This is a genomic window from Streptomyces sp. MCA2, from assembly GCF_023544705.1.
Lineage (GTDB): Bacteria > Actinomycetota > Actinomycetes > Streptomycetales > Streptomycetaceae > Streptomyces > Streptomyces decoyicus.
Window position 1 is genome coordinate 115,181 of sequence record NZ_JAMJFM010000003.1, and the last position, 115,343, is coordinate 230,523.

The 115,343-nt window shown below is 70.8% G+C and carries 93 protein-coding genes and 1 pseudogene (2 of these 94 running past the window's edge); 44 read left to right on the top strand and 50 right to left on the bottom strand.

The window, feature by feature from the left end; translation table 11 throughout:
* The 9 genes from M8I34_RS03735 to M8I34_RS03775 all read right to left on the bottom strand — a co-directional run.
* Nucleotides 1–2,274 carry the 5' end (the start) of an AAA domain-containing protein gene (locus M8I34_RS03735; protein WP_250047857.1) on the bottom strand. The gene continues 2,322 nt to the left of window position 1, outside the view, so the window shows 2,274 of its 4,596 coding nt (coding positions 1–2,274); its start codon is at nucleotides 2,272–2,274; its stop codon lies off the left edge, out of view.
* Between the two features lie 538 nt (nucleotides 2,275–2,812).
* On the bottom strand, nucleotides 2,813–3,610 hold the full coding sequence (locus tag M8I34_RS03740) for a phosphotransferase family protein (RefSeq protein ID WP_250047858.1): 798 nt from the start codon (nucleotides 3,608–3,610) through the stop codon (nucleotides 2,813–2,815).
* Nucleotides 3,600–4,082, bottom strand: coding sequence for an NUDIX domain-containing protein (locus tag M8I34_RS03745; protein ID WP_250047859.1), 483 nt, complete (start codon nucleotides 4,080–4,082; stop codon nucleotides 3,600–3,602). The genes M8I34_RS03740 and M8I34_RS03745 overlap by 11 nt, the downstream gene beginning before the upstream one ends.
* Nucleotides 4,083–4,121: 39 nt before the next feature.
* Nucleotides 4,122–5,714, bottom strand: a complete 1,593-nt coding sequence (locus M8I34_RS03750; protein WP_250047860.1) for a hypothetical protein — start codon at nucleotides 5,712–5,714, stop codon at nucleotides 4,122–4,124.
* Nucleotides 5,711–6,745, bottom strand: a complete 1,035-nt coding sequence (locus M8I34_RS03755; protein WP_250047861.1) for a glycosyltransferase — start codon at nucleotides 6,743–6,745, stop codon at nucleotides 5,711–5,713. The genes M8I34_RS03750 and M8I34_RS03755 overlap by 4 nt, the downstream gene beginning before the upstream one ends.
* Nucleotides 6,730–7,305, bottom strand: coding sequence for a hypothetical protein (locus M8I34_RS03760; protein ID WP_250047862.1), 576 nt, complete (start codon nucleotides 7,303–7,305; stop codon nucleotides 6,730–6,732). Before M8I34_RS03760 ends, M8I34_RS03755 begins: the two co-directional genes overlap by 16 nt.
* Complete coding sequence (locus tag M8I34_RS03765; RefSeq protein WP_250047863.1) at nucleotides 7,302–8,387, bottom strand: hypothetical protein; 1,086 nt, start codon at nucleotides 8,385–8,387, stop codon at nucleotides 7,302–7,304. The genes M8I34_RS03760 and M8I34_RS03765 overlap by 4 nt, the downstream gene beginning before the upstream one ends.
* Nucleotides 8,384–9,799: an NAD(P)/FAD-dependent oxidoreductase gene (locus M8I34_RS03770; RefSeq protein WP_250047864.1), complete on the bottom strand. Its 1,416-nt coding sequence runs from the start codon at nucleotides 9,797–9,799 to the stop codon at nucleotides 8,384–8,386. Before M8I34_RS03770 ends, M8I34_RS03765 begins: the two co-directional genes overlap by 4 nt.
* Nucleotides 9,800–9,855: 56 nt before the next feature.
* Complete coding sequence (locus tag M8I34_RS03775; protein ID WP_250047865.1) at nucleotides 9,856–10,230, bottom strand: anti-sigma regulatory factor; 375 nt, start codon at nucleotides 10,228–10,230, stop codon at nucleotides 9,856–9,858.
* Nucleotides 10,231–10,641: 411 nt separating this feature from the next.
* Between M8I34_RS03775 and M8I34_RS03780 the strand changes: the two genes are divergently transcribed.
* Nucleotides 10,642–12,039, top strand: a complete 1,398-nt coding sequence (locus M8I34_RS03780; RefSeq protein ID WP_250047866.1) for a hypothetical protein — start codon at nucleotides 10,642–10,644, stop codon at nucleotides 12,037–12,039.
* A gap of 26 nt (nucleotides 12,040–12,065) precedes the next feature.
* The gene (locus tag M8I34_RS03785; RefSeq protein WP_250047867.1) at nucleotides 12,066–12,638 is read left to right on the top strand and encodes a GNAT family N-acetyltransferase; all 573 of its coding nucleotides are present in this window, start codon (nucleotides 12,066–12,068) and stop codon (nucleotides 12,636–12,638) included.
* 128 nt (nucleotides 12,639–12,766) lie between these two features.
* Here the strand turns inward: M8I34_RS03785 and M8I34_RS03790 are convergent, their stop codons facing one another.
* The 7 genes from M8I34_RS03790 to M8I34_RS03820 all read right to left on the bottom strand — a co-directional run bounded on the left by M8I34_RS03790 (nucleotide 12,767) and on the right by M8I34_RS03820 (nucleotide 20,136).
* A complete protein-coding gene (locus M8I34_RS03790; protein ID WP_250047868.1) occupies nucleotides 12,767–13,678 on the bottom strand; it encodes a hypothetical protein in 912 nt (303 codons plus the stop codon).
* 112 nt (nucleotides 13,679–13,790) lie between these two features.
* Entirely contained in the window at nucleotides 13,791–14,981 is a 1,191-nt protein-coding gene (locus tag M8I34_RS03795; protein ID WP_250047869.1) for a WXG100 family type VII secretion target, read from the bottom strand.
* Nucleotides 14,981–15,298 (bottom strand): WXG100 family type VII secretion target, encoded by a 318-nt coding sequence (locus M8I34_RS03800; RefSeq protein WP_250047870.1) that lies wholly within the window; start codon nucleotides 15,296–15,298, stop codon nucleotides 14,981–14,983. The genes M8I34_RS03795 and M8I34_RS03800 overlap by 1 nt, the downstream gene beginning before the upstream one ends.
* A 273-nt stretch (nucleotides 15,299–15,571) precedes the next feature.
* Complete coding sequence (locus M8I34_RS03805) at nucleotides 15,572–17,287, bottom strand: relaxase/mobilization nuclease domain-containing protein (protein WP_250047871.1); 1,716 nt, start codon at nucleotides 17,285–17,287, stop codon at nucleotides 15,572–15,574.
* On the bottom strand, nucleotides 17,284–17,844 hold the full coding sequence (locus M8I34_RS03810) for a MobC family plasmid mobilization relaxosome protein (protein WP_250047872.1): 561 nt from the start codon (nucleotides 17,842–17,844) through the stop codon (nucleotides 17,284–17,286). The genes M8I34_RS03805 and M8I34_RS03810 overlap by 4 nt, the downstream gene beginning before the upstream one ends.
* A gap of 703 nt (nucleotides 17,845–18,547) precedes the next feature.
* A complete protein-coding gene (locus M8I34_RS03815) occupies nucleotides 18,548–19,246 on the bottom strand; it encodes an ATP-binding protein (RefSeq protein WP_250047873.1) in 699 nt (232 codons plus the stop codon).
* Nucleotides 19,243–20,136 carry a hypothetical protein gene (locus M8I34_RS03820; RefSeq protein ID WP_250047974.1) on the bottom strand — a complete coding sequence of 298 codons (894 nt, stop codon included), beginning with the start codon at nucleotides 20,134–20,136 and terminating at the stop codon, nucleotides 19,243–19,245. Before M8I34_RS03820 ends, M8I34_RS03815 begins: the two co-directional genes overlap by 4 nt.
* 259 nt (nucleotides 20,137–20,395) lie before the next feature.
* Between M8I34_RS03820 and M8I34_RS03825 the strand changes: the two genes are divergently transcribed.
* The 3 genes from M8I34_RS03825 to M8I34_RS03835 all read left to right on the top strand — a co-directional run bounded on the left by M8I34_RS03825 (nucleotide 20,396) and on the right by M8I34_RS03835 (nucleotide 22,698).
* Complete coding sequence (locus M8I34_RS03825) at nucleotides 20,396–20,680, top strand: helix-turn-helix domain-containing protein (RefSeq protein WP_250047874.1); 285 nt, start codon at nucleotides 20,396–20,398, stop codon at nucleotides 20,678–20,680.
* Nucleotides 20,681–21,096: 416 nt separating this feature from the next.
* Nucleotides 21,097–21,399, top strand: coding sequence for an AlpA family transcriptional regulator (locus M8I34_RS03830; RefSeq protein ID WP_250047875.1), 303 nt, complete (start codon nucleotides 21,097–21,099; stop codon nucleotides 21,397–21,399).
* A gap of 126 nt (nucleotides 21,400–21,525) precedes the next feature.
* Nucleotides 21,526–22,698, top strand: coding sequence for a site-specific integrase (locus tag M8I34_RS03835; RefSeq protein ID WP_250047876.1), 1,173 nt, complete (start codon nucleotides 21,526–21,528; stop codon nucleotides 22,696–22,698).
* Nucleotides 22,699–22,822: 124 nt separating this feature from the next.
* Here M8I34_RS03835 and M8I34_RS03840 read toward each other — a convergent pair whose 3' ends face one another.
* A complete protein-coding gene (locus tag M8I34_RS03840) occupies nucleotides 22,823–24,352 on the bottom strand; it encodes a UDP-N-acetylglucosamine 1-carboxyvinyltransferase (RefSeq protein WP_244418197.1) in 1,530 nt (509 codons plus the stop codon).
* 88 nt (nucleotides 24,353–24,440) lie between these two features.
* On the opposite strand from M8I34_RS03840, the gene M8I34_RS03845 reads away from it, so the two are divergent.
* Both M8I34_RS03845 and M8I34_RS03850 read left to right on the top strand, forming a co-directional pair.
* Nucleotides 24,441–25,430 (top strand): DUF1648 domain-containing protein, encoded by a 990-nt coding sequence (locus M8I34_RS03845; protein ID WP_250047877.1) that lies wholly within the window; start codon nucleotides 24,441–24,443, stop codon nucleotides 25,428–25,430.
* Nucleotide 25,431: 1 nt separating this feature from the next.
* Nucleotides 25,432–25,791 (top strand): GntR family transcriptional regulator, encoded by a 360-nt coding sequence (locus M8I34_RS03850; RefSeq protein ID WP_250047878.1) that lies wholly within the window; start codon nucleotides 25,432–25,434, stop codon nucleotides 25,789–25,791.
* A 143-nt stretch (nucleotides 25,792–25,934) separates the two neighbouring features.
* On the opposite strand, the gene M8I34_RS03855 is transcribed toward M8I34_RS03850, so the two are convergent.
* A complete protein-coding gene (locus M8I34_RS03855; protein WP_250047879.1) occupies nucleotides 25,935–26,819 on the bottom strand; it encodes a sigma-70 family RNA polymerase sigma factor in 885 nt (294 codons plus the stop codon).
* A gap of 202 nt (nucleotides 26,820–27,021) precedes the next feature.
* Nucleotides 27,022–27,663, bottom strand: coding sequence for a dihydrofolate reductase family protein (locus tag M8I34_RS03860; RefSeq protein WP_250047880.1), 642 nt, complete (start codon nucleotides 27,661–27,663; stop codon nucleotides 27,022–27,024).
* Nucleotides 27,664–28,088: 425 nt separating this feature from the next.
* Between M8I34_RS03860 and acnA the strand changes: the two genes are divergently transcribed.
* A complete protein-coding gene (gene acnA / locus M8I34_RS03865; protein WP_308371841.1) occupies nucleotides 28,089–30,803 on the top strand; it encodes an aconitate hydratase AcnA in 2,715 nt (904 codons plus the stop codon).
* Between the two features lie 256 nt (nucleotides 30,804–31,059).
* On the opposite strand, the gene M8I34_RS03870 is transcribed toward acnA, so the two are convergent.
* Nucleotides 31,060–34,476, bottom strand: a complete 3,417-nt coding sequence (locus M8I34_RS03870; protein ID WP_250047882.1) for a GH92 family glycosyl hydrolase — start codon at nucleotides 34,474–34,476, stop codon at nucleotides 31,060–31,062.
* Nucleotides 34,477–34,909: 433 nt separating this feature from the next.
* On the opposite strand from M8I34_RS03870, the gene ngcE reads away from it, so the two are divergent.
* The 9 genes from ngcE (at nucleotide 34,910) to M8I34_RS03915 (ending at nucleotide 47,363) form a co-directional block, all read left to right on the top strand.
* Nucleotides 34,910–36,349, top strand: a complete 1,440-nt coding sequence (gene ngcE / locus M8I34_RS03875; RefSeq protein WP_250047883.1) for an N-acetylglucosamine/diacetylchitobiose ABC transporter substrate-binding protein — start codon at nucleotides 34,910–34,912, stop codon at nucleotides 36,347–36,349.
* Nucleotides 36,350–36,437: 88 nt separating this feature from the next.
* A complete protein-coding gene (locus tag M8I34_RS03880) occupies nucleotides 36,438–37,361 on the top strand; it encodes a carbohydrate ABC transporter permease (RefSeq protein WP_030992540.1) in 924 nt (307 codons plus the stop codon).
* Complete coding sequence (locus M8I34_RS03885; protein ID WP_250047884.1) at nucleotides 37,361–38,326, top strand: carbohydrate ABC transporter permease; 966 nt, start codon at nucleotides 37,361–37,363, stop codon at nucleotides 38,324–38,326. The genes M8I34_RS03880 and M8I34_RS03885 overlap by 1 nt, the downstream gene beginning before the upstream one ends.
* Before the next feature lie 320 nt (nucleotides 38,327–38,646).
* Nucleotides 38,647–39,846: an ROK family transcriptional regulator gene (locus tag M8I34_RS03890; RefSeq protein ID WP_030992538.1), complete on the top strand. Its 1,200-nt coding sequence runs from the start codon at nucleotides 38,647–38,649 to the stop codon at nucleotides 39,844–39,846.
* 140 nt (nucleotides 39,847–39,986) lie between these two features.
* Nucleotides 39,987–41,081, top strand: a complete 1,095-nt coding sequence (locus M8I34_RS03895) for a substrate-binding domain-containing protein (RefSeq protein ID WP_250047885.1) — start codon at nucleotides 39,987–39,989, stop codon at nucleotides 41,079–41,081.
* A 282-nt stretch (nucleotides 41,082–41,363) separates the two neighbouring features.
* Entirely contained in the window at nucleotides 41,364–42,164 is an 801-nt protein-coding gene (locus tag M8I34_RS03900) for an ATP-binding cassette domain-containing protein (RefSeq protein WP_244418187.1), read from the top strand.
* A complete protein-coding gene (locus tag M8I34_RS03905; protein WP_250047886.1) occupies nucleotides 42,161–43,474 on the top strand; it encodes a sugar ABC transporter permease in 1,314 nt (437 codons plus the stop codon). The genes M8I34_RS03900 and M8I34_RS03905 overlap by 4 nt, the downstream gene beginning before the upstream one ends.
* Before the next feature lie 216 nt (nucleotides 43,475–43,690).
* Nucleotides 43,691–45,640, top strand: a complete 1,950-nt coding sequence (dxs, locus tag M8I34_RS03910) for a 1-deoxy-D-xylulose-5-phosphate synthase (protein WP_250047887.1) — start codon at nucleotides 43,691–43,693, stop codon at nucleotides 45,638–45,640.
* 196 nt (nucleotides 45,641–45,836) lie between these two features.
* Nucleotides 45,837–47,363 (top strand): amino acid permease, encoded by a 1,527-nt coding sequence (locus M8I34_RS03915; protein ID WP_250047888.1) that lies wholly within the window; start codon nucleotides 45,837–45,839, stop codon nucleotides 47,361–47,363.
* 100 nt (nucleotides 47,364–47,463) lie between these two features.
* Here the strand turns inward: M8I34_RS03915 and M8I34_RS03920 are convergent, their stop codons facing one another.
* The 3 genes from M8I34_RS03920 to M8I34_RS03930 form a co-directional block, all read right to left on the bottom strand.
* Nucleotides 47,464–47,856, bottom strand: coding sequence for an NTP pyrophosphohydrolase (locus M8I34_RS03920; protein WP_250047889.1), 393 nt, complete (start codon nucleotides 47,854–47,856; stop codon nucleotides 47,464–47,466).
* A 145-nt stretch (nucleotides 47,857–48,001) separates the two neighbouring features.
* Nucleotides 48,002–50,134: a 3-hydroxyacyl-CoA dehydrogenase NAD-binding domain-containing protein gene (locus tag M8I34_RS03925; RefSeq protein ID WP_250047890.1), complete on the bottom strand. Its 2,133-nt coding sequence runs from the start codon at nucleotides 50,132–50,134 to the stop codon at nucleotides 48,002–48,004.
* Nucleotides 50,131–51,357: an acetyl-CoA C-acyltransferase gene (locus M8I34_RS03930; protein WP_053210191.1), complete on the bottom strand. Its 1,227-nt coding sequence runs from the start codon at nucleotides 51,355–51,357 to the stop codon at nucleotides 50,131–50,133. The genes M8I34_RS03925 and M8I34_RS03930 overlap by 4 nt, the downstream gene beginning before the upstream one ends.
* Nucleotides 51,358–51,605: 248 nt before the next feature.
* On the opposite strand from M8I34_RS03930, the gene M8I34_RS03935 reads away from it, so the two are divergent.
* On the top strand, nucleotides 51,606–52,298 hold the full coding sequence (locus tag M8I34_RS03935) for a PepSY domain-containing protein (protein ID WP_250047891.1): 693 nt from the start codon (nucleotides 51,606–51,608) through the stop codon (nucleotides 52,296–52,298).
* A gap of 180 nt (nucleotides 52,299–52,478) precedes the next feature.
* Here M8I34_RS03935 and M8I34_RS03940 read toward each other — a convergent pair whose 3' ends face one another.
* The 3 genes from M8I34_RS03940 to M8I34_RS03950 form a co-directional block, all read right to left on the bottom strand.
* Nucleotides 52,479–53,753, bottom strand: coding sequence for an HRDC domain-containing protein (locus M8I34_RS03940; RefSeq protein ID WP_250047892.1), 1,275 nt, complete (start codon nucleotides 53,751–53,753; stop codon nucleotides 52,479–52,481).
* Nucleotides 53,754–53,830: 77 nt separating this feature from the next.
* The gene (locus M8I34_RS03945; RefSeq protein ID WP_244418179.1) at nucleotides 53,831–54,493 is read right to left on the bottom strand and encodes a response regulator transcription factor; all 663 of its coding nucleotides are present in this window, start codon (nucleotides 54,491–54,493) and stop codon (nucleotides 53,831–53,833) included.
* A gap of 341 nt (nucleotides 54,494–54,834) precedes the next feature.
* Nucleotides 54,835–55,491: a DUF3000 domain-containing protein gene (locus tag M8I34_RS03950; RefSeq protein ID WP_250047893.1), complete on the bottom strand. Its 657-nt coding sequence runs from the start codon at nucleotides 55,489–55,491 to the stop codon at nucleotides 54,835–54,837.
* Nucleotides 55,492–55,638: 147 nt separating this feature from the next.
* Between M8I34_RS03950 and hemE the strand changes: the two genes are divergently transcribed.
* A complete protein-coding gene (hemE, locus tag M8I34_RS03955; protein ID WP_250047894.1) occupies nucleotides 55,639–56,706 on the top strand; it encodes a uroporphyrinogen decarboxylase in 1,068 nt (355 codons plus the stop codon).
* A 66-nt stretch (nucleotides 56,707–56,772) separates the two neighbouring features.
* On the opposite strand, the gene M8I34_RS03960 is transcribed toward hemE, so the two are convergent.
* Both M8I34_RS03960 and M8I34_RS03965 read right to left on the bottom strand, forming a co-directional pair.
* Nucleotides 56,773–58,155, bottom strand: a complete 1,383-nt coding sequence (locus M8I34_RS03960; RefSeq protein ID WP_250047895.1) for an FAD-dependent oxidoreductase — start codon at nucleotides 58,153–58,155, stop codon at nucleotides 56,773–56,775.
* A 65-nt stretch (nucleotides 58,156–58,220) separates the two neighbouring features.
* A complete protein-coding gene (locus tag M8I34_RS03965) occupies nucleotides 58,221–59,417 on the bottom strand; it encodes a thiolase family protein (protein WP_250047896.1) in 1,197 nt (398 codons plus the stop codon).
* 193 nt (nucleotides 59,418–59,610) lie between these two features.
* On the opposite strand from M8I34_RS03965, the gene hemG reads away from it, so the two are divergent.
* Together hemG and hemQ are read left to right on the top strand one after the other, a co-directional pair.
* The gene (hemG, locus tag M8I34_RS03970) at nucleotides 59,611–61,074 is read left to right on the top strand and encodes a protoporphyrinogen oxidase (RefSeq protein ID WP_250047897.1); all 1,464 of its coding nucleotides are present in this window, start codon (nucleotides 59,611–59,613) and stop codon (nucleotides 61,072–61,074) included.
* An 11-nt stretch (nucleotides 61,075–61,085) separates the two neighbouring features.
* A complete protein-coding gene (gene hemQ / locus M8I34_RS03975; protein WP_030992513.1) occupies nucleotides 61,086–61,838 on the top strand; it encodes a hydrogen peroxide-dependent heme synthase in 753 nt (250 codons plus the stop codon).
* Nucleotides 61,839–61,932: 94 nt separating this feature from the next.
* Here hemQ and M8I34_RS03980 read toward each other — a convergent pair whose 3' ends face one another.
* The 5 genes and pseudogenes from M8I34_RS03980 to M8I34_RS04000 form a co-directional block, all read right to left on the bottom strand.
* Nucleotides 61,933–63,621, bottom strand: coding sequence for an alpha/beta hydrolase (locus M8I34_RS03980; protein ID WP_250047898.1), 1,689 nt, complete (start codon nucleotides 63,619–63,621; stop codon nucleotides 61,933–61,935).
* Nucleotides 63,622–63,705: 84 nt separating this feature from the next.
* A complete protein-coding gene (locus M8I34_RS03985) occupies nucleotides 63,706–64,494 on the bottom strand; it encodes a TIGR04222 domain-containing membrane protein (protein WP_250047899.1) in 789 nt (262 codons plus the stop codon).
* A 75-nt stretch (nucleotides 64,495–64,569) separates the two neighbouring features.
* Complete coding sequence (locus M8I34_RS03990) at nucleotides 64,570–65,538, bottom strand: TIGR04222 domain-containing membrane protein (protein ID WP_250047900.1); 969 nt, start codon at nucleotides 65,536–65,538, stop codon at nucleotides 64,570–64,572.
* A gap of 5 nt (nucleotides 65,539–65,543) precedes the next feature.
* A pseudogene (locus M8I34_RS03995) lies at nucleotides 65,544–66,921 on the bottom strand (DUF692 domain-containing protein).
* A gap of 220 nt (nucleotides 66,922–67,141) precedes the next feature.
* Nucleotides 67,142–68,104, bottom strand: a complete 963-nt coding sequence (locus tag M8I34_RS04000; RefSeq protein ID WP_250047901.1) for a LysR family transcriptional regulator — start codon at nucleotides 68,102–68,104, stop codon at nucleotides 67,142–67,144.
* Between the two features lie 106 nt (nucleotides 68,105–68,210).
* Here M8I34_RS04000 and M8I34_RS04005 point away from each other — a divergent pair, with 106 nt between their 5' ends.
* Both M8I34_RS04005 and M8I34_RS04010 read left to right on the top strand, forming a co-directional pair.
* A complete protein-coding gene (locus M8I34_RS04005; RefSeq protein ID WP_250047902.1) occupies nucleotides 68,211–69,104 on the top strand; it encodes an NAD(P)H-binding protein in 894 nt (297 codons plus the stop codon).
* A 75-nt stretch (nucleotides 69,105–69,179) separates the two neighbouring features.
* Nucleotides 69,180–69,545, top strand: a complete 366-nt coding sequence (locus M8I34_RS04010) for a darcynin family protein (RefSeq protein WP_250047903.1) — start codon at nucleotides 69,180–69,182, stop codon at nucleotides 69,543–69,545.
* Between the two features lie 102 nt (nucleotides 69,546–69,647).
* Here M8I34_RS04010 and M8I34_RS04015 read toward each other — a convergent pair whose 3' ends face one another.
* Nucleotides 69,648–70,391 (bottom strand): peptidyl-tRNA hydrolase, encoded by a 744-nt coding sequence (locus tag M8I34_RS04015; protein ID WP_250047904.1) that lies wholly within the window; start codon nucleotides 70,389–70,391, stop codon nucleotides 69,648–69,650.
* A gap of 267 nt (nucleotides 70,392–70,658) precedes the next feature.
* Between M8I34_RS04015 and M8I34_RS04020 the strand changes: the two genes are divergently transcribed.
* Entirely contained in the window at nucleotides 70,659–71,585 is a 927-nt protein-coding gene (locus tag M8I34_RS04020) for an ATP-binding cassette domain-containing protein (RefSeq protein WP_250047905.1), read from the top strand.
* Nucleotides 71,582–72,250 carry an ABC transporter gene (locus M8I34_RS04025; protein ID WP_250047906.1) on the top strand — a complete coding sequence of 223 codons (669 nt, stop codon included), beginning with the start codon at nucleotides 71,582–71,584 and terminating at the stop codon, nucleotides 72,248–72,250. Before M8I34_RS04020 ends, M8I34_RS04025 begins: the two co-directional genes overlap by 4 nt.
* 336 nt (nucleotides 72,251–72,586) lie before the next feature.
* Here the strand turns inward: M8I34_RS04025 and M8I34_RS04030 are convergent, their stop codons facing one another.
* Both M8I34_RS04030 and zapE read right to left on the bottom strand, forming a co-directional pair.
* Complete coding sequence (locus M8I34_RS04030) at nucleotides 72,587–73,981, bottom strand: alkaline phosphatase PhoX (RefSeq protein WP_250047907.1); 1,395 nt, start codon at nucleotides 73,979–73,981, stop codon at nucleotides 72,587–72,589.
* Between the two features lie 108 nt (nucleotides 73,982–74,089).
* Complete coding sequence (gene zapE / locus M8I34_RS04035) at nucleotides 74,090–75,211, bottom strand: cell division protein ZapE (protein ID WP_250047908.1); 1,122 nt, start codon at nucleotides 75,209–75,211, stop codon at nucleotides 74,090–74,092.
* Between the two features lie 67 nt (nucleotides 75,212–75,278).
* Between zapE and M8I34_RS04040 the strand changes: the two genes are divergently transcribed.
* On the top strand, nucleotides 75,279–76,103 hold the full coding sequence (locus tag M8I34_RS04040; protein WP_250047909.1) for a dihydrofolate reductase family protein: 825 nt from the start codon (nucleotides 75,279–75,281) through the stop codon (nucleotides 76,101–76,103).
* A 140-nt stretch (nucleotides 76,104–76,243) separates the two neighbouring features.
* Nucleotides 76,244–76,741 carry a hypothetical protein gene (locus M8I34_RS04045; RefSeq protein ID WP_030992119.1) on the top strand — a complete coding sequence of 166 codons (498 nt, stop codon included), beginning with the start codon at nucleotides 76,244–76,246 and terminating at the stop codon, nucleotides 76,739–76,741.
* A gap of 31 nt (nucleotides 76,742–76,772) precedes the next feature.
* On the opposite strand, the gene M8I34_RS04050 is transcribed toward M8I34_RS04045, so the two are convergent.
* Together M8I34_RS04050 and M8I34_RS04055 are read right to left on the bottom strand one after the other, a co-directional pair.
* Entirely contained in the window at nucleotides 76,773–77,459 is a 687-nt protein-coding gene (locus M8I34_RS04050) for an ABC transporter ATP-binding protein (RefSeq protein ID WP_250047910.1), read from the bottom strand.
* Complete coding sequence (locus tag M8I34_RS04055) at nucleotides 77,456–78,574, bottom strand: ABC transporter permease (RefSeq protein ID WP_250047911.1); 1,119 nt, start codon at nucleotides 78,572–78,574, stop codon at nucleotides 77,456–77,458. Before M8I34_RS04055 ends, M8I34_RS04050 begins: the two co-directional genes overlap by 4 nt.
* A gap of 184 nt (nucleotides 78,575–78,758) precedes the next feature.
* Between M8I34_RS04055 and M8I34_RS04060 the strand changes: the two genes are divergently transcribed.
* The 4 genes from M8I34_RS04060 to msrB all read left to right on the top strand — a co-directional run bounded on the left by M8I34_RS04060 (nucleotide 78,759) and on the right by msrB (nucleotide 82,736).
* Nucleotides 78,759–80,099, top strand: a complete 1,341-nt coding sequence (locus M8I34_RS04060; protein ID WP_250047912.1) for a sensor histidine kinase — start codon at nucleotides 78,759–78,761, stop codon at nucleotides 80,097–80,099.
* On the top strand, nucleotides 80,096–80,737 hold the full coding sequence (locus M8I34_RS04065) for a response regulator transcription factor (protein WP_244418157.1): 642 nt from the start codon (nucleotides 80,096–80,098) through the stop codon (nucleotides 80,735–80,737). The genes M8I34_RS04060 and M8I34_RS04065 overlap by 4 nt, the downstream gene beginning before the upstream one ends.
* Nucleotides 80,738–80,913: 176 nt before the next feature.
* On the top strand, nucleotides 80,914–82,311 hold the full coding sequence (gene murC, locus M8I34_RS04070; protein ID WP_250047913.1) for a UDP-N-acetylmuramate--L-alanine ligase: 1,398 nt from the start codon (nucleotides 80,914–80,916) through the stop codon (nucleotides 82,309–82,311).
* Nucleotides 82,312–82,328: 17 nt separating this feature from the next.
* Complete coding sequence (gene msrB, locus M8I34_RS04075) at nucleotides 82,329–82,736, top strand: peptide-methionine (R)-S-oxide reductase MsrB (RefSeq protein ID WP_250047914.1); 408 nt, start codon at nucleotides 82,329–82,331, stop codon at nucleotides 82,734–82,736.
* A gap of 142 nt (nucleotides 82,737–82,878) precedes the next feature.
* Here msrB and M8I34_RS04080 read toward each other — a convergent pair whose 3' ends face one another.
* The 4 genes from M8I34_RS04080 to M8I34_RS04095 form a co-directional block, all read right to left on the bottom strand.
* Nucleotides 82,879–84,162, bottom strand: coding sequence for an NPCBM/NEW2 domain-containing protein (locus M8I34_RS04080; protein WP_250047915.1), 1,284 nt, complete (start codon nucleotides 84,160–84,162; stop codon nucleotides 82,879–82,881).
* Nucleotides 84,163–84,292: 130 nt separating this feature from the next.
* Nucleotides 84,293–84,952 carry a 4'-phosphopantetheinyl transferase gene (locus tag M8I34_RS04085; RefSeq protein ID WP_250047916.1) on the bottom strand — a complete coding sequence of 220 codons (660 nt, stop codon included), beginning with the start codon at nucleotides 84,950–84,952 and terminating at the stop codon, nucleotides 84,293–84,295.
* Nucleotides 84,949–85,914 (bottom strand): metallophosphoesterase, encoded by a 966-nt coding sequence (locus M8I34_RS04090; protein ID WP_374210852.1) that lies wholly within the window; start codon nucleotides 85,912–85,914, stop codon nucleotides 84,949–84,951. The genes M8I34_RS04085 and M8I34_RS04090 overlap by 4 nt, the downstream gene beginning before the upstream one ends.
* 62 nt (nucleotides 85,915–85,976) lie before the next feature.
* A complete protein-coding gene (locus tag M8I34_RS04095) occupies nucleotides 85,977–87,617 on the bottom strand; it encodes a PucR family transcriptional regulator (protein WP_250047918.1) in 1,641 nt (546 codons plus the stop codon).
* Nucleotides 87,618–87,856: 239 nt separating this feature from the next.
* Here M8I34_RS04095 and M8I34_RS04100 point away from each other — a divergent pair, with 239 nt between their 5' ends.
* A complete protein-coding gene (locus M8I34_RS04100; protein WP_250047919.1) occupies nucleotides 87,857–88,390 on the top strand; it encodes a type 1 glutamine amidotransferase domain-containing protein in 534 nt (177 codons plus the stop codon).
* Nucleotides 88,391–88,419: 29 nt separating this feature from the next.
* Here the strand turns inward: M8I34_RS04100 and treZ are convergent, their stop codons facing one another.
* On the bottom strand, nucleotides 88,420–90,225 hold the full coding sequence (gene treZ, locus M8I34_RS04105; RefSeq protein ID WP_250047920.1) for a malto-oligosyltrehalose trehalohydrolase: 1,806 nt from the start codon (nucleotides 90,223–90,225) through the stop codon (nucleotides 88,420–88,422).
* Between the two features lie 195 nt (nucleotides 90,226–90,420).
* Here treZ and M8I34_RS04110 point away from each other — a divergent pair, with 195 nt between their 5' ends.
* The gene (locus tag M8I34_RS04110; RefSeq protein WP_244418149.1) at nucleotides 90,421–90,966 is read left to right on the top strand and encodes a DUF1707 and FHA domain-containing protein; all 546 of its coding nucleotides are present in this window, start codon (nucleotides 90,421–90,423) and stop codon (nucleotides 90,964–90,966) included.
* Between the two features lie 12 nt (nucleotides 90,967–90,978).
* Here M8I34_RS04110 and otr(A) read toward each other — a convergent pair whose 3' ends face one another.
* The gene (gene otr(A), locus M8I34_RS04115; protein ID WP_250047921.1) at nucleotides 90,979–92,973 is read right to left on the bottom strand and encodes a tetracycline resistance ribosomal protection protein Otr(A); all 1,995 of its coding nucleotides are present in this window, start codon (nucleotides 92,971–92,973) and stop codon (nucleotides 90,979–90,981) included.
* A gap of 188 nt (nucleotides 92,974–93,161) precedes the next feature.
* Nucleotides 93,162–94,598, bottom strand: a complete 1,437-nt coding sequence (gene lpdA, locus M8I34_RS04120; RefSeq protein ID WP_250047922.1) for a dihydrolipoyl dehydrogenase — start codon at nucleotides 94,596–94,598, stop codon at nucleotides 93,162–93,164.
* A 172-nt stretch (nucleotides 94,599–94,770) separates the two neighbouring features.
* Between lpdA and M8I34_RS04125 the strand changes: the two genes are divergently transcribed.
* Nucleotides 94,771–95,652 (top strand): LysR family transcriptional regulator, encoded by an 882-nt coding sequence (locus M8I34_RS04125; RefSeq protein WP_250047923.1) that lies wholly within the window; start codon nucleotides 94,771–94,773, stop codon nucleotides 95,650–95,652.
* A 69-nt stretch (nucleotides 95,653–95,721) separates the two neighbouring features.
* On the opposite strand, the gene treY is transcribed toward M8I34_RS04125, so the two are convergent.
* A complete protein-coding gene (gene treY, locus M8I34_RS04130) occupies nucleotides 95,722–98,181 on the bottom strand; it encodes a malto-oligosyltrehalose synthase (protein WP_250047924.1) in 2,460 nt (819 codons plus the stop codon).
* 151 nt (nucleotides 98,182–98,332) lie between these two features.
* Between treY and M8I34_RS04135 the strand changes: the two genes are divergently transcribed.
* On the top strand, nucleotides 98,333–99,604 hold the full coding sequence (locus M8I34_RS04135) for an MFS transporter (protein WP_250047925.1): 1,272 nt from the start codon (nucleotides 98,333–98,335) through the stop codon (nucleotides 99,602–99,604).
* On the opposite strand, the gene glgX is transcribed toward M8I34_RS04135, so the two are convergent.
* Nucleotides 99,564–101,768: a glycogen debranching protein GlgX gene (glgX, locus tag M8I34_RS04140; protein ID WP_250047926.1), complete on the bottom strand. Its 2,205-nt coding sequence runs from the start codon at nucleotides 101,766–101,768 to the stop codon at nucleotides 99,564–99,566. The genes M8I34_RS04135 and glgX overlap by 41 nt on opposite strands.
* 241 nt (nucleotides 101,769–102,009) lie before the next feature.
* Between glgX and M8I34_RS04145 the strand changes: the two genes are divergently transcribed.
* From M8I34_RS04145 to M8I34_RS04155, 3 genes are all read left to right on the top strand, one after another.
* The gene (locus M8I34_RS04145) at nucleotides 102,010–102,828 is read left to right on the top strand and encodes a Tat pathway signal sequence domain protein (RefSeq protein ID WP_250047927.1); all 819 of its coding nucleotides are present in this window, start codon (nucleotides 102,010–102,012) and stop codon (nucleotides 102,826–102,828) included.
* Between the two features lie 50 nt (nucleotides 102,829–102,878).
* On the top strand, nucleotides 102,879–104,210 hold the full coding sequence (locus M8I34_RS04150) for a copper amine oxidase (RefSeq protein WP_250047928.1): 1,332 nt from the start codon (nucleotides 102,879–102,881) through the stop codon (nucleotides 104,208–104,210).
* Nucleotides 104,211–104,311: 101 nt separating this feature from the next.
* Nucleotides 104,312–105,556, top strand: coding sequence for an SAV2148 family HEPN domain-containing protein (locus M8I34_RS04155; protein WP_244418140.1), 1,245 nt, complete (start codon nucleotides 104,312–104,314; stop codon nucleotides 105,554–105,556).
* A gap of 115 nt (nucleotides 105,557–105,671) precedes the next feature.
* Here the strand turns inward: M8I34_RS04155 and M8I34_RS04160 are convergent, their stop codons facing one another.
* Entirely contained in the window at nucleotides 105,672–106,475 is an 804-nt protein-coding gene (locus M8I34_RS04160; protein ID WP_250047929.1) for an SDR family NAD(P)-dependent oxidoreductase, read from the bottom strand.
* A gap of 277 nt (nucleotides 106,476–106,752) precedes the next feature.
* On the opposite strand from M8I34_RS04160, the gene M8I34_RS04165 reads away from it, so the two are divergent.
* Nucleotides 106,753–107,472, top strand: coding sequence for an exonuclease domain-containing protein (locus M8I34_RS04165; protein WP_250047930.1), 720 nt, complete (start codon nucleotides 106,753–106,755; stop codon nucleotides 107,470–107,472).
* 71 nt (nucleotides 107,473–107,543) lie between these two features.
* Here the strand turns inward: M8I34_RS04165 and M8I34_RS04170 are convergent, their stop codons facing one another.
* Complete coding sequence (locus M8I34_RS04170; protein ID WP_244418137.1) at nucleotides 107,544–108,434, bottom strand: aminoglycoside phosphotransferase family protein; 891 nt, start codon at nucleotides 108,432–108,434, stop codon at nucleotides 107,544–107,546.
* A gap of 300 nt (nucleotides 108,435–108,734) precedes the next feature.
* Here M8I34_RS04170 and M8I34_RS04175 point away from each other — a divergent pair, with 300 nt between their 5' ends.
* The 4 genes from M8I34_RS04175 (at nucleotide 108,735) to M8I34_RS04190 (ending at nucleotide 113,694) form a co-directional block, all read left to right on the top strand.
* Nucleotides 108,735–109,676 carry a carbohydrate ABC transporter permease gene (locus tag M8I34_RS04175; protein ID WP_250047931.1) on the top strand — a complete coding sequence of 314 codons (942 nt, stop codon included), beginning with the start codon at nucleotides 108,735–108,737 and terminating at the stop codon, nucleotides 109,674–109,676.
* Nucleotides 109,673–110,692 carry a carbohydrate ABC transporter permease gene (locus M8I34_RS04180; protein WP_250047932.1) on the top strand — a complete coding sequence of 340 codons (1,020 nt, stop codon included), beginning with the start codon at nucleotides 109,673–109,675 and terminating at the stop codon, nucleotides 110,690–110,692. Before M8I34_RS04175 ends, M8I34_RS04180 begins: the two co-directional genes overlap by 4 nt.
* Nucleotides 110,692–112,020: an ABC transporter substrate-binding protein gene (locus tag M8I34_RS04185; protein WP_250047933.1), complete on the top strand. Its 1,329-nt coding sequence runs from the start codon at nucleotides 110,692–110,694 to the stop codon at nucleotides 112,018–112,020. Before M8I34_RS04180 ends, M8I34_RS04185 begins: the two co-directional genes overlap by 1 nt.
* 468 nt (nucleotides 112,021–112,488) lie before the next feature.
* Nucleotides 112,489–113,694 carry a S8 family peptidase gene (locus M8I34_RS04190; RefSeq protein ID WP_244418133.1) on the top strand — a complete coding sequence of 402 codons (1,206 nt, stop codon included), beginning with the start codon at nucleotides 112,489–112,491 and terminating at the stop codon, nucleotides 113,692–113,694.
* A 213-nt stretch (nucleotides 113,695–113,907) separates the two neighbouring features.
* On the opposite strand, the gene M8I34_RS04195 is transcribed toward M8I34_RS04190, so the two are convergent.
* Nucleotides 113,908–114,537: a DUF4328 domain-containing protein gene (locus tag M8I34_RS04195; RefSeq protein ID WP_250047934.1), complete on the bottom strand. Its 630-nt coding sequence runs from the start codon at nucleotides 114,535–114,537 to the stop codon at nucleotides 113,908–113,910.
* 417 nt (nucleotides 114,538–114,954) lie between these two features.
* Between M8I34_RS04195 and M8I34_RS04200 the strand changes: the two genes are divergently transcribed.
* Nucleotides 114,955–115,343, top strand: the beginning of a protein-coding gene (locus M8I34_RS04200) for a glycosyltransferase (protein WP_250047935.1). The gene runs 700 nt beyond the window's last position; the window shows 389 of its 1,089 coding nt (coding positions 1–389); it begins with the start codon at nucleotides 114,955–114,957; its stop codon lies off the right edge, out of view.

The following is a 115,343-nucleotide window of genomic DNA, read 5'->3' on the forward strand; positions in this document are numbered from 1 at the left end:
CAGGTCCTCAGCCGTCTGCGGCGCACGACCGTCGACGGTGCAGGAGTCCAGCAACTCGCGCGCGTTCTTCCGAGCCTTGCTCGGAAACCGGGGGAGCAAGGTCTTGCCTGCGGCAAGGTGGGCCCGAAGCGCGGTGCCGGTGGTCGCCAGCTGGCTGGCCTTCTGGGCGGTCAGGTCCTCTGGCACGGTCACCAGGCGCAGACCCAGCGCGTCCACGTCCCGCACGACCTCGCGGATGTCCTCGGTGATGGCTGACACACGCTGCCACAGCCCGAAGTTGGATCGGGAGAGCCGGTCCGTCAGGGCCCGGGTGATCCAGGCATCCGGATCCCAGCGTGTGGCGTCGGCAGGCACGCCGAGGTGATGAAGGGACGTCTCGCAGGCATCGAGCAGCGAGGCCAGTTCGGCGGTCACAGAGGCGTCGAGATGGGCGAGTACGTTCCGGACCTCGATGGCCTCTGGCGACAGCCCCTCGTCGCTGAGGCAGCTGGCCGCGAAGACGTCCGCGACACGCTTGGGCGAAGGAAGCTCGTCAGGGACAGGCAACGTGCCGCCCGCGCGCGGCTCACCCGCGCCGTCACGCAGCAGGAGCAGAAGTTCCTGGGCCTGCTCGGAGGCCAGTGGAGGGACGTCTTCAGCGGTGTCCGGGAGAGGGCTGATCCACTCGAACTCCTGGGCGCCGGTGTGGACCCGCTCCACGATCTCGGCGAGTGTTCCCGCGTATCCCGGTGCCACGCTCCGATGCCGGTACTCGGCCTCCCTTAGCGAGATCACCTGCTCCGTGAGCGTCTCGATCCGTCCTCGTACCTCGTCTCGTTCGCCGGCGAGGCGGCGGATTTCGGCGCGTAGTTCGTCACGGTCGCTGGTGGCCACCTGGTCAGTCAGCGCGCTGATGGTGCGTTCCAGTTCGCCCGCGCCGTCGTGGCGAGTCGAACTGAGCAACAGGACACACAAGTCCCTTACTGAGGGCGGAAGTTTATCCCGCAGGACGGTCAGAGCCTGGTCGCGAGCGCTTGTGACGAGCACCCGCTGGCCCTGTGCGAGCAACGCGGAGACAAGGTTGGCGATCGTGTGGGTCTTGCCCGTGCCGGGCGGCCCCTGGACCACCACGCCGGTGTCCCGCTCCAGGCGCCCCAGCACACTGCGCTGCTGTGCGTTTGTCTTGCCCGGAAAGAGAGGATCGTCACCGAAGAGCGGGGCCTGCTGGGTTCCGTCCCAGGTGGATCGGTCGTCGGACTCGATCGTCATGGCCATTTGGGCCAGGCCGAGCGGCGCACGGCCCTCCGAGGCCACCGCTTCCGCGATCTGATCGTAGAACCTCAGCAGAGAGTTGAGGTTGCGGGGGCGCATGACCAAGGCGGGCGCGTATGTGAGACGCGCCCCCGGCTCAGGAGCGCGGGGTGGCTCCCACCCCGCGCTGAAGCCCATGGGACGTGTGGTCGCCCGCTCCTGCCACTGCGCCAGTTGCTCCAGCGCCTCGGTCCCCAGCGGATCCATCGCGCGAGCAGTGATCTCTTCCGAGAGAGCGGCCCCGCGCTCGCGTACCCATCCGTCGTCACTGTCCAGGAAATCCTGGTCTTCGAGACGCAAGGCGCTCTCCGACGACAACCGCACCGTCAGCTTTGCCGTGCGGCGGTCCACCGACGTCTCCACGCGCTGGGTGAACAGATGACGGTGCACCGTGTCCTCGTTCGGACTAGCCCAGGTCAACAGCCCTACGCCCAGGATAAGTTCCGTCTGGTCATCCTCCTGGGCCAGCTTCTGGTGCCACGCGTAGACCCGGTCGTAGAGCTCCCGAAGCGGTCGTTCCGCGCGCTCCCGCTCCGCCCACCTGCGCCAGCGGTCCAGCCAGGTGCCGTAGGTCCGCAGCACCTCACCTGCCTCTTCACGGCGCAGGGTGCCTTCCTCCTCCAGCCGCTCCCTCTCGTCTGCGACGCGCACGAGCTCCCGCCCCGGCCCCGCCTCCGCAAGAGGCGGATCACCACCATCTGGGTCCAGGCAGCGCGTCGGCTCGACCCAACCGTCAAGCGAGGCGGGAAGGTCAGGCGGCGCGCTCTGCGGCACATGGTCGAGAGTCAGCAGCACGCCGTCATCGCGTGGTGTCGGCCTGCGGACGGGCTCGGGCAGCCGGGCAAGCCATAGGCGTTCCCGGCCACGGTCGTCACGCTGTCTCTGATGGCTACTGTGGACCACGTCGCGCAGGAAGTTGACCAGCCCTGCTGTCTGCCCGATGACGTCAGGATCACTCGCGTGGCGTCGCGGAACGTTCACCATTCTCCTTCTTGGCCGCTGACGAACGTTTCAGGATGAGGGTCGGTCGTGGTCACCGCAACGAACTCCTGGCGGGATGGCTGGATCCGCTTCACAGCTCCGGCGCCCGGGCGTCACCGAATGGCTGGTCGTGGACGTGCCGATCGGTCTGGCGGAAGTACGCGCAGCAGGATTCCCCTCGGGTTCCTCTGCACAGGTGGGAGGCGATACGGGGCCCTCAAGAGAATCCAGATCGCAGGGCCCCGCATACGATGCCTAACCTCATAGGTGGCACTGCGGGCGGACCGAACGGCAGCTTTGATTCGCGATGAACGATGACCAGTTATGGCGCAAACTGGACCTCAGGCTTCACCGTCGAAGCGCCAAGTGTCCACCAGAGGAAACGGCAAAAGCGGCACCCTTTGGAAGTGGGCCATCCCCCGTAAGCGACGGCTAACAGCGGTTTCGCAAGATTCGGCAGCATAACGTTCAAAGGTCGACGCGTCCGGTGTAGGCCGTGGAGGTGTGAAAGCCCTCGCTCTTGATCATGCGGGTGTCATTCTCACCTACACCTGAGTAGTCTCCCGGCTGCCCGTTCCCGTACGGCTCGGTCTGTGCTCAGCACGGCGTCGGCGAGCAGGTGAATACGCCAGTACAAATGAAGTCGGCCTTCGGCGGTGGCGTCGGGCCGACTGACGAGAGCGAGCACGGGTGTGGGGTCGTCGAGGTCGCAGCGTACGGCGAGCCGAGCGAGGTCGGACCGGTGGTCGCCATAGATGGCCAGCTCCCAGTCGATGAGCAGTCGGGAACCGGTGGGTTCGCGAAGGAGGTGCCCTGGCTGCAGGTCGTGATGGAGCAGCACTGGCTGGATGGCGTTGTCGCTGGCGTCGACTTCTTGGTGGAGGCGCCGGGCCACGGCGCGTAGGGACGGGGCGGCTGCCGCGTATATGCGCAGGCGGTCGTGGAGGTAGTCGGTCCAACTGTGGTGTTGTCGTGCGCCGGCGAGGCGGCCGAAGTGCGTGCCGGGGATGCGGTGGATCGCGGCCAGCGGTTCGGCGAGCTCCGCCAGGAAGCGGTCGAGGTGCACAGGCTTCGTGTGAAGTGCGGTCTGTGCGGTCCATGGAGGGGCGCTGCTGCCGCTGGAAGCGGCGAGCAGCTGTGGAGCCGGGGCACCATGTCTGGCCAGGAGGCGGAGAGCGGCGGCTTCATTGGCAGCACGGCTCCGGTCGCCGTAGTGCTTGAGGATGTACGGCGTCGGTCCTTCCACCGACCAGACGCGGTTGGCCTGGCCGGTGGTGATCTCGCGGGCGCCGGGTGGGACGCGACCGTCGATGCCGTCCATGGTGCTGTCAGGCGACATCGCCGAGGTAGCTATCGAGGGGTTGGGGTGCCTCAGCAAGGGAGGCGATGGGCTGGCGGATGGCCTGTGGCAGCAGGTTGAGGGCAGGGACTTTGCCCAGCGGTACCCATTCCAGGCCGGTCTGCACCTCGTCCTGGGCATAGCCGCCGAGCTGGCCGGGATCGCTGGTGGGGGTGCACAGGAAGATCGCTTCGATGCGGTGGGTGTCGGCTTCGCTTTCGGGGTGGTCGTGGTTGGCGCCGATGTATTCACGGAGCCACAGCAGCCGCTCGACGGTGACGGTCAGGCCGGTTTCCTCGTCGACTTCGCGAGCGACGGCGTCGCCGAGACTCTCTCCAGGATGTTGGCCGCCTCCAGGGAGGAAGTAGCACTCCTGGTCCTCCCAGACGGCACGCATGAGGAGGACCTGGTCGTCGTGGAGGACCACGGCTTTGGCGGAGGTGCGAATTTCGGCGGTGGAGGGCTCGGTCATGGTTCTGGTCCAACTTCCTCTTGCGGATTGGATGGTGCTTCAGCGTTCAGTCTTACCGAAGGTCGTCGCGTGTCCGGTGATGCGACGGAAGATCATCCGCCAGGGGCCGGCGAGGCGGATGAACGGTTGGGCGGGGCTGTTTGCGATCAACCCTGCACGGCGGCCACGTGTGGGGCATGGGGCGGCAGTGACGCGGCAGGTCGGGGGAACGACCGCGGCATGAAGGGCCGGGGCCAGCTTGATGAGTCGTGCTGTCAGGACGGGACCATGCAGCAGGACCCCCGTGAGGGCAAGCACGAAGCACAGCGGACCGGCCCAGAATGCGGAGATGACCACGGCGGCGATCAGCGGGGCGCCGGTGACCCAGGCGATCTCGTCGGCCCATTCCCGGAGTACCAGGAGCGCCTTGCCGATGCGGGTGAGGGCGCTCGGCAGGTGAGCGACGCCCTTCGCATGGCGGTCCGGCCGGGCTGACGTGAGGAAGGCGAGGGCGTGGAGGTTGGTCAGGCCGCGAGGCTCGGTATAGGGCTCGTCCAGGACGGCGACGGTGGCGGGTGCGATGTCGGCACCGAGGAGGGAGAGGCGGTGGCCGGTGCCCAGATCCTCCATCGGTTCGGGGAAGCCACCGAGGGTTCGTAGGGTCGGCAGGTGGACGGTCATGCCACAGCCGACGCCGTAGATCATTGGCCGCAGCAGTGTCCTTATAGGGCTTGGAACTTGGGTGGTAGTGAGCCATTGCGTCAGGCGGATGCGGGCGAGCTCGATACCGAGTGAGCGGCGGAGCTGGTAGAGCCATTCTCCCGCCAGGAACAGGCCAGTGGCGCCGGGTGGAAAGGGACGGCGGCCGAGCAGTGGCAGGCGCTGCTGCTGGATCAGGGCCGGCGGCCGGCCGGTGAGGGCTCTGCGGCGAGTAGCTATATCGGCGAAGGCGGTCAGCGTACGGACGTCCGGGGTGGCGTCGGCGTCATAGACGCAGAGAAAGGTGTTGTCCGCGTCGTTCTCGTCGTGCCAGCCGAGGGGGCTGAGGATCTCGTCGAGGCGGTCGACGGCGTGGTTCAGCTGTCCGGCCTTGCGGCCGCCGGTGTCAGGTTGGTGCAGGTGCACCAGACGCAGCCCCACGGCTGGCTGGCCTACGGCCAGGGCGGCGACGGTTTCGCGGGTCGTGGGTTCTGCGTCGTACAACTCGGCGAGAAGGGGGAGGCGCTTCTCTTTGGGAGCAGCGTTGACCTCGTCAGCGACGTCGCCGCAGCGGTCCCCGGGGAACGTCCCGCGCAGTTGGGCCTCGGTGAGGCAGCTGGTGTCCGCCAGTGCCGGAAGGCGATCACGGTCGCGACGGCGGGCGTTCTCTTCTCGTTCGGTGGTGATGGCGACCACCACTGCACGTTCTCGTGGGTAGTCGAGGGCCGTGAAGGCGGCGATCGTCTCGGGGGCAAGGGTTTGCTCGCGGAGCATGGGCAGCAGGACCACCAGCCAGGGCCCGTCCTCGTCGGCCGAGACGGGGTCTCGGCGTGCGTTGTCCAGCAGCCAACGGGCAGAGAGTTCGACTGCGACGAGTGCCCAGAGCCCGCGGGCCAGCAGGAGGGCGAGCAGGACGGGAACGGCGTAGTGGAACCACAGTTCGACCAACATCATCGTTCCTCCTCCAGCAGGCGGTAGACAGAGCGAACTTGATCGGCGATGTATGGCCAGGCGAAGAGCTCGGCGCGCTCCCGGGCCGCGGCACGTCGTGCAGCGTGGGCGGCGGTTCCGAGTTGGCCGAGGAGGGTTTCGACGGCTTCGGCGGCGCCAGCTGCGTCACCGGGTGGTGTGAGCAAGGCGGCAGGGCCGTGACCCGTGTAGTACGAGATGCCGCCGGTGTCGGTGGCGACTACCGGGGTTCCGCAGGCCAGGGCTTCCAGGAGTGCGTTGTTGGCGGTTGCGTCTGTCAGAGGGAGGAAGACGGCCGCGGCCTGGCGGTAGAGCTGGGTGAGGGTGAGTTCGCTGATTCCTTCCAGCAGGCGCACGGCTGGGTGCCAGGTGCGCCGGTTGGCCTGGCGGGTGACGACGGCGAGCTCGATGTCGTTGCCGTGCCGTCGATGGAGCTGGTCGTGGACCGTGTCCAGGACCTCCCAATCGCGCAGCCACCAGCCCACAGTCAGGAGCAATGGTCGGCCGCCGGGCTCCGGGACTCCTGACGGCGTGAAGGCGGCGGTGTCGATGCCGTGCGGGATCAGGTGCACGCGCTCCTCGGACAGGTGGTTGGCAAAGAACGCCAGCTGGTCGGGGGCGAGGGCGATGATCTGGCTTGCGTGTGTGGCGAGCCGCCGCCAGTTCGTGGTCGGCATGAAGCCGGCCAGGCGGGCGGGCGGCTGGTGATAGGTGACGGCGGTGGGGCCCAGTCGGTGGCGGGAGAACCAGAACTGCTCGTCGCCGTAGAGGATGTGGGCGGGCCCGCGTCTGGCGAGGACGCGTGCATCCGTGGCGAAGTGTTCGGCCGGGTAGAACGGCAGGGGGCAGCGGCGGCGAAGCCAGTGATGGGCGGCGGTGGCGATCTTCTGGCCGGTGATTCCTCGTGGCGCGGTGATGCGCTTGGCTTCCGGCAGGTAATCAAGGAGCCGGTCGTAGCCCCCATGGTGGCTGTGCCAGGGGACGCGGACGGCCGAGGCGATCACCGTGTGCGGCACGGTGCCACCGCCCTCGCAGCTGGGGGCAGCAGACCCATGGCTCGGAGCTCCGGTGCAACCGCCGTGGATCTGGTGAGGCGCAGCACGGGCAGCCCATGGGGCTTGTTGGGGCCGAGATGGTGGCGCCAGCGACGGCGGTGCTGGCGGTGATGGGCCGGGCCCCAGAGGAGAATCGAGTCCCTGGCGAACAGATGTCGGAACGTCTCCTGGTTGCCGGCGAACAGCTCCTCGCCACGGGCGGCTCGCCGGAGTGAGCGCTTGAGAAGCCTGGGCAGGCAGGTGCGCAGGGGGAGGTCGAGCCAGATCGCCAGCTGGGCGTGGCCCAGCAGCATCTCGCCGACAGGCCCGCTGTAGTTGCCATCGGCGATCCAGGTCTCTGCGCTGAGCGCGTCCCTGGCCCGCTTCTGGAAGATCACGGCGTCAACGGGCGTCCAGCCCGCTCCCCAGAACAGGTTGTCGAGGTCCAGGTGAGGCAGTCCCGTGTGTCCGGCAATCTCGGCGGCGATGGTGGATTTCCCAGAAGCCACGGGACCTACAACGGCGATGCGTTTCGGTGTCACGAGAGCCTCCTGGCCACGGCGTCGGCGAGGCGTTCCAGCAAGTGGGGAATACGAACGCCGGCGGTGACCCTGAACACCGGGACTTTCGCTACCAGGTCGTCCAGTACCTGGTCGGCCTGAGCGCGCAGTGCCTCCACCGACCGGCTCTGACACGCGAACCACGGATGGAGCCAGTCCTCGTCATCCGGGGTGCAGCACGCGGCGGCCAACTCGGCACGGGCGGTTTCGCCGTGCAGCCCCTGGATGCTGAGCGGGGTGTCATCGTCGCGAAGCCGTGGCAGAAGCACGAGCCGCAGTGGAGCGCCCTCGCGGACCTGGGCCGCGAAGGCGGCGGCGAAATCCCGCGGGGTGCAGCTTGCCTTCTGATCCGTACCGAACGTGCGAGGGAGCACCCGGTGCGGTGGCAGGGCCTCGCGCGGCGTCAGAGCGGACAGTGTGCCTCCGGCGATGCGGATGGACAGCGGGACACCGATGACGTCGGCCGCGTTCTGAGTGAGCATCGCGCGGTCGGAGGCCACCAGGTCCGCGCGGCGGTGGCAGGCGAGAGCGGCGAGCATGGTGGTCTTGCCAGCTGTGGTCGGTCCGGCGACGAGCACCCCGTTTCCGTCGATGGACGCCGCGGCGGCATGGAAAGCGGTCCAGCCCCGGTCTTCGCCGCACCGCATCACGACTTCCCGGATGATGCGCAGCAGATAGCGCTCTCCGCGGCGTGCATCAGGGTGGAGAACGATGTGCAGGCGTCCGGTGGAGTCGTGCGCATAGAGATGGTCCTGGGACAGGTGCGAGCGGGGATGAGGGCGCCACCAGTCCACGTCACCCACCCGCGACCGCAGATACGGCTCACCGCGGAACGGCTCGACGCACCGGCTTTGCACCGTCTGGAGGCGGGCGGACCGGTCTGCGAACAGCTCACGGTTGTGGCGGATGCGAATGCTGGTCAGCCGACCACAGGGTGGGGCTGGCGCGGCTTCGGGGGCGAAGCTGTGCAGGTGAGTGTGCTGTTCGACGGCGAAGTCCTGGTCCACCTCGACATCGAAGACGTGTCCGGCGAAGGTGACGGACGTCGTCGTGGTGGTGGTCATGAGCGGCTCCCGGCAGGAACCGCGTCCTGGCTGCTGAGAAGCTCCTCGGTAGCCCCCGTGACCAGACGGCGGGCGATATCGACGCCCATCTTCACCGCGTGGTCCATGTTGCCGATCTCGTACCGCCAGGTACCGAACCGGCCGCGAGGGTAGATCGCTTGGCCTTCCAGCCACGGCACCGTCAACGCCAGCGCCTCGTCCCGGTCCAGAGTGGGGATCGGGTAGGCGTACGGGATCATCTCCACATGGGCTGTGGCCAGCTCGGCCAGGCCGGGAACCAGGCGATGTCGCCGCAGCGCAGCATCGGCGGCTTTCACCAGGGCACGCTGGTTGACCCGAGTCCCGGGCATCACGGAGATCTCCGTCATCCATGAGCTGAAGGCGGTGGTGTCGGCGCCGGGGACGTTGGCAGGCGCGTACTTGCTGAAGTTGGTGGCGCGGTAGAACGGCACGTCGTCCTCTGGGAAGTAGAACCATGACCGTTCGTCCAGGGTGGGGGCTCGGTATCCGAGGCCGACCATGGCGACGGTGGTGTGCTTCAGCCGGCGGGCCGCCTCCCGTACGTCGGGTGGGCTCGTCGTCGTCATGGCGGCGAGTCGGTCCAGTGGCATGGTGGCTACGACCTGGTCGTAAGGGACCGCCTCCCCGCTCTCCAGTCGCACGAGGCAGGCGCTCGGGTCGATCGACGTGGCTGGGGCTCGGGTGCGGACTCGGTTGCCCAGGCGGGCTCCCAGTCGTCGCCAGATCTCCCCAGTGCCCCCGATGGAGGGGAAAGCGAATGTGGAGTTCGGCCCCCATTTCGGTGCGGGGGCTTTGACGCCGTAGAAGGCTGCCAGGATCTCGTCGAGGTCGACCGGTGCCACTCGCTCCGCGACCCAGCCTGCGCTCATCTTCTCTGGTGAGATCGCCCAGACCTTGGTGTTGTACGGGGCGAAGAAGCGCTCAACGAGGCCGCTTCCGTACTGGGCCTGTAGCCACGTCGCGAAGTCGGTGTCGGTCGGCAGGGTCTGTCCGCGCTGTTGGCAGGCGTGCGTCAGCGACACCAGGCACGCTTCGGCGTCGGCCTGCGGCAAGCAGTGGAGGTGCTGCTGGAAGGGGTAGGGCACCCAGCGGTCGCGGAACCGGATGTACGAGGACCGGTCGTGGTGCAGCAGTTCATGCGGGGCGAAGAGCTCGCCCAGGAGCCGGTCGAACTCCCCGAAATGGGAGAAGACCACGTGGCCCCCCAGGTCCCAGGTGAAGCCGGCACGATCGACCACGGATGACGCCAGCCCTCCGACGGTGGGCGACGCCTCCAGCAGGGTCCAGTTGCGGTGGCCGAGCCGGTCCAGCTCGCTCGCGCACGCCAGTCCGCAGGGGCCGGCACCGAGGATGACGATGCGGCCGGGTAAGGGATCTTGGGCTTTGGGCATGGATTCCTCTTTCCTGTAAAGGCGTTCGTGATCGGTGTGAACAGGTCGCATCCCCGTCAGATCTCGCCTTTGGGCGTGCGAGGGTTGGGAGCAGTGATCTTGAACGTGATCCAGACGGTCTTACCGATGCCGTGCTGCTCGTCCACGCCCCACCCATCGGACAGTTCGTCCACCAGGAGCAGGCCGCGACCCGAGGTGTCATCAAGGCGCGGATGCTGCCGATGCGGCCGGTCCGCATCCTGATCGTGAACCTCCAGCCGAACCACCGATCCGCTGATGGCTAGCCGTGCCCGAAATCCGAAGCTGGGCGGGCCTGCATGTACGAGCGCGTTGGTGGCGACCTCTGACAGGCACAGACACACGTCATCGAGGCGGTCCCGGACTCCCCAAGACGACAGAGCCTCGACGGCGAACTTGCGTGCCTCACTCACGGACGAGCCGTGTGGAGAGAAGGTCCGCTCGCGCCGCAGGGGCGGGCCGCTGTCGCTCCAAATGGCCTCCGCGCTCCGAATCGCGGTACGGGGCTCTGCCTGTCGCCGCATCGCGCTGTCTCCTGCTGCTGGCATTGCCGGAACACCACCTCTTCGCTCGCGTTCAGGGCGGGCATCGAGCCTGACGTCCAAGCGGCACGCCTCACCACGACATGAGTGCCGACGTCTGATTCGGGCTTGGCGGAGTGGACGACATGGGTACCGTCACGTTGCCGCCGTCTCCACCGTCATCTCCTCGCACACGGCAGCTCGCACTCCCGTATGCGGCATTGCAGGGCTACCGTCGAACCGACGAGCCGACCGGAACCCATCGGGGGATTGATGGCTCAAAGGCCCACTCTTCTGCGGACATTGATCACCAGGCGCCACTGGCAGGTATTCGAGACCTTCAAGCTTCACTTCGAGCGCACGGCCAACGAACTCGCCGAACAGGACCGTGATCCGACGCTTGTCGGGCTGACGGTGTCGAAGCGGCAGTTTGAGCGGTGGTACGGGGGCGAGGTGAAGACCCGCCCCTACCCGGCCTTGTGCCGGGTACTGGAGGCGATGTTCCGACATCCCGTCGATGTCCTGCTCGGTCCAGCGGACGAGGGCAGTGCCGTTCCCCAGCTTCGGCTCGTCATGCCGACACGGCCGCCGTCCCCTTCGCTCGAACCCAGAGAAGGCGACAGCGACTTCGACGGCATCGAGTTCACCAGCAGACCCGTTCCAGGCGACAACGCCGGCCGGGACACGTTAGAGAGGCAGGTCGCCATGGCAGCTCGCCGTGCATTCCGCTTCAGCGCGATGGCAGAAGGCAGCAACGTAGGTCCCGAGACCCTGGACGAGCTCCACCAGGAGGTACGTCGTCTAGCCGCCTCCTACCCCCAGCTGCCGCTTGCCCCCCTCCTCGGCGACCTCGTCGAAGTCCAAGACCTCTCCTTCCGCTTCCTCGAACACGGCCATGTCCGCCCCGGCCAGGCCCGCGAGTTGTACCTGCTCTCCGCCATCACCTCCGGCATGCTCGCCAAGGCCAGCCACGACCTCGGCGACCCGCGATCGGCCATGACACAGGCCCGCACCGCCTACGTATGCGCGGACAACGCCGACCACCACGCCATGCGCGCCTGGGTCCGCGGCCTGCAATCCCTGATCGCCTACTGGGACGGCCGACACCAGGAAGCCTCTAAATACGCTTCCCTCGGCATTTCCCAGGTGGCAGGCGTAACCGGCACCAGCGCCGTATGGCTGTCTTGCTTGCAAGCCCGTGCCGGAGCCGCACTCGGCGATGTGGCAGCCGTACGGAGTTCCCTCGCAGAAGCTGAACGGGCCCGCGATGCGGCGTCCCCCGACGACCTGGACGAGTTCGGCGGCATCATGACCTTCCCCGTACCACGCCAGCTCTACTACGCCGCTGACGCCACCGCCTGGCTGCCGAACGCCCCCGAGGCGGAGCATCAGGCTGAAGCGGCCGTCGCCGCCTACCGCCAAGCGGAACCCGAAGAATGGGCTTTCGGCGACCAGGCCGGCGCCCACACCGACCTTGCCCTCGCCCGCATCCACGCCGGAAGCCTCGACGGTGTCGATGAGGCCATGCGGCCCGTTCTCGACCTGTCCGCCGATCAGCGCATCAACGGCATCGTTGCCTCGGTGCGGCAGGTCCACACCGCGCTGCGTGATCCCCGGTGGCTCACCGCACCCGAGGCCCGCGTGGCACGGGAGGAAATCGAGGCGTTCACCGCGGCCCCCGTCGCCGCCCTGCCCAGGTAACACCGCCCGCGAGTAGGGTCCCAACCATGCACCCGGTCGACATCGCAGGCCCCCGGCTCCAGTTGCGCGAACTCACCAGCGACGACGTGGACGCCGTACACGCCATCTACGGCGACGCCGAGGCCACCCGCCACCTAAGCTTTGAACCCCGAACTCGTGAACAGGTCGGGGAGATCGTCGCCCGCTCCATCGCCTCTTCCGGGGAGCAGCCCCGCACCGAATACGCCCTCGGCGTGATCCGCCAGGAGCAAAGGGATCTGGTGGGCTTCGCCCGCCTGGCGCTCGACCCGCACGCCCAGAAGGCCGCCACTATCGGCTTTGCCCTGCGCCCCCATACATGGGGCGCGGGTCTGGGCACCGAAACCGTTCACCTGATGTGCGCCCTCGGCTTCAACCACCTTGGCCTGCACCGCATCTGGGCCGCTCGCGCACCGCTGAACGCCGCCTCTGCCAAGACCCTGCTCCGCGCCGGCATGACGGAGGAAGGCCGCATTCGGGAGCACGTGTTCGTACGAGGAGCGTGGAGGGACTCGATCACGTACTCAGTCCTCGATCACGAATGGCGGGAGTCAGATGGATTCGCGGCGGCCAACTGCTGACTCCCGCCACACAGCGACCAAGCACAGAACGCCCACCAGCCATGACCGAGGCATGCGGTCATGGCCGATGCATCAGCACTGCGTTCGGTCCTACCCCTACCTGGTCGGATCCGCGGAAGCGCTCGGCTTCATCCCCTGGACCAGGGCATGGGCTCGGGGCGGCGGTACCACCACCATGCCTTCTGCGCCGAACCATCAGTCGGCTCATCCCAGCCATCAACGACAACGTGTTCTTCGTCGTCGACTGTCAGCTCCTGATAGAGGCTGTCGACCTTGTCGAGGTAGCGCTTGTACAGCGTGGCCACGTTCCCCGGGAGTCGGCGCAGATGCCCCTCGATGTCATCGCGGTATCCGAGCACTTCCTGGTAGAACTCCACGGGGTACCAACCAGATGGCTCCCAGCTGCTCTCTGCGCGTCGAGATAGCTTTTCCCACGCCCCCAGGTATGACTTGGCAATCCGCGCCACCTCGGCAACGTCAGCGGTGATGGTCGAACCATCCGCCTCGTTGCCGTCTCCCTTCAACAACTGGAGGGATTCCGCAAAAGAATCGGCCAGAGGTGTTGCAATCTTCTGCTCGCGCACCACTTCCGGAAGGTGCATCACAGGAACATCTGGCAAGCGATCCACGAATGCCTCAACGGCTGTAACTGTGAACGTTAGCTCGTCATCGTCCGACTCGCTCAGCCGGGCCCGCGTCGTCAGCCCTTCTGGGGTAACCAACCAGTGGGCGCTCATGGCGCTCTCCTGAGGAGGGTACAAGACGGGCGTGCCAAGCCGGCCCGCAAATGCTGCGGAGAATTCGGATTCTGGAGGCTGCTGCCCCACCGAGTCCTGAGCGTAAATGTCCAGGGACAGCGACACATTTCCCGGGACGTGCGAGTATTCACACGAGACCAGGGCCTCCCAGTTGCGGTCGTCTTGGTCGCCGTCAGCGTCGGCAACGTCCACTTCTCTCACCGGAACCCGGAAGACCGCCGCGAGAGCTTCAGCCATGACACCCGGGTCACAGCTATCGACGAGGAAAAGATTGTACGTCATGGTGTGTAAGTCCCGTTGTAAATGGCCAGAGCCTTTTCGACGACTTCTGGATTGTTTACGAAGCGAGGGTTCCGTGTCAGTTGCGGAGCCGCCGAGAGATCCCCCTTAGCCTTTACGATCTGCGATAGCGCCGCGTACTCGTTCCGGTCCATTTCCACAAACCCTGGGCCCTTGGCAGGGTATACGGTCCCGTTCTCGTGGACGCCGTACGTGCGACCATTGATTTCATAGCGCTCACCGTCCGGAAGCCAGGTAGCCTTCCCTTCTGCGATGCCAGCAATATCCTTCTCGACCTCCTGAGAATATCCCGGGAGAATGATTGTGTTCTCTCCTTGATGTTCTTCCCTGCTCGACCTGCGCCACCAATGGTATGCCGGTCGTTTGGCCGCTTGAGTGTTTTCCCGGCCCCAGGGCCCTTTAGATCGCTTGAGGCTTCCCAGCCACTGGCCTTGGGGGTCCCGGAGGCTCCGCCGCCGCTCCCCTCTGCGTTGCGCATCAAGGGGCGCCCGGTCGGGCCAACAGGACCGACCGGCCCCTCGCCGGCCATCGCAAGGCGTGGGCCACCCACATCCAGCCTCATCTTGCCGAAGGCGTTTTTGAAGCCGCCGGCGTCGCCTACAGCCTTCGCTGCGCGGCCCGCACCGCCCAGGGCGCCCCCCAGCAAGACCCCAGTGGCTCCGGCCTCCTTGATCTCATCCAGGTTGATGCCCTTCTGGTCCCCCAGAAGGTTGCGGCCGCCCTGGGCGACGACCACGTCGACGGTGATGGCTTCGATGCCGCCGATGGCGGCGGTGGCCAGGACCGTTCCGGCGATCTCGGTGACGGTGGCAGAAACGGCGATGCCCGCAGTACTCGCTGCGGCGACGATCGCCTCGGTGGCGCCGACTGCCGCGACCTCGGTGATACCGCCAGTGAAGACGGCCAGGGCCGTACCGACGACCAGGACCGCACCGGCGATCTCCAGCTCGTGCTCGATCTTCTTCTTGGCCTCGGCGACCTGGTCGGCGTACTTGTCCAGGGCCTTGGCCATGTCGCGGGCGGCGCTGGCCACATCGTCGAGGTAGCCCTTGCCACCGCCGTGGTACTTGCGCCAGAACTCCCCGAACGCATCGATCGACTTGCCCTTGTTGTTGTCGATGACGTCCTGGGCCTTCTTATGACAGGCGGCCGTGCAGTCCTCGACATCGTCCGCGTACGTACGCCAAGCGCGGGCGGCCTCCCGAAGTTCGTCCTCATCGCCCTCCGGCCACCACATGCCGGTGAGGTCCTGGACGATCTCCTTGGCCTTGTCGGCAGCGCCCATCACTTACCGCCCTCAAAGCCGGACTTGGCTGAGTGGTCAGCGTCTTCGTGGTTGGCGGCCATGTCGTTCATGGCCTTGGTGATGCTGGACAGGCCCTTGACCAGGGCTGCGGCTGCCTTCGCGATCTGCGCCTGGTGCGGGGCGTAGGCGTGCTCGAACTTCTTGCCCTGCTCGTCACCGCCCCACGGCTCCCCCAGCCCGCCGAGCGTGTGACGAAGCTTGGCCGTCGCCCGTTCCAGGGCAACAGACTCGCGGTGGAACGTAGGAGCGGCGGACTTGAGTTGGTCGGTGTCTATGTCAAAGCCGTCGCCAGCCATGCTTTGCCTCCCCCTTGGCCGAGTACTCATAACCCGTCGCGAGCCGCTGACATGCTTCGGCTCACAGATAGCGACCCTCGCATACAGCACTGACAATCGCCCTGGTGGGAGCGCATTTCAGCCACGGTGCAGCACCGCCCGGCTAGTGGGCCGAGGGCAAGGCTGCGCCCCCTACCAGCCGGATTCCTGCAGGGGGCGACTCACCGAGCGCCGACCAGCCTTCCGTTACACGACCGCAGTGGAGCTGCGGTCGTGCAGCGGCGTGTTGGGCAGCTAGCGGCGCGGGCGAGCCTGCTGCTCGGCTGGTGCCGTAGTTGCCACCGCTGGCTGGGCGAAGTCAGGCCCGAGGGGCGGGTGCGGAGCCGCGGTAGTGGAGCGGAGGCGGGCTGCTGCGGCGCGGCGGTGGGGGATGGGGTTGCGTCCGGTGTGCTGGATGCGGGTGATCAGGACGCGGGCGGGTTGGCGAGCAGTGGCCAGTTCGCGTTGGGCGGCTGCTTCCTTGAGGAGTTGGTGGGGTTTGTGGCCTCGGGCTTCGGCGTCGGCGAGGACGGTGGCGAGGGCTGGCCAGCCGGTGTCGGTGAGGATCCGCTCGGCGTGCTCGGGGATGGCGGCTCGCACGTCGCTGGCCAGGGTGCGGCGGGTCTCCTCCTTCGGCTGGCGTTGCGCGAGGTCTGTGAGATCCGGGGTGAGGGCGTGGTCGGCGGCGCTCTGAAGGTGCTGGAGGGCTTGGCGGGCGGCGTCGGCCTGGTGGGCGTGGCCCTTGGCCTCGTGCCAGCGTCCCGCGACGATTGCGGCCCAGACGAGCGCTGCGACCAGGGCGGCGAGGGCGCTGCCGTCGGGGCCGGTGGCGGTGTGGGCGATGTCGCGGGCCGCGTTGCGCAGAGTGTGGGCGGCTCGGTCTTCTGCCCGGATCTGGGAGCGCTGGGCGCGTGCGAACGCCTTCGAGGCGGCTTGGAGTTCAGCGCGCAGGTCGGTGGGTGCTGTCTGGGCGGTGGCTTCGATCAGTTCACCGAGTGCGGTGATGTGTGCCTGGGCTCGTGCGTCGTCGGCAAAGTCGGTGTGGAGAACGTCGAGGGCGTCAGTTGCGCGGTGCCAGGGGGTGCTGGGCTGGGTGCGGCGGGCGGTGGGGTGCTCTTCCGGCTGGCTGGATTCGAGGCGGGCCTTGATCTTGGGAAGGGAGAGGTCAGGAGCGATCTTTCCGCCGGGGTGGAAGATCTGTTCATCGTCCTTGTTGAGATCGCCGGGGCGGCCGACGGCGTAGCCGAGGAGGTCGCCGGACGGTCCCCGCTTGGCCTTGACTCGGATGCCCTCCGCTTCGAGGTAAGCGAGGAGTTCCTCGGCACTCTTCGCGTGGGGGATCGCGGCGCGGATGCGGTCCTGGAGCCACTCCTTGCTGGTCTGCTCCCAGCCGATGCGCTGGGCCTTGTGCATCTCGGCCTGGCTGGGGCGCCGGGTGCCGGTGCGGTCGCCCTTCTTCAGACGGCGCAGACCGTAGTCCTTCTCGATCTCGCGGCATGCGTCCCCGACGCGGATGCCGCTGTCATGGAGTTTGGGGCGTCGGCCGTCTTCGCGGACGGTGGTGGCGAGGATGTGGATGTGGTCGTCGGCGTGACGTACGGCGATCCAACGGCAGGCCAGGTCGTCACCGGCAGGGGCGATGCCGGCCGCGGCGACGATGCGCTGGGCGATCTCGCCCCATTCGGCATCAGAGAGATAGCGGTCTTCGGGTGCGGCACGGACGGGGCAGTGCCAGACGTGGTCGGTGACAGGCTTGCCGAACTCGCTGTTGCGCAGGCGGACGGGCTCGTCGAGGTGGCGGGCGAGTTCGCTGAGGGTGGCCATCTCATCGCGGCCGGGATCGGGCATGCCGAGCATCGCGAAGCCGGCCACGATGTGCGGGTCGAAGTGTTCGTCATGGGATCCCCGGCCGTAGAGGTAGGCAAGCAAGCCACGGGTGTTGGCGCCGGGCGCCTTGATGGCGGCGATCATGCGGCAAGGTCCTCCCGCGGGTCGGCAGGCTGGCGCAGGGCCTCGGCGATCAGTTCCAGCAGGTGGTGGAGTTCGTCGAGGCGCTCGCGGATGTCGGGTGGGGTGAGGTCGCTGTTGAGGGCGCGGGCGATCTGGTTGATGTTGACGCCGATGCGGTTGAGCTGGCGCAGGACCTGGGCACGGAACATGTGCGTGCGGCGGCGATCCTCGGACAGGGGCAGGTTGGCAGTGAACCGGCCGGCGATGAAGGCCAGGACGACATCGGCGGCGAAGCCGGACTCGCCCTTGTAGCCGTGCTCTGCGGCAGCCTCTTGAAGAGGGGCGTGCTCGTCGTCGGTGAACCGCAGCGGGCCGACGCGAACGGTGCGCTTGTTGCCGCCGAAGCGACGGATCGTGGGCTGGGCGTTCTTCACGAAGGGCTCGCCGGTGGCAGCCGCGGCGGCACGGGCGGGACGAAGGATCTCGCGCTGGACTGCGTAGAGCGTGTCCAGGGCGGGGTCGGCCTCGGCCCCGCCCTCCTGGCCCGGCGTCCCCTGGCGCTGGGCCGTCTCCGCCACCCCCGGGGCGGAGATCCCCGAAGGCCGGCCTTGAGTCGGACTCGGGGTACTACTGGCTCCATCTGAGGCCGGGGTGGTGGTTTCCGCGCTGGGGTCGGTGGGGCCTTCGGGGTGCGACTGGTGCATGAGGACTCTCTGGGGCGGTGCGGCGAGTGGGGATTCGGGCTATGAGTGCACGGTGGTTGTGCGCCGGCGCGCTCGTCCGGATTGGGGAAGGGCGCGGTCGCCTTCTGAGTTGGGCGGCGGTGGGGACGGGGACCGGTCCCCACAACTCATTGCGTTTGGGGACCAGCGCTTCTGGCGGTTGGTTTCCGCGTCCCGCGAGGACGCGAAGCGGCGGTGCCGCGACGGTCCCCGTCCCCGGTGCGTGTCTCCGGCTCCTGGTTTCGGGGACCGGGCTCCGGGGCCGCGTGAGCGGTGACCTGCGTCTTTGCTGGGACCGGTCCCCGAATCTGCTGTGTCCGATGGGGACCGGTCCCCGAAGCGTCTGGGGACCGGTCCCAACTTTCGACCGGGACCGGTCCCCGGTTCTTGGCGGGACCGGTCCCCGACGGAGTGTCAGGGGGACCGTCTTCGGCGGGGACCGCGCGCGGGACCGGTCCCCTGGTCAGTCCCCGCTCGGTCCCCTGAGTCGGTGGTGCACGGTCCCGAACCGTCTGGGGCTTCCGGTCCCTTGTGGGGTGGGGACTGGTCCCCGGGACCGTCAGTTTTGGGACCGGCGCCTGCGGTCGGGACCGGTGAGGATGACGCGTTCGGTCATCTCGGCGAGGCGGGAGGCGATGCGGTCGCCGAGGGCGGTGCGGAGGGCGTCGGTGGGGAGGTTGGTGGTGATGAGGGTGGGGCGCATGTGCTCGTATCGGTGGTTGATGAGCCGGTAGGTGAGCTCCTCGGTCCACTCGCTGTTCTTGGCCGCGCCGAGGTCGTCCAGGAGCAGCAGCGGGCAGCGCGCCAGGGTCTGCAGGTCGCGTTCGGCGTCGTGGCCGGAGCGGGGGCGCAGGCGGGCGTACAGGTCGGCGGCGGTGACAGCCTCCCAGCGCAGCCGGACTCCTGCGGAGAGCAGGGTGCGGACGGCGCCGTATGCCTGGTGGGTCTTGCCGGTACCGGTGGGGCCGACGATCAGCAGGGACGGGCCTTCGGCGATGCCCGGTGCGCCGCTGGGGCCGGGGCGCCCGGCGGCGGCGATTGCCTTGGTCCAGGCGGTGACCTGCCGGTGGTCGCCCAGGGCGTGGCGGTATCGGGCGGGGATGCGGGCATCGGCCAGCTCCAGGGCCGTGACCGGCTCGCTCGACGGCTCCTGCGTGCTTGCTGCCTCGGGGTCGATGCCGCGTGCGGTGAGGATGGCGCCGAGCCGCTCGGCGAGCGGGCCGATGCGGTCCGGGGCGTGGGTGAGGGTGGTGGTCACAGGTCACCCCCGTAGGCGGCGGCGACGTCGGTCGGATTCGTCCACGACCGGTGGGCGGTGCCGGATGCGGTCGGGGCGGCGTTCATGGCCTCGTGGACGAGGCTGGGCAAGGTGCTGGGGTGCAGACCCTTGGCGCGGTGACGGTCAAGACCCGCACGTATGTGTGCCGGGTCTATGCCCTCGGCGAGGAGCTTTTTGACTTCGCTGCTGAGGTGTCCGAGCACGCCCGCAGGCGGTCGGTGGCTGCAGGCGGCGGCGTACTCGCCTATGAGGTCCTTCGCCGAGACGGTCTGGGGTGCGGGGGCGTTCGCGCCCCCCAACGGAGTAGATCCTAGATCCTTGTTCCTAGGTCCTAGATCCGGACCGTGAGCACTCGTCGAGGGCTCCGTGAGGTCTCCCTGCGTCGGCGATGAGGGCTCACTGAATCGGTCCTGACCTGCGGATTCGTCGCTCACCGCGTCCTGCGTGACTCCTCCGGGAGCCGGTGCGGAGGGCTCAGTGAGGGGTGCGTGCGTCGGCGGTGAGGGCTCACGCGGAACACCCTGATCGTGGTGGGGGCAGGCAGGGTGGCGTACCCCGCTGGGGCGGTTGACCTTCTGGTGCTGGGCGAAGGTGACGACGTGCAGGTACCGCTTGCCGTTGCCGCCTTGGTAACGGCAGATCAGCTCGGCGGCGTCGAGCTGGGCGAGGTCGTCCTCGACACCCATCGGGCCGTGTCCGGGGCGCAGGGACCACAGCAGGCCGGCGATGACGGCGGGCTGGTCGCGGAACCGGCCGTGGTCGTCTGCCTGGGTGAGCAAGCCGAAGAACGTCCGCTCGGCGGACAGGGAGACCGCCGCGAGGGACTCCGAGTGGAACGCCTCGGGCTTGATGGTGCGGATACGGGCGATGTCGATCGACCACCTTCGTCGCAAATCGGGGGCAGGGAATTCGGCGGTGCCGGGGGCATGGACAAGACAGCCACACCAGGGGCGCAAAAGTCCAGAGTTGGTTCTCAAACTCTGTACTACTTCCGGGCCGGTCGGAAACAGTAGACCCGGATCCCCGGTTGCCGAAATCGGCCCTTCGAAATCTCCGACGGTCGGCGCATCGCTCACAGCAGACGGAAAAGGGTTCCCGTCGCCAGGGAACGCAAGCTACAACACATCCATGCCACCGCGTTCCCTTGAAATCGGCCCCGCAGGAAAGGCCGCCGCCCAAGCCATCGTGCGCGCCCGTACCGCCCGCGGCTACTCCCAGCGTCAGCTCGCCGCCCGTGTAACCGCCCTCGGCCGGCCCATGACCGCCACCGCGCTCTCCCGCATCGAACGCACGGTCCGGCGCTGCGACATCGACGACTTCGTCGCCATCGCCACCGCGCTCGGAGCCTCCCCGTACACCCTCCTCGCCAGATCTTCGAGAGACCGGGGCCATGCGGAGCGGGCGGAAACATAGCCGACGATCGCCGGTTGGCCAAACCGGCGATGCTCCGCATCATTGAATATCCCGGCACCTCGGCGTGCCGTCTTTCAATAATCCGCTCTTTCTGTGCGAGGAAACCCTTTGCCCCGACCCTCATAAGCCCTGCCCGAAACCCCCTCGACAACGAGGAGGCGGGGCGCTGATGAATAGCTCCAGCTGCGCGCGCGACAAAATGACCGTGGGCGAACTCTGCGCCAAGCTTCAGGTCTCCCGGTCGACTTTCTATGACTGGCGCTAAAAGGGCATGGTGCCCCGCTGGGTGAAACTCCGCACGCCATTCTGCGTATCCTCCGCAATCATCTGGAGAAATGGCCCCCGATTGCGAGTGCCGCGCATGACGAACGGCCCTTCAAGGTCTGCCCCCTCCCGTACCTCACAGAGAACCTCCTATGCCTGCCCGATCTTTGCGTGCCCCCACAGCTTCCCTGGACGCCGTACATACGGCCTTCCTGACCGTGAAGGACGCCGCCGAGTACCTCGGCCTCTCACCCCACACCCTCTACGTCTGGCGCCACCGTCGACAGGGACCTCCGAGCTTCCGCATGGGTCCACGAGGCCGCGTCATGTATCGACTCGAAGCCCTCGATGCCTGGGTCCGCGAGCAGGAGCAGGCCGACTCGCGCTCAAACGCGGCTCTCAACCCGCTGAACGCTCCTCGTCAGGAACCGTCCACCCGCCTCACCAGCGCTTGACGCTCCAAGCGCCGTAGAACGCGCTCCATCCTCTACATCAAGGAGTTCCACCTGACCGGCTACATAGAAGACCGGTGGCTCAAGAAGCGCCCCAACCCTACGACCGGCAAGCGTGAACGCACGACCATGTACGGCAAGTGCACCCGCTACCGCGTCAAGGGCATCCCCGGCGTCAAGGACCGTTCCTTCGATGTACTCCAGGACGCCAAGACCTGGCTCGCCCAGGCTCAGACCGACGCACGTCGGGGCGAGTTCGTCGATCCACGCGATGGAGCCATCTCCCTCAAGGACTACATCGCGACCCACTGGTGGCCCACCCAGGGTGGCGACCCGTCCACCCTCGAACGCATTGAGCAACGGGTCCGCCGGCACATCGTCCCGCACCTCGGTGCCCTGCCGCTCAACAGCGTCGGTACGGAAGCGCTGCGGAGTTGGAAGAAGCGACTCGAGAAGGACCTGGGCCCCACCTCCATCCGTCTCGTCTGGGCCACACTGTCTGGTGTTCTCCAGGCTGCCGTCGAAGATCGACGCCTCGCACGCAACCCGTGCCGTGCGAGCACAGTTCGCCCTCCGGCGGCTGCACCGGGCCGGGTCGAGGCATGGCTGCCCGCGCGCGTGCTGGCCGTACGCGCAGCTATCCCGGACCGCTACCGCGTGCTCGTCGAGATTGGTGCTGGACTCGGCCTGCGACAGGGAGAGGCGTTCGGCCTGTCGATGGAGGACATCGACTTCGACGCGGAGATCGTCCATGTCCGGCGCCAGGTCAAGATGGTGCGGACGAAGCTCTGCTTCGCGCTTCCCAAGGGGCGCAAGGTACGCGACGTACCACTGCCCTCAAGCGTGGCCAAGGCACTGTGGCAGCATGTGGAGTTCCTCGCACCCGTGCCGGTCACCATGCCGTGGGACGATCCGCGCCCGCCGCAGACCCCGGTAGAAGCCAAGCACCGTCGGCCCAGGACGTACAACCTCCTGGTAACGGGCCGCGAGCACAAGGCGATCAATCGGAACTACTTCAACTCCTACGTGTGGAAGCCCGCTCTGGCCGAGGCCGGCGTGATCGCCGCGCTGGAGGAGAGCGCACCGGACGGATCCCGAGCCTGGGAGCCCTCCCGGGAGCACGGCTATCATGCTCTGCGTCACTTTTACGCCTCCGAGCAGTTGGAGGCCGGCGAGTCGGTCGTCTCCCTGGCCAGGTGGCTCGGCCACTCTGACCCCGGCTTCACGCTCCGGAAGTACGCGCACTTCCTGCCCCGCGCCGGTGCACGCGGTGCCGCCGCCATCGACGCGGTCTTCGCGTAGCCGCAAGCCGACCGGCAGACGCTCGGTCCTGGCGCAAAGTCCCAGAGAAGTCCCAGACATGCCGCCGCACCCCCTCCTGGCCCGTATTCACGCAGGTCAGAAAGGGTGCGGCGGCATTCGCTCATCAAATGTCCCGGAAGATCTCGATCTGCGCCCCGAGCGAGTTGAGGCGCTCCGCCAGGTCCTCGTAACCCCGGTTGATGACATAGACGTTGCGCAGGACGGAGGTGCCCTCGGCGGCCATCATGGCCAGGAGGACGACGACGGCCGGGCGCAGGGCCGGGGGGCACATCATTTCCGAGGAGCGCCAGCGGGTCGGGCCGTCGACCAGGACGCGGTGCGGGTCGAGCAGCTTGACCTGGGCGCCGAGGCGGTTGAGGTCCGTGAGGTAGATGGCGCGGTTGTCGTAGACCCAGTCGTGGATGAGGGTCTGCCCCTGGGCGCTGGCCGCGATGGCCGCGAAGAAGGGGACGTTGTCGATGTTGAGGCCCGGGAAGGGCATCGGGTGGATCTTGTCCAGTGGCGCCTGGAGCTTGGAGGGGCGGACGGTCAGATCGATCAGCCGGGTACGGCCGTTGTCGGCCGCGTACTCCGCGCTGCGCTCGTGGTCCAGGCCCATCTCCTCCAGGACGGCCAGTTCGATCTCCAGGAACTCGACCGGGACCCGGCGGATCGTCAGCTCGGACTCGGTGACAACTGCCGCCGCCAGCAGGCTCATTGCCTCGACCGGGTCCTCGGACGGTGCGAAGTCCACATCGCGTTCGATGTGCGCGGCGCCGTGGACGGTGAGCGTGGTGGTGCCGATGCCGTCGACCCGGACGCCCAGCTCCTCCAGGAAGAAGCAGAGGTCCTGGACCATGTAGTTGGACGAGGCGTTGCGGATGACGGTGACGCCGTCGTGCCGGGCGGCGGCCAGCAGTGCGTTCTCCGTGACGGTGTCGCCGCGTTCGGTCAGCACGATCGCGCGCTTGGGGGCGACGCTGCGGTCCACCTCGGCGATGTAGGTGCCGTCGGTGGCGGTGATCTCCAGGCCGAAGTGGCGCAGCGCCGTCATGTGCGGGGTCACGGTCCGGGTGCCGAGATCGCAACCGCCCGCGTACGGCAGCTTGAAGTGGTCCATCCGGTGCAGCAGCGGACCGAGGAACATGATGACGCTGCGGGTGCGGCGGGCCGCCTCGGTGTCCATCGAGTCGAGGTCGAGCTCCGCGGGCGGGACGATCTCCAGGTCGTTGCCGTCGTTGATCCACCGGGTCCGCACGCCGATACTGCCCAGCACTTCGAGGATGCGGTAGACCTCCTCAATACGGGCCACCCGGCGCAGAGTTGTGCGGCCCGCGTTGAGGAGCGTGGCGCACAGCAGCGCCACACAGGCGTTCTTGCTCGTCTTCACGTCGATGCTGCCGGACAGCCGGCGGCCGCCGACCACCCGCAGATGCATGGGACCGGCGTAACCGAGCGAGACGATTTCACTGTCGAGTGCTTCGCCGATACGGGCGATCATCTCAAGGCTGATGTTCTGATTCCCGCGTTCGATGCGGTTGACCGCACTCTGGCTGGTGCCGAGAGCCTCGGCGAGCTGCGTCTGTGTCCAGCCACGATGCTGCCGGGCGTCACGGATGAGCCTGCCGATGCGTACGAGGTAGTCGTCTGCCATGGAGTGACCGTATCTCAGATATGAGATGGATGCGGCATTGCGACATGCCGAATTGTTCTACTACTATGCGAACAAATGAGAGGTGGTCATGAAGAGTGCGTTGCGTTCCACCCGGCCCTCGACCGGCCCTCTGCGGGTCCGGATCGCCATCCTGCCGTTCGTTGTCGTGATCATGGCGCTCGGCGCCCTCTATGCGGGGTTGGCCGGCCGGCTCCCCGATCCGCTTGCCACGCACTTCGACGGCGGCCGTGCCGACGGCTTCTCCTCGGCGCACGGCTATCTGGCCGGATGCCTCGCCGTGCTCCTCGTCCTCGGCGTCGGGTCCGGCCTGTTGGTGCAGCTGCGGGTGCACACCCCCGAGGTGCCGTGGCTGATCGCCACGTCCTACGCCACCGCCGCCGGGCTCGGTTACGTCATGTGCCTGATGCTGCTCGCCAACGTCGATGTCACCGACGCCTCGGCCGTCCGGCAACCGCAGTGGCAGACCGCGGTGTCCCTCGGTGTGACGCTGCTCGCCGGTGCGCTGGGACGGCTGCTCGCCGGTGCGGCACCCCCGCCGCCCCGGCGGGCACGCGGCGCGACACCCCGGCTCGACCTCCCGGCGGGCGCGACGGCCGGCTGGTCACGCACCATCAGCTCGCCCCCGCTGGTCGTGCTGGGTGTGGTGGTGCTCGGCGCCGGGCTCCTCGTGGGCATCCTCGCCGGCTGGCTCAGCAGCGCCGGACTGCTGCTCGGGGGTGCCGCGGTTCTGCCCCTGGCCTCCGTACGGGTCACCGTGGACCGGCACGGGCTGAGCCTGTCGCCCGCCTTCCTGCCCTATCGTTGCCGCTTCCGGCGGGTCCCTCTCGACCGCATCGCGGAGGCCGGCAGCCGCCGGGTCGCCTGCTTCGCCGAGTTCGGCGGCTGGGGCTACCGCATCCGGGCCGGCGGCAGCGGCCTCGTACTGCGCTCGGGTGAGGGCATCGTGCTCCGGCTGACCAATGGCAAGGAGTTCGTGGTGACGGTCGATGATGCCGCGACCGCCGTCGCGCTGCTCAATACGTACACGGACCGCGCACGGGCGCGGCAAGGAGGCTGAGGTGCTCTTCCGGGTGGACCCGGGCTCGTCCGTCCCGCTCGGCGACCAGATCGCGGCCTCGGTCCGCGGCGCCATCGCCGACGGCACGGTGGACTCCGGGGAGCGGCTGCCGGCCGCCCGGGCGCTCGCCGCCTCGCTCGGCGTGAACGTCCACACCGTGCTGCGCGGCTATCAGCGCCTCAAGGAGGAGGGGCTGATCGAACTCCGGCGCGGCCGCGGTGCGGTGGTCACCGGCGCCGCGTCCCCCGCCCGCGCCCGTCTCGGCGAGACCGCCCAGCGACTGATCGCCGACGCCCGCAACCTGGGCCTCTCCGACGAGGAGATCGTGACGGTGGTGCGTACGGGACTGACGGGGCGATGAGGCAGAGGGGTGCCCACCCGGGGCGGTGAGGCGGGGAGGGGGGCGGGCCGGGGGCGTCGGACAGGTGCCCTCACCCCCATGTGCCGCGTGAGCACGCGCCCCTCCCGTACCGGACCCGGCCGCCCTTGCCCTGAGGCGCGTGGTCAGTCGTCGAGGATCGTCAGATCCAGCCGGCTCAGCCGTGCGAGGTCGGCGAGGATGTTGATCTCGACGATCTTCCCGTGCGCGAGGGTGAAGCCCATGACGGAGAACGGCCGCCCGCCCCGCGCCGTGACGAGTCCCGGCGCGCCGTTGACCAGCGCCGGCCGGGCGAAAGCGGCGAACCGGGAGAAGGTGAGCGCCTCCTCGACCACCGCGCGCGCCCCGCGGACCAGCTTCGATACGCCTTCGGGCGCGTCGCCGGCGTCGGCACGCAGCACGACGTCCGGGTCGAGGACCGCGAGCAGCCCCTCGAAGTCGCCACCGCGCGAGGCGGCGAGGAAGGCGTCGACCACTTCCCGCTGACGGGCGAGATCGGTATCGGGGGCCGGGGCGGCGCCCTGGACGCGGCGCCGGGCGCGGCTGGCGAGCTGCCGGGCGGCGGCCGGGGTGCGGTCGACGAGGGGCGCGATCTCGTCGAACGGCATCGCGAACATGTCGTGCAGCACGAAGGCCAGCCGCTCGACGGGAGCGAGGGTCTCCAGCACGACGAGCAGCGCGAGCCCGACCGAGTCGGCCAGCAGCGCCTCCTGCTCCGGGTCGACGGTGTCCAGGCGGCCCACGACCGGCTCGGGGACATGGAAGTCGAGCGGATCCTCCCGCCGCGCCTTGCGCCTCCGCAGCTGGTCCAGGCACACCCGCCCGACGATGGTCGTCAGCCAGCCGCCCAGGTTCTCCACACCGTTCACCCCGGAGCGGCTCAGCCGCAGCCATGCCTCCTGGACGGCGTCGTCGGCCTCGCTCACCGAGCCGAGCATGCGGTAGGCCACGGCCCGCAGATGGCTCCGGTTCTCCTCGAACCGCTCCGCCAGCCACTCGTGGTCGTTCATGGGTCTCATTCCTCCCCCGTCGAGGTCCGTCACAGCAATGACGGATGCCATGAGCCGGATGTGACGAGGGGGAGCCGAGGGGGGTGCGGGGCCCGCCCACGGTCTCGGCCGCCGATGTCCTGCCGGCGCGCCCGCTGCCGTGATCACGCGCCCGCTGCCGTCATCAGCAGGGCACGTCGACGTCGCGCGTTCGTACTCCTGCCTACTCCTGCTCGTCCTCCTGCTCGTCCAGCATGAAGGACCCGTACTCGGGCTTCCCCGCCCGTTCGTAGGCGCAGTACTGCACGCCCACGCTGGTGGTGCGGGATTCCGTGAGCTTCCAGGCGGCAGGGGCGGCGCCCTCGGCGAAGAGCCGCTTGCCGGTACCGATGATCACGGGATTGACGAGCAGCCGGTACTCGTCGACGAGGTCGTGCCGCTGAAGGGTGCGGATGAGGTCGCCGCTGCCCTGCGTCATGATCACGCCGTCGAGCTGCTCCTTGAGCTGTGCGACGGCCTCCGCGGCCTCGCCCTTCAGCAGATGGGAGTTGTGCCACTCCAGGCTGGTCCGGGTGCGCGAGGCGACGTACTTGGGCATGGCATTGAGCTTCACGGCGATCGGATCGTTCTCGTCGGTGACGCGGGGCCAGTGGGCGGCGAAGATGTCGTAGGTCTTCCGGCCGAGCAGGAGATGGTCGGCGGTCCGCTCGAAGACTCCCGTCATGAGGTCCATGAAGTCGTCGTCGACGTAGGGGACCTGCCAGCCGCCGTGTTCGAAGCCTGCGTCGACGTCCTCGCCCGGACCGCCGGGGGCCTGCATGACGCCGTCCAGGGTGACGAACGCGGTGACGATCAGTTTGCTCATGGTGCTGCCTTTCGGGTGCGGAAGCTGTCTGCACCCGGATGGACTCCCGGGCGGGCGGAAACTCATCGCCCGACGCGCGGACGGCCGGGGCCGGGGACATTCCGTGACCAGTGTCCCGCCACGCGGCCTTGACCGCTTCCGAGCGAAGGCCGCCGATCGCACCGGCAGACGATGCTGACCAGCAGCGGAACCGGGCAAGGGCCAGTGGGGCCGGTCACCATCGGTGAGACGGGACAGGTCGGGGCATGACCAGGTCGCAACGATGTACTAGAGTTATCTCGACATCGAGATATCTGCCGAGAGGCGTACCGCTGCCGCGCCAGTAAGGCTTGCCTAACTTAGGCATACCTTAGCGGATGGGGCAAGAAGCTGTGACGGCAGCATTGCGGTGGTACGCGCGAATTTCATGCATGAAGGAGACTGTCGTGTCGGCGAACAGCTTCGACGCCCGCAGCACGCTGCGCGTGGGCGACGAGTCGTACGAGATCTTCCGGCTGGACAAGGTCGAAGGCGCCGCGCGTCTTCCCTACAGCCTGAAGGTGCTGCTGGAGAACCTGCTCCGCACCGAGGACGGCGCGAACATCACCGCCGACCACATCCGGGCGCTCGGTGGCTGGGACTCGCAGGCCCAGCCCAGCCAGGAGATCCAGTTCACGCCGGCCCGCGTGATCATGCAGGACTTCACCGGCGTGCCCTGTGTCGTGGACCTCGCCACGATGCGTGAGGCCGTGAAGGAGCTGGGCGGCGACCCGGCGAAGATCAACCCGCTGGCGCCGGCCGAGCTGGTCATCGACCACTCCGTCATCGCCGACAAGTTCGGCACGAAGGACGCCTTCGGCCAGAACGTGGAGCTGGAGTACGGCCGCAACAAGGAGCGCTACCAGTTCCTGCGCTGGGGCCAGACCGCGTTCGACGAGTTCAAGGTCGTCCCGCCCGGCACCGGCATCGTCCACCAGGTGAACATCGAGCACCTGGCCCGTACGGTCATGGTGCGAAACGGCCAGGCCTACCCCGACACCCTCGTCGGCACCGACTCGCACACCACCATGGTCAACGGCCTCGGTGTGCTGGGCTGGGGCGTCGGCGGCATCGAGGCCGAGGCCGCGATGCTCGGCCAGCCGGTCTCCATGCTCATCCCGCGCGTCGTCGGCTTCAAGCTGACCGGTGAGCTCAAGCCGGGCACCACCGCCACCGACCTCGTGCTGACCATCACCGAGATGCTGCGCAAGCACGGTGTCGTCGGCAAGTTCGTCGAGTTCTACGGCGAGGGCGTCGCCGCCACCTCGCTGGCCAACCGCGCCACCATCGGCAACATGTCGCCGGAGTTCGGCTCCACCGCCGCGATCTTCCCGATCGACGACGAGACCCTGAAGTACCTGCGCCTGACCGGCCGCGACGAGCAGCAGGTCGCGCTCGTCGAGGCGTACGCCAAGGAGCAGGGCCTCTGGCTCGACCCGGCCGCCGAGCCCGACTTCTCCGAGAAGCTGGAGCTGGACCTGGCGACGGTCGTCCCGTCGATCGCCGGCCCGAAGCGTCCGCAGGACCGCATCGTCCTCGCCAACGCCGCCGAGAAGTTCGCCCAGGACGTGTGCAACTACGTCGAGGACGACGACGAGGCGGGCAAGGAGTCCTTCCCGGCCTCCGACGCCCCGGCCTCCAGCAACGGTGTGCCGACCCGTCCCACCACGGTTACCGCCCCCGACGGCTCGACCTACGAGATCGACCACGGTGCGGTGACGGTCGCGGCCATCACCTCCTGCACCAACACCTCGAACCCGTACGTCATGGTCGCCGCCGCGCTGGTCGCGAAGAAGGCCGTGGAGAAGGGCCTGACCCGCAAGCCGTGGGTCAAGACCACGCTCGCCCCGGGCTCCAAGGTCGTCACCGACTACTTCGACAAGGCGGGCCTGACCCCGTACCTCGACAAGGTCGGCTTCAACCTCGTCGGCTACGGCTGCACCACCTGCATCGGCAACTCCGGCCCGCTGCCGGAGGAGGTCTCCAAGGCCGTCAACGAGCACGACCTGGCCGTCACCTCGGTGCTCTCCGGCAACCGCAACTTCGAGGGCCGGATCAACCCCGACGTCAAGATGAACTACCTGGCGTCCCCGCCGCTGGTCGTCGCGTACGCCCTCGCGGGTTCCATGAAGGTGAACATCACCAAGGACGCGCTGGGCACCGACACTGAGGGCAACCCGGTCTTCCTGAAGGACATCTGGCCGACCGAGGCCGAGGTCAACGACGTCGTGGCGAACGCCATCGGCGAGGACATGTTCAACAAGTCCTACCAGGACGTCTTCGCGGGCGACGCCCAGTGGCAGGCGCTGTCGATCCCGACCGGCAACACCTTCGAGTGGGACCCGCAGTCCACCTACGTGCGCAAGCCCCCGTACTTCGAGGGCATGACGATGGAGACCACCCCGGTCTCGGACATCTCGGGCGCCCGGGTGCTGGCGAAGCTGGGCGACTCGGTCACCACCGACCACATCTCCCCGGCGGGTGCGATCAAGGCCGACACCCCGGCCGGTCAGTACCTCACCGAGCACGGCGTCGAGCGTCGTGACTTCAACTCCTACGGCTCGCGCCGTGGTAACCACGAGGTCATGATCCGCGGCACCTTCGCCAACATCCGCCTGCGCAACCAGATCGCGCCGGGCACCGAGGGCGGCTACACCCGCGACTTCACCCAGGACGGCGCGCCGGTCTCGTTCATCTACGACGCCTCGCAGAACTACCAGGCGGCCGGCACCCCGCTGGTCATCCTGGCCGGCAAGGAGTACGGCTCCGGCTCGTCCCGCGACTGGGCGGCCAAGGGCACCGCGCTGCTCGGCGTCAAGGCCGTCATCGCCGAGTCCTACGAGCGCATCCACCGCTCGAACCTCATCGGCATGGGCGTCCTGCCGCTCCAGTTCCCGGAGGGCACGTCCGCCGAGTCGCTCGGCCTGACCGGTGAGGAGACCTTCTCCTTCTCCGGCGTGACCGAGCTGAACGACGGCACCACGCCGCGCACCGTCAAGGTGACCACCGACAGCGGTGTCGAGTTCGACGCGGTCGTCCGCATCGACACCCCCGGCGAGGCGGACTACTACCGCAACGGCGGCATCATGCAGTACGTGCTGCGCTCGCTGATCCGTAAGTGAGCAGGGCCGCCGGCTGACGGCCGGCGGTACGGGACGGGCCGCACCCCCTCGGTCGAGGGAGTGCGGCCCGTCCGCGTGTCCGCGCCCGGTGCTCAGAAGATCAGGCGGTAGCTGCCGAAGTTCCCGCGAGCCCTGACGGGCTTGGCCAAGGGCGCGGGCTCCTTGCCGGTGCCCCGGTAGAGGAACGGGGTGTTGCAGACCGCGCCGGACGCGGCCCCTGACCGCTCCGGACAGGAACTTCGCCAGTCAACTGGGGCTATGGCGCCCCGAGTAGCTCGATCTCGGCGAGTGTGCCCTTGCCGTCGGGCACGAGCCGGTAGTGCGGGTAGCTGCCCGGCCGGTCGATCGCGAAGACACGGGTCTGGCGGTTCCAGGTGAAGGACTCGCCCTCGCGGTGGTCCAGCCGCGTCCACCGCTCACCGTCCCGGGAGCCCTCCAGCTTCCAGCCGGCCGGTGCCGAGGCACGGTCCGCCGAGGTGAGGGTGTACGACGTGACCCGGGCGGGCCGGGGGAGGTCCACCGGGGCGCCGGTCAGTTCGGCCGCACTGTCGGAGGTGTTGTCGAAGAGCGGGCCGCCGCCGGGTCCGGTCACGTCCCCGGGCGGGGAGGGCACCTTGTCGTCCTGGGTGAGCGAGGTCGGGGCGGCGTGCGCTCCGGTGCCCCAGGCGGAGGGCCGGTCGCCCATGGTGAAGTCCAGGGTGCCGCCGTGGGCGAGGAGCCGGTGCGGCAGGGCAGTGGAATTCCAGGGTTTGCCGTTCACCCGGAGACCTTGGACGTAGACGTTGCGAGCGTTGTTGCGCGGCGCCCTGATGGTGAGATCGCGGCCGTTTTCCAGGTGGATCGTGGCCTTGGTGAACAGCGGGGAGCCCACCGCGTATTCGCCCTGTCCCATCACCAGCGGATAGAAGCCGAGCGAGCTGAAGACGTACCACGCGGACATCTCGCCGTTGTCCTCGTCGCCCGGATATCCCTGGCCGATCTCGCTGCCGAGGTAGAGCCGGGACATCGCCTCGCGGACCTTTTCCTGGGTCTTCCAGGGTTGGCCGGCCGCGTCGTACAGGTAGCCGATGTGGTGCGAGGGCTGATTGCTGTGCCCGTACATGCCCATACGGGTGTCACGGGCCTCGGTCATTTCATGGATCACATCGCCGTACGAGCCGGCGAATTCCTTGGACGCGGTCTCCGGGGTGGAGAAGTACGCATCCAGCTTCTTGGCCAGGCCGGAGCGGCCGCCGTAGAGGTTGGCCAGGCCCCGGGTGTCCTGCGGTGCGGTGAAGGCGAAGGTCCAGGCGTTGGTCTCGGTGTAGTCGTTGCCCCAGACCCGGGGGTCGAAGCCGCCCGGCGGCAGCCGCCAGTTGCCGCGGGCGTCCTTGCCCTGGAAGAAGCCGACCTTGTCGTCGAAGAGCTTGACGTAGTTCTGGGCACGACCCAGGAAATAAGCGGATTCTTCCTTGTAGCGGGGCTTTTTGGTCTTCTCGTAGAGCGCCTTGCCCATGCGGGCGATGCCGAAGTCGTTGAGATAGCCCTCCAGCGCCCAGGACATGCCTTCGCGGGTGTCGGTGCTCGTATACCCGAGGAAGGGGGAGGTGTTCATTCCCTTGCGGCCGACGCCGGGGTCCGGCGGGGCGACGGTGGCGTTCTTGACGGCCGCGGCATAGGCCGCCTCGGCGTCGAATTCCACCCCCTTGGCGTAGGCGTCGGCGAACGCCACATCGGAACTCGTCCCGGTCATCAGATCCGCGTAGCCGGGCGAGGACCAGCGGGAGATCCAGCCGCCGTCCTTGTACTGCTGGACGAATCCGTCGACCATTTTCCCGGCCCGTTTCGGGGTGAGCAGGGAGTAGGCGGGCCAGGTGGTCCGGTAGGTGTCCCAGAAGCCGTTGTTGACGTACACCTCACCGTCGACGATCTTGGAGCCGGTGTGCGTCGGGGTGTCCTGGCCCGTCTGCGGGGAGAAGGGGCTGGCGTAGCGGCTGCGGGAACCGACCTTCTCGAAACCGGAGTTGGGGTAGAGGTACAGGCGGTAGAGGTTGGAGTAGAGGGTGGTGAGCTGGTCGCGGCTCGCGCCCTGGACCTCGATCCGGCCCAGCAGGTCGTCCCACTGCGACTGCGCCCGGTCCCTGACGCCGGCGAAGGTCGCGCCGGCCGGGATCTCCCGGGACAGATTCGCCTTCGCCTGGTCCACGCTGATCAGGGAGGTGGCGATCCGCATGGTCACGGTGCGGTCCGCCCCGGGCTTGAAGCGAAGATAGCCGGTGACGTCCTTTCCACCCCCGCCTTCGAGCCTGCCCCCGCCGGTGACCGGGGCGTCGAAGACGCCGTAGACGAACAGCCGGGTGGCGCCGACCGACAGCCCGCTCCTGACGTCCGAGAAGCCGGTGACGATCCCGCGCTCGGTGTCCAGGCTCAGCCCGCCCTTGTTGTTGACGTTGTCGAAGATCAGGCTCGCCCGGTCGCCGGGGAACGTGAAGCGCATCAGCGCGGCGTGGTCGGTCGGGGTGATCTCCGTCTTGAGGCCGTTGTCGAAGGTCACGCCGTAGTAGTGCGGCTTCGCGGTCTCGTTGGCGTGGTGGAACGGCAGCGCGCGGCCGGTGCGCGAGGCGTCCGGGGTGCCGGCCACGGCGGACGGCATGACCTGGAAGGTCTGCCGGTCCCCCATCCACGGGCTCGGCTCATGGCTGGCGCTGAAGGCCTGGAGGGTGGGGAGGTTGTCGGCGTTGTTCTTCCGCGCGTATTCGTAGAGCCAGTCGGCGGAGCCCGCGTTGGTCACCGGGGTCCAGAAGTTGAACCCGTTGGGGACGGCGGTGGCCGGGAAGGTGTTGCCGCGCGAGAAGCTGCCGCTGGAGAGCGTGCCGCGGGTGGTGACGGCGTAGTCGGAGAGGTGCGCGAGCGGCTTGTCCGGGGCCTTGGGGCCGAGGGTGATGTCATCGACCCAGCCGCGGAAGGCCGGTGCGGTCCGCGGAGCCCTGGGCGCGTCGTAGGCGACCAGGATCCGGTCGACGGTCTTGCCGGCGGCGACCGCCCCGATCCGCGACTCCCGGTTGTTCCACTGGTTGGCGTAGAGCGTCTTGGAGGCGGCCTGGCCCTGCGGTGTCAGCGGCGCACCGTGCTGGTCCACGGCGGACAGCTCGCTGAGGTAGGTGCCGTCGGTGAAGGCCAGGTCGAGCGAGGTGTGGGTCGCCGGATAGTCCGGATCGCTCTTCGCCATCTCGGGGAAGAGCTTGTACGAGAGCGAAGTGGCCGCGGTGACGGGGAGATCGACGTCGAAGATCTTGTTGTACGAGTAGCCGTGGCCGTCCGCCGTGTGGGTGCCGGCGTAGCGCAGCGCATGGGTGCCGCTGAAGCCGGCGTGTGTCTTGGCGGTGGGGGAGTCGCCGGGGCCGGAGTCGGTCCCGGTACTCATGCCGGGCGCCGCGGGGGTGGTCTCCGGGCCGACGCCGGAGGTCCGGGGCCGTCCGTCGGGGCCGGTGTCGACGGCGTCGGTCCAGTCCGGCTGTGGTTCGCCGGATTCGAAGGAGGAGCGGAACTCCGTTGCCCCCAGGGGCTTTCGGGGCGGTGCGGCCTGAGCCGCACCCGCCGGGCCTTGCACGGTGATGACGAGCAGAGCGGCCGCCACGAGGGCGGCGGGGCGGGTGATACCCCGCAGTGGACGGTGCCGGTGTCTGAGCCGCACGCGAGCCCTCTCAACGGGATTGACATCGTTGTCAGTTACATGGCGCCAAGATAAACAGAGATAAGTAAGGTGCGTGGGGACTTTGGTGTCAAGGGTGCCGCTGAGATTCGTGGGCCGCCGTGTCGCCGGGCGGCCCGGCAGGGTGACATCCGGCGAATCCCCGCGCATGTCGGGGAGGTCTCAACTAGGGAAAGACTGCCGTCCAACCCTGCATTCGATCTTGCCCCTGCGACCGGAAGTGGACTATACCTGTCGCGTCCGACCGGCCGTACGACCACGGCCGTGGATCCGGGGGGAAGGCGGGAACGGATGACTGCCCCGCATTTCTCTAGCGCGCCCGGTGCACATCCCGTACAACTCAGCTTCATCTGACCCGCGGTGCCGGGGTGGCTCGGTACACCGCCTGAGTCCTGAAGAAGGCGAGGACTTGAGCATGGGATCCACCTCTGAATTCAACCGTCGTGATCTGGTCAAACGGGCCGCGGCCCTGGGGATCATCGCCGTCCCGTCGATGGGAGTGCTGTCGGCGTGTGCCGGCGGCGGCGACAGCGGCGATAACAAGGTCGAAAAGGGCAAGAAGTCGGCCAAGAATCCGCTTGCGGTCAATGACTCGGCCGGCCTCGATGTGGTCATCTTCGACGGCGGATTCGGCGACAAGTACGCCAAGGACGCACAGGGCGAGTACATCAAGTCCTTCCCGAAGGCGGACGGCAAGGTCAAGCTCTCCTCGACCCAGAAGATCCAGTCGACGCTCCAGCCGCGCTTCAACGGCGGAAACCCCCCGGACCTCGTCGACAACTCCGGTGCGGAGCAGATGGATTTTGGCACGCTGGTGTCCAAGGACCAGCTGACCGACCTCACGGCGCTCCTCGATGCCCCCTCCGTCGACGACCCGGACAAGAAGGTGCGCGACACCCTGCGCCCCGGTGTCGTCGAAATGGGCCAGTTCGGCGGCAAGGAAACCTGGATCCTCTACTACGCGTACACGGTCTATGGCGTCTGGTACTCCAAGGGCAATCTGGCGAAGCTGGACGCGGAATATCCGGAGACCTGGGACGACATGCTCGCCCTCTGCGCCAAGGCCAAGAAGAAGGGCGTGGCCGGCTGGACCTATCCGGGCAAGTACCCGTACTACTTCCCCTTCAGCCTCTACCCGTTCATCGCCAAGATCGGTGGTGAAGAGGTCCTGCGGAAGATCGACAATCTGGAGCCGAACGCCTGGAAGGACCCGGCGGTCAAGGCGGCCTTCGAGGCCTACTACGAGCTCTACAAGAAGGGCTACGTCCTCAAGGGCTCGCCCGGCCTGGACCACCTCCAGTCGCAGAAGGCGTGGGCCGAGGGCAAGGCGCTGTTCATCCCCAACGGCTCCTGGGTGGAGAACGAGTCGGCCAAGCAGATCGCGAAGAACCCGCACTTCGATCTCGCGGTCGGCGCCCCGTCCAGCCTGTCGGCCTCCGACAAGATGCCGTACGGCACCATCTGGGCCTCGGGCGGCGAGCCGTACATCGTCCCGCGCAAGGCCCGGAACGCCGAGGGCGGTATGGAACTGCTGCGCATCATGCTCAGCAAGAAGTCCTCGCAGAACTTCATCAAGCAGGTCTCCTCGCTCACCTCGCTCAACGGCGGCACCGAGGGGCTGAAGCTCCCGCCGGGCCTGGCATCGGCGCAGGCGGTGCTACAGAAGGCCGGCCAGAACATCGTCAATCCGCGGATGCAGGACTGGTATGTGGCGCTCCAGAAGGAGCGGATCGGGGTGGGTGCGCTGGGCGAGATGATGGCCGGCCGGATGACGCCCGACGAGGCCATCAAGAAGATCCAGAAGTACGCGGACGACACCCGCGACGACTCCAGCGTCAAGAAGTACAAGCGCTGACCGACACGTTCGTGGGGGCACCTCCCGGCGCGGGCCGGGGGCGCGTCACCGGCGGTGGCAACGCAGGGAGAGAACGGGATCGGTAGTCATGAAACACGGTAAGTACCGTTTCATCGCGGGGTTCTTGGTCCTCCCGCTGGCGATTTACGCGATCTTCGTGATCTCGCCGTTCGTGCAGGCCATTTACTACTCCTTCACGGACTGGACCGGACTGAGTCCGGACATGAAGATGGTCGGCTTCGACAACTATGCGCGCCTCTTCAAGGACGATGTCTTCTGGTCGGCCGTGGGCAACAGCGTGACGCTGTTGCTGCTCCTGCCGGTGGTGACGCTCTCGCTCGGGCTCTTCTTCGCCTTTATGCTCAACGTCGGTGGCCGTCGCCGGAAGAAGGCGGTCATCGGCGGTGTGCGCGGCTCGGGCACCTACAAAATTCTCTACTTCTTCCCGCAGGTGCTGTCGGTCCCGATCGTGGCGCTGCTGTTCCAGTTCGCCTACAACCCGGAGAGCGGTGCGCTCAACGCCTTCTTCCAGGCGATCGGGCTCGGCAATGTGCAGCCGGACTGGCTGGGCGATCCGCAGATCGCGCTGTGGTGCGTCATGGCCGCGATGGTGTGGGCCAATGTCGGCTTCTATGTCGTGCTCTTCTCCGCCGGCATGAGCTCCATTCCGAAGGACTTCTACGAGGCCGCGCTGCTGGACGGCGCGAACCGCTTCAACACGTTCTTCCGGATCACCCTGCCGCTGTTGTGGGACACCGTCCAGACCGGCTGGATCTATATGGGCATCCTCGCCCTGGACGTTTCGGCCTTCGCGTTCGTGCAGATCATGAGTGTCGGTCCGGGCGGCCCGGACTATTCGACCGAGGTCCTTCCGCTGTACGTGTACCAGAAGACCTTCCGCGACGGTCAGGCCGGATATGCGACGGCCATCGGCGTTTCCCTGCTGATCGTGACCCTCATCTTCTCGGCCATCGTGATGCGGCTGGGACGACGCGAGCGACTGGAGTTCTGATGAGTGCGCAGACGGATCCCGCGGACCTCCCGGGTGTGACGAAGGAGCAGGAGCCCTCCCCGGCCGCCGCGCGGGTGCCCGGCCCGCGCGGCGGGACGGGCGGGGCGGGCGGCGCCCGCTCCGCCGGCGGAAGCAGCGAGGGCAAGACCCTCAACGTCTTCTCGCACGGAGTCCTGGTGATCTGGGGCCTCTTGGTCACCATGCCGCTGCTGTGGGCGGTGGTGAGCTCCTTCAAGGACGACACCGAGATCTTCGGCTCGCCCTGGGGGCTCCCCTCGGTCCTGCACTTCGACAACTGGTCACGCGCCTGGGACAAGGCGAACATGGGCCAGTACTTCCTCAACTCGGTGATCGTCGTGGGCGGTTCACTGATCGGCACGATGCTGCTGGGCGCGATGGCGGCGTATGTGCTGGCCCGGTTCGACTTCCCGGGCAACCGCTTCCTCTACTTCCTGTTCGTGGGCGGGATGGGCTTCCCGGTCATCCTGGCGCTGGTCCCGCTGTTCTTCGTCATGAAGAACATGGCGCTGCTGGACACCTACCACGGTCTGATCCTGGTCTATATCGCCTACTCGCTGCCGTTCACGGTCTTCTTCCTCAGCGGTTTCTTCAAGACGCTGCCCACGTCGGTGGCCGAGGCGGCACTCATCGACGGCGCCTCGCACACCCGCACCTTCTTCCAGGTGATGCTGCCGATGGCCAAGCCCGGCCTGATCAGCGTCGGGATCTTCAACTTCCTCGGACAGTGGAATCAGTACCTGCTGCCGACGGTGCTCAATGTCGGGGATCCGGACAAGAAGATGCTGACCCAGGGCCTGGTGGCGCTGGCGGTGAGCCAGGGCTACAAGGGGGACTGGTCCGGTCTGTTCGCGGGGCTGACGATCGCGATGCTGCCGGTGCTCGCCGCGTACATCATCTTCCAGCGGCAGGTGGTGGCCGGTCTGACCGCCGGAGCACTCAAGTAGGGGAGCGGTCAGGGAACCCGTACGCCGACCGGCGGTCGACGAGGGATTTGCGCCATCTCGCCGTACTGCCGGGTAGGTGTCGCAGGGCGGGCCCCGCCGGGGCGGAGCCGTGCCTCGGGCTCCCCGGAGGGGCCGCTTCCTGATCATGTGTGGACTCAACGCCTTGACGAGACTTCCCGGCTGGAGTTCTGCTTAGGGTTCACATGTTGAATCGAGGGCCGTCCCACAAAGGTGTGGGTGCGGCCGGTGGGCGGTCGTTGTGCCTCCCCCCAGTCACCACTGGGAGGTACCCCCGGCCCCAGACGGGAGTGGATGAGTCGATGGAGACTCCGGGGTCGCAGTCCTCGCTGCACCGGGCCAATCTGGAGCGGGTCGTACGTGCGGTGCGTATGGCGGGCTCCCTCACGCAGGCGGAGATCGCCCGGAGCACGGGGCTGTCCGCGGCCACCGTTTCCAACATCGTTCGCGAGTTGAAGGATGGCGGGACCGTTGAGGTGACGCCGACCTCGGCGGGCGGGCGGCGGGCGCGCAGCGTCTCGCTCTCCGGCGACGCGGGCATCGTCGTGGGGGTCGATTTCGGGCACTCCCATCTGCGCGTGGCGGTCGGCAACCTCGCCCACCAGGTGCTCGCCGAGGAGGCCGAGCCGATCGATGTGGACGCCTCCGCGGCCGAGGGCTTCGACCGGGCGGAACAGCTGGTCAACCGCTTGATCACGGCCACCGGCCTGGACGCGGGCAAGGTCATCGGCGTCGGCCTGGGCGTCCCGGGACCCATCGACGTCGAGTCCGGGACGCTGGGCTCGACGGCGATCCTGCCGGGCTGGTCGGGCACGAACCCCAGTCAGGAGCTGTCCGGGCGCCTCGGTGTGCCCGTCTATGTCGACAACGACGCCAACCTCGGCGCCCTGGGCGAGCTGGTGTGGGGCGGTGGCCGCGGGGCCGCCGACCTGGCGTACATCAAGGTCGCCAGCGGTGTCGGCGCCGGTCTGGTGATCAGCGGGCAGATCTACCGCGGGCCGGGCGGCACGGCGGGCGAGATCGGGCACATCACGCTGGACGAGTCCGGCCCGGTGTGCCGCTGCGGCAACCGCGGCTGCCTGGAGACCTTCACCGCGGCCCGGTACGTCCTTCCGCTGCTCCAGCCGAGCCACGGCGCCGATCTGACCATGGCGCGAGTGGTACAGCTGGCCCGCGAGGGCGACCCGGGCTGCCGACGGGTCATTGCGGACGTCGGCCGCTATATCGGTAGCGGCGTCGCAAATCTGTGCAATCTGCTCAATCCCAGCAGGGTGGTGCTCGGCGGGGATCTCGCCGAGGCCGGTGAGCTGGTCCTGGCGCCGATCCGCGAATCGGTGTCGCGGTACGCGATCCCCAGCGCGGCACGGCAGTTGGGGATCGTCCCCGGCACGCTCGGGGGGCGTGCGGAGGTGCTGGGCGCGCTGGCGCTGGTGCTGAGCGAGATGGGCGATTCGACCCTGCTCGACGGTGCGCGGGCCGCCGACGCGCCGGCCCTGGCATGAGCGCGCTGAGTTCACACAGCTAACGCATGGCACCGTTGTCATCTCGTTAAGGATTTACTCCTTGACGGTCGGCTGGCGGCCGAGTTGACTTCCAGCCACCTCGGCCGCAACGACGCGGCCTCGTCAGGGAGGCAACCCAAATGAACGTTTGGACGCGTCGCGTCGTCATAGGCACCGCCGCCGTCTCGATGGCGCTCTCCGTGGCCGCGTGTGGCAAGGCCGGCGACGGCGCCAAGGCGGGCGGCGGCGACAACAAGACCATCGGCCTGTTGCTGCCGGAGAACAAGACCACGCGCTACGAGACCTTCGACCGCCCGCTGATGGAGGCGAAGATCCATGAGCTGTGCAGCGACTGCAAGGTCAAGTACAACAACGCGGCGCAGGAGACCGAGAACCAGAAGAAGCAGTTCGACGCGCTGATCACCCAGGGCGTCAAGGTGATCATTCTGGACTCCGTCGACTACAAGGCGACCAAGTCCTGGGTGAACCAGGCCGCCAAGAAGGGCGTCAAGGTCGTCGCCTACGACCGGCTGGCCGAGGGCAACATCTCCGCCTACGTGTCCTACGACAACGAGAAGATCGGCCGCCTCCAGGGCCAGGCGCTGGTCAAGGCGCTCGGCGACAAGGCCAAGGACAGCAATGTCGTCATGATCAACGGCTCGCCGACCGACCCGAACATGCCGTTCTTCAAGAAGGGCGCCCACAGCGTCCTCGACAAGCAGGTCAAGAAGGTCGCGTACGAGCAGGACATCCCCGACTGGTCGACGGACGAGGCCAACAAGAAGATGGGCGCGGCCCTCGACTCGCTCGGCAAGGACGGCATCCAGGGCGTCTACTCCGGCAACGACGGCATGGCCGGCGGCATCATCACCGCGCTCAAGCAGAAGGGCGTCAAGGTCCCGGTCGGCGGCCAGGACGCCGAGCTCGCGGGTCTTCAGCGGATCCTCAAGGGCGACCAGGCCTTCACGATCTACAAGCAGATCAAGCCGCAGGCCGACTCCACCGCCGAGATCGCCGTCAAGCTGCTCAAGGGCGAGAAGATCGACTCCCTGACGCCCGCCAAGGTCGACAGCCTCAGCGGCGAGGTCAAGGGCATCCCGGCCAAGCTGTACGACGCGCAGATCGTGACCGAGAACAACATCGCGTCCACGATCATCAAGGACAAGGTCTACAAGGCGAGCCAGATCTGCACCGGCGACGTCAAGAAGGCCTGCGAGGCGGCCGGCATCAAGTAGGCCCCGGCATCACGTAAGCCCCGGCCTGTCGGCCACGCTCTCCGGCGACAGCTCCGGCCACCGCTCTCTTCTTCCGGCCTTCGGGCCCCAGGTCCCTTCGCCGGGCCCTCGGGCCCGGGCTCCCGGCCAGGCGGGGCCGCGCGGCCCCGCCCGCGGCCCCCGCCCCCGGTCCGTACCCCGCCCGGCCTCATCCCGTCCCGGGCGCGGACGCCGGACCGTTCCTCGCAAGCCCCCCTTGCTCCACGCACCACCATCCCCGCCGTTGTGACGGCGGCGAAGGAGATGATTCACGTGTCCGCTACGCCTGTGCTGGCGTTGCGCGGAGTCTCCAAGAGGTTCGGCGCCGTCCAAGCACTCACGGACGTCACCCTGGAGATCCACCCCGGTGAGGTGGTCGCCCTTGTCGGCGACAACGGCGCCGGCAAGTCCACCCTGGTCAAGACCATCTCGGGCGTCCACCCGGTCGACGACGGCGCCATCGAATGGGAGGGCGCGGCGGTACGCATCAGCAAGCCGCACGACGCCCAGGAACTCGGCGTCGCCACCGTCTACCAGGACCTCGCGCTCTGCGACAACCTCGATGTCGTCGCCAACCTCTACCTCGGCAACGAGATCCGCACCGCGGGTGTCCTCGACGAGATCGCGATGGAGAAGCGCGCCAAGGAGCTGCTGGACACCCTCTCCATCCGCATCCCCAGCGTCCGTATCCCCGTCGCCGCGCTCTCCGGCGGTCAGCGGCAGGTCGTCGCGATCGCCCGCGCGCTGATCGGCGACCCCAAGGTCGTCATCCTCGACGAGCCCACCGCCGCCCTCGGCGTCGAGCAGACCGCCCAGGTCCTCGACCTCGTCGAGCGGCTGCGCGAGCGCGAGCTCGGCGTCATCCTCATCAGCCACAACATGGCCGATGTACAGGCCGTCGCGGACCGGGTCGCGGTGCTGCGGCTGGGCCGCAACAACGGTGTCTTCGACGTCGAGGGCACCTCCCACGAAGAGATCATCGCCGCCATCACCGGCGCCTCGGACAACGCCGTGACCCGCCGCAAGGCGCGTACGGACCAGGTGAAGAAGGAGGTCGGGGCATGAGCGATCTCACCAAGCAGCCCCCCGCCGAGGACGAGGCGACCCCGGCCGCCCCCGCCGCCCCGGCCGCGGACGTCGCCCAGCCGGCCGCCATCGACCCCCGCCTGCTCGTCCGCGAACAGGGCTTCGCCGGCTACCTCAACGACTTCAAGCGCCGGGTGCGCGGTGGTGAGCTCGGCTCGCTGCCGGTCGTCATCGGCCTGATCGTCATCGCGATCGTCTTCCAGCTCAAGAACAGCAGCTTCCTGTCCGCGGACAGCCTCGCGAACATCGGTGTCTACACCTCCGGCCTCGGCATCATGGCCGTCGGCATCGTCTTCGTGCTGCTGCTCGGCGAGATCGACCTGTCCGTCGGCTCGGTGGCGGGCGTCGGCGCGGCCGTGTGGGCCGTGCTCAGCGTCACCCATGGCGTCAACGACTGGCTCGCGGTCCTGATCGCCATCGTTGCCGGTGTGGTCATCGGCGCCCTGCACGGGTTCTTTTTCGCCAAGATCGGTGTGCCGGCCTTCGTCGTCACGCTGGCCGGTTTCCTCGGCTGGAGCGGTCTCCAGATCTGGATGATGGGCAAGGAAGGCTCCATCAACACGCCGAGCGGCAGTGTGGTGGAGAACCTCACCGGCTACTACTTCGAGGACAAGGCCGCGGCGTACGGTCTCGCGCTGATCGCGGTCCTCGCGTACGCCGGATCGCTGCTGCTGGACAGCAAGCGCCGCAAGGCCGCCGCGCTGCCGTCCCGGCCGCTCAGCGAGATCCTGCTGCGCACCGGCGTGGTCGCGGTGCTGGCCTTCGTCGTCGCCTACGTCCTGAACGAGCCGGCCGGCGCCCGCGGTCTGCCGCTGGCCCTGGTGCTGTTCCTCGCGGTGCTGGTCATCGCCGACTTCGTGGTGCGCCGCACCACGTACGGACGGCAGATCTTCGCGGTCGGCGGCAACGCCGAGGCGGCCCGCCGGGCCGGTATCAACGTGAACAAGATCCGGATCAGCGTCTTCGCCATCTCGGGCATGCTCGCCGCCTTCGGCGGACTGTTCATCGCCAGCCTCTCCGGTGGCGCCACCAAGAACCTGGGCTCCGGCAACACGCTGATGAACGTCATCGCGGCGGCCGTCATCGGCGGCACCAGCCTCTTCGGCGGCCGCGGCAAGATCTGGTCCGCGCTGCTGGGCATGCTGGTCATCCAGTCGATCCAGCAGGGCCTGAACCTGCTCGGCATGGCCAGCGAGATCCAGTACATGATCACCGGTGCGGTGCTGCTCGCCGCCGTGGTGATCGACTCGGTCTCCCGCCGGACGCAGAAAACGGCCGGACGCACCTGACCGATTGTCGTCGTACGACGGCACCGGCCCCCACCGGGCATGATCCGGTGGGGGCCGGTCCGTGTGCGGCGGCGTCCCCGGCGCGACACGCCACAGCCCGTTTCACCCGAGTGACATACATCGCAAGGCCCGGGCGTCGGCGCGGCGGACGCGACATTAGACTCATCTGATCGGCAAGCTCGATCCACGGCAGCAAGCAGCAGCAAGGAGGCAGGGGTGGCGTTGCTTTCCCGCATCAGGGGACCGCGCGATCTGGACCGACTGGGCCCGGAGCAGCTCGAGCAGCTGGCGGGGGAGATCCGTACCTTCCTTGTCGACGCGGTGTCCAAGACCGGCGGACACCTCGGGCCGAACCTCGGCGTGGTCGAGCTGACCATCGCCCTGCACCGTGTCTTCGACTCCCCGAAGGACAAGGTGCTGTTCGACACCGGGCACCAGTCCTACGTCCACAAGCTGCTCACCGGTCGTCAGGACTTCTCCAAGCTCAAGGCGAAGGGCGGCCTGTCCGGCTACCCCTCCCGCGCCGAGTCCGAGCACGACGTCATCGAGAACAGCCACGCCTCCACGGTGCTCGGCTGGGCCGAGGGCATCGCGAAGGCCAACGAGGTGCGCGGTTCGGACAACCGGGTCGCCGCCGTCATCGGTGACGGCGCGCTGACCGGTGGCATGGCCTGGGAGGCGCTCAACAACATCGCCGCCGCCAAGGACCGCCCGCTCGTCATCGTCGTCAACGACAACGAGCGCTCCTACGCGCCGACCATCGGCGGCCTCGCCAATCACCTGGCGACCCTTCGCACCACGGACGGCTACGAGCGTTTCCTGGCCCGTGGCAAGGACCTGCTGGAGCGGACGCCGGTCGTCGGCAGGCCGCTCTACGAGACCCTGCACGGCGCCAAGAAGGGCCTGAAGGACTTCATCGCCCCGCAGGGCATGTTCGAGGACCTGGGCCTCAAGTACGTCGGCCCGATCGACGGCCATGACATCGAGGCGCTGGAATCCGCCCTGACGCGCGCCAAGCGCTTCGGCGGCCCGGTCATCGTGCACTGCCTCACCGAGAAGGGCCGCGGCTACCAGCCCGCCCTCCAGGACGAGGCGGACCGCTTCCACGCCGTCGGCAAGATCCACCCCGACACCGGCCTGCCCATCTCCTCGGGCGGCAAGGACTGGACGTCCGTCTTCGGTGACGAGATGGTCGAGCTCGGCAAGGAGCGCAAGGACATCGTCGCCATCACGGCGGCCATGCTCCAGCCCGTCGGCCTGGACAAGTTCGCCAAGGCCTTCCCCGACCGCGTCTACGACGTCGGCATCGCCGAGCAGCACGCGGCGGTCTCCGCGGCGGGCATGGCCACCGGCGGCCTGCACCCGGTCTTCGCCGTCTACGCCACCTTCCTCAACCGCGCCTTCGACCAGGTGCTGATGGACGTGGCGCTGCACAAGTGCGGAGTCACCTTCGTGCTGGACCGGGCCGGTGTCACGGGCACCGACGGCGCCTCGCACAACGGCATGTGGGACATGTCGATCCTTCAGGTCGTGCCCGGTCTGCGGATCGCCGCGCCGCGCGACGCCGACCAGGTACGTGCCCAGCTGCGCGAGGCCGTCGAGGTCGATGACGCGCCCACCGTGGTGCGTTACTCCAAGGGCGCGGTCGGCCCGGCCGTCGAGGCCGTCGGCCGGGTGGGCGGCATGGACGTGCTGCGCGAGCCCGCCGAGTCCGTGAAGCGGCCGGATGTCCTCCTGGTCTCCGTGGGCGCGCTAGCCCCCATGTGCCTGGAGATCGCCGACCTCCTCGACAAGCAGGGCATCTCCACCACCGTCGTCGACCCGCGCTGGGTCAAGCCGGTCGACGAGGCGCTGCCGGGCCTCGCCGCCCGGCACCGGGTCGTGGTCACGGTCGAGGACAACATCCGTTCCGGCGGCGTCGGTTCGGCCGTCGCCCAGTCGCTGCGGGACGCCGGTGTGGACCTGCCGCTGCGCGACTTCGGCATCCCCGAGCGATTCCTCGACCATGCCTCCCGCAAGGAGGTCATGGCGGAGATCGGGCTCACCGCGCCGGACATCGCCCGTCAGGTGACCGGTCTGGTCTCCAAGATCGACGGCCGGTACGACGACGCCGAGCCGGTCGGCGCCAAGGCCGCGGCCGAGCCCGCCGAGGCCGCCCGCGACTGATTTCCCAGACGGCACCGATGGGCCGGCCGGTCATCCGTACGGATGTTCCGCCCGGCCCATCGGCATAGGCGCCGTCACACCCCATCGGGTGAATCCCCACCTCCTGGAGGCCCGCCGAAGCTGACTGTTTCCCGACATTGCGGAGACTCGGTCAGTTCAGGAGAGTTGCGAGGGTCGTCCAGGCGGAGGTTCGCCCATGAGCACACAGCACGGCACACCACACGATTCGCGCCGCAGTCGCGGCATGTTCCGGACGAAGACTGTAGAGCAGTCGATCCTGGACACCGAGGAGCCGGAGCACACGCTCAGAAAATCCCTGTCGGCGCTCGATCTCACCGTCTTCGGTGTCGGTGTCGTCATCGGCACCGGCATTTTCGTTCTCACCGGCAAAATCGCCAAGGAGCAGGCCGGGCCTTCCGTCGCACTGTCCTTCGTCGTCGCGGGCGTGGTCTGCGCGCTGGCGGCGCTGTGTTACGCGGAGTTCGCCTCCACCGTGCCGGTCGCCGGCTCGGCCTACACCTTCTCGTACGCCTCACTCGGCGAGCTGCCGGCCTGGATCATCGGCTGGGACCTGATCCTGGAACTCGCCCTGGGCTGCGCGGTGGTCGCGGTCGGCTGGTCGGGCTACATCCGCTCACTGCTGGACTCCGCCGGGCTGCACCTGCCGCCCGCCCTGGCCGGCACCCACGAGGGGCACTTCGGCTTCGATCTGCTCGCCACCATCCTCGTGCTGGTGCTGACCGGCATCCTGGTACTCGGGATGAAGCTGTCCTCACGGGTGACGGCAGTGGTCGTCGGGATCAAGGTCACCGTCGTCCTGCTGGTCATCATCGCCGGTGCCTTTCTCATCAACGGCGCCAACTACGAGCCGTTCATCCCGCCCAGCCAACCCAGTGAGACCGGCGGCGGACTGGCCGCGCCGCTGTCGCAGCTGATTTTCGGCTTCAGCCCGTCCCACTTCGGGACCATGGGAATCTTCGCCGCGGCGGCCGTGGTCTTCTTCGCCTTCATCGGCTTCGACATCGTGGCCACCGCCGCCGAGGAGACCCGGCACCCGCAGCGTGATGTGCCACGCGGCATCCTCGGCTCGCTGGCCATCTGCACCGTCCTGTATGTGGCCGTGTCGGTGGTCGTCACCGGCATGCAGAAGTACAGCAAACTCTCCACCGACGCCCCGCTCGCCGATGCCTTCAAGGACCTCGGGCAGCCCTTCTTCGCGAGCGTGATCAGCTTCGGCGCCGCCGTCGGCCTGACCTCGGTCTGCATGATCCTGCTGCTCGGCCAGAGCCGGGTGTTCTTCGCGATGAGCCGGGACGGGCTGCTGCCGCGGATCTTCTCCCGCGCCCACCCCCGCTTCGGGACCCCCTACCGGTCGACCATCGTGCTGGGTGTCATCGTCGCCGTCGTCGCCGGCTTCACCTCGATCGACGAACTCGCCGAACTGGTCAACATCGGCACCCTGTTCGCGTTCGTCGTGGTCGCCGTCGGCGTGGTCCTGCTCCGCCGCTCCCGGCCCGATCTGCACCGTTCCTTCCGTACCCCGTGGGTGCCGGTGGTGCCGGCGCTGTCCGTGCTCGCCTCGGTGTGGCTGATGCTCAATCTGCCCGCGGAGACCTGGCTGCGGTTCGCGATCTGGATGGTGGCCGGCTTCGTCATCTACTTCCTGTACGGCCGCTCCCACAGCCGCCTGGGTATCCGCAGCCGGCAGGCCGGCAAGGACTGACACGCCCGGCCGTACGCCCGCGGGGTCTTCCGGCCGGGCAGCCCCGTATGCCGCGGCGAACGCGGTGTACGGGGCTTGTCCTCGTCCGTACGGACCCGCCCTACGCCCCGCCCTGCCCCCGGCCCCACACCGCGCGCGGTCCCGTCACCCGGGCCCCCAGCGCCTGGACCCGCTCCCGCAGCTCGCGGTCCGCGGTGACCACCACACAGTCCCGGTCGCCGCACTCCTCCGCCACCAGCTGCACGATCCGGTCGTCGCCGCTGCCGCTCGCCGGCACCACCCGTACGCCCTCGACGGACTCGACCCCGCGCGCCGCGCCCTCCACCACCAGGACCACCTCGACGGGCGGCGCCACCAGCCCCGGCAGCCCCTCGTCGGCGTACTGCGGCAGCGCGTCGCGCAGCCGCTCCGCCGCGCCGTGCCGGTCCCGCCACCATCCGTCGGGCACCGAGCCGACGACATTCGCGGCATCGACAATGACCATGGAATCCATGCGGCCACTGTCCCACGCCGGGGCCGGCGCCGTTCGCGTGGTCGGGGCCCGGAAAGGCCGGGTGGGCCGGGCGGCTCCTGACACACGAAGGCGCGGGCCGGCTCCGCCGAGCCGGCCCGCGCTGTTCGTTCTCAGTGCCGCACCCTTACGCGGGCACGCTCGCGACGCCCGGGGCCAGGAACTTCTTGCCCCGCACCCGCTCGGAGACACCCGCACGGTCCAGGTACGGCGTGATGCCGCCCAGGTGGAAGGGCCAGCCGGCGCCGGTGATCAGGCACAGGTCGATGTCCTGCGCCTCGGCGACCACACCCTCGTCCAGCATCAGGCCGATCTCCTGCGCCACCGCGTCCAGGACGCGGTCGCGGACCTGCTCCTCCGTCAGCACCGAGTCGCCCTGCTTGAGGAGCGCGGCGACCTCGGGGTCCAGCTCCGGCTTGCCGGAGTCGTAGACGTAGAAGCCGCGCTTGCCGGCCTCCACGACGGCCTTCAGGTTGGGGGAGACCTTGAAGCGGTCCGGGAAGGCACGGTTGAGGGTCTCGGAGACATGCAGACCGATCGCCGGGCCGACCAGCTCCAGCAGCACCAGCGGCGACATCGGCAGACCGAGCGGCTCGATGGCCTTCTCGGCAGTCTCGACCGGGGTGCCCTCGTCGATGACGTTCTGGATCTCGCCCATGAAGCGGGTCAGGATGCGGTTGACGACGAACGCCGGGGCGTCCTTCGTGAGCACCGCGGTCTTCTTCAGCTTCTTGGCGACGGCGAAGGCGGTGGCCAGCGAGGCGTCATCGGTCTTCTCGCCGCGCACGATCTCCAGCAGCGGCAGGATCGCGACCGGGTTGAAGAAGTGGAAGCCGACGACCCGCTCGGGGTGCTTGAGCTTCGACGCCATCTCGGAGACCGACAGCGAGGAGGTGTTGGTGGCGAGGATGGCGTGCGCCGGGGCGACGGCCTCCACCTCCGCGAACACCTGCTGCTTGACGCCGATCTCCTCGAATACGGCCTCGATGATGAAGTCGGCGTCGGAGAAGCCCTCGGCCTTGTCGAGGACACCGGAGACCAGGGCCTTGAGGCGGTTGGCCTTGTCCTGGTTGATCCGGCCCTTGCCGAGCAGCTTGTCGATCTCGGCGTGGACGTAGCCCACACCCTTGTCGACGCGCTCCTGGTCGATGTCGGTCAGCACGACCGGCACCTCAAGACGGCGCAGGAACAGCAGCGCCAGCTGCGAGGCCATCAGACCGGCGCCGACGACACCGACCTTGCTGACCGGACGCGCCAGGCTCTTGTCCGGCGCACCCGCGGGCCGCTTGGCACGCTTCTGCACCAGGTTGAACGAGTAGATGCCGGAACGGAGTTCGCCACCCATGATCAGGTCGGCGAGCGCCTGGTCCTCGGCGTCGAATCCGGCCTGGAGGTCCCCGCTCTTGGCGGCGGCGATGATGTCCAGCGCCCGGTATGCGGCCGGGGCGGCGCCGTGCACCTTGCCGTCGGCGATGAACTTGCCCTTGGCGACGGCCTGGTCCCAGGCCTCGCCACGGTCGATCTCGGCGCGCTCGACGGCCACGTCGCCCTTGAGGACGTTCGCGGTCCAGATCAGCGACTGCTCCAGGAAGTCCGCGCCCTCGAAGATCGCGTCCGCGATGCCGAGGTCGAAGACCTGCTTGCCCTTGAGCTGCTTGTTCTGGTTGAGCGAGTTCTCGATGATGACCGAGACGGCCTTCTCCGCGCCGATGAGGTTCGGCAGCAGCGCACAGCCGCCCCAGCCCGGGACGAGACCGAGGAAGACCTCGGGCAGCGAGAAGGCCGGCAGCGCCTTGGAGACGGTGCGGTAGGAGCAGTGCAGACCGACCTCGACGCCACCGCCCATCGCGGCACCGTTGTAGTAGGCGAAGGTCGGCACGGCGAGCCCGGCGAGGCGCTTGAAGACCTCGTGGCCGCCCTTGCCGATGGCCAGCGCGTCCTCGTGCCGCCCCAGTAGCTCGACGCCCTTGAGGTCGGCGCCGACGGCGAAGATGAACGGCTTGCCGGTGATGCCGACGCCGACGATGCCGCCGTCCGCGGCCTCCTTCTCGACCTGGTCGATCGCGGCGTTGAGGTTCGCGAGCGAGCCGGGACCGAAGGTGGTCGGCTTGGTGTGGTCGAAGCCGTTGTCCAGCGTGATCAGCGCGAACTTGCCCGCGCCGTACGGCAGATCGAGGTGGCGGACGTGCGCCGACGTGACGACCTCGTCCGGGAACAGCTCGGCCGCACCCTTCAGAAGCTCGGTGGTGGGGGTGCTCACTTGCTGCCTCCGGCGTCCTTGTGGTTCGGGTTCTCCCAGATGACCGTCGCGCCCATGCCGAAGCCGACGCACATGGTGGTCAGGCCGTAGCGGACCTCCGGCTGCTCCTCGAACTGCCGGGCCAGCTGCGTCATCAGACGGACACCGGAGGAGGCCAGCGGGTGACCGAAGGCGATGGCGCCGCCGTACTGGTTGACGCGCGCGTCGTCGTCGGCGATGCCGTAGTGGTCGAGGAAGGCGAGCACCTGCACGGCGAACGCCTCGTTGACCTCGAACAGATCGATGTCACCGATGCCGAGGCCCGCCTTGGCGAGGGCCTTCTCGGTGGCCGGGATCGGGCCGTAGCCCATGACCTCGGGCTCGACGCCCGCGAAGGCGTAGGAGACCAGGCGCATCTTGACCGGGAGGTCGTTCTCCCGCGCGAAGTCCTCGGAGGCGAGGATCGAGGCGGTGGCGCCGTCGTTGAGACCCGCGGCGTTGCCGGCCGTGACGCGGCCGTGCGCACGGAACGGCGTCTTCAGGCCGGTGAGGTTCTCCAGGGTCGTCCCCGGACGCATCGGCTCGTCGGCGGTCACCAGGCCCCAGCCGGTCTCGCCGACCTCCGCGTTGGTGTTGCGCACCGAGATCGGCACCAGGTCCTGCTGGATCTTGCCGTTCGCGTACGCCTTCGCCGCCTTCTCCTGCGAGCGCACGGCGTACTCGTCGGCGCGCTGCTTGGTGATGTGCGGGTAGCGGTCGTGGAGGTTCTCCGCGGTCATGCCCATGAACAGGGCGGACTCGTCGACGAGCTTCTCGCTGACGAACCGCGGGTTCGGGTCGACGGCCTCGCCCATGGGGTGGCGCCCCATGTGCTCGACACCGCCGGCGATGACGGCGTCGTACGCACCGAAGGCGATGGAGCCGGCGGTGGCGGTGACGGCGGTCAGCGCACCGGCACACATGCGGTCGATGGAGTAACCGGGCACGGACTGCGGCAGGCCGGCGAGGATGCCGGCCGTACGGCCGAGGGTCAGGCCCTGGTCACCGATCTGGGTGGTGGCGGCGATGGCGACCTCGTCGATCTTCGCGGGGTCCAGGGCCGGGTTGCGGCGCAGCAGCTCCCGGATGGCCTTCACGACGAGATCGTCGGCGCGGGTCTCGTGGTAGATGCCCTTCGGGCCCGCCTTGCCGAACGGGGTGCGGACGCCGTCTACGAAGACGACGTCCCTAGCGGTACGAGGCACGTTGGCTCTCCTCCAGGTGCGGGATGGCACTGCTGCGGGGCGCCCCGGGGGACGCTTCACACCGACATGCTACTTACGGGTAACCAAGCTGCACACCCCCACCGCCCGGAGCGGTGAAGGTCACACCGGATGGAGGCGCCGCTCGCCCCGCTCCCGACCGGCTTCCGGCGGTGAACCGCCGATCGAAAACGACTGAATGCCGCCGAGTCTTGGCGCAATTCATCCCATTACGCACTTAAAGTGCCCATATGGATACGAACAGGAGTGGTGTCGTGATCCGGCGCGGGCGTCCGGCGGGGCCGCGCGCGATCGGTCTGATCTGCGCCGTCGCCGCCGCGGGTGCGCTGCTGTCGGGCTGCGGGAACAGCGACAAGGCCGACACGGGAAGCCCCGGCGCGGTCCCCTCGCGGGCGGTGCCCGCCTCCGCCCCCGCCTCCCCGAGCGGTTCGCTCAGCGAGGACCGGGCCCGGCGAAAGGCCCTGATCCCCAAGGCCAAGGTGGACTACGAGCAGGCGCTGAAGGCGGGGGTCGCGGCCGTCCCCGCCTCGGAGGCGATCGCCGCGGAGCTCAAGGGGTCGCCCGACGCCCCCTATTGGAGCACCGTGGTCGCGACGGACGACGGGACGGTGTCCGCCGTCCGCGTCGATGCCGTCTCCGGAAAGGCGGGCCAGCCGCACACCCAGTCCGACGACCCCGACGACAAGAAGCAGCTGGCCGCCCGTCTGTCCAAGGCCAAGGTCACGGCCCAGCAGGCCGCGAAGACGGCCACCGAGAAGACGAAGGGCACCGTCACCACCATCGGACTCGGTGACGCCGACAACGGGGGCGACACGGCGGCCTGGACCGTGGGCGTCGTGACCTCCGACGACTGGAACCAGACGATGTACGAGATCGACGCGGCCACCGGCAAGGTCCTCTCGATGCACGTCAGCGAGGACTGAGCCCCGCCGCACGGACTGCCCCGGCGCCCTCCTCCCGTCCGGGAGAGGGCGCCGGTCCCGTGCCGCGCCGTGACGACGGGAAGGCAATCCCGCCGTCACGACGGTCGGTCACCGCGCCGAGGGCGTGCGACGGGGCGGCGGCGGGCGGCCCGGCGTATGGGAGCCGGGCCGCTGCCGGCGTCAGTCGGTGTCCGTCAGCAGCGCCTCGGTGAGGATCGGCGCGACCTGCTCGATCTGCCAGGGGCGGGCGCCGTGGCCCGTCAGCACCTCGGCGACCGACTCCCCAGTCGGCTCCGCCGGCGGTTCCCAGCACAGCCGGCGCACCGTGTCCGGAGTGATCAGATTCTCCTGCGGGAGATTCAGGCTCTCGGCGAGCGAGGTGACCGCGGCGCGGGCGGCCGACAGCCGGGCCGCGGCGACCGGGTCCTTGTCGGCCCAGGCGCGGGGCGGCGGCGGGCCGTTGAGCGGCTGGCCGGGCTGCGGCAGCTCGTTCTCGGCCAGCGCGCGGGCGCGGTCGACGGCGGCCTGCCACTGCTCCAGCTGCCGGCGGCCCATGCGGTGGCCGAAACCGGGCAGCGCGGCCAGCGCATGGCTGTTCGCCGGCAGATTCAGCGCCGCCTCCACGATCGCGGCGTCACCGAGCACCTTGCCCGGTGAGACGTCGCGCCGCTGGGCCACCTGGTCACGGGCCGTCCACAGCTCCCGTACGACCGCCATCTGGCGGCGCCGGCGGACCTTGTGCATGCCGGACGTGCGGCGCCAGGGGTCCTTGCGGGGCGGTGGTGGGGGAGCGGCGGCGATCGCCGCGAACTCCTGCCGGGCCCACTCCAGCTTCCCTTGCTGCGTCAGCTCCTCCTCCAGCGCGTCGCGCAGATCCACCAGCAGCTCGACGTCGAGCGCGGCATAGCGCAGCCACGGCTCGGGCAGCGGGCGGGTGGACCAGTCGACGGCGGAGTGTCCCTTCTCCAGGGCGAAGCCGAGAACGTTCTCGACCATGGCACCCAGGCCGACCCGGGCGAAGCCGGCCAGCCGTCCGGCCAGCTCGGTGTCGAACAGCCGGGTGGGAACCATCCCTATGTCACGCAGGCACGGCAGGTCCTGGGTGGCGGCGTGCAGCACCCACTCGGCGTCGCCGATCGCCTCGCCCAGTGCCGACAGGTCGGGGCAGCCGACCGGGTCGATCAGCACGCTGCCGGCACCTTCGCGGCGCAGCTGTACGAGGTAGGCGCGCTGGCCGTAGCGGTAGCCCGAGGCCCGCTCGGCGTCGACGGCCACCGGGCCCGTACCGGCCGCGAAGGCGGCCACGATCTCGGCGAGTGCCTCGTCCGTGGCGGTCACCGGGGGGATGCCCTCGCGGGGCTCCAGGAGAGGGACCGGCGCCGGTCGGGAATCCGGAGGCGAGTCTCCGGTCGCTCGCAGTGTCGTGTCTGCTGCGGTCTTTTGGGCGTCGGTCACCAGTCAAGGGTATCTGTGTATGCACGTCGCCCGTCGAGGGAACGTTCCCTCGACGGGCGAGCCGGTCGGATGAACGGTCAGTGAATGATGCCGGTGCGCAGTGCCACCGCCACCATTCCGGCCCGGTCACCGGTGCCGAGCTTGCGTGCGATGCGGGCCAAGTGGCTCTTCACGGTCAGTGCCGACAACCCCATCGAGACGCCGATGGCCTTGTTGGACTGGCCCTCCGCCACCAGCCGCAACACCTCGACCTCGCGGCCCGACAGCTCCCGGTAGCCGCCGGGGTGGCCGGGGGAGCCCGGAGGACGACGCTGCATACGGGCCGCGTTGGCGCCGATCGGCGAGGTGCCGGGGCGGCCGGGAAGGCCCAGGTTGGTGCGGGTACCGGTGACGACATAGCCCTTGACGCCGCCGGCCAAGGCGTTGCGTACGGCGCCGATGTCGTCGGCCGCGGACAGCGCGAGGCCGTTGGGCCATCCCGCCGCCCGGGTCTCGGACAGGAGCGTGAGGCCGGAGCCGTCGGGAAGGTGGACGTCGGCAACGCAGATGTCGCGCGGGTTGCCGACGCGGGGACGGGCCTCCGCGATGGACGACGCCTCGATCACGTCACGCACTCCGAGAGCCCACAGGTGGCGGGTGACGGTGGAGCGGACGCGAGGGTCGGCCACGACGACCATGGCCGTCGGCTTGTTCGGGCGGTAGGCGACCAGGCTCGAAGGTTGCTCGAGGAGAACAGACACCGGGCCTCCTGGGGGGAGTGGCGGGGGACGGAAGCCGGCTGGGGGGAGCCGGAATGATCCGTGTTTGAAGGGTCACTGACCTCTTCGGCAGCAATCCGGCAGGACTTTAGACTTTGATCACGATTTAGTTAGGGGCAATTCGGGCAAATCGGATGCCTGATCGATCAGAGGTGAGCATCCGGTGTGCATGGAGATGATCAAAGCCGTACGCGCTGCCGCCCCTGCCGCTTGCGGCAGGCGGCGGCGCGGTGATCATGGCGTCGGCCGGGCAGGAGTGATCACTGGGACCGGCTCTGCGCAAACATGATCACCGCGGCTCGGACCGCAAGGAAAAGCGCAGCTCAGCGGGGCTGTGCGCCGCGACGCTGCGGCAGCGGGACGATCCCGCCGCGCGGCGTCATGTCGAGCGTGGCCGGCGGCAGGCCCGCGACCTGGCACAGCAGATCGCACCACGCCGACAGATGCACCGCCAGCTCCGGCACTCCGCCGGGCCCTTCGGCAGGTGTCCATGACGCCCGGATCTCGATCTGGGTCGCGGGCTCACGCGCCGCGAGCCCGCCGAAGTAGTGCGAGCCGGCTCGGGTGACCGTCCCGCTCGGTGCGCCGTAGCGCACCCCGCGCGCATCCAGCGCACCCGTGAGCCAGGACCACGACACCTCCGGCAACAGCGGATCGGCGCCCATCTCCGGCTCCAGCTCCGCCCGCGCCAGCGTCACCACCCGGAAGGTGCCCTGCCAGGTGTCGTCGCCGGCCGGGTTGTGCAGGACCACCATCCGGCCGTCCGCCAGATCCTTGTCCTCGCCGTCCGGACCGGATCCGCGCTCGACGACCGCCGCCTCCAGCGCATACGCATACGGGGCGAGCCGTTTCGGGGCGGGCGTCGGGTCGATCTCGATCTCCGGCCGCAGTCGTGCCGCGCGGAGCGCCTCGACCGCCTTACGGAAGGGGATCGGGGCCTCGTCCGCGCTGTCCGCGAGGTGTTCGTGAGCCGCAGCCATGCCCGGAAGATTAGGCGGAACCGGGCCCGCATACGGGGAGGACACCCGGTGCGCGCGTCGCCCATTCGGAGGCGCCCCCGGGCGCATGCGGAGATATCGGCCACCTGGCCAAATCGGCGGGGGTGCCGTCGTGCGAAGATTTGGGGCGTGAGCGCCAACGAATGCCCCACGGGCCAGCAGCAGACCGTTACGCACGACTCGGCTTTCCTCAAGGCATGCCGGCGTGAGCCGGTGCCGCACACGCCGGTGTGGTTCATGCGTCAGGCCGGGCGTTCACTCCCCGAGTACCGCAAGGTCCGCGAGGGCATCGCGATGCTCGACTCCTGCATGCGGCCCGAACTGGTCACCGAGATCACGCTCCAGCCCGTGCGCCGCCACAACGTCGACGCCGCCATCTACTTCAGCGACATCGTCGTCCCCCTCAAGGCCATCGGTATCGACCTCGACATCAAGCCCGGTGTCGGCCCGGTCGTCGAGAACCCGATCCGCACCCGCGCCGACCTGGAGCAGCTGCGCACCCTCGAGCCCGGTGACGTCTCGTACGTCACCGAGGCCATCGGGATGCTGGTCCGCGAGCTGGGCGGCACGCCGCTGATCGGCTTCGCCGGCGCGCCCTTCACGCTTGCCAGCTACCTCGTCGAGGGCGGCCCGTCGCGCAACCACGAGCGCACCAAGGCCCTCATGTACGGCGACCCGCAGCTGTGGGCCGACCTGCTGGACCGGCTCGCCGACATCACCTCCGCCTTCCTCAAGGTCCAGATCGAGGCCGGGGCGAGCGCCGTCCAGCTCTTCGACTCCTGGGTCGGCGCGCTCTCGCCGGCCGACTACCGCCGCTCCGTGATGCCCGCCTCCACCAAGGTCTTCCAGGCGGTCGAGGGCTATGGCGTCCCGCGGATCCACTTCGGCGTCGGCACCGGCGAACTCCTCGGCCTGCTGGGCGAGGCGGGCGCGGATGTCGTCGGCGCCGACTGGCGGGTGCCGCTGGACGAGGCGGCCCGCCGCGTCGGTGCCGGCAAGGCGTTGCAGGGCAACATCGACCCGGCCGTGCTCTTCGCGCCCCGCGAGGCCGTCGAGACCAAGGCCCGTGAAGTCCTCGACGCCGCCGCCGGCCTGGAAGGCCACATCTTCAACCTCGGCCACGGCGTACTGCCCTCCACCGACCCGGACGCGCTGACCCGCCTCGTCGAATACGTCCACACGCAGACGGCCCGCTGAGCGGAGCCGGAGGGTCACGGCCGAACCGGGACGGGAAGACGAAAAAGGGCCTGCGGTGCCGGGCCGTCAGGCCCCGGCGTCCCGTACGGCGGCCGTGGCCTTGCGGGCCGCTACCAGGACGGGGTCCCAGACCGGCGAGAACGGCGGGGCATAGCCGAGGTCCAGGGCGGTCATCTGCTCCACGGTCATTCCGGCCGTCAGCGCGACGGCCGCGACGTCCACCCGCTTGCCCGCGCCCTCACGGCCGACGATCTGCACACCCAGCAGCCGGCCCGTACGGCGCTCGGCGAGCATCTTGACGTGCATCGGGCGGGCGCCGGGGTAGTAGCCGGCGCGGTTGGTGGCCTCGACGGTCACCGTCACGAAGCGCAGACCGACGGCGTGCGCCTGCTGTTCCAGCAGCCCCGTCCGGGCGATCTCCAGATCACAGACCTTGCTGACGGCCGTGCCGACCACACCGGGGAAGGTCGCATAGCCGCCGCCCACATTGGCGCCGATGACCTGCCCGTGCTTGTTGGCATGGGTGCCCAGCGCGATATGGCGCAGCTGCCCGGAGACCAGGTCGAGGACCTCGACACAGTCGCCGCCCGCCCAGATGTGCTCCTGGCCGCGGACCCGCATCCCGAGGTCGGTGAGCAGCCCGCCGGACTCGCCGAGCGGCAGCCCGGCCGCGGCGGCGAGCGTGGTCTCGGGGCGTACCCCCAGGCCCAGCACGACCACGTCCGCCGGGTACTCGGCATCCTCGGTGGTGACCGCGCGGGCCCTGCCGTCCCCGTCGGTCAGCACGCCGGTCACGGTCGCCCCGCGCACCGTCTCGATGCCCATCGCGCACATCGCCTCATGGACGAGCGCGCCCATGTCCGGGTCCAGGGTGGACATGGGCTGGGCGCTCTGCTCCAGGACGGTGACCTCGTAGTCGCGGCGGATCAGCGCCTCGGCCATCTCCACACCGATGTAGCCGGCACCCACGACGACCGCGCGCCTGCCCGGTGCGGCGTCCAGGGAGTCCAGCAGCGCCCGGCCGTCGTCGAGGGTCTGCACGCCGTGCACACCGGGCGCGTCGATGCCCGGCAGGCCGGGGCGGCGGGGGCGGGCGCCGGTCGCCAGCACCAGCTTGTCGAAGCCGGTCCATGACTCCCGGCCGCCGTTGTCCAGCTCCCGGGTGCGCACCCGGCCGCGTTCCAGGTCGAGTTCGGTGATCTCGTGGCGCATCCGCAGATCGATGTCCCGGGCGCGGTGCTCCTTCGGCGTCCGGGCGATCAGCGCGTCCGGGCCGTCGACCTCGCCGCCCACCCAGTAGGGGATACCGCAGGCGGAGTACGAGGCGAAGTGGCTGCGCTCGAACGCGGTGATCGCCAGCTCGTCGGGCTTCCTCAGGCGGCGGGCCTGCGAGGCGGCAGCCATCCCCGTCGCATCGCCCCCGACGATCACCAACTGCTCCGCCGCCATGCCGTGGCTCCTTCGTCGTGTGCATGCTCCGCCGTGCCGCTCCGCACGGTATGGCTTCAGGGGCCTCAGCGCTCCAGGACCAGCGCCAGTCCCTGCCCCACGCCGATGCACAGCGCGGCGAGCCCCGTGCCCGAGCCCAGGGCGGCGAGCTGGTGGGCCACCGACCCCGCGAGACGGGCTCCGGAGGCCCCCAGTGGGTGGCCGATGGCGATGGCGCCGCCGCGCGGATTCACCACGGCCGGGTCCAGCTCGGGCCACTGCCCGATGCAGCCCAACGCCTGGGCCGCGAACGCCTCGTTGAGCTCGAACGTCGCCACCTCGTCGAAGCCCCGCCCGGACCGCTCCAGCGCGCGCCGCACCGCCTCCACCGGCCCCAGACCGAACAGCTGCGGCTCGACGCCGGTCACCGCACTCGCGCGGATACGGGCCAGCGGTTCGCGTCCCGTGGCCCGCAGCCCCTCCTCGTCGACCAGCAGCAGCGCGGCCGCACCGTCGTTGAGCGGTGAGGAGTTCCCGGCGGTGACCGTGCCGCCCGCCGTACGGAACACCGGCTTCAGCTTGGACAGCGACTCCAGGGAGGACGCCTCCCGGATCGTCTCGTCCCGCACGAGCTCCACCTCCGGCAGCGGCACGACCTCCGCGTCGTAGGCGCCCTCCTGCCAGGCGCGGACCGCCTTCTGGTGGCTGGCCAGCGCGAAGACGTCCTGCTGCTCGCGGGTGATGCCGTGCTGGTCGGCGATCAGCTCGGCGCCCTCGCCCAGCGCGACGGTCCACTCCGGGGCCATCCGTGGATTGACCATGCGCCAGCCCAGCGTCGAGGAGAACATCTCCTGATGGCCCGCGGGGAAGGCGCGTTCGGGCTTGCGCAGCACATAGGGCGCCCGGCTCATCGACTCCACACCGCCCGCCACCGCGATATGCGCATCGCCGTGCGCAACGGCGCGGGCCGCCTGGATGACCGCCTCCAGACCGGACCCGCACAGCCGGTTCACGGTCACGCCGGGCACGGTCACCGGCAGCCCGGCGAGGAGTACCGCCATCCGCGCCACATTCCGGTTGTCCTCGCCCGCGCCGTTCGCGTCTCCGAAACAGACGTCGTCGATCCGCGCCGGATCGAGGTCCGGGGTGCGGTCCACCAGGGCCTTGACCACATGGGCCGCGAGATCGTCCGGCCGGATCGCGGCCAGCGCGCCGCCGTACTTGCCGACGGGGGTCCGTACGGCGTCGACGATGTACACATCCCGTACGCGTGGGTCGGTCATCAGGCCCTGTCCTCGCTGTCCCGGTTCGACGGTCGGCGGGCGGTACGAAGATCGCCACCCGCCGACCATGAGTCTTTGCCCGCCGCTGCCCGCTGTCAACGGGGCTCCCGGTCACCTTGCCCGGCCGCCGCGGACGTGGCGCGGAGCGTGATCCGGTCCCGGTCCGGCCGGCCTGCTCTGAGAGAGTGGGGGCATGAGCGCAGCGCACACCCGTACGGGCCACGGGCCCGGCAGCACCGGTCATGTGGTCGTCATCGGTGGAGGCATCTCCGGGCTGGCGGCGGCGCACCGACTGCTCGAAGGCGGCGCCCGGGTGACCGTCCTGGAGGCGGCGGACCGGCTGGGCGGCAAGCTGTACGCGGGCGAGATCGAGGGCGTACCGGTCGATCTGGGTGCCGAATCGATGCTGGCCCGGCGGCCGGAGGCGGTGGAACTCGCGCGCGCCGTCGGGATCGGCGACCGGCTCCGGCCGCCCACCACGGCGACGGCGTCCCTGTGGACGCGCGGCGCGCTGCGCCCGATGCCCAAGGGCCATGTCATGGGCGTCCCCGGAGACCTCGGTCCGCTCGCCGCCTCCGGTGTCATCTCCCCGGAGGGCCTCGCCCGTATCGACGAGGACACCCGGCTGCCGCGCACCGAGGTCGGCGAGGACGTCGCCGTCGGCGCCTACGTCGCCGAACGCCTGGGCCGCGAGGTCGTCGACCGGCTCGTGGAGCCCCTCCTCGGCGGGGTGTACGCGGGCGACGCCTACCGGATCTCGATGCGCGCCGCCGTTCCCCCGCTGTTCGAGGCCGCACGCGCGAACCGTTCGCTGCTCGACGGCGTACGGGGCATTCAGGCGCGGTCCGCCGCTGCCGTCCACCAGACCGGGGCCGCCGCGACCGGCCCCGTCTTCATGGGCATCGAGGGCGGCATCGGGACGCTGCCGGGCGCGGTGGCCGATGCCGTACGGGCCAAGGGCGGCGAGATCCGTACGGGCACCCCGGTCACCGCGGTGCGGCGGTCCTCCCAGGGCTGGCAGCTCGACCTCGACGGTGCCGTGCTCACCGCGGACGCCGTCGTCCTCGCCACCCCCGCGCACGCCACGGCCCGCCTCCTCGCCCCCGTCTGCGGGCCGGCCGCGGCCGAGCTGAATTCCGTCGAGTACGCCTCCATGGCGCTGGTGACCATGGCCTTCCGCCGCGCGGACGTCGAGGAGCGGCTGACCGGCAGCGGCTTCCTCGTACCGCCCGTGGACGGCCGCAAGATCAAGGCGTCCACCTTCTCGAGCAACAAGTGGGGCTGGACCGGCGGCTTCGACCCGGACCTCTTCGTGCTGCGCACCTCCATCGGCCGCCACGGCGACGAGGCGGACCTGGCGCGCGAGGACTCCGAACTGGTCGGTTTCTCCCGGGCGGACCTGCGGGAGGCGGTCGGGCTGACCGCCGCGCCGGTCGCCTCCCGGGTCACCCGCTGGGACGGCGGGCTGCCCCAGTACCCGGTCGGCCACCTGGAGCGGGTGGGCCGGATCCAGGACGCCGTGGCGCAGCTTCCGGGCCTGCGGGTGTGCGGTGCGCTCTATACGGGCGTCGGCATCCCGGCCTGTATCGCCTCGGCCCGCACGGCCGCCGACGACATCCTCGCCACCCTGCGCCCGGACTCCGTCCCCGCCGAGTGAGAATGGACGGCATGACAGACGCTTCCACTCCCGCTTCCGCACCGCAGGCACCCGCGGCGCCCGAGAAGGTTCCGCACGCCGGCAAGAAGGCCAAGGACCTCAACGAGATCATCCGCTACACCCTCTGGTCGGTGTTCAAGCTGCGCGACGTCCTCCCGGACGACCGCGGCGGCTACGCCGAGGAGGTCGAGGAGCTGTTCGCGCAGCTCGCGGCCAAGGACGTGGTGGTCCGCGGCACCTATGACGTGTCCGGCCTGCGCGCCGACGCCGACGTGATGATCTGGTGGCACTCGGAGAGCTCGGACGCTCTCCAGGAGGCGTACAACCTCTTCCGCCGTACCCGTCTGGGCCGTGCGCTGGAGCCGGTGTGGTCGAACATGGCGCTGCACCGCCCCGCCGAGTTCAACAAGTCGCACATCCCGGCCTTCCTGGCCGACGAGCAGCCGCGCGCCTATGTGAGCGTCTACCCCTTCGTGCGCTCCTACGAGTGGTACCTCCTCCCCGACGAGGACCGCCGCCGCATGCTGGCCGACCACGGCAAGATGGCCCGTGGCTTCCCGGACGTGCGCGCCAACACCGTGCCGTCGTTCTCGCTCGGCGACTACGAGTGGGTGCTGGCCTTCGAGGCCGATGAGCTCTACCGCATCGTCGACCTGATGCGTCATCTGCGCGGCTCCGAGGCGCGGATGCACGTCCGCGAGGAGATCCCGTTCTACACCGGGCGCCGCAAGCCGCTCTCCGAGCTGGTCGCGGGTCTGGCGTAACCGGACGGGCGGTGCGCCCGGCCGGGCGCACCCCGCCGCACACAGCACCACGGGCCGCCCCCGAGAGGGCGGCCCGTGGCGTATGCGGTCCCGGTTACTTCCCCGGCAGCGCGTGCTGCGCCCGGGTCGCCTGCTGGCCCGGCACCGGCTCCGCCCGCGGCCCGCAGTACACCCGGTGCGCCGGGATCTTCCCGCGCAGCAGATACGCCTCGGCGTACTTGTTCACGCAGGCGTTGTCACCGAACGCGATGCCGTGGGTGCCCGACCTGTTCTCGGTCACCAGCGAGGAGCCGGGCAGCCGCCGCTGCAACTCCAGTGCGCCCCGGTACGGCGTTGCCGCGTCCCGCTCGGCCGCCAGCAGCAGCACCGGCGGCAGCGCGCCGGGCTCCGTGCGGATGTTGAGCGGACCGTGCGGCCCGTGGAGCGCCTCGTCGAACTCGGTCGAGGCCGCACGGCCGGCGACCTCGGCCAGGTCCGCTCCGCCGGCGTGGCCGTCCGCCCGGTGCACCGCGGCGTCGAGCTCGGCCGAGGCCGTCTGCGTCCGGTCGGGCCAGAAGGCGCACGGCAGGTTCATCCAGGCGTTGTCCCAGGTCTCGAACGGCGCGATCCGGGCGATCTGCGTGTTGTCCCGGTCCCAGGTCCGCCAGTCGTGCGGCCAGCGCGCGTCATTGCACTCCACGGCGGTGTAGACGGCGTTGCTGTTCTCCTCGGCCTTGGCACCGCCGGAGCTCGGCATGGCCTGGGCGATCAGCGGCTTGGGGTCGCCGTGCAGATACCCCGAGAGCGCCGCGGCGCGCATCGGCCAGAAGGCGTCGTTGTAACCGGTCTTGAGGAACGCCGACTGGAGCTGGCCGGCGCCGATCTTCCCGTTGAGCGGATGGTGGCGCAGCTTGTTCGCGGCCGAGTCGTAGGCGTGCTGCACGGCGTGCACGGTCGTGCCGAGGCGGTAGTTGCTGTGGTGCCGGGCGGTCCAGCGCAGGAAGTCGCTCCAGCGGCGCTGGAAGGAGACGTCCTGGTCGAGGTTGTTGCGGTACCAGATCTGCCGGGGCGCGGGATTGACGACACTGTCGAAGAGCATCCGCCGGACGTGGCCGGGGAAGAGCGTCGCATAGACCGCGGCGAAGTACGTTCCGTACGAGGCGCCCATGAAATTCAGCTTCTTCTCGCCGAGCGCGGCCCGCAGCATGTCCAGATCGCGGGCGTTGTTGACGGAGTTGTAGTAGGGCAGGTCCGCACCGGCCCGGCGGACGCAGCCGCGGGCGTACGCCCTGGCCTCGGCCACCTTCCGGCGCTTGAAGGCCGCGTCGGGGTGGGTCCGGCTGTCGGTGGGTGCCTTGGCGAACTCGTTGGCGTCCTGGCATGACAGCGGCGCCGAGCGGCCCACACCGCGTGGCGCATAGCCCACGAAGTCGTAGGCACGGGCCAGCTTGTTCCACTTGGGGAGCCCGCCGTAGAGCGGGAACTCCATGCTGGAGGCGCCGGGGCCGCCGGGGTTGAAGACCAGGGAACCCTGCCGTTCGCCGCGCGCGGTGGCCCGGACCCGGCTGACGGTCAGGTGGATCTTCTTGCCGTCGGGGCGCGCATAGTCGAGGGGAACGGTGAGTCTGCCGCACTCGACGGTCGACGGCAGATGCTCCACCGGTGCGCAGCGGCCGAAGCCGATGCGGTGCGCAACGGGTGCGGGTGGCGCTGCGGTGGCCCCCGTGGCGCCGCCTGCCGGGGCAGTGGCGAGGGCGGTCACCAACAGCGACCCGATGGTGCCGTACAACGCAAGTGCTCTCACTGGCCGTCCCTTCGTGTGTGCATACAAAAGGGATAGTTGGGGCGGCGATTGTCGATGTAAAGCACCTGGCACCGGTGTCGGAGGCTATGCCCCGGAAGAGTGGAGCGCGGCGCGCAACGTGGGGTCGGTGAGGGCTACAGGGCCCCGGAGGGCGAATGAGGTGAGTGAGGCAGGAGCGGCGGGGGAGTCGGAAGTGCTGGGCAGTTGCCGTTCGCCCGCATGGGTGGCCCAGTCGCTGTACGGGTGGAGCTCGAAGCGGGCCACGGCCCAGGTGCCGAGGGTGACGATCAGCGGGAGCGCGAACCAGGCCAGCAGCGGCCCGTGGTCCGCACCGGACGGCGCCGTCCCGTAGGAGGCGGCGGCGGACAGCGGCACCAGGAGAGCGGCGCCCTGTACCAGGCGGACGGCGGTGGCGATGCCCGGGCGGGCCGCGACGGGCAGTGCCAGCCCGTCGGTCACCAGCCGGTCGGCCACCTCCCGCACCGCGTCGTCGCCGGCCAGGGTGTCCCGTATCGCCGGTATGCGGCGCTGCCCTTCGGGCCCGATGGCGCTCAGCGTGGCGCGCTCGACGGCGTCCTTGCCGACCGGGTCGACGACGGTCGCCCAGCCGGTGTCGGCGAGCAGCAGCCGTCGTTGCTGGGCCATCAGCACCAGGACCAGATCGGCGAGCCGGTGCGGGCCGCCGGAGAGGTAGGCCATCTCGTAGAGGGTCAGCCCGGGGCGGTGGCCCCCGTCGGCCGGATCCGGGACGGCCCCGGCTGCCGCCTCCGGGGCCGGGCGGGTGGTGCGCGCGGCGGCGACCGCGGCACGGCACAGGAGCGCACAGGACAGCACCGCCGCAGTCGAGGCGATGAGAAAGAAAAGGAGCCACATGGCCGTGGTTCTACGGGATCAGTACAAAAACCGCCACAAAATTTCTCACGATACGGGCGCCACGGGTGCCGGCCCTCAGCCGCCGCAGCCGCCGCCCCCACAGCTCGAACCGCCACCGCAGCTCGAACCGCCCCCGCACGACGAGCCGCTGCCGCAGGACGCACCGCTGCTGCCGCAGCCGGACCCGGAACCGCCGTCGGAGGAGCCGCACCAGGAACCGCCGTCGCCCCCGGAGCCGCCCCCGCCGTCACCGGACGGGGAACCGCCGCCCGGTGCGGCGGCCGTGGCCCGCTGCGCCTCGTCGAACTGCTGCCGCAGCAGTTCGTCCGCGATCAGCGCCGTACCGCCGAGCGCCACCACCAGCGCGGCCGGCTGCCAGGCCCCGCCCACGCCGCCGCCGGCGGAGCGGGCCGCCTTCGCGGAGCGCAGGGCGAACGATCCCGCCTTGGTGATCCGGCGGGTGAACACCTTCCGGCACAGTGCCCCCACGAAGAGACCACCGATCACCGCGGGGATCGTCCCCAGGGCCGGCGGCGGCCCGGACGGGGCGTCACCGACGAAGGACAGCAGCAGCGCGACGAAGAAGAGCACCACACAGGCCGTCCGGTGGGTGCTCGCCAGCCGGCGCCACCCCCGGCCGAGCTCCGGACTCCGCAGCAGACCGCGGGCCGCCAGCCGGTCACCGACCGCCTGGACCGCCGGGCTGCGCATCGCCGTGGCGCGCAGCGCGGCCAGACCGCCGCCCGGCGTCCGGGCGATGGCTTCCAGTACGGCTGCCTCGACCGCGTCGTGGGCGACGGCCTGCCGTACGGTCACCACTCCCGGGCCGCCCACCGCCAGCCGGCCGTCCTCGTGCATTCCGGCGATCGCGGCGTCCACCACCCGACCGGGCCCGCCGGCGAGGAACGCCGTCTCCCACACCTCGTGTGCCAGGGCGTCCTTGCGGCGGACGGACGGCGTCCGCAGACGCACCCGGGCCGCGCCGAAGAGGAGCACCAGCGAGGAGGCACCGACCCCCAGATACACCCATGGGACGAAGGACATCGCGCTCACCTCCGGTGCAGGGCGAGCCGGATGGCACGGGCCATACGGGCCACGGGCCGTGCGGACGGCGGCCTGGGGCCCGCGCGATCCCGCCACCAGCGCGTCAACTCCTGCCGCGCGGCCGGGTCCTCGGGGCGCCCCTGGGCCAGCAGATGCGCCGCGAAGTCCAGGGCGTCCTGGCGGTAGCCGCCGCTCATGGGCCGGTGCCGCGCATAGCCGAGGAACGCGGCCCGGTAGCCGTCGCCGAGGATCTCGGGCAGCTCGGGCGCGACCTTGGCGACGACCGCGGCCCGCTTGGCGGTCAGCGCCCGGCTCTGCACCCGCAGCCGCGTGCGGTCGAAGCCCTCGGGGGCCGGTGTCCCGGCGACCAGCGCGGACAGCAGCGCGGTCTGCGCCAGCGCCAGCCGCTGCCGGGCGGCCTCGGTGCCCTCGGCCGTCTCGCCGCCTGCGCCGCTGCCCGTCACCGTGCCGGACGCCGGGTCGGGGACAGGGACCGTGTGCCGCCGGGCGCGGGCGTCCAGTGTGGTCTCCGGCGCCGCTTCAGACCGCTCGGACATGGCGGGCCTCCTTCAGCACGGTGCGTATCGCATCGAGTTCACCGGCCAGCTCCCCGCCCTCGGGGAAGTCCTCGTCCCGCTCCAGCAGCACACCGGGCGGGGTGGTCCGGGCACACAGCTCCGCGAGGACGTCCAGCACCGGACGGGTCACCGGGTGGGCATGGCTGTCGTGCCACACCCCGTCCCGCTCCACACCGCCCGCGACATGGACGTACGCCAGGGCCTCGATCGGCAGCTCGTCCAGGGCGACGGCCGGGTCCTCGCCCCGGTTGATGTGGTTCGTGTGGAGGTTGGCGACATCGATGAGCAGCCGCACCCCGGTCCGCTCGACGAGTTCGGTCAGGAACTGCCCCTCGGTCAGCTCCTCGCCCGGCCAGTTGATGAGGGCGGCGATGTTCTCCAGCGCCAGCGGCACCGGCAGCGCGTCCTGGGCGATGCGTACGTTCGCGCACAGCACGTCCAGCGCGTCACGGGTGCGCGGAACAGGCAGCAGATGCCCGGCCTCCATGCGCGGGGAGGCGGTGAGCGGACCGCCGGCCCGGACGAAGGCGATGTGCTCGGTGACCAGTGGGGCGCCCAGCAGCTCGGCGCGCTCGGCGAGAGCGGCCAGCCGGCCGGAGTCCGGGCGTTCGGCGCCGCCGAGGCCGAGCGAGACTCCGTGCGGGATGACGGTCGTGCCGCGCTCGCGCAGTTCCTCCAGGGCGTGCGGCAGATGGTCGGCGCAGAGGTTCTCCGCCACCACCTCGACCCAGTCCACCCCGGGCAGCTCCGCGATTTCCGCGGCGATTTCCGGCCGCCAGCCGATCCCCGTACCAAGGCGCTCCATGGCTCCCCCTCTCGCTCCGTGGTGTGGGTACTCATCGCCCCGGCACGACGCACCGAACCCTGGAGCGGACGAGTTCAGAGGTTGATTTGAGCTTCCTGCGCGACGTCGCGGGGCCGCTCGGCGGCTCGGCCCGGCGGGTGCGCGGGCGCGCGGAGCCCGCTCGGGAAGGCCCTCGCCGCGGTGGCCCGATCCGGCCGGGGCCCGGCGCCCGGCGGGCACCTCAGCTGCCCTCCACGGCCGGGCCCGCCGGTGCGTGAAGAGTCCGGCGCACGGCGTCGCGGAGCCAGTGGTGGCCTCCGTCGGCTGCGTGGCGGGGGTGCCATGCCATGCCGACCGTCAGCGGCGGCAGGGGCAGGGGGATGTCGAGGAGGCGCAGGCCGAGGGTGGTGGCGGGGTCGGTGAGGGGGGAGGGGGCGGCGCCGGGGAGTGCGGTGGGGATGAGGCAGACGGCATCGCTGCGGGCGGCGAGGGTCAGCGCGGCCAGATGGCTCGGGAGGACGACAGCGACCTGCCGCTGGAGGTTGCGCTCGGCCAGGGCCGTGTCCAGGGGGCCGGTGAAGCGGCCGCGGCGGCTCACCACGACGTGTTCGGCGGCAGCGAGCCGGTCCGGGGTCAGGGGCCCTTCGGCGAGGGGGTTGCCGGGCCGGACGGCCGCCGCCATCCGGAGGGTGACCAGCTCTTCGACCTGGGTCTCGGGGTCGACGTGGTCGATGGATCCGATCTCCAGGTCGATCCGGCCCTCGCGCAGGGCCGGTCCGGCTTCCAGCTCCTCGGCCCGGAACCGCAACGACACCCCCGGCGCCTCCTGCCGGGCCAGCCGCAGCAGCCCGGGGGCGAGTGCCGCGCCGATCAGGTCGGCGGTCTGGAGGGTGAAGGTGCTGCGCAGGGCTGCGGGGTCGACGCCGGCGCCGGGAGCGAGCAGCGCTCCGAGACGGCGCACCACCGCGGCGGCCTCCTCGCGCAGGGCCTGGGCGCGGGGCGTTGGGACCATGGTCTGGCCGGCCCGGACCAGGAGGGGGTCCTGGAGGATGCGCCGGAGGCGGGCGAGCGTGCGGCTCATGGCGGCGGGGGACGTGTGCAGGCGGGCGGCGGCGCGGGTGACGCTCTGCTCGGCCAGCAGGGCGTCCAGCGCGACGGCGAGTTGGGCGTCGATGACAGGGTCCGGACTGCTGCTCAAGTGCATTATTCCATTTCAGGCAAGTATCCCGTGCTGAAGTTCCCATTGTGGCAACACCGCGGCCTCCACAGGATGAGGGACGTACCGATCCGGCACGAACCCTGAGGTTTTCATGATCGTCATCACTGCTCCCACCGGGAACATCGGCCGCCACCTGCTGCCCCTGCTCCTGGAGTCCGCCCCCGCCCACGACGAGGAATTGCGCGTGATCGTGCGCGACCCCGCCCGCCTTCCCGACGCGGTGCGCGAACGCGTCGAGGTGATCACCGGCTCGCACGGCGACGCCGGGGTCGTCGACCGGGCCTTCGAGGGCGCGGACGCCGTGTTCTGGCTCGTTCCCCCGGACGCCTCCCTGGCCCCGCAGGACGCCTACTGCGGCTTCACCCGCCCCGCCGCGAAGGCCCTCGCCGCGCAGGGCGTCGGCCACGTCGTCGGCGTCTCCGCGCTCGGCCGCGGCACCCCGCTCGCCGACCGCGCGGGACTCGTCACCGCTTCCCTCGCCATGGACGGCCTCCTCGCCGACACCGGCGTCGCCTACCGGGCCCTGGCCAACCCGTCCTTCTTCGAGAACCTCCTGGAGGAGGCCGACTCGATCCGCGAGAAGGGCGTCTTCACCGACGCCGTCGACGCCGACCGCAAGGCTCCCCTCGTCGCCGTGGCCGACATCGCGGCCGTCGCCGCCGGCCTGCTGCTGGAGCGCTCGTGGACCGGCAGCGACAGCGTCCCGGTCCTCGGGCCGCAGGACCTGTCCCCCAACGACCTGGCCCGCATCATGACCGAGCAGCTCGGCCGCCCCGTCCGCTACGAACGCCAGCCGCTCGACGAGCTGTACACCACCCTCGTCGGCTACGGCCTCAACGAGGCGTTCGTCCAGGGCATCGCCGACATGAAGCGGGCCAAGGACGAGGGCCTCGACGCGGGCGTCACCCGCACCCCGGACACCGCCTCCCGCACCACCTTCGAACGGTGGTGCGCCGAGACCCTCAAGCCCGCCGTCCTCTCCTGAAGACGCGCCATCCCGTCACCGGAACACAAGACGCCCGCCGCACCAGAACGATCCACCACTTCGGAGGCACCCGTCATGCCCGCTGAGGCAACCGCCCCGCCGGTCACCGCGTTCATGCTCATCAAGACCCAGCCCGAGTGGCTGGCCATGACCCCACAGGAACGGGTGAACGCTTTCACCACCCAGGTGATCCCCGCCATCAAGGCCAAGACCACCGGTGTCCGGTCACGCTTCTACGACACGGAGTTCTACTCCACCCGCGTCACCGACGTCTGGGTCTGGGAGGCCGACGACCACGACGCCTACCAGCTCCTCATCGACGCGCTGCGCGAAACCCCGTTCTGGGACCGCTACTTCGAGGTCGTCGACCTCCTCGTCGGCGCTGAGAACGGCTACGCCCGCACCTACGGCCTCGACCCCGTGGCCACCCTCAGCACCTGATACACCGCCCGACCCGCGCTGCCGTTGTCCGCCGGCTCCAAGGGCCGGAGGGCAACGGCGCAGGGCGTGCTCGACGCGGGAGCGGCCCGCCTGGGGCTGTCGTCAGCGCGGGAGGGACCTGAGGCGGTCCGCCCCTTCGGCCACCACCGTCATCCCGGGCGCGATCTCCGTGAACCCGGCATCGCGCACCACGGGCAGACCGCTGCGGGTCAGCTCCTCCCACTGCGCGCGCCCGGCGGCCCGTACGGACAGCGGGAACCCGGCCGCGCGCCAGGCCGCCCGCTCCTCCTCGGACAGCTCCCACCAGGCCAGCTGCGCACCATGCCCGACCTGCGCCATCTCCTTGCCCGCCGACATCTCCAGCCCGGGGTTGAGCCACAGCACCGGTGCCTCCGCGGCGGGCGCACCGAGCGGCTCTGGATCGTCCAGTTCCGTGCCCGAGACCTGTAGCCGCGCCAGGTCCTTCGGCCAGCCGTCCAGCGGCACCGGCGGGAAGACCCGCACCTCGGCGCGGTGGCCGGTGACGGTGATGCCCGGCAGCGCCTCGGCCCGCCGCCACTCCGCGCCGCGCGCCCGCCGCACCACCTTCCGGATCCGGGCGTCCTGCCAGTCCCGCACCGCCGCGGCCCACTCGCCGTCCCCGGCCGACCGCTCGTCCGACAGCAGCACCAGCACCGCCCGCGCCGCCGTCTCCAGCGCGTCCGTACGCGCCGGGGGCTCGGCCCGCTCGATCCGCGCGACGAGCGGCAGCACGAATTGCGGTGCCGCGTCCCGGTCGGTTTCTTCGTGGCGCACAGGGCTGTCGGAGTCGTTGCCGGGCTGTCCGGCGGTCTCGGTACTGGTCACCCGCTCAGTCTGCCAGCCGCCACTGACAGCGGCCCCGGCCCCGGCCCCGACCCGGCTCCCGCCCTCCTGCCCTCCCGCCCCGCCGCCCCGGCTCCCGGCGGCCTCCCGGTGAGAGGGATGGCCAACTCCGCCTGCCCGGGCCTGGGTTGCCCCACGTAAGACGGGGCGGAACGCGCCCCCTGGCGGGCGCCGGGCCGCCGGTCCGGCTACCGTCGGGGACGGCGGAGCGGACGGGGCCGCCCGGAGGCAGCGGAGGTGCCGGAACGCATGAGGCTGGACGGGGTGGGGCGCCGCTACGGAGTGCGTGGCCCCTGGGTGCTGCGGGACGTGCAGCTCGACGTGCCCGAAGGCGCGCTGCTGCGGGTCGAAGGGACCAACGGCAGCGGGAAGTCCACCTTGCTGCGGCTGCTGGCAGGGATCGACCGGCCCAGCACCGGACGTATCACCGGCCGCCCGCGCGGCGCCTATGTGCCCGAACGGTTCCCGGCCGCGCTGCCCTTCACCGCCGCCGGCTACCTCACCCACCTCGGCCGCATCCACGGCCTGCGCGGCCCCGAAGCGGCCCGTCGCGCCACCGAGTGGCTCGAACGCTTCGGGGCGGCCGGCCATGCGCCCACCCGGATGGCCGAGCTGTCCAAGGGGACGAGCCAGAAGGTCGCGGTCGCCCAGGCGTTGCTCGCCGAGCCCGAACTCCTGGTCCTGGACGAGGCCTGGACCGGTCTGGACCGCGGCGCGCGTGACGTGCTCGACCGCGTGGTCGCCGAGCGGGTCGCGGACGGCGGCACCGTCGTGTTCGTCGACCACGACCCGCAGCGGCTGGCGGGCGCGGCCGACGCCCGCTACCGGGTCACGGACGGGCGGGTGGTGGCCCACGAGGAGAGCGGGACGGCGGCGGATGCGACGGCCGTGGCCGGTCCCTGCGTGGTCATCGAGGCCGAGGGCGCACCGCGCAGCCTGCCGGCCGCCGGAGCGCCGCAGCTGCCCGGCGGACCGGAGATCGCGCCCGGACCGGACGGGACGACCCGGCTGACGGTTCCGGCCGCGCACTCCGACGCCCTGCTGCGCGCCCTGCTCACCGCCCATCCGCCCTGGCACATCCGCGCGGTCACCGCCGCCCCACGGCCGCACGGCGCCCCCGGCACCGCCCCTGTCACCGACGATGCCCCCGCACCCGATGAGGCCCCGCTCCCGTGATCGCTCTCCTCCGCTATCAGACGGCACTGCTCATCGGCTCCTACCGCTGGCTGCCGCCGGTCATCCTCTACGCCGTCTGGCTGACCATCGGCATCCGGAGCGGCGACCCGATCCTCGGCACGTTCGGCTACGCCGCCGGCGGCCTGCTGCCGGCCGCCGTATGGCTGACCCGGGTCTGTGTCACCAACGAGCCGCCGGCCGCCCGCAATTGCACCGCGGCCGCCGCCGGGCCCGGCCGGGTGCACCTCGCCTGTGTGCTGACCGCGGCCGCCACCGGGCTGCTGCTCGCACTCATCGGTACGGCAGTGGTCCTGTCGCTGGCGGACCCGCACTCCAACAACCACAACGTGGCCGTTCCGGTCCTGCCCGCGGCCTTCTCCGGGCTGCTCGCCGCGCTGGTGTGTCTGCTGATGGGCACCGCCATCGGCGCCCTGAGCAACTGGCCGGTGCTGCGCAGCACCGGCTGGAGCATCCCGGCGGGCCTGATCGCCGCCCTGCTGCTGTCGGTGCTGGGCGCCTCGCCCGCCAACGCCGCCGTATCGGGACTGGTCACCGGGTCCCTCCACGGGACCGTCAGCACCCCCTGGCTGCCGCTCGCCGTCACCGCCCTGATCGCGGCCGCCGCCACCGCCGCCGCCTGCGCCCTGAGTTCCCGCCGGAGCTGAGGGGTTGGGCGGGTAGATGGGGCTGAGGTGTCGGGTGGGCGGACGGCGCCGAGACGTCGGGCGAACGGTCAGGGTGGGTCGCCGGAGCTGAGCCGGCGCGGCCGAGACGCCCTCCGGATTTCTCCCCCGCCCCCTCCCCCTCTCCCCCTTCGGGGGAGGGGGCGGGGGTGGGTTCGGGGGTGGGGGGGGAGAGCGGCGTACGGCGGTCCGCCTGCTCCGGCTGACCGGCGCCCCGCCCCTGCTGTGTCAGCCAGTGCCCGGCCCCTGCTGCGTCAGCCAGTGCCCGCTGCGTCAGCCAGTGCCCGCTGCGTCAGCCAGTGCCCCGCCCCTGCTGCGTCAGTGGTGCCAGGGGCCGGTCACCGCGAACGTCGTTCCCGGCGTATAGCAATTGACGTACATCGTCCGGTGGTCGGGCGAGAACGTCACGCCCGCGAACTCGCCCCACTCCGGCTTCTCCGGGGTGCCGATGTTCTGCCGGCCGCGCGCCATCGCATAGACCGCGCCGCGCCGGGTGAGGCCGAAGACGTGCTGGGCGCCCTCGCCGTCCTCGCACACCATCAGGCCTCCGCTGGGCGCGAGGGTGATGTTGTCGGGGGATTCGCCGGGCAGTTGGAGGTCGCTGTCCGGGCCGAAGACGACGACCTGGGTCAGCCGCCGCTTCTTCGGGTCGTACTTCCACACCTGCCCGTAGTGGTCGGCCGCCGAGCCGTCTTTGCGGTGCGCGAAGCTGGAGACGAAGTAGACGCAGGAGCCGCCCCAGTAGCAGCCCTCCAGCTTCTGGGCGTGGGTGATGCCGCCGGGGCCGAAGTCCTGGAAGCGGATCGGGGTCTCACGGGCGAGCGGATCGGGCACATCCACCCAGGTGACGTGGTCGAAGGTGGTGCCGGGCCGCTGGATGGTGGACAGGTCGGGCACGCCGGGGACGCGCAGCGCCTGGAGGCGGCCGCCCGCCCGCAGCGAACCGCGGCCGCCCCTCGGCTTGTTGGGCAGGAAGCGGTAGAACAGGCCGAAGGGCTTGTCGAAGGCGTCCTCGGTCTCGTAGACGGTGCCGGTGCCGGGGTCCACGGCGATCGCCTCGTGCTGGAAGCGGCCCATCGCGGTCAGCGGGACCGCGCCGGTGCGCCGCGGGTCGTAGGGATCGACCTCGAAGATGAACCCATGGTCCTTGGTGTAGTTCTCCTCGCCGGCCCGGAGCTCGGTCTCCTCGCAGGTCAGCCAGGTGTTCCAGGGGGTGGGGCCGCCCGCGCAGTTGGTGGAGGTGCCGGCGATGGCGACCCGCTCGGAGCGCACCGTGTTGTCCGGGCCGAGTTCCAGGGCCGTGCAGCCGCCTTCACCACCGGGGTCGTACGTCAGGTCGCGGACCCGGGGGACGGCTTGGCGGGAGCCCGTACGGTTCTCGTGGTTGCGGACGAGGCGGGTGCCGCCGTGGTGGCCGGAGGAGCCGGGGGAACCCGGAGAACCCGGAAAAGCAGCCATGCCGTCGCAGTTGCTGGGTACCTTGCCCTCCCCTGAGCGCAGCGGGTCGCCTTCCCGGGAGAGGACCCGGTAGCGGAAGCCCCGGGGGAGGTCGAGCAGGCCGTCGGGGTCGGGGACCAGCGGGCCGTAGCCGCGCTGCCCCATGCTCTGGGCGGTCGCGGTCCCCGTGAAGAGCTCCGTGAGGCTTCCGGAGAAGGCGATTCCCGCCCCGAGCGCACCGGTTCTTGCCAGGATCTGACGTCGTGTCGCGGACATGGGCAACTCCCTGTTGGCGGACAGGTGAAGTGACCCGCTCGTGTGTACCATGCGGCCGGGCCGCCGGGAACCAGGCTGCGCCCCCGGTGTTTCCGCCAGGCGCCCCGTCTACCGGGAGTTGCCGGCCACCAGGGGGCCCGCGTCGCGTGCCAGCGCCGTCAGCCGGGAGATCGCCCGGAAGTACTTCTTGCGGTAGCCGCCGCGCAGCATCTCCTCGCTGAACAGCTCGTCGAAGGCCTTGCCGGAGGTCAGCACCGGCACCTCACGGTCGTAGAGCCGGTCCGCGAGGACGACCAGGCGCAGCGCCGTGGACTGGTCGGGCACCGCCTGGACGTCGGTGAGGCAGACCGCCTCGATGCCGTCGCACATCGCGCCGTAGCGGCTGGGGTGCACCTTGGACAGATGCTCCAGCAGGGAGGGGAAGTCGTCGAGCGAGGCGCCGGGCGTGCGGTACGCCGTGCGGGTGACGGTCTCGTCGTCATACGGGGCGGGCGCGTCGGGCAGACCGCGGTGGCGGTAGTCCTCACCGTCGATCCGCAGTGGACGGAACTGGGCGCTCAGGCCCTGGATCTCGCGCAGGAAGTCGGCGGCGGCGAAGCGGCCCTCGCCGAGCTTGCCGGGCAGCGTGTTGGAGGTGGCGGCCAGCGCCACACCGGCATCCACCAGCTTGCCGAGCAGGGTGGAGACCAGGACGGTGTCGCCGGGGTCGTCCAGTTCGAACTCGTCGATGCACAGCAGCTTGTGCTCGCCGAGGGTGCGTACGGTCTGCTGGAAGCCGAGCGCGCCCACGAGGTTCGTCAGCTCGACGAAGGTGCCGAAGGCCTTCTGCTCTGCCGGGGCGGGGGTGGCGTGCCACAGGGAGGCGAGCAGATGGGTCTTGCCGACGCCGTAGCCGCCGTCCAGATAGACACCGCGCGGGCCCTTCGGGGCGGCCGGCTTCTTGGCGAACCAGCGTCGCTTGCCCGAGCCGGCCCGTCCGGCGTCGATGCTCTCCGCGAAGTCGCTGAGGACCTGGACGGCCTCGGACTGGCTGGGCTGCTTCGGGTCCGGGATGTAGGTGTCGAAGCGGGCGCCCTGGAAGCGCGGCGGCGGCACCATCTCGGCCACCAGACGGTCGGCCGGGACGTGCGGGGCGCGGGCGGTGAGCGCGGCGGGCGCCGCATCGTCCCCGTCGGCCGGCGGTCCGGCTATGGGGTCGGGCTGCGGGGAAGAGGACTGGGAAGGCGACACAGCCGTCCAGCCTATCTCGTGTGCGGTGGCCGCCGGTCCCGTGAGCGAGGCATGTCACACTGCCGCCATGCGACGCCTGTTCCCTCTCTCCGCCCCCTCCGTACCGGCCCCTGACGCCGAGAACACCGTGGTGGGGGCGCTCGACCCCACGGACCGCGAGTGGACGCTCGACGAGCTGGCCGACGCCTATGCGTACCCGGCGGCGGACGATCCGGTGCGCTCGGGGCGCACCGGCTGGCTGCGGGCGAACATGGTGTCCTCCGTGGACGGCGCGGCCCATCACGAGGGCCGCTCGCAGCCGCTCTCCAGCGATGCCGACATGCGGATCTTCGGGGTGCTGCGCGGGCTCGCGGACGCGGTGGTGGTCGGCGCGGAGACCGTACGGCAGGAGGGTTACCGGCCCGCCCGGGCCCGGGAGGCGTTCGCCGCCCGCCGGGCCGCCGCAGGGCAGGGCCCGGCCCCCGCCATCGCCGTGGTGACCGCCGGCCTCGGGCTGGACTTCACCCTGCCGCTGTTCACCGAGCCGCTGGTCCCCACCCTGGTGCTGACCGGCGCGGGCGCGCCGGCCGACCGGGTGGCCGAGGCCCGTGCCGCGGGCGTGGAGGTGCTGTTCGCCGGGGAGGGGCAGGGCGTCGATCCGGCCCGGGTGGCCGGGTTGCTGGCCGGACGGGGGCACACCCGGCTGCTGACGGAGGGCGGGCCGATGCTGCTGGGGCAGTTCGCGGCGGCCGGTGCGCTGGACGAGCTGTGTCTGTCGCTGGCGCCGGTGGTCGCGGTGGGCGACGCGCCGAGGATCATGAACGGTCCCGCGGTGCCGGTACCGGAGCGGTTCGCCCTGGCCTCGGTATTGGAGGAGGCCGGGTTCCTGTTCACCCGCTACCGTCGGTCCTGACAATCGGCGGAATTATCTGTTCCGCTTAGCTTCCGTTGGGCACACTAAAAGCCAACAGGTCCCGCACGGCGACGGGGCAGGATGGTGTCTGTCGGGCTCCGTGCCATGCGGCGCCCCGGAAGAGAAGAAGGGCGTCCGTCGTGTTCACGAGCGTATTGATGATCGAGAAGCCACTGACGCCGGCCGATGTGGAGTTTGTGACCACGCTGCACGGCGATGACCGGATCTCGTTCGTCGTGCTCATGCAGCCTCGCGGTAAGCAGGATGTTCTGCTACGGGCCATCGACGATGTCGCCCTCGGTGAGTTCGACGACGCCGTACGGGAGGGCGAGGAACCGGGCGGCGCCCGGGCCGAGGCCCCCGCCGAGCTGGCCCTCGCCCACACCCTCCAGGCGCTGCGCGACACCGGCGCGGAGGCCGTCGGACAGGTGGTCGAGGACCATCCGCTGGACCTGCTGCGGTCCGTCGTCGACCAGACCGGCGCGGACGAGGTGATCGTGCTGACCACCCCGCACTTCGTGGAGGAGTTCTTCCACCGCGACTGGGCCTCCCGCGCCCGCCACAAGGTCGGCGTCCCGGTCCTCAAGCTCTTCTCGCACGCGGCGGACGACCAGCCCCAGGGGACCGGCGGGGGCTGACCGGACCACCGTTGCCGGGCCGTCCGTCCCGTTACGGGCGGGTGCCGGGCCCGGGGCGGAGCCGGCCGTCCCGCACCTCGGCGACCGTGTCCGCCGCCTCCAGATGCGCGGGGTCGTGGGTGACCAGCACCGTCGCGGTGGCGCGCTCCCGGGTGAGGGTGCGCAGCAGAGCGAGCACCGCGGCACCCCGTTCGTGGTCCAGTGCGCTGGTCGGCTCGTCCACCAGCAGCACCGCGGGCTCGTTCATCAGCGCCCGCGCGATATTGACCCGCTGCCGCTGGCCGCCCGACAGCTGATGCGGCCGCCGGCCGGCCTGACGCTCCAGGCCGACCGCGGCCAGCAGCTCCCGTGCCCGGGCCCGCGCCGTGCGCGGCGGGCGGCCGTCCAGATGAGCCATCACCTGGAGCTGTTCGGCGGCGGTCAGCGACGGCAGCAGGTTCGGCTGCTGGAAGACCGTGCCGAGGGTGGTGCGGCGCAGCGTCGTCAGCTCGGCCCGGCCCAGCCCCGCGGTGTCGGTGCCGTCGATCACCACCCGTCCGTGGTCCGGCCCGATCAGCGTGGCGGCGACCGCGAGCAGGCTGGACTTGCCGGATCCCGACGGGCCGATCACCGCGGTCAGACAGCCGGGCGGCACGGTCAGCGAGACCTCGTCGAGTGCGGTCAGCCGGGCGTCGCCGTCGGGGTAGGTGAGGGTGACATCGGTCAGTTCGAGGCTCATCGGGCACTTCCCAGGGCGGTCAGCGGGTCCACGGACGTGATGCGGCGGATGGCGAGCGCGGCGCCGGCGGCACCCAGCGCGATCATGATCAGGGCGGGGGCCAGCACGGTGGACGGGGCGAGCACGAAGGGCACCGTGCCGCCGATCCCGGCTCCCACCGCGGCCGCCGCGGCGGTGCCCAGGCCGGTCCCGGTCACCAGCAGGACGACGGCCTGGCCGAGCGCGTCGCGCAGCAGAGCGCCGGTCGAGGCGCCCAGCGCCTTCAGGACGGCGACATCCCCGCCGCGCTGGATCGTCCACACGGTGAAGAACGCCCCGATGACCAGCGCGGAGATGACGAACAGAAAGCCGCGCATCAGCTGGAGTGAACCGTTCTCGGCGGCGAACGAGCCGATGGCCTGCAACGCGTCGTCGGTGTCGACGGTCCTCGTGCCGAGCGCCTTGTCGGCGGCCGCCAGAGCGGCCGTCCCGGAGGTGGAGAGGGCGAGCACGGTCGCGCCCGTGGAGTTGCCGGACACGCCGTCCTTCCCTGAGGTGGCGCTCCCGCCGGCCGGCCCGGAGCCGCCCGCCAACGCCCGCCAGTCCTCCAGCGACGTCCAGACCACCGGCGTATGGCTGTACATCGCCGCGCCCGACACCGCCGCGACCCGCAGCGTCCGCCCGCCCAGCGTCAGCGCGCCCCCGGCCCGCACCCCGAGCGAGGCCGCGGCCTTCTCGGACAGCACCACCGCACCGTCACCGACACGCCCCGGCGCCGCCGCCGACCCCGGCCGCACCCCGAACGCCGACACCGCGGCGGTCCGGCCGCCCGCCTCGGCCTTCGTGGTCACGATCCCCAGCGGGTCGGCATGCCGCACGCCCGGCACCCGCGCCCAGGCTCGGACCGTCCGCTCCGAAAGCCGCGAATCGGTGAAGGCGACGCCCCTGCCGTCGGCGGGCGCCGAGAACACCAGGTGGTCGGCGGGCAGCGCGGTGAGGGCCGAGGTGTTCTCCCGGCCCAGGCCCGCCGTCAGGCCCGACAGCAGACCCACCAGCGCCGTGATCAGCACGATGACGGTGCCCATCAGGGCGAACCGCCCCTTGGCGAATCTCAGGTCCCTCCAGGCGACGAACACAGACGGAGCCCTCCTTGGATCGGGGGTGCCGGACCCACTGCCCGGCGCCGGCTCCCACCGTCGCCTCCCGGGCGGGCCCCGGACATCGCGCCGAGGAGCGGTCCGCCGGGATCGAACGGTGCGCCCCGGAGTCAACCCTTTGGTTGATGCCGCAGGTGGGGACGGCACTTAGCCTGAGGAAGCCGTGACCGAAGAAGCCGTGACCGCTCACACCCTCACCCCCGTCCTGCGGGGCCTGCGCAGCTGCCTGCACCTGATGGTGGCCGCGCTGCTCGCGCTCGCCGCCGTACGCGCCCTGGCCGAGCACGCCCCGGACGCCCCGGCCGTGCTCGCCACCGCCGTGGCGCTGTTCGCCGTGTACGCCGCCGGCCCCCGGCTGCCCCGTCTGCGCAGCTCCACCGGCGCCGCCGCCCTCTGGCTCGCCGCCGTGGCCCTGCTCTGGACGGTGCTGCTCGCCCTCACCCAGGACGGCGTCTGGCTGGCCTTCCCGCTGTTCTTCGTCCAGCTGCATCTGCTGCCGCTGCACGGAGCCCTGCCCGCAGTCGTGGCCACCACCGTGGTCGCCGTCGCCGGATTCGGGTGGCACACCCACACCCTGAGCGTCGGCACGGTGCTCGGCCCGGCCCTGGGCGCCGCGGTCGCCGTCGCGGTCGTCCTCGGCTACGAGGCCCTCTACCGGGAGAGCGAACAGCGCCGCCGTCTCATCGAGGAGCTCACCGCGGCCCGCAGTGAACTGGCCGCCGCGGAACACGCCGCCGGCGTGCTCGCCGAACGCGAGCGCCTGGCCCGCGAGATCCACGACACCCTCGCCCAGGGCCTGTCCAGCATCCAGCTGCTGCTGCGGGCCGCCGAGCGCGCCCTGCCGCAGCGGCCCGGCACCGCCCTCGGCCATGTCCGGCAGGCCCGCACCGCCGCCGTCGGCAACCTCGCCGAGGCGCGCCGCTTCGTGCGTGCGCTGAGCCCGCCCGACCTGGAGGCCGGGTCGCTGCCCGCCGCCCTGGAGCGGCTGTGCGCCACCACGGCCCGTACCTCCCCGCTCGCCGTGCACTGCCAGGTCTCCGGCGTGCCCACCGCGCTCCCCACCGCGCACGAGGTCGCCCTGCTGCGCATCGCCCAGTCCGCGCTCGCCAACACGGTCCGGCACGCCGGTGCCGGGCGGGCCGAGCTGACCCTCAGCTACATGGACACCGAGGTCGTGCTGGACGTCGTCGACGACGGCGCGGGGTTCGTCCCCGCCGAGGTGCCCGCCCCCGGCTCCGCGGCGGCCCGCGGCACCGGGTTCGTCCCCGCCGAGGTGCCCGCCCCCGGCTCCGCGGCGGCCCGCGGCACCGGGTTCGGCCTCGCCGCGATGCGCGCCCGGGCCCGCGCCCTCCAGGGCACCCTCGTCGTCGAGTCCGCACCCGGGGAGGGCACCGCGGTCGCCGTCACCCTCCCGTGCCCCGCCACCGCGTCCGTCCCTGCCCCGTCCGCCCCGGACCCCGCGCCAGACCCGGCGCCCGGCGCCGCCCCGGAGGCCGCCTCGTGACCGCCACGGGCACCCCCATCCGGCTGCTGCTCGCCGACGACCACCCCGTCGTACGCGCCGGGCTGCGCGCCGTCCTGGAGACCGAACCGGACTTCGAGATCGTCGCCGACGTCCCCACCGCCGAGCAGGCCGTCGGCCTCGCCGCGCGGCTGGCGGCCGACGTGGTCCTCATGGACCTCCAGTTCGGCGGCCGGATGCTCGGCTCCCAGGCGACCGCGGCGATCACCGCCCGCCCCGGCGCCCCGCGCGTCCTCGTCCTGACCACGTACGACACCGACGCCGACATCCTCGCCGCCATCGAGGCCGGCGCCACCGGCTACCTCCTCAAGGACGCGCCGCCGGAGGAGCTGGCCGCCGCGGTACGCACCGCCGCCGCCGGGAAGTCCGCGCTCGCCCCCACCGTCGCGCTGCGGCTCATGGACCGGATGCGCACGCCCGCCACCGCGCTCTCCCGCCGGGAGACCGAGGTCCTCCAGCTCGTCGCCGACGGGCTGTCGAACGCGGCGATCAGCAAACAGCTCTTCCTCAGCCAGGCGACCGTCAAGTCCCACCTCGTCCACATCTACGCCAAGCTGGGCGTGGACTCCCGTACCTCCGCGGTCGCCGCCGCCACGGCACAGGGCCTGATCCGCCGCTGAGCGCCGTCGCCGGGCCGTTCCGCAGCCGCCGTTCCGCAGCCGTCCGCCGGGCTGTTTCCGCACCCGGCCGGGGTCCGAGGACCGGCGCTGTCGGTGCCGGGTGCGAGAATCATCGACAGCACGACAGAACGACCGCACCACCGCTCGCGATGATCGACGATCAGGGAGACCCACCCATGGCACCCGCCATCCCAGCCTCGATGGACCGGCCGCACTTCATCGGCATCGGCGGAGCCGGTATGTCGGGCATCGCCAAGATCCTCGCGCAGCGCGGCGCCCAGGTGGCGGGCAGCGACGCGAAGGACTCCGCGACCGCCCGGGCCCTGCGTGCCCTCGGCGCCACGGTCCACATCGGCCACGCCGCCGGACATCTCGCCGAGGACGCCACCAGCGTCGTCGTGTCCTCCGCGATCCGCCCGGACAACCCCGAGCTGGCCGCCGCCCATGAGCGCGGCATCCCCGTCGTGCACCGCTCCGACGCGCTCGCCTCCCTCATGGACGGCCTGCGCCCCATCGCCGTCGCCGGTACCCACGGCAAGACGACGACGACCTCCATGCTCGCCGTCTCCCTCGGCGCCCTCGGCCTCAAGCCCTCCTACGCCATCGGCGGCGACCTCGACGCCCCGGGCTCCAACGCCGAGCACGGCTCCGGCGAGATCTTCGTCGCCGAGGCCGACGAAAGCGACCGCAGCTTCCACAAGTACGCCCCCGAGGTCGCGATCATCCTCAACGTGGAGCTCGACCACCACGCCAACTACGCCTCGATGGACGAGATCTACGAGTCGTTCGAGACCTTCGTCGGCCGCATCCGCCCCGGCGGCACCCTGGTCATCGCCGCCGACCACCCCGGCGCCCGCGAGCTGACCGCCAAGATCGCCGGCCGTCACGACATCGAGGTCGTCACCTACGGCGAGTCCCCGGACGCCGACGTCCGCATCCTCAAGGTCAACCCCCGCGGCCTGACCAGCGATGTCACGGTCACCCTCACCAGCGGCAAGATCCTCACGTTCACGGTCTCGGTCCCCGGCCGGCACTACGCCCACAACGCCGTCGCCGCCCTGGCCGCCGGCGTCGCCCTGGGCCTCGCGCCGCACAACCTCGCCTCCGCGCTCGGCAAGTACACCGGCGTCAAGCGCCGCCTCCAGCTCATGGGCGAGGCGGCCGGTGTGCAGGTCATCGACTCCTACGCGCACCACCCCACGGAGATGACCGCCGACCTGGAAGCCATCCGCGGCGCCGCCGAGGGCGCCCGCGTACTGGTCGTCTTCCAGCCGCATCTCTTCTCCCGCACCCAGGAGCTGGGCACGGAGATGGGCCAGGCCCTCGCCCTCGCCGACGCCTCCGTGGTCCTGGACATCTACCCGGCCCGCGAGGACCCGATCCCGGGCGTCACCAGCGCCCTGATCATCGACGCCGCGCGTACCGCCGGCGCCGATGTCACCCCCGAGAGCGACCAGGCCGCCGTCGCGGACGTCATCGCCGGAATGGCGAAGCCCGGTGACCTTGTTCTCACCATGGGCGCGGGCGATGTGACCGACCTCGGCCCCGCCATCCTGTCCCGCCTGGGCAGCTGAGCTGAGGAGGACCCCAGATGCCGTACGAGATCGACAAGCCCGACGAGCAGTGGCGCGCCGAGCTGACCCCCGCGGAGTACCAGGTGCTGCGCCAGGCCGGCACCGAACCCGCCGGTGTCGGTGAGTACACCGACACCAAGACCGAGGGCGTCTACTCCTGCCGCGCCTGCGGCGCCGAGCTCTTCCGCTCCGACACCAAATTCGAGAGCCACTGCGGCTGGCCGTCCTTCTACGACCCGAAGGACTCCGACGCCGTCGAGCTCATCGAGGACCGCAGCCACGGCATGGTCCGCACGGAGGTCCGCTGCGCCCGCTGCGGCTCCCACCTGGGCCACGTCTTCCGGGGCGAGGGCTACCCGACGCCCACGGACCAGCGCTACTGCATCAACTCGATCTCCCTGCGCCTGGCTCCGGACGAGGCGTGAGCGGCGGGGGGCGGTAGCCGCCCCCCGCCGATCCGGGACTCGCGACGTCGTCGAGTTCCGCTTCCCCGTCGGGTGGGACATGGCGTGGCCGCAGGACGCGAACCTGCGGCCACGGCTCCACCCCTCCGCGTGGGCGCACGGCTCAGCCGCAGGTGATGCGGGGGTTGCCCCAGTCGGCGTGGTCGGAGTCGTTCCCGTTGCCGCCGTCGGTGACCACCAGCCGTAGCTCGCTGCCGCCGGTGAGGTCCGCAGTGAGACGCTTCGCGGGCTGGTTCACCGTCATCAGCCCGCTGTCGGCGACCTTCGTGCCGTCCCGGTAGATCTGGAAGACCGCGGAGCCGTTCGCGCCCACCTCGTCGTCGAGGCCCACGTCCACGCCGAGGGCGGAGCAGGTGCCGCCGAGCTGGTAGGCGATCTCGCTGTTGGCGTGGGCCCCCAGGCCTTCGGAGTAGCCGGTCCCCTGGATGGTGAGGGGATGCCCGTCGATGCTGCTGTTCGGCCTGAACGGGGCGAAGCTGTATTTCTGGGAGCTCCACGACCGGGCGCTCAACGGCATGGTGTGGCCGGCCGGCGGTTTGTCCGCGGGCCCGGGGCGGGGCGAGTGCGACGGCTTCGCCGGCGACGAGGGCCGGGAGCTCGGGCGCTTCGGCTTCTTGCTGTGCGTGGGGGACGGGGAGCCCGAGGGAGAACGGGAAGCCGTGGCGGAGCTCCTGGCGGACGCGGACGGCGGCTGGTCCGTGGCGGGGGCCGAAGAGTGGTCCGACCGGTCGCGGCGCCCGGCCGTGGCATCGTCGCGCTCCGGGCCGAACAGCGGGCCGACGGATATGGCGACGCCGGCCAGGACGGCCACGGCGACCGCGAGCACGGTGATCCGGGCCGGTGAGAACCGTGCCCGCCGGACCTTGTCCGGTGCGGCGGCCGGGACCGTCCCCGAGAAGCTCAGGCCGGCCGTGGGCGCGCCGCCGGCGCCGGATGGCCGGGCGCCGTCAGCGGGGCCGGGGCCTTCCTCCGGCTGGGCGGCCAGCCAGGACGCGAAGTCGTCACGTAGCTCGGTGTTGCGGGCGGTGCGGTGCCAGGCGGCGGCGGTATGGCGTACCGCCGCGAGCAGCGCGGCCCGCCAGGCCGGATCGGCCCCCTCTTCCGGGCCGGGGGAGTGCAGGACGTGGTCGATGGCCTCCTTGGCCAGATCCGCCGAGGCCTGGGACGAGCGGCAGCAGTCACGAGCGTGGGCCAGCACGGCCGCGTAGTGCCGTTGATGGAACTCGTTGAGGGCTTCCTGGCCCGCCCGAGCCGGGCCGTCCGGAGCAGGTGTGCCGAACGGAGCGTCGGTCGCTCCGCCGCCGGGCCGGGCTGCCGCACGGATACGCCGGACGAGCTCGGTGTCGGAGGGTGCTGTCCCACCGGTGGTGTCGCAGTGCTCTTGCATGAGTGGGCAATGACCCTTCAACGTCCTGACGGGCCATGAAAAATACCGCAGGCAGGGCGGATATCCGGCGGCCGGTGCGGCGTTCGGCACCGGATGGGCCGAGGGGACTCGCCCCCCCATCCGCCCCCCGTCACGCCATCACCACGATCCCCGTCACCACCAACCCCGCCCCCACGAGCCAACGGCCGCTGAATTCGGTGAGTTCCCTGCCGTCGACCACGGGGCCGGGGACGAGGAGGCGGGCGGTGAAGGTGGAGTTCGACGGGTCGAGGGTGAGGTGGGCCTCCTCGAAGTCGAGCCAGCGATGGGTGAGGGGGTACCACGCCTTGTAGACGGACTCCTTGGCGCTGAACACCAGCCGGTCCCAGCAGACTTCGGGCTGCGCTGCGGCCAGCCGGCGCAGCTGGACGCGTTCCTCGGGGAGGGTGACGAGGTCGACCACGCCGGGGTCCTCCACGGGCAGGTGGGGCTCGGCGTCCAGGCCGATCGTCCGTACGTCCGCCGAGCGGGCCACCGCGGCGGCGCGGTAGCCCGCGCAGTGCGTCATGGCGCCGACGATGCCCGGCGGCCACTGCGGCTCCCGGTTGGGGCCGGGGAGCAGGGGCGCGGGGGCGATGCCCAGTTCGGCCAGGGCGTCGCGGGCGCAGCCCCGTACGGTGCCGAACTCCTGCTGTCGCTGGGGCACGGCGCCGGACACCAGCGCCCACTCCTCGGGGAACATCTCGGACACCGGGGCGTCGTGGAAGGCCTCGGCGGTCACGACCGGGGCCGGCAGCAGCTTGTCGATCATGCGAGGGTCCCGGTGGCTCCGGCGGCGACGGTGGCCGGTGCGGGCAGGATCCGGACCGGGCGGCCGGGTGTGCCGGTGCGGCGCTGCCACTCCCGCGGATAGCCGAGCGACACCTCCTGATGGGGCACGCCGTCGCAGACCAGCAGCCGTGGGATGTGCAGGTGGCCGTAGACCACGGTGGCGGCGCGGAACCGGCGCGGCCAGTCGGCGGTCGCCTCCGTCCCGCACCACAGCGCGAAATCGGGGTACCACAGGGGCCGGGTGGGCTCGCGCACCACCGGCCAGTGATTGACGAGCACGGTGGGCAACTCCGCGGGCAGGGCGGCGAGCCGGGCCTCGGTGGCGGCCACCCGCGCCTGGCACCACGCCTCCCGCGTCGGATACGGGTCCGGGTGCAGGAAGTGCTCGTCCGTGCACACGACCCCGGCTTTCTCGGCCCGGGCGAGCGCCTCTTCCTTGGACGTCGTCCCCGGCTGCCGGAAGGTGTAGTCGTAGAGCAGGAAGAGCGGTGCGATGACGGCCGGGCCGCCGGTGCCCTCCCAGACGGGGTACGGGTCCTCGGGGGTGAGCACGCCCAACTCCCGGCAGATCTCGACCAGATGCTCATAGCGCGCCACGCCGCGCAGCTGGACCGGGTCGTGCTCCGGCGTCCACAGCTCGTGATTGCCGGGCACCCAGACCACCTTGGCGAACCGGCTGCTGAGCAGGGTGAGCGCCCAGCGGATGTCGGAGACGCGCTCACCGACGTCGCCGGCGACCAGCAGCCAGTCCTCGTCGGACTCCGGTCGTAACGCCTCGACGATGTCGCGGTTCTCCTGGTAGCGGACGTGCAGATCGCTGACGGCCACCAACGTGCCGCGCCCGCCGCCCCGTGAGGCACCCGGAGCGGGCGTGGCGGTGGGTGCGGGCGTGGGGGTGGGGCCGGTGGCGCCGGACGTGAGGGTGCGGATCTCGTAGGTCACCATCGAAGTAAAGACGGTGCGACGGAGAGAGTGAAGGGCGACCGGGGTGGCGGGGCTCCGCGTCACCGGCCTGGCGGTGGGGGAGCCGGCCGGCCGCCGGGGCCGGTGCCGGGAGCGCCACCGCGGCGGATGCGGGTGGCCAGCCAGAGGTCGAAGCGGTCGTCGGGGTCGTCGAGACGGCGGCCGGTGAGGTCCATCGCCTTGTCGAGGCGGTTGCGCACGGTGTGCCGGTGGACGCCGAGCCGCCGGCTGGTGGCGTCCCAGGCGCCGCCGGTCTCCAGCCACGCCGCCAGGGTGGCGATCAGCTCCTCGCCGTGGTCCGCGAGATCGAGCGGGCCGAGCACGCTGTCGGCGTAGCCGTGCAGCGTACGGCGGTCGCCCAGGTCGAGCAGCAGCCGGCTGGCCTGGCTCTGCCGCGCCTCCGCGGGCGCTCCGCCCGACCGGCTGACGGCGAGCAGCCCGGCCGCCTGGCGCACGGACACCCGTACCGCCTCGGGTGCGGTGGCCGGGCCGATACCGGCCGGGCAGTGCGGGGCGAAGCGGGCGAGCACCTCGCGGATGTCCAGCTCCTCGCCGACCACCGCCTCGATGACCGCGCCCGGCGCCCCGCCCACGACCCTGACCAGGCCGCCGGGAACCGCCAGCGCCAGATCGGCGGCCATCTCCTGCGCGGCGCCGTCCACGGCCGCGTCCGCCGACCCGTCCACGGCCCCGTCCGCCGACCCGGATGCCGCGAGGCCGGTGGCCGTACGGCCCGGGGCGCCCCCTGCCTCCACCACGACGCCCCGCACCCGCTCGGCCGTCAGCCCCGCCGAGCGCAGCATGTCGCGGGCCCGGTCGGCGGTCGGATCCTCGTCGGCCAGCAGCTCCGACAGCAGCGCTGACCTGCGGCGGCGCTCCGGCTCGTCGCGAAGGTGGCGGCGCTCCAGTTCCAGCGAGAGCAGGGAGACCAGGCCGGGTACGACCGAACGGGCGGCGTCGTCCGGGCGGCCGGTGAGCAGCAGCAGACCGCGCAGCCGCCGCGCGCCCAGGGGCTGTACCTCCAGCTGCTGCCCCGCGGCCGTGCTGGCGGCGCTGCCGCGCAGTCCGCGCGCGGCAACCCGTTCGAGCAGATCGTGCGCCTGCGCCGGCAGGGCCCGCTGTTCGTGCTCGCTGGTGGCGAGCAGCCGCCCGAGCGGGTCGAGCACCGTCGCGCCCACACCGGTGGCCGCCGTCCACTCCGTCAGCATCGGCCGCAGCCCGTCGCCGGCCGCCGCGGCCGTCAGCCGCCGCTGGGTCGCGAACGCCCGGTGCAGCAGCGCGCGCTGTTCGTCGGCCCGTGCGTCGAAGACCGCCTTGGTGACGGCGATGAACGGCACCTCGTCCGGCACCGTCAGCAGCGGCAGCCCGGCCTCCTCGGCCGCCGCCACCAGCGCCTCCGGCGCCTCCTGGTACGGCAGGCCCTGCCCCAGCCCGAGCGCCAGACACGCCGCTCCGCCCTCGGCCGCGTCCCGGACGTACGCCCGGCAGGCGGCGGGCTCCATCGGCAGCAACAGCCCGATCGTCATGAGGAGTTCACCGCCCTGGAGCCACTTCCCCGGCGTCGGCAGATCCGAGACCGTGGCCGCTTCGATCGTGCGGGCCAGCAGCTCCGGCGGCACGTCGTAGGTGACCGACAGGCGGAGATCGGGCCGGGCCAGGAGGTCGGAGATACGCAGGGGCATGGACACAGTGTCCATCACCTCCCCGTGGAGTGGACGATCAGGCGAGCGGGGCTGGGGCGGTCGTGGACACGGCGGCGACCGTGGACCGGCCCCCCGACGGCCGTGGGGGCGCCACGGGACCGGTCCACGGGCCCTGGCTCTGCGGATGAAGGAAGGCGGTGCGGCCCGTTATGGTCGAGAGGTGTGGCAGTGGGGTTTCTTCCTCGCTCCCCGACCCGATGAAGGGACGTGAGCGCACTATGCAGGCGGCGTTTCTGGTGGCTCCAGAGGGCATCGAGCAGGTCGAGCTGACCCGGCCGTGGAAGGCGGTGACCGACGCGAGCGGCGGCCCGACACTGGTCTCCACCCGCACGGGGAAGGTGCAGGCGTTCAACCACCTGGACAAGGCGGACACCTTCCCCGTCGATCTGACGGTGGACGAGGCGACCGCGGCGGACTTCGACGGGCTGGTGCTGCCCGGCGGGGTGGCCAATCCGGACGCACTGCGCCTGGACGAGCGGGCCGTGGCGTTCGTCAAGTCGTTCTTCGACGCCGGGAAGCCGGTGGCCGCCATCTGCCATGCCCCGTGGACGCTCATCGAGGCCGATGTGGTGCGCGGCCGCACCCTGACCTCCTGGCCCAGCCTGCGGACCGACCTCCGCAACGCGGGCGCCACCTGGGTCGACGAACAGGTCCAGATCTGCACCAGCGGACCGAACACCCTGATCACCAGCCGGAAGCCGGCCGATCTGGAGGCCTTCTGCGCGGCGTTCATCTCCGAGTTCTCGCACTGAGGCCGACCGGCCGCCCGCGGGCGGCCGCGCTACGGCCCGAGCACCACCGCCGCCTCCGGCGGCAGCCGCAGCACGCCGTCCGCACCGGGTACCCGGGCCTCCGGCCAGCCCGCCAGCGCCCGCAGCCCCGCCCCGCCGCCCGGACCGCCGCTGTCCCCGTCCGGGCCGTCGCCGACCACCGGGATGGCGGCCGTGGTGTCCCGCGCGAGATTGACCGCCACCCGTAGCGGGCCGCGCCGCAGCAGGAGCCAGCGGGCCTCCTCGTCGTAGCGGACGGCCGTGTGGCGCGGATCGGGGTCGGTCAGCGGCGGCAGCTCCTGGCGCAGCGTCAGCAGCGTGCGGTGCCAGGCCAGCAGCGCGGTATGCGGCTCCACGGCGGGTTCGCTCCAGTCCAGGACGCAGCGGTCGCGGGTCGCCGGGGCCTGCGGATCGGGCCAGTCGTCGGCGTGGCCCGCCCACTCGTGCGCGGCGAACTCGCGGCGCCGCCCGGCCCGTACCGCCTCCGCCAGCTCCGGGTCCGTGTGATCGGTGAAGTACTGCCACGGCGTGGTCGCGCCCCACTCCTCGCCCATGAACAGCATCGGTGTGAAGGGCGAGCACAGCACCAGCGTGGCGGCGCAGGCGAGCAGCCCGGGGGAGAGCCCGGCGGCGAGCCGGTCGCCGAGCGCACGGTTGCCGATCTGATCGTGCGTCTGGGCGTAGGCCAGCAGGCGGTAGGCGGGCGTCACCCGCAGATCGAGCGGTGCGCCGTGCGCCCGGCCGCGGAAGCCGGAATACCCACCGTCGTGGAAGAAGCCGCCGGTCAGCGTCTTGGCGAGGGCGGCGAGCGGGGCGCGTGCGAAGTCGGCGTAATAGCCCTGGGATTCACCGGTGAGCGCGGTGTGCAGGGCGTGATGGAAATCGTCGTTCCACTGGGCGTGCAGACCGTGTCCGCCGTCGGTCCGCGCCGCGGTGGTGCCCGGATCGTTGAGATCGGACTCGGCGACCAGGAACAGCGGCCGCCGCAGCTGCTCCGCCAGCGCGTCGACGGCGGCGGACAGTTCGGCCAGGAAGTGCGGACTGCCGTCGTCGTGCAGCGCATGGACGGCGTCCAGCCGCAGCCCGTCGAGCCGGTAGTCACGCAGCCACGAGAGCGCGCAGCCGAGGAGGTAACCGCGCACCTCGTCGCTGCCGGGGGCGTCGAGATTGACCGCGGCGCCCCACGGCGTGTGATGGGTGTCGGTGAAGTACGGCCCGAACGCCGGGAGCGGGTTGCCGGACGGGCCGAGGTGGTTGTGCACCACGTCGAGCACGACCCCCAGACCGTGGCCGTGCGCGGCGTCCACGAACCGCTTGAGCCCGTCCGGCCCGCCGTACGGCTCGTGCACCGCCCACGGCGCGACCCCGTCGTACCCCCACCCGTGGGTGCCGGGGAACGGGCAGACCGGCATCAGGGAGATATGGGTGATGCCCAGGTCGGCGAGGTGCCGCAGCCGCGCCGCCGCGGCGTCGAAGGTTCCCTCGGGGGTGTACGTCCCGATGTGCAGCTCGTAGAGGGCCGCGCCGGGCAGCGGGCGGCCGCGCCAGGGATGCCGCCAGCCGAACCGTTCGTGCTCGACGACCGCCCCGGGCCCGCCGGGGCCCTCCGGCAGCCGCGCGGCACGGGGATCGGGCAGCGGCGGCCCGCCGTCGAGCCGGAAGCCGTACCGTTCCCCGTCGTGGGCCGGCGCCTCGGTGCGCCACCAGCCCGCGCGGCCGGCCGCGCGCTCCATCGGAACGTCCGCTTCACCGGCCCGGTCCCCCGCCCACCGAAGAGCGACCCGCCCGGCCTTCGGAGCCCACACCTCGAACAGCACGGCCGTCCTCCTTCGTTCGGTCCGGTCCCTGACGAAGAAAGCATGTTGCCGCGCCGCCCGACAGTCCGACGTGGCGATACGGGCCGACATCGCGCCATCCCACTGGGCCGTTCCGGCGAGCCCATGCGCCCACCTGCGCGTCCCGCGCACCTACATCGCCTGGACAGCGGCTCGCGGTGGCCGGAGAATCTCGGTATGACTTCGCTCGAGTTCCCTGCGCGCCCGGCGCGCCCGTCGGACGCCGACCGGGAACGCGCCCTCGATCTGCTGCGCGACGGCGCGGCACAGGGACGGCTGTCCCAGGACACCTTCCTGCGGCGTCTGGAACTCGTTCTCACCGCCCAACAGCAGTCGGAACTCGACCTGGTCACGGCCGACTTGGCGAGCCGCGGCAAGGTTCAGGGCGTCATGCTGCGGATGGTGGGCCGGGTGTCGGCGTTCCACCTCCGGGTGCGCCGCGCCTGGCGCATGGAGCGGCTGCCGAAGCTGCTGCTGCCGGAGCCGGGCCCGCTCCCGCTGCTCATAGGGCGGGCCCCCGGCGTGGGCCTGCGCCTCAACCACGAGACGGTCTCCCGCGCCCACGCCGAACTCCGCAGCGTGGGCAAGGGATGGCTGCTGCGCGACCTCGGCTCCACCAACGGCACCTGCGTCAACGGCCGTCGTGTGGTGGGCGAGGTGCCGGTCGGCCCCGGCGACCACATCACGTTCGGCCGGGTGGACTACGTCCTGACGGAGCGCTGAGCGGGGCCGTCCTCACCCGGACCCTTCCCGTGCCCACGGCGACGCGGCAGCCACCTCCCGCCCCGGCCCGCGCACCGGCCGGTCTCCCGACGGATGGGACGTCCACACCCCTTCGCCGTGCGTCAGACCGGGCAACAGCCCCTGGAATTCCTGCACACGACGGGCCGGGAGCGATCCGCTGACCAGCCAGGAGTGCCGCCCGCCGGAGGTCTCGGCGAGCTCCGCGCCCAGTGCCGCGAGGCGGGCGGTCACCGGTGCGAGCGCGGTGAGCGGGAGCTCGGCCTCGAAGGCGTGGTACGGCTCGTAGACCCGGGTGCCGGCCCGGTCGAGCGCCCGCCGCAGTACGACGGGGGTGATGGCCCGGAAGTCCCCGGCGGTGCTGAGCGGGCCGACGAACCCGGAACGGGTGAGCACCACCCGGCAGTCCGTCACCGCCAGGCCGTGCGGTCCGCGGTGCAGGGTCGCCAGCGCGGTCTCCTCGACGGCCTGGTGGAAGCCGTGCGGCAGGGCGCCCAGTTCGGTCTCGTAGGTGAAGACCGGTCCGGAGCCGCGGGCGCCCGGCTCGACCCGGAGCCCGACCGTGGCCCAGGGCCTGGTGTGGCCGCGCCGGGCGATCTCCTCGCAGGCCTCGCCGACCCCGGACGGCCGCTCGACGCACACCGCCCGGCTGGGCGCGAACTCCGCCTCGATGCCGTGCTCCTGGCGCAGGGTGGCCGCGATGATCTCCTTCTGCACCTCGCCGTGCAGCAGCACCGAGGTCGCGCCGTCCGGCGCGGGGCGCGCCTGGAGCAGCGGGTCCTGGTCGGCGAGCGCCAGCAGTGCGGCGCGCAGCGCGGCGGCGCGTGCCGGTTGGCGGGCCCGGACCAGGGTTTCGAGGGTGGGGGAGGGGAACAGGGTGTCCTCGGCGGGGTCGTCGCCGGCTGCTCCCAGGCGGTCACCGGTCCGGATGCCGGGCAGCCCGCGGAGCACCCCGATCTGGCCCGGGGTGAGCGGCCCGCCGTCGCCGGGTGCCCGGCCGACGACCTCGAGTGAGGTGATCCGCCCGGTCAGGGTCTCGCGCGCGCCGTCCGCCGCGGCCCGGTGCAGCGCGATCTGCTGCCGTGGCCGCAACGCGCCCGCGTACAGCCGGATATGGGCCGTCCGCTCGCCGTTCGGCGGCTGGTGCACGGCGAAGACCGTGCCCCGCGGCTCGGTGCCCGTACCGATGGGTGCCGGCGGGATCAGCCGGACCATGCCCTCGATGAGTGCGCCGATGCCCTGACCGCCGAGCGCCGAGCCGAAGTACACCGGGTGCAGCGAACCGTCGGCGGTCCGGTCGGCGAGCGCCGTGCGGAGCCGGTCGGCGGTCGGCTCCGGCCCGCCCGCCGCCGTTCCGGCCTGTTCCCGCCCTCCCGGGCCAGGGCCCACCAGCTGGGCGAGGATCGACTCGTCGGCCTCCGCGACCACTTCGGCGATCCGCTCGCGGACCCGGGGGTCCTCCAGGGCGTACGGCACCGCGTCGGCCCGCGCGGTGCCGAGGCCCGTCACGGAGGTCATCGGGACGGCGACCGGCGCCAGCAGCCGGCGGATGTCCGCGAGCAGCGCCTCGTCCCGCGCGCCGGTCCGGTCGATCTTGTTGATGAACAGCAGGGTGGGCAGCCGCAGCCGCCGCAGGGTCTTCATCAGCACCCGGGTCCTGGCCTGGACGCCCTCCACCGCCGACAGCAGCAGCACGGCGCCGTCGAGCACCCCCAGCGCCCGCTCGACCTCGGCGGTGAAGTCGGAGTGACCGGGGGTGTCGAGAAGATTGACCTGGGTGTCGCCGACGGTGAAGGAGGCGACGGCGGAGCGGATCGTGATGCCGCGCTGCCGCTCCAGCTCGCCGGTGTCCGTACAGGTGTCACCGGTGTCGACGCTGCCGAGCCGGCCGATGGCACCGGTGTCGAACAGCAGCCGCTCGGTGAGGCTGGTCTTACCCGCGTCGACGTGGGCGAGAATCCCGATGTTCAGGGTGCGCGAAAGAAGCATGGAAGGTGGATTCCTCAAGAACTGTCGTCCGGCTGGGGCGATGAGTAGTTCCGAGGAATCCGCGCATGCTGTGCTCCTGTGAGAGGAAAAACCGGGCGTACGGGGCCATGGTGCCAGCCGGAGGCGGGCGTGCAACCGAATTAACGGGCCGGGGTACGGGCCCGCTCAGCGCTGAGGCACGGGCCCGCTCAGTGCTGATGCAGCCCCCGCCCCGCCAGGGTCAGGAACGTCTCGCCGACCGCTTCCGACAGCGTGGGGTGCGCATGGATGTGCGCGGCGACATCGGACGGCTCGGCGTCCCAGGCCACGATCAGCTGGCCTTCCGCGATCATCTCCGAGACATGCGGCCCGACGAGATGGACACCGAGCACCGGTCCTGTGGCGTGGCCGCCCGCCCCCTCCGCCGCCGCGATCACCTTCACCATGCCGCCCTGACCGTGCACCATGCCCTTGGCGGTGGCGGCCAGCGGCATGGTGTTGACCTTGATCTCCAGGCCGCGGGCGCGTGCCTCGGCCTCGGTCAGACCGACCGAAGCGGTCTGCGGCGAGGAGTACGTCACCCGCGGCACGGTCGCGTAGTCCACCGCACGCCCAGGAAGGCCCGCCAGCGTCTCGGCCACCAACAGGCCCTCCGCGAACGAGGCATGGGCCAGCCCCAGGGACGGCGGCGGCAGCAGATCGCCGACCACGTGGATGCCCGGCACGGCGGTCTCCAGCCGCGACCGGTCCGCCGGCGCGACGAACCCCCGCTCGTCGGCCGACAGCCCGGCCGCCGCAAGGTCCAGCCCGTCCGTCACCGGGACCCGCCCCACCGCGATCAGCAGCCGCTCGGCCCTGACCACCAGCTCGTCGCCCTTCGGGGTGCGCACGGTCGCCCGTACGCCGTCCGGCAGCAGCTCGGTGGCGGTCAGCGTCGAGCCCGTACGAACCATGATTCCGCGCTTCCTCAGACCGCGCGCCAGATGGCGGCCGACGTCCTCGTCCTCCAGCGGAAGCAGCCGCCCGGCCGCCTCGACGAGCGTGACCTCGGCCCCCATGGAGCGGTGGAAGGACGCGTACTCGACGCCGATCGCGCCCCCGCCCAGGACCAGCACGGAGGCCGGGAGTTCGGTGGCGAACAGCGCGTCGTCGCTGGTCACGACGCGACGGCCGTCGGCCACCAGCCCCGGCAGCAGCCGCGGCCGGGAGCCGGTGGCAAGGACGATGCCGCGCCGCGCGGTGAACTCCCCTGCGCCCTCGATGTGGACGGTACGGGGACCGGTCAGCCGCGCCGAGCCCTGGACGACCCGCACCTGCGCCGCCCGCAAGTGCCCGGCCACGCCCTGGTGGTTGCGGGCGACGATGGTGTCGCGGGTGGCCACCAGGGCCGGCCAGTCCAGGGAGTCGACGGTGGCCTTGACGCCCCACCGCTCACGGGCCTCCGTGATGCCGTCCACCAGCTCGGCGGCGTGCAGCATGGCCTTGCTGGGGATGCAGCCGCGGTGCAGGCAGGTGCCGCCGACCAGGTCGCGTTCGGCCAGCACCACCCGCAGGCCCAGGGACGCGGCGCGCAGCGCGGTGCTGTAGCCGCCGGTGCCGCCGCCGATGACGAGGACATCCGCCGTGTTCGTCTCTGTCTGACTCATGGGAGCAGACTCCGCCCACCTGCGGCGATGAGTCCAAGGCAATGTTTCACTGGAGTGGATGCAGAGTCTTCATGGGCGCACTTGAGGGGCGCATTTCATGGGGTGCGCTTCACGGGGCGAGCTCATGGGGTGTGCTTCATCAGGCGGGCCGGGGCACCGGGGAGGGGCGGGGATGAGTCTGCGGCAGATGGAGTACCTGGTGGCGGTCGTCGAGCAGGAGTCGTTCACCCGCGCCGCCGACGCACTGCACGTCACCCAGTCCGCGCTCTCGCACCAGATCAAGGCGCTGGAGCGGGAGGTCGGCGGCCCGCTGCTGGAGCGGATGACGCGCGGGGTGCGGCTGACCGCGATGGGCCGGGCCTACTTCCCGCACGCCGAACTCGCCGTCCGCAGCGCCCGGCAGGCCCGCCGCGCCGCGCTCGCGGCGGGCGGCGCGGAGAGCGGCGAACTGCATATCGCGACGGTGCACGCACAGGCGATCGGGGTGCTCCCGGAGGTCTGTGCACGCTGGGCCCGCGAGCATCCTGGCGTGCGCCTGGTGCTCCATGAGTACGCCACCACAGGGGAGTTGTCCGAGCAGATGGCCCGCGGCGTCGCCGATATGGCGCTCGGCCCGCACCCCGAGGACTGGCCGGGGCCGGTCACCGTCGTGGGACAGGAGCGGATGGTGCTGGTCGTACCGCACGGCGATCCGCTCGCCGCCCGGGAGTCGGTACGCCTCGCGGAGCTGGCGGACCGCCCGTGGGTCCGATGCAGCCTGGAGCCGGTGGTCGACGGACGGCGCTGGCTGGACCTGGAGTGCGAACGGGCCGGCTTCACCCCGCGTACCGCCGTCCGTACCCAGCACAGCTCGACCGCCGTCCGGATGGCCTCGGCGGGCGTCGGCGTGCTGCTGACCGCGGCCCATGAACTCCTCGGCCTGGACTGTGCGTCGGTGCCCACCGACCCGCCCTGGCAGCGCGACATCACCGTCTTCTCGCGGGTCGAACTGACCGGCGCGGCCGCGGAGTTCACCGAACTGCTGCGTGGGGGAGAGAACGCGAGCGCGCGGTAACACGATGCGGGGCGCGGCTAGTTGGCGCCCCGTCATGCCGACTGGACCGCTGACCCGCTGGTCGCTCACTCACTCACCGACGAACAACGCCACCGGCGACACCGCCAGCAGCTCGCTCAGCCCCACCACCGCGCCGCCCGGCAGTTCGCGGCCGGTCAGCAGCTCGTGCCAGGGGCCGCCGGGCGGCAGCCGCAGCAGTGTGTCCCACCACCCGCCGGTCTCCACCAGCCGCAGCGACAGCCGGGTCACCACCGTCAGCACCCGCCCGCCGCGGCAGAACGCCACACAGTGCTCGGCCGCCGGGCCCTCCGCATACACCGGCTCGTACGTCCCCGTGGCGCCGAACCAGTGCGGGTTCTCGCGCCGCAGCCGCAGCGCCGTGGCGGTGATCCGGAGCTTCTCGGCGGACAGATCGCGTGGCGCGGTGCCGGCGTCCAGCTCGGCGAGTTGCTCCGGGCGGAAGCGCGGCGGCCGTCGGTTGTCCGGGTCGACCAGCGCGGCGTAGACGAGTTCGGTGCCCTGGTAGAGGTCGGGGACGCCCGGCATGGTGAGATGCAGCAGCGCCGTGCCCAGCACATTGGCGCGGACGAACGGGGCGACTTCCGCGTCCAGCGCGGCGAGCGGGGCGGCCGTGGGACCGCACGGCCCGTTGCGTACGAACTCCTCGACCGCCTCCTCGTAGCCCGCGTTCGGCTCCGTCCACGAGGTGCGCAGCCCGGCCTCCCGTACGGCCTTGAGGACCGCGGGCGCCACGCGCTCCGCCGTGGGACCGTCGCCGGGCGCACCCAGGCCGAACGCGGTCTGCCAGGCCAGCCACGACACCATCGGATCCGCCGGACCGGCTCCGTCCGCACCGCCGGTTCCGACGTCGCACACCGCCCCGTCGGCCATCGCGCCCAGCGCGTCCCGCCAGCGGTCCGGGCACTCCGACAGCACCGCGATCCGCGCCCGTACATCGGCGCTGCGCTTGGTGTCGTGCGTGGAGAGCACCGTCCCGGACGCCGGCCGGTCCCGCTGCACGCGGGCGCAGTACGCATGGAACGCCTCCGGGGGGAGCGCCGGTTCGCCGGGGGCCCCGCCGACCTCGCAGGCCGAGAGCAGCACCGGATAGCGGTAGAAGGCGGTGTCCTCCACGGATTTGGCGTGCAGTGCGGACGCGGTCTGGGCGAACCGCGCGGCGAAGTCGGCGCAGTCCGTGCCGCCGTGGCCCGGGTCGTCCGTCAGCCGGCCGAGGGCCAGATCGTGGACCAGATCCACCGCCCGCGCCTCCTCGGGCACCCGGAAGGCGGTTCGTGCCCCTGCCGCCGCCGCGCCCAGCATCGCCGCGTCCTGCCCGGCCCGCGCGGGGTCCGCGGCGTACGGGCGGTACACCGGCAGCCGCACCATGAGCTCCCGGACGGCGTGGCGCAGCGCCCACGGTGCATGGTCGCCCGGCTCGGGGACGCGGGCGCTGATCCGGGCCGCGGTCCGCACCAGGCGCTCGACCTCCGCGGCCAGGTCGTGCGTGATGACCTCGTACGCGGCCCGGCGCACCGTCTCCTCCCAGTCACCGCCCTCGTCGGCCAGCGGGGTGACGAAGTCCCGGTAGTGGGAGAACAGCCGGCCGGCGCCCTGCGGGCAGACGAAGAGACCGTCGATGTGCCGGAGGGCGTCATAGCCCGTGGTGCCCGCGCACGCCCAGCTCTCCGGCAGCTGTTCGTCGCCGGTGAGGATCTTCTCGACCACCGTCCAGCGGCCGCCGGTCTCCTCGTGCAGCCGGGCCAGATAGCCGCCGGGGTCCACCAGTCCGTCCGGATGGTCGATCCGCAGCCCGTCGATGACGCCCTCGCGGACCAGCCGCAGTACCGTGCCATGGGTCGCCGCGAACACCTCGGGGTCCTCGGCACGGACCGCGATCAGCTCCGGAATCGTGAAGAAGCGGCGGTAGTTGAGCTCGCTGCGGGCCAGCCGCCACCAGGCGAGGCGGTACCACTGGGCCTCCAGGAGGCGGGTCAGCGGCAGCCCCTCCGTACCGGGGCGCAGCGGAAAGGCATGCTCCTGATAGCGCAGCACCTCGCCCTCGACGCGGAAGTGCCGCGCCTCCTCGCCGAGTCGGCCGCCGAGCACCGGGAGCAGCAGCCGGCCGCCGTGCCCGGCGTCCCAGTCGATGTCGAACCACCGCGCATACGGGGACGTCGGGCCGTCGCGCAGCACCTGCCACAGCGGCCCGTTCAGCGACACCGGTTCGGGCACCGCCATGTGGTTCGGCACGATGTCGACGACCAGCCCGAGGCCGTGGGACCGGGCCGTCGCCGCCAGCGCCCGCAGGCCCCGCTCGCCGCCCAGCTCGGTCCGTACCGCCGTGTGATCGACCACGTCATAGCCGTGGGTGGACCCCGGCACCGCCTCCAGCACCGGCGAAAGGTGCAGATGGGAGATGCCGAGCGCGGCCAGATGCGGGACGGCCTGCTCGGCGGCCGCAAACGGGAAGTCCGGCTGGAGTTGCAGCCGGTAGGTGGCGGTCGGCGACGGACTCGGTGGCTGCGTCATGGGGACACCCGTACCCCGCTGGCGGCCCGTTGTGTCATCCCCGCCCGGCATTGGTGTCGTCGCTTCCTCCAAGGAGGCGGCGCGGGAGGCCGTGGACCTTCGTGCGTCCGGTGCCTGGGGTGTGCGGGCCGGTGCCCGATAGCGTCTGGCGATGATCGCTGCAACGGCCACCTATCGCCGGGTGATGGCCTTGAGCGGGCCGGTGCTGCCCGTCATCTCCTTCTTCGGCAGGCTCCCCACGGCCATGTGCCAGCTCGGCAGTCTGCTGCTGGTGGCACAGACGAGCGGCTCGCTGGCCACCGCGGGCCTGGTCGGCGGCGCGCTGGCGGCGGGTCAGACGGTGGGCGGGCCGTTGCTCGGCCGGCTCGCCGACCGGCACGGGCAGCGGACGGTGGTGCTGGCCGCCTGCTGGTTCGACGCGTTCGCCGTGGCCGCGCTGGTGGCCGCCGCCCTCGCCCGGGCCGGGACTCTGCCGCTCGCCCTGATCGGGCTGTTCGCCGGTGCCGCCGTACCGCAGATCGGGCCGCTGGCCCGCACCCGGCTCGTGGCGCTCGCTCATCGCGCAGGGGCCGACGACCGCCTGATCAACACCGCTCTGTCCTTCGAAGGCACCCTGGACGAGACGTCGTTCGTGCTCGGCCCGGCCCTGGTCGGGCTGTCCGCCACGGTGGCCCACCCGGCCGCGGCCCTCGCCCTGGCCGCCCTGCTGCTCGCGGTCTGCGGCTCGGCGTTCGCGCTGCACCCGACGGCTACGGCGCTGCATCCGACGGCCGGGGTGGCGGACGGCCGCCGCGCCAAAGCTCCCGCGGCCCGCCCCGCCCGTGCCCGGATGCCCCGCGCGGTGCACGGCATGCGGGCCTCGATGGCGCTCCAGGGCGTCATCTTCGGCGCCTGCCAGGCCGGCATCACGGCGCTGACCGAACGCCTCCACCAGCCCGCCCAGGCCGGGCTCGTCTACGCCGCGATGGGGGTGATGAGCGCCGTCGCCGGACTCTCGCTGGCGCTGGTGCCCGCCCGGATCACGCTGCCGACGCGCTGGCGGGCGGCCGCCGTCGCGCTGGTCGTGCTGTCCGTACCGCTGCTGTTCGTACGGTCCCTGGGGGCGCTCTATCCGGTCGTCGTGGTGCTCGGGGTGGCCTTCGCGCCGCATCTGATCACGCTCTTCGGCCTCACCGAACGGCTGGTGCCCGCCGGCCGGCTGGCCGAATCGATGGCGTTCCTCACCAGTGCGGTGGTCGGCGGCCAGGCGCTGGCCCTGGCCGCCGCCGGCCGGCTCGCCGAGGCGCACGGCCCCTCCGCCGCCTTCGCCGTCGCCGTCGGAGCGGCCGTCCTGATCCTCTGTCTCGCCCTCGGTGCCCCGGCCCGGCAGCGGGCCGCCGCCCCTACGCCGGCCGCTGCAACACCAGCAGGCTCCGGCCGATGAGCGTCAGCCGGTCGCCTGCCTTGACCTTGGCGCCGCCGCCGTCCGCCACCGCCTGCGGCCGGTCGGTGTCCACCACGATCTGCCACTGCCGGCCGAGGTGCTCCGGAACCCTGAACTCCTTCTCCTGGTCGTGGGCGTTGAACAGCAGCAGGAACGAGTCGCCGGTGACCGGCTCGCCCCGTGGGCCAGGCTCGGAGATCGAGCTGCCGTTGAGGAACACCGCCAGCGACTTGGCGTGCACCGACTGCCAGTCACGCGGCCCCATCTCCTCGCCGCCCGCCGTGAACCACACGATGTCGGACAGCTCGTCGTGGGCGCCCTCGATCGGGTGCCCCTGGAAGAACCGCCGGCGCCGGAACACCGGATGGTCGCGCCGCAGCCACACCATCTGCCGGACGAACGCCAGCAGCGCCAGCTGCTCCTCGTCCCCCTCCGCCTCCGCTTCCTCGTCCGCCTCCTGCGCCCCCTCCGCTTCGTCGGACTCATACGGGTCGTCGGCGCCCCCGCCCGGAGCCCGCTCCGGCCAGTGCACCCACGACAGCTCGTTGTCCTGGCAGTACGCGTTGTTGTTGCCGTCCTGGCTGCGCCCGAACTCGTCCCCGTGGCTGAGCATCGGCACGCCCTGCGACAGCATCAGCGTGGCGAGGAAGTTGCGCATCTGCCGCGCCCGCAGCCGGCGCACCCCGGAATCGTCGGTCGGTCCCTCGGCGCCGCAGTTCCAGGAACGGTTGAAGCGCTCACCGTCCCGGTTGTCCTCGCCGTTGGCCTCGTTGTGCTTCTCGTTGTACGCGACCAGATCGTGCAGCGTGAAGCCGTCATGGCAGGTCACGAAGTTCACCGAGGCCAGCGGCCGCCGGCCGTCCTCCTGGTAGAGGTCCGAGGAACCCGTCAGCCGGGACCCGAACTCCGCCAGGGTGCGCGGCTCCCCCCGCCACAGGTCCCGCACGGTGTCCCGGTACTTCCCGTTCCACTCGGTCCACAGCGGCGGGAAGTTCCCCACCTGGTAGCCGCCCTCACCGACGTCCCATGGCTCGGCGATCAGCTTCACCTGGCTGACGACCGGGTCCTGGTGCACCAGATCGAAGAACGACGAGAGCCGGTCCACCTCATGGAACTGCCGGGCCAGCGTCGCCGCCAGATCGAAGCGGAATCCGTCCACCCGCATCTCCTGCACCCAGTAGCGCAGCGAGTCCATCACCAGCTGGAGCACATGCGGGCTGCGCATCAGCAGCGAATTCCCGGTGCCCGTGGTGTCCATGTAGTACTGCTTGTCGTCCGACAGCCGGTAGTACGACGCGTTGTCCAGCCCCCGGAACGACAGCGTCGGGCCCAGATGGCTGCCTTCGGCGGTGTGGTTGTAGACGACATCGAGGATCACCTCGATACCGGCCTGGTGCAGCGCCCGCACCGCCGTCTTGAACTCCAGCACCTGCTGCCCGCGGTCGCCCCAGGACGCATAGGCGTTGTGCGGGGCGAAGAACCCGATGGTGTTGTAGCCCCAGTAGTTCGTCAGCCCGGCGTCCACCAGCCGGTGGTCCTGGACGAACTGATGCACCGGCATCAGCTCCAGCGCGGTCACCCCGAGCTTGGTCAGATGGTCGATGATCGCCGGATGCGCCAGCGCGGCATAGGTGCCGCGCAGCTCCTGGGGAAGCTCCGGATGGCGCATCGTCAGGCCCTTCACATGGGCCTCGTAGAGCACCGTCTCGTGGTACGCGGTGCGCGGCGGACGGTCGTCACCCCAGTCGAAGTACGGATTGACCACGACCGACGCCATGGTGTGCGGCGCCGAGTCCAGGTCGTTGCGCACCTCGGGGCGTCCGAAGTGGTAGCCGTAGACGGCCTCGTCCCAGTCGATCCGGCCGCTCATGGCCCGTGCGTACGGATCGAGCAGCAGCTTTGCCGAGTTGCAGCGCTGCCCCCGTTCCGGTTCGTACGGACCGTGCGCCCGGAAGCCGTAACGCTGCCCCGGCATCACCCCCGGAAGAAACGCGTGCCGCACATTGGCGTCGCTCTCGCGCAGCTCGACGGCGGTCTCCGAACCGTCGTCGTGCAGCAGACACAGTTCGATGCGCTTCGCGGCTTCGGAGAACACCGCGAAGTTGGTGCCCGCCCCGTCATAGGTGGCACCCAGCGGATACATCTGTCCCGGCCAGACCTGCATGGGTAGACTCTTCCACTTTCTTCTCGGGCGCTGCGGCGACTCCACGACACACATCCGCGGAACGAATCGAAATCCTTACCCAACTTTTCGCAACTTCTCGTACACAGAGGGCTTTTCGCGAGATCTCCGCTCAATGGTGGAGCAACCTGTCCCGATGTCGGATCGTCCTACTGGTCGTCCTACTGGAGGACGGACGGGGGACCGACATGCATGTCACGGGACGTGACAGCAGGGGGGAACCGTGCACCATCTGATGCACCGCCACCTCGGCAAGGTCGTCGCGGGGGCCGCCATCGCGCTGACGGGCACCGCAGCCATGGCCGCGATCACCTTGCCGTCCGACGCCGGCGCCGCCGACGGAACGGCCGGCCGGAACCGCCCCGGTGCGGTCGGCGCGCCGGCACCGGGACGCGACCAGGGACCACCGCCGCCGCCCGGCGTCGTCGAAGGGGCCCGCCCCCAGGGGGAGCGCGGCCAGGGCAGGGACCCGCTCACCGACGACGAGCTGCGGCGCGCCCAGGACCTGGCGCTGCCGCGGACGCCGCGCGGCGTGGCGGCGGACGTCACCGGACGCCCCGGGCCCGAACGCCTCACCACCGACCTGGCCGAACTCGCCCCCTCTGAGATCGCCCTCGCCGACCCGCCGCGCCGCGCGCTGGTCTCCTTCTACGACTACAAGAGCGACAGCTACCTCACCAGGACCGTCAACCTCACGACCTCGAAGGTGGAGTCGACGGACACCCAGCACGGCGTCCAGCCGCCGCCCAGCCACGCCGAGGCCGTCGAGGCGGCCAGGCTGCTGATCGCCGCCCCGCTGGGATCCGGGCTGCGCCAGGACTACCGCGACGCCACCGGGCGCGACCTCACCGGCCCGGACCCGCTCTCCGTCACCGGCTTCGTCTACCGCGGCCGCGCGGAGGGCGAGGCGCCGGGTGCGCTGGCCGACTGCGGGGAGCACCGCTGTATCCGGCTCTTCACCAAGGTGAAGAACGGCCGGTGGATCGACACCCGCCGCTTCGTGATCGACCTCAGCGCCCGCACCGTCGCGCGCCTCGGCTGACGCGCCCCGCACCGCCGACCCCCACCACTCCTTCCCCGGGAGCCCTTGCCATGCCCGAAAGACGCCCCGCCGGTACCCGCCGTCCGCGCCGCCGCGCCGCGGTTCTCACCGCGGCCCCCCTGCTGCTCGCCGCCACCGCCCTGCTGACCGGCCCGTCCGCCCAGGCCGCCCCCGAAGCCGCCGCCGCACCCGCACCCGCTCCCCGTTGCAGCGCCGCCTACCGCATCACCCAGACGCTCGACGGCGGCACGGTCTGGCGCATGTGCTGGCATTACGAAGGCAACGCCGGCCTCGTCCTGGACGACGTCTCCTACCAGCCCAAGGGCGAACGCACCCCGATCAAGGTGCTCACCACCGCCAAACTCGCCCAGATCCACGTTCCCTATGACGACGGAGGGAACGAATACGACGACCTCACCGGCCAGGGCTTCGCCCAGGGCCTGATGAAGCTCGACCCCGCCGAATGCCCCGGCGGCACCATCAAGACCGTCAGGGTGCCCGGCGCCTATGACGCCGCGCACCCCGACGTCAGCGGGCTGTGCGCCACCACCCGCGCCCGCGGCCATGCCTACCGGATGGGCCCCTACCCGGGCGAGCACGCCAAGACCTACCAGCTCCAGGGCAAGGACCTGCTGCTCTACACCGTCAACAAGGTCGGCTGGTACGAGTACATCAGCGAGTGGCGGTTCTCCGGCGACGGCACCATGACCCTTCAGGTCGGTGCCACCGGCACCGTGTCACCCGGCGACTACGACGCCGGTGACGGCCGCGGCGCGCCGATCGGCAAGGGCGCCAAGGACTACGCCACCAGCCACAGCCACAACGTCTTCTGGCGGCTCAACTTCGGCCTGGACGGCAGCGCCGCCAACAAGGTCGAACAGTTCGACTCCGCCACCACCATCCGTCCCGGCGGCCAAACCCCCACCATCCGCACCACCCGTACGCCCGTCACCAAGGAGCTGGCCGGGGATTCCGGCGCGCTGCGCTGGTGGCGGGTGGTGAGCGCCGCCGGCAAGAACAAGGACGGCCACCCGCGCTCGTACGAGATCGCCCCGGGCCCCACCAGCAAGTACACCGGCCGCAGTTACACCACACACGACATCTACTTCACCGATTACAACAAATGCGAGCAGTTCGCCAGCAACAACCTGGCCAACTGCGGGACCCGGGCCGGCAAGAGCGTCGACACCTGGGTCAACGGCCAGCCGCTGAAACACCCCATCGCGTGGGTCAACATCGGGTTCCATCACATCGCCAGGGACGAGGACCAGGAGCCGATGCCCGTGCACTGGCAGGGCTTCCAGCTGGTCCCACGCGATGTCACCGCTATGAATCCGCTCACTCCACCCGCGCTGTCCGGGCACAACGGGCACTATAGGTAAGGGGAGTTGGCAACCGACTCGATCCATCCTGCTGCACCGTCTCCCGCACCGCAGTAGTCTGCCTTGATCGTTGGCACGGGGGTTCGGGAAGGCGGTGGCAGGTGAGCGGCGGGCTGGAGTTGCCCCCTGGTGACGAGAGTCATGAGGGCCATGAGGGCGGCTCCGTCGACGCACCGCCCGGCGCGGTGTCCCTGGCACGCCCGCTGGAGATCGGGGCGGAGCTGGACTGGGGCGCCGACGCCTGGAGCGAGGTGCGCACGCGGGCCCGGCGGGCCGGCCGCGCCTATATCTGGCTGAATCTCGTCGAGCAGCGGCTGCGGGCCGTCGTCGCGGCCGTCCTGCGGCCCATCTACGAGCCGGTGCACGGCGACGAATGGGTCATCGCCGCGGCCGGGCCCGCCGGACAGGAGTGGGTCCAGCGCGCGGTGGCCGTCCGCGAGGTCAGCCGCCGCAAGGGCTACCTCCTCGACCCCGCCGACGACAACATCGTCAGCTTCCTGACGCTGCCGCAACTCCGCGAACTGATGGTCCAGCACTGGCCCTGCTTCGAGCCGTACTTCGACGACCGCCGCGAGGTGGAGCTGGCCCTCGACGAACTCGAGGTCGCCCGCAACATCGTCTCCCGCAACCGCGCCCTGTCCGAGACGGTGCTCGCCCAGGCCGAGCGTGCCTCCGCCCGCCTCCTGGACATCCTCGGCTCCGGCGTCGGCACCCGAATCTCCGGACGGCTGCCCATCGACGCGGTGGAGGACCTCGTCGGCGACCGCTACGCCGACGTCGTCGGTGTGCACTCCGACCGGGTGCGGCTCCAGCGCCAGCTCCCCGCCGAGGACCTCTTCGGCAACGCCCGTCGGCTCGACGCCGTCGGAATAGGGCTGAACCTCCTGGTCCAGAACTACTCGGGCCGCCGCCTGGTCCGGCTCGCCGAATCGGGCTGCCGCGTCCGCCTGCTCTTCCTCAACCCGGCCAGCAGCGCGGTCCGCCGCCGGGAGCGCGAAATCGGCCTGAAAAAGGGCGAGATGAGCCGCTCCATCGAAATGAACATCCTCCACATGCGACGGGTGCGCGCCCGGCTGCGCGACCCCGGTGCCTTCGAGATCCAGGTCTTCGACGAGACCCCGCGCTTCACCGCCTACCTCGTCGACGGCGACGGTCCCGACGGCGTGGCCGTCGTCCAGCCCTACCTCCGCAAGAGCCGCGGTATGGAGTCCCCCGTCCTCGTCCTCCGCGGCGGCGGCCGCGAGGTCGTCCGCCAGGACGGCCGGGACGCCGGTGACCACGGCCTCTTCGAGACCTACCGCGAGGAATTCGAGAGCATGTGGGCGGATTCGCGGCCGGTGTCCTGACGGGACGCGCCGCCCGTCATCCGGCCGCTGCCGGAGCCTTGACGGGTGACGGGTGACGGGTGACGGGTGACGGAGGGCGGCGGACGGCGGACGGCGGACGTGAGAAGGGAAACTCCTACGACGTCCCCGTGATCCCGCCGTCGACCCGCAGCTCGATCCCGTTGACGTAATCGGCGCGGGGGCTCGCAAGGTAGGCGACCGCGGCGGCGATGTCCTCCGGGCGCCCCAGCCGTCCGCTCGGGTTCGGCGCGTACTCCGCGACGATGTCCGCCTCGTCGGGTCCGCCCTCCGGACCGGCTCCGGTGTCCTCGCCCGCCGCCGCCCGTTCCTCGAACATCCGGTACATGGACGGGGTGACGATCACCCCTGGACTCACACAGTTCGCGGTGACCCCGGTCCCGGCGAGGTGCCGGGCCAGGCTGGTGGTCATGTTCACCACGGCGGCCTTGGCCGCGGAGTACGCCGCCATATGGGGGAGCGGCGTGCGCACGGCCCGGCTGCCGATGGTGATCACCCGGCCCCAGCCGTGCGCGCGCAGCGACGGCAGCAGCGTCTGGCTGACCCGCACCGTCGGCAGCACATTGCCCTCGAAGGCGGCCCGCCAGTCGGCCGGCCCGGAGCTCTCCCAGTCCTGCTCGGCGAACGGACCGGCGTTGTTGACGAGGATGCGGGCCCCGAAGTCGCGTGCGGTGAGAGCGACCTGCTCGGCGACGCCCGGCTCCGTCAGATCGCCGAGCACCACTTCGGCCCGTACACCGCGCGCCGCGACCTGCTCGGCGACGGCCGCCGCGGCCCCCGCGTTACGCCCGTGGACGAGGATCTCGCAGCCCTCCTCCGCCAGCGTCTCGGCGATCGTCGCGCCGATCCCCGAACTGCTGCCCGTCACCAGCGCGCCATGTCCTGCCAGCCGTAGGTCCATGGCGGTCAGCCTAGGGGCGGCGGGGGACCACGGCTCCTGTGCCGCGACAGGTGGCCGGTCGATTGTCAGTGGTGCGTGGGAGAGTGGGCGAGCAACGGGGGAAGTACCACCGAAGGAGGCCGCATGAGCGAGGGTAGCGAGCGAATCGATGGAAGGTGCGCGCCGAGCGAGTGCGAGGCCGGGCGAAGCGAGGTTTCGGCATGAGCGAGGGTCACGAGCGAATCGATGGAAGGTGCGCGCCGAGCGAGTGCGAGGCCGAGCGAAGCGAGGTATCGGCATGAGCTGGCATCAGGAGCTGTTGGTCAGCTTCGATCTGGAGACCACGGGCACGGACGTCGAGCAGGACCGCATCGTCACGGCCGCGCTGATCCGGATGGAGGGGGACGGCCGCGCGGTCGAGAAGCTGACCTGGCTGCTCGACCCCGGCGTGCCGATTCCCGATGAAGCTGCGGCCATTCACGGCATTTCGACCGCATATGTCCAAGAACACGGCCGCTCGCCGGTGACCGCCATAGAGGAAATCGCCGAGGCGCTGGCCGAGGCCCTGCGCGCGGACATCCCGCTGGTGGTGATGAACGCCCGCTATGACCTCTCCCTCCTGGACCGCGAGTGCCGCCGCCACGGCCTGCGCACGCTGACCGAGCGCCTCGGACACGAACCCGCGCCGGTCATCGACCCCCTCGTCCTGGACAAGCATGTGGACCGCTACCGCAAGGGGAAGCGCGCGCTCCAGGCGCTCTGCGGGCACTACGGCGTCCGGCTGGACGGCGCGCACGAAGCGGGCGCCGACGCGGCGGCCGCGGCCGGGGTCGCCCGGCGCATCGGGGAGAAGTTCCCGGCCGTCGCCATCCCCTCGCCCCGTGCGCTGCACGCCCTCCAGGAGCAGGCGGCCGCCGAACAAGCCGCCGCGTTCCAGGCGTATTTGCGGCGCTCCGGCGACCCCCAGGCGATAATCGAGCCGGCCTGGCCCCTGATCCCGTACCAGGCCAGGGCCTGAGCGGTAACGGAAGCGGGGACGGAAGCGGGACGGGGACAGGGCGCTGCGGCGCTGTCACGACCCCGACCGGCTCAGAAGGGATACCACCGCACCGTCGCGTCCTTGTCGCGCAGTGAGGCGATCCGGCGCCGGAACTCCTTGAGTGCCGCCGGGTTTCCGGGCGCGTGCTGGGAGACCCAGGCGCAGCTCGCCGTCTCCCGGGACCCGCGCAGCACGGCGCAGCCCTCCCAGTCCCGTACGTCCCAGCCGTAGACGGACACAAAGGTGTCGTACGCGTCCGGGGACAGGCCGTAGCGGTCCCGGCTCAGCGCCATCACGACCAGGTCGTGTTCCCGCAGATCGGAGGAGAAGGTTTCCAGGTCGACCAGCACCGGTCCGTCGGGGCCGATATGAACGTTGCGGGTCAGCGCATCGCCGTGGATGGGACCGCGGGGCAGATGCGGCTCCAGGGCGGTGGCGGCCGCCGCGAACGCATCCCGCCGCCCGCGCAGATACTCCGCGTCCGGCGCCGACACGGCGTCGCCGGCCAGCCGCAGCCAGCGCTCGACGCCGCCGAGCAGTTCGCGCCGGGGCAGCGTGAACGGCGGCTCCGGCAGGGCGTGGACCAGCTTCAGCAGGGCGGCGAGATCGTCCGGACCGGCGGGGCGGACGGCCTCCGGCAGCCGCTGCCAGTACGTCACGGGGTGCCCGTCGACCAACGTGGCCACGGGCTCCGCGGCCCGTACGGCCGGCACGCCCTCGGCCGCCAGCCACTGCGCCACGCCGAGTTCCCGCCCGGCCCGCTCCAGGAGTTCGGCGCTGCGGCCCACCCGTACGACCGGCCCGTGGTCGCCGAGGGCGAAGACGGCGTTCTCGCCGAGCGAGAGCAGCGCGGCATCGGCTGCCGCATCGGGGCGTCCGGCTGCGGCCAGTACGTCCCGGGCGCGCGCCTCCGTGAAGGCGGCGGGGCTCGGTTCGGTCATCGGGATGCCTCCTGCGGTGCGTGAACGCGACCAGTGTCGCAGGTCCGCCCGGCGGCTCCGGGAGACCTCCCAGGTGGGGAGATCCTTCAAGGAATCCGGCCGGGACCTTGACTGAGGTGGCCGCCGTCACGACGATGACGGCGGCCGGAAGCGCCGACGGGGCAGAGGGGGAGCGATGGCAGACGTGCCAACGGCTGGGGCCTGTCGTTGGGATCAGGCCGAGCCCGGCCTGATCCCAAGGACACGCCCCAGGTCACACCACGGCAGACCGACCGCGCCGTGTCCTGAGGAGTCCCTGCTGTGACCCTGGCGACCGCGCCACGGCGGTCCACCGCATCGGCCGCGGACCGCACCGACCGGCGCCGGCGTGACCACGGCGTCTGGTTCCTGGTGCTGCCCGCACTGATCCCGATCCTGGTACTGAGCGCGGGGCCGCTGCTCTACGGCATCGGACTGGCCTTCACCGACGCCCAGTCGGGCCGGACCCAGGCCACCGGCTTCGTGGGGCTGCTGAACTTCTCCGATCTGTTCCAGGACTCCCTGTTCTGGGACTCCTTCCGGATCGGACTGGTGTGGGCCTTCGGGGTCACCGTCCCGCAGTTCGTCCTCGCCCTCGGTCTTGCCCTGCTGCTCAACCTCAATCTGCGGCTGCGCTGGCTGGCCCGCGCGCTGGCGATCATTCCGTGGGCGATGCCGGAGGTCGTCGTCGGCATCATGTGGCGGCTGGTCTACCACCCGGACGCCGGCATCCTGAACGAGACGCTGCGCAGCCTCGGCCTGTCCGGAGCCGGCGATGGCCGGGACTGGCTGAGCGGCCTGGCCACCGCACTGCCCGCGGTCATCGTCGTCGGTGTGTGGGCCGGGATGCCGCAGACCACCGTCACCCTCCTGGCCGGCCTCCAGAACGTGCCACGCGAATTGCACGAGGCCGCCGCCATGGACGGCGCGGGCGCCTGGCGCCGCTTCCGTACCGTCACCTGGCCCGCCCTCAGGCCCATCGCGCTCGCCGTCACCGCGCTCAACTTCATCTGGAATTTCAATTCCTTCGCCCTGGTCTTCGTGCTGACCGACGGCGGGCCTGGCGGCCGGACCCGGCTGCCGATGCTCTTCGCCTATGAAGAGGCCTTCCGTTACGGGCAGTTCGGTTATGCCGCCACCATGGGCCTGGCGATGGTCGCGGTGATCTCGGTTCTGCTGGCCGTCTACCTGGCCGGCCGGCTGAAGGGGGACGACGAGCGGTGAGCGGCACCCACGACAGCGGCAGCACGGACATCGGCGGAACCGAAAGAAGCGGGACGGACGGCTACGGCACGAAGGACGGCGACGGCACGAAGGGGGGCGGCGGCACGAAGAAGGGCCTCGGCACGAAGGACCTCGGCGCCCCGGGACGCGGCAGCGCCCCGCGCGGTGCGGGGCGCGCCGGCACCGCGCGCCGCACCGCCACCCGCACCGGCCAGTACGCCGCCCTCCTCGGCTACCTCGTCTTCCTCGCCTTTCCCTTCCTCTGGCTGATCTCCACCGCCTTCAAGCCGCCGCGGGAACTGGGGAGCATGCATCCCACGTGGATACCCGAGGCGCCCACCCTGGAGAACTTCCACCAGGCCTTCGCACAGCAGCCGCTGCCGGCCGCCGCGGGCAACAGCCTGCTGGCCGCGGCGGTCTCCGCGCTGATCGCGATCGTGCTGGCGACCCCGATGGCGTATGTCCTGGGCCGCTACCGCAACCGCCTCTCGCGGGCGGCCACCGGCTGGGTCGTGATCAGCCAGGCCTTCCCGCTCGTCCTGGTGATCATCCCGCTGTTCCTGATCCTGAAGGGGCTCCATCTGGTGGACTCCCGGATCGGCTTGATCATGGTCTATGTGGTCTGGTCGCTGCCGTTCGCCCTGTGGATGCTGACCGGCTATGTCCGTTCCGTACCACCCGAGTTGGAGGAGGCGGCGGCCGTGGACGGTGCCGGCCGGCTGCGTACCCTCGTCTCGGTCACCGCACCGCTGCTCGCGCCGGGCATCGTCGCCACCGCGCTGTTCTCCTTCATCACCGCCTGGAACGAGTTCTTCTTCGCCCTGGTCCTGCTGAAGTCGCCGGAGAAACAGACCCTGCCGGTCGTGCTGACCCACTTCCTGGGGACGGAGGGCGTCGCCGACCTCGGCCCGCTCGCCGCCGCCGCGCTGCTCGCCACCCTCCCGAGCCTGCTCCTCTTCGCCGTCATCCAGCGGCGGATCACGGGCGGCATGCTCGCCGGGGCGGTGAAGAGCTGATGCGGCACGCCCATACGCCCCCGCACCCGGCCCGTTTCACCCGGCGGGGTCTGCTCGCGACCGCCGCCGCGCTGCCCGCCGCGGCCCTGCTGCCGGGCTGCTCCGACGACCGCCGTGGGCGCACGGACGGCGGCCGGATCACCCTGCGCTTCCAGTCGCTGGCCTGGCAGCAGGATTCCCTCAAGGTCAACAAACACCTGGTCGCCGAGTGGAACAGGCAGCACCCCGACGTCCAGGTGCAGTACGTCCAGGGCGCCTGGCCCACCGTCCACGACCAGCTGCTGACCTCCTTCGAGGGCGGTGAGGCGCCGGACATCATCCACGACGCCTCCGACGACCTCGCGGACTTCGCCTACGGCGGGGACCTCGCCGACCTCACCACCCTCCTGCCGCCGCGCCTCACCCGCGACATCCCACGGCAGAGCTGGGAGACCGCCACGTTCGACGGCAAGATCTACGGCGTCCCGTTCCTCCAGGAGCCGCGCATGCTGATCGCGAACCGCGCAAAGCTGCAACGGTCCCGAGTCCGCATCCCCACCCCCGAACACCCCTGGACCTGGGAGGAGTTCGAGGAGGTGGCGCGGCGGCTGACCCGCGGCGGCGAGTACGGCGTCGCGTGGCCGCTGAAGGAACCGGTCTCGGCCACCCTCAACCTCGCCCTGTCCACGGGCGGCCGGATGTTCCACCGCCGCCCCGACGGCAAGGTGGAGGTCCGGTTCGACGCCGTCGACCAGCGGGTACCGCGCACCATCCACGACCAGGTGAACGTCGACCGCACGGCCTCCCGTACGACCCTGGGCATGGGCGGCTCCGACACCCTCCCGGGCTTCTTCGCCGGACGCTATGCGATGGTGCCGCTCGGCTTCTCCTACCGTCAGCAGATCGCCCAGCAGGCGCCCGAGGGCTTCGACTGGACGGTGCTGCCGGCCCCCAAGGGCACCGCGCTGGACCAGGGGGTGAGCCCGCAGACCCTGTCGATCGCCGAGGACTGCCCGCACAAGGAAGCAGCGATGGCCTTCATCGACTTCCTCCTCCGCCCGCCGAACATGGTCCGGCTGGCCCTGGGGGACTGGCTGTTGCCGACGGGCCGGGAGGCGCTGAAGGATCCGGCGCTACGGGTCGCCCGGTACGACTGGGCGACGGGCACCGCCCTGGCGAGTTCCCTCCGCTCCGCCCCGGCGCAGTCCGTCCGTGGTTATCCGGAGTGGAAGGACAAGATCGCCACCCCTGGCCTCCAGGAGTACTACAGCGGCGCGATCGGCCTGGACACGTTGCGGAAGCGGCTCGTCGAGGACGGCAATCTGGTCCTGGCCCGGTACCAGCGCTGACGGGGCGACGCGCACGCATCACGTCCCGGCCGGCTCCGGCAACAGCCGGCTGGCGAAGGCGCCTGGCGGCAGCAGACGGGCCGCGATGCTTGCGCGTCGCCCCTCAAGGCTCACCAACTCCCCCTGATTCAGGGCGTCATGGGTAGGAATGCGCACCGACGTGACGAGTGCCTGCGGCCGTGCCGTTCCCCTTCGGCCTGATGCGTCCTTCACCCCGACAACACTCTCCATTGCCGCTGTGTAAACGGAGTTGAGTCCCTCCGGTTCAACTCCGGGCTCCTTTTGACCGCTTCTGAAACATTTCCCATTACAGCGGGCTTGTTGTCTATCTCACACGCTCCGGCTGGCCTTGAATTGAACTCATCAATCAGACAGGGTTTCGAGCCAGCCCGACGGAGATCTTCCGGTCTCTTCGGGCTATTGCGCAACGCTTTCCCCCCACACCACGAACGAGGAGAACCCTCCGCAATGGCTCACAAGCGTTCCAGCAAGAAGCGGCTCGTCACGGCGATATCCGCCGCGGTCGCCGCCACCGGTATCGCCGCGGTCACCGCGGTCACCGCGGGTGCGTCGCCGGCCGCCGAAGGCAAGATTTACGGAGCCGAGGCCAAGGGTGCCGTGAACGGCAGCTACATCGTCATGCTGAAGAAGTCGGTGCGTACCGCCGAGAGCGGCGACCTGGCCTCCAAGTACGGCGGCAAGGTCAAGCGGAGTTTCAGCTCCGCCATCGACGGCTTCTCGGCGACCGGTCTGAGTGCGGAAGAGGCCAGGCAGCTCGCCGCCGACCCGTCCGTCGACAAGGTCGTACAGAACAAGAAGTTCCACATCAACGAGGCCCAGGACAACCCGCCGTCGTGGGGCCTGGACCGTATCGACCAGGCGGACACCAAGGGAGACAAGAAGTACAACTACCCGGACGCCGCGGGTGAGGGCGTCACCGCCTACGTCATCGACACCGGCATCCACATCAGCCACAAGGACTTCGGCGGTCGCGCGTCGTACGGCTTCAACGCCATCGACAAGAGCGACAAGGCCGAGGACGACAACGGCCACGGCACGCATGTCGCGGGCACCATCGGCGGTACCAAGCACGGTGTCGCCAAGAAGGCCAAGGTCGTCGCCGTCAAGGTCCTCGACGGCGAGGGCTCCGGCACCACCGAGCAGGTCGTCGCGGGCATCGACTGGGTCACCAAGAACCACAAGGGCCCCTCGGTCGCCAACATGTCGCTCGGCGGTGGCGTGGACGAGGCCCTGGACACGGCCGTGAAGAAGGCCATCGACTCCGGTGTCACCTTCGGTGTCGCGGCGGGCAACGAGTCTTCCGACGCGGGCCAGAGCTCCCCGGCACGCGTGAAGGAGGCCATCACCGTGGCCTCCAGCACCAAGGACGACGAGCAGTCCGACTTCTCCAACTTCGGCACTGCGGTCGACCTTTACGCGCCCGGCTCCGACATCACCTCGGACTGGAACAGCGGCGACGACGCCACCAAGACCATCTCCGGTACGTCGATGGCGACCCCGCACGTCGTGGGTGCCGCCGCCGTCTACCTGGCCGGTCACAAGGACGCCAAGCCGGCGGACGTGGAGAAGGCCCTGACGGCCGGCGCCACGGCCGACAAGATCTCCAACCCGAGCGAGGGCACGCCCAACAAGCTGCTGAAGGTCGTCGAGTAACCAGCTCACGTCCTCAGCTCCACACGCCGGCCGTCGCGCTCGCCCCCACGGGGCGCGGCGGCCGGCGTCGTTGTGCGTTCCGCGACCGTGCGGCGAGAGGGCTCGGGCTCCAGGGCGCCCTGCGTCCTCGTCGACGGGGCGAGGCCACGGCCCGGACCGAGGCCACCCGGACGAGGTGCGGGGAGTGCCGCCGCCCGCAGCGGCACCCGCGCCTCAGCTCCCGGGGTTCACCTGCTGCATGCGGGACAGCTTCCGCACGAAAAGGATCCCGAGCGCAGCCGCCGCGATATCGAGCAGATCGGACAGCATCACGACGCTCGTGGCCTGCTGGAGCGCCTGCGGGGTCTCCGCGTTCTTGTAGAGAGAGGCGCCGACCCTGTCGACCGCCAAGGCCGCGATCCACGTCGTCCACCAGGCCGTTACCCGTCGGTGTGAGACCTCACGCCAGGCACCGTCCGCCGTGGACTGAGCGCTGGCGTCCCAGACTTCCTTGGCGAAGCGGTACGGCAGCCAGAGATTGCCGATCGGTACGAACCAGGCGCCGACGGCCCACGCCCGGTTCATGGTGCACATGTCCCGGGCGAAACCCTCGGCGTTCACGCGGACGCGGTGGAACCAGACGAGGAAGACCGCGGCCGTGGCGAGCGTGCACACAAGCTGCAAGGTGCCGGACAACCCGTAGAGGTCATCGCCCTGCGCCAGCTCGTGACGGGTCGTGGACAGCAGTTTGCCCAGCAGCGCATGGATGTTGAGTCCGGCGTAGACGGCGAAGACGTCGACTGCGATGACCAGCGCGAGCAGCACGGTGACGGCGTTCGCGAGCCCGTTGGGCGACCGGACCACGGAGCCTCCGGCGGTTATGTCGGCAGGTAAGCCGGCAGAGCCAGATGACATGAGTGAAACCCCCATAAAAAGGAAAGAGTCCGCACTTGGGCGGGCACCGGGTGACTCTATGTCATCTTCTGGGCACGATGCACCGAACTTTCTGAAGGCCCTCCCGAATGCGGGCTGTGCACAGGGACGGTGAGGCCGGGTGCGCCCGCCCAAGCTGTCCGGGCCGGGCCATCCGGCAACGCGAAAGCCGTAACGCCGGGTTATCCACAGGAGGGATCCTCCGGAACCGCGGACGGCGCATTCGCCCTACCGTCGGTGACATGCACGGAGGACTGCCGTTCATCGGCATCAGCACCATCTTCTACGGCGTGATCGGACTGTTCACGGTCGTAGTCAGCGCGATCCGCAAGACAGGGGGAGACTGAGTTGCACACCATCACCGTCATCGTGCCTGCTCACAACGAGGAGGAGGGACTGCCCGCCACGCTGGAGTCCCTCGCGTGTCAAACGGTCCGGCCTGACCGGATCCTGGTCGTGGACGACGCTTCCACGGACCGTACGGGCGAGGTGGCCGCGTCACACGGCGTCACCGTGCTGCGACCACCCCACAATCTCGGCAGCAAGGCCAAGGCCCAGAACTACGCCCTTCCACACTGCACCACCGACCTCGTATTGGCCGTCGACGCGGACACCGTCCTCGCGCCGGACTACATCGAGACCGTCGTGCCCGTCTTCGACGACCCCGATGTCTCGGTCGCGGCAGGCACGGTCCGCACCCGCCGGACCCACACGGTCTGGGAGCGCGGACGCTCCAC

What these genes read in the sequence shown, in the direction of transcription:
- M8I34_RS04100 (WP_250047919.1), top strand. Translation starts at nt 87,857, where the DNA reads ATGCAGGCGGCGTTTCTGGTGGCTCCAGAGGGCATCGAGCAGGTCGAG.
- M8I34_RS04095 (WP_250047918.1), bottom strand. Translation starts at nt 87,617, where the DNA reads ATGCCCCTGCGTATCTCCGACCTCCTGGCCCGGCCCGATCTCCGCCTG.
- M8I34_RS04135 (WP_250047925.1), top strand. Translation starts at nt 98,333, where the DNA reads ATGATCGCTGCAACGGCCACCTATCGCCGGGTGATGGCCTTGAGCGGG.
- M8I34_RS04080 (WP_250047915.1), bottom strand. Translation starts at nt 84,162, where the DNA reads ATGCAAGAGCACTGCGACACCACCGGTGGGACAGCACCCTCCGACACC.
- M8I34_RS04020 (WP_250047905.1), top strand. Translation starts at nt 70,659, where the DNA reads ATGAGGCTGGACGGGGTGGGGCGCCGCTACGGAGTGCGTGGCCCCTGG.
- M8I34_RS03830 (WP_250047875.1), top strand. Translation starts at nt 21,097, where the DNA reads ATGCCTGCCCGATCTTTGCGTGCCCCCACAGCTTCCCTGGACGCCGTA.
- M8I34_RS03835 (WP_250047876.1), top strand. Translation starts at nt 21,526, where the DNA reads ATGTACGGCAAGTGCACCCGCTACCGCGTCAAGGGCATCCCCGGCGTC.
- M8I34_RS04010 (WP_250047903.1), top strand. Translation starts at nt 69,180, where the DNA reads ATGCCCGCTGAGGCAACCGCCCCGCCGGTCACCGCGTTCATGCTCATC.
- hemQ (WP_030992513.1), top strand. Translation starts at nt 61,086, where the DNA reads ATGACAGACGCTTCCACTCCCGCTTCCGCACCGCAGGCACCCGCGGCG.
- glgX (WP_250047926.1), bottom strand. Translation starts at nt 101,768, where the DNA reads ATGCAGGTCTGGCCGGGACAGATGTATCCGCTGGGTGCCACCTATGAC.
- M8I34_RS03900 (WP_244418187.1), top strand. Translation starts at nt 41,364, where the DNA reads ATGATTCACGTGTCCGCTACGCCTGTGCTGGCGTTGCGCGGAGTCTCC.
- M8I34_RS03895 (WP_250047885.1), top strand. Translation starts at nt 39,987, where the DNA reads ATGAACGTTTGGACGCGTCGCGTCGTCATAGGCACCGCCGCCGTCTCG.
- M8I34_RS03860 (WP_250047880.1), bottom strand. Translation starts at nt 27,663, where the DNA reads ATGAGCAAACTGATCGTCACCGCGTTCGTCACCCTGGACGGCGTCATG.
- M8I34_RS04030 (WP_250047907.1), bottom strand. Translation starts at nt 73,981, where the DNA reads ATGTCCGCGACACGACGTCAGATCCTGGCAAGAACCGGTGCGCTCGGG.
- M8I34_RS04185 (WP_250047933.1), top strand. Translation starts at nt 110,692, where the DNA reads ATGCGGCACGCCCATACGCCCCCGCACCCGGCCCGTTTCACCCGGCGG.
- hemG (WP_250047897.1), top strand. Translation starts at nt 59,611, where the DNA reads ATGAGCGCAGCGCACACCCGTACGGGCCACGGGCCCGGCAGCACCGGT.
- treY (WP_250047924.1), bottom strand. Translation starts at nt 98,181, where the DNA reads ATGACGCAGCCACCGAGTCCGTCGCCGACCGCCACCTACCGGCTGCAA.
- M8I34_RS04040 (WP_250047909.1), top strand. Translation starts at nt 75,279, where the DNA reads ATGCGACGCCTGTTCCCTCTCTCCGCCCCCTCCGTACCGGCCCCTGAC.
- M8I34_RS03950 (WP_250047893.1), bottom strand. Translation starts at nt 55,491, where the DNA reads ATGGCTGCGGCTCACGAACACCTCGCGGACAGCGCGGACGAGGCCCCG.
- M8I34_RS03740 (WP_250047858.1), bottom strand. Translation starts at nt 3,610, where the DNA reads ATGTCGCCTGACAGCACCATGGACGGCATCGACGGTCGCGTCCCACCC.
- M8I34_RS04150 (WP_250047928.1), top strand. Translation starts at nt 102,879, where the DNA reads ATGCCCGAAAGACGCCCCGCCGGTACCCGCCGTCCGCGCCGCCGCGCC.
- M8I34_RS04160 (WP_250047929.1), bottom strand. Translation starts at nt 106,475, where the DNA reads ATGGACCTACGGCTGGCAGGACATGGCGCGCTGGTGACGGGCAGCAGT.
- M8I34_RS03795 (WP_250047869.1), bottom strand. Translation starts at nt 14,981, where the DNA reads ATGGGCGCTGCCGACAAGGCCAAGGAGATCGTCCAGGACCTCACCGGC.
- M8I34_RS04085 (WP_250047916.1), bottom strand. Translation starts at nt 84,952, where the DNA reads ATGATCGACAAGCTGCTGCCGGCCCCGGTCGTGACCGCCGAGGCCTTC.
- M8I34_RS03920 (WP_250047889.1), bottom strand. Translation starts at nt 47,856, where the DNA reads ATGGATTCCATGGTCATTGTCGATGCCGCGAATGTCGTCGGCTCGGTG.
- M8I34_RS03800 (WP_250047870.1), bottom strand. Translation starts at nt 15,298, where the DNA reads ATGGCTGGCGACGGCTTTGACATAGACACCGACCAACTCAAGTCCGCC.
- M8I34_RS04125 (WP_250047923.1), top strand. Translation starts at nt 94,771, where the DNA reads ATGAGTCTGCGGCAGATGGAGTACCTGGTGGCGGTCGTCGAGCAGGAG.
- M8I34_RS03845 (WP_250047877.1), top strand. Translation starts at nt 24,441, where the DNA reads ATGAAGAGTGCGTTGCGTTCCACCCGGCCCTCGACCGGCCCTCTGCGG.
- M8I34_RS03890 (WP_030992538.1), top strand. Translation starts at nt 38,647, where the DNA reads ATGGAGACTCCGGGGTCGCAGTCCTCGCTGCACCGGGCCAATCTGGAG.
- M8I34_RS03960 (WP_250047895.1), bottom strand. Translation starts at nt 58,155, where the DNA reads ATGGCGGCGGAGCAGTTGGTGATCGTCGGGGGCGATGCGACGGGGATG.
- M8I34_RS04050 (WP_250047910.1), bottom strand. Translation starts at nt 77,459, where the DNA reads ATGAGCCTCGAACTGACCGATGTCACCCTCACCTACCCCGACGGCGAC.
- ngcE (WP_250047883.1), top strand. Translation starts at nt 34,910, where the DNA reads ATGGGATCCACCTCTGAATTCAACCGTCGTGATCTGGTCAAACGGGCC.
- M8I34_RS03805 (WP_250047871.1), bottom strand. Translation starts at nt 17,287, where the DNA reads ATGATCGCCGCCATCAAGGCGCCCGGCGCCAACACCCGTGGCTTGCTT.
- M8I34_RS03745 (WP_250047859.1), bottom strand. Translation starts at nt 4,082, where the DNA reads ATGACCGAGCCCTCCACCGCCGAAATTCGCACCTCCGCCAAAGCCGTG.
- M8I34_RS03750 (WP_250047860.1), bottom strand. Translation starts at nt 5,714, where the DNA reads ATGATGTTGGTCGAACTGTGGTTCCACTACGCCGTTCCCGTCCTGCTC.
- M8I34_RS04170 (WP_244418137.1), bottom strand. Translation starts at nt 108,434, where the DNA reads ATGACCGAACCGAGCCCCGCCGCCTTCACGGAGGCGCGCGCCCGGGAC.
- M8I34_RS03765 (WP_250047863.1), bottom strand. Translation starts at nt 8,387, where the DNA reads ATGACCACCACCACGACGACGTCCGTCACCTTCGCCGGACACGTCTTC.
- M8I34_RS03880 (WP_030992540.1), top strand. Translation starts at nt 36,438, where the DNA reads ATGAAACACGGTAAGTACCGTTTCATCGCGGGGTTCTTGGTCCTCCCG.
- lpdA (WP_250047922.1), bottom strand. Translation starts at nt 94,598, where the DNA reads ATGAGTCAGACAGAGACGAACACGGCGGATGTCCTCGTCATCGGCGGC.
- M8I34_RS03840 (WP_244418197.1), bottom strand. Translation starts at nt 24,352, where the DNA reads ATGGCAGACGACTACCTCGTACGCATCGGCAGGCTCATCCGTGACGCC.
- M8I34_RS04000 (WP_250047901.1), bottom strand. Translation starts at nt 68,104, where the DNA reads ATGCACTTGAGCAGCAGTCCGGACCCTGTCATCGACGCCCAACTCGCC.
- M8I34_RS03825 (WP_250047874.1), top strand. Translation starts at nt 20,396, where the DNA reads ATGCCACCGCGTTCCCTTGAAATCGGCCCCGCAGGAAAGGCCGCCGCC.
- M8I34_RS03770 (WP_250047864.1), bottom strand. Translation starts at nt 9,799, where the DNA reads ATGCCCAAAGCCCAAGATCCCTTACCCGGCCGCATCGTCATCCTCGGT.
- M8I34_RS03855 (WP_250047879.1), bottom strand. Translation starts at nt 26,819, where the DNA reads ATGAACGACCACGAGTGGCTGGCGGAGCGGTTCGAGGAGAACCGGAGC.
- M8I34_RS03985 (WP_250047899.1), bottom strand. Translation starts at nt 64,494, where the DNA reads ATGTGGCTCCTTTTCTTTCTCATCGCCTCGACTGCGGCGGTGCTGTCC.
- M8I34_RS04190 (WP_244418133.1), top strand. Translation starts at nt 112,489, where the DNA reads ATGGCTCACAAGCGTTCCAGCAAGAAGCGGCTCGTCACGGCGATATCC.
- M8I34_RS03990 (WP_250047900.1), bottom strand. Translation starts at nt 65,538, where the DNA reads ATGTCCTTCGTCCCATGGGTGTATCTGGGGGTCGGTGCCTCCTCGCTG.
- M8I34_RS03790 (WP_250047868.1), bottom strand. Translation starts at nt 13,678, where the DNA reads ATGACGTACAATCTTTTCCTCGTCGATAGCTGTGACCCGGGTGTCATG.
- M8I34_RS03935 (WP_250047891.1), top strand. Translation starts at nt 51,606, where the DNA reads ATGGATACGAACAGGAGTGGTGTCGTGATCCGGCGCGGGCGTCCGGCG.
- M8I34_RS04110 (WP_244418149.1), top strand. Translation starts at nt 90,421, where the DNA reads ATGACTTCGCTCGAGTTCCCTGCGCGCCCGGCGCGCCCGTCGGACGCC.
- M8I34_RS03785 (WP_250047867.1), top strand. Translation starts at nt 12,066, where the DNA reads ATGCACCCGGTCGACATCGCAGGCCCCCGGCTCCAGTTGCGCGAACTC.
- M8I34_RS03915 (WP_250047888.1), top strand. Translation starts at nt 45,837, where the DNA reads ATGAGCACACAGCACGGCACACCACACGATTCGCGCCGCAGTCGCGGC.
- murC (WP_250047913.1), top strand. Translation starts at nt 80,914, where the DNA reads ATGGCACCCGCCATCCCAGCCTCGATGGACCGGCCGCACTTCATCGGC.
- M8I34_RS04005 (WP_250047902.1), top strand. Translation starts at nt 68,211, where the DNA reads ATGATCGTCATCACTGCTCCCACCGGGAACATCGGCCGCCACCTGCTG.
- M8I34_RS04165 (WP_250047930.1), top strand. Translation starts at nt 106,753, where the DNA reads ATGAGCTGGCATCAGGAGCTGTTGGTCAGCTTCGATCTGGAGACCACG.
- M8I34_RS03905 (WP_250047886.1), top strand. Translation starts at nt 42,161, where the DNA reads ATGAGCGATCTCACCAAGCAGCCCCCCGCCGAGGACGAGGCGACCCCG.
- M8I34_RS03965 (WP_250047896.1), bottom strand. Translation starts at nt 59,417, where the DNA reads ATGACCGACCCACGCGTACGGGATGTGTACATCGTCGACGCCGTACGG.
- M8I34_RS03885 (WP_250047884.1), top strand. Translation starts at nt 37,361, where the DNA reads ATGAGTGCGCAGACGGATCCCGCGGACCTCCCGGGTGTGACGAAGGAG.
- msrB (WP_250047914.1), top strand. Translation starts at nt 82,329, where the DNA reads ATGCCGTACGAGATCGACAAGCCCGACGAGCAGTGGCGCGCCGAGCTG.